Annotated in this window: 101 protein-coding genes and 2 tRNA genes (2 of these 103 only partly in view); 47 read left to right on the forward strand and 56 right to left on the reverse strand. The window is 68.4% G+C overall.

What is annotated here, in order from left to right; translation table 11 throughout:
* Positions 1 to 669: the 3' portion of an SDR family oxidoreductase gene (locus tag IG75_RS0127030; protein WP_030524157.1), read on the forward strand. The gene continues 81 nt to the left of window position 1, outside the view; the window shows 669 of its 750 coding nt (coding positions 82–750); its start codon lies off the left edge, out of view; its stop codon occupies positions 667 to 669.
* A 42-nt stretch (positions 670 to 711) separates the two neighbouring features.
* On the opposite strand, the gene IG75_RS0127035 is transcribed toward IG75_RS0127030, so the two are convergent.
* Positions 712 to 1,527 carry a DUF1266 domain-containing protein gene (locus IG75_RS0127035; protein WP_030524158.1) on the reverse strand — a complete coding sequence of 272 codons (816 nt, stop codon included), beginning with the start codon at positions 1,525 to 1,527 and terminating at the stop codon, positions 712 to 714.
* Positions 1,528 to 1,630: 103 nt separating this feature from the next.
* On the opposite strand from IG75_RS0127035, the gene IG75_RS0127040 reads away from it, so the two are divergent.
* From IG75_RS0127040 to IG75_RS0127055, 4 genes are all read left to right on the forward strand, one after another.
* Positions 1,631 to 1,885 carry a DUF2277 domain-containing protein gene (locus IG75_RS0127040; protein WP_030524159.1) on the forward strand — a complete coding sequence of 85 codons (255 nt, stop codon included), beginning with the start codon at positions 1,631 to 1,633 and terminating at the stop codon, positions 1,883 to 1,885.
* 123 nt (positions 1,886 to 2,008) lie between these two features.
* Positions 2,009 to 3,607 carry an aldehyde dehydrogenase family protein gene (locus IG75_RS0127045; protein ID WP_030524160.1) on the forward strand — a complete coding sequence of 533 codons (1,599 nt, stop codon included), beginning with the start codon at positions 2,009 to 2,011 and terminating at the stop codon, positions 3,605 to 3,607.
* Positions 3,597 to 4,433 (forward strand): SDR family oxidoreductase, encoded by an 837-nt coding sequence (locus tag IG75_RS0127050; protein WP_030524161.1) that lies wholly within the window; start codon positions 3,597 to 3,599, stop codon positions 4,431 to 4,433. The genes IG75_RS0127045 and IG75_RS0127050 overlap by 11 nt, the downstream gene beginning before the upstream one ends.
* Positions 4,434 to 4,843: 410 nt before the next feature.
* Positions 4,844 to 5,728: a LysR family transcriptional regulator gene (locus IG75_RS0127055; RefSeq protein WP_030524162.1), complete on the forward strand. Its 885-nt coding sequence runs from the start codon at positions 4,844 to 4,846 to the stop codon at positions 5,726 to 5,728.
* 54 nt (positions 5,729 to 5,782) lie between these two features.
* Here the strand turns inward: IG75_RS0127055 and hpt are convergent, their stop codons facing one another.
* Genes hpt through IG75_RS0127075 form a run of 4 tightly spaced genes read right to left on the reverse strand, consistent with a single transcriptional unit; the run spans position 5,783 to position 10,009 of the window.
* Complete coding sequence (gene hpt, locus IG75_RS0127060; protein WP_030524163.1) at positions 5,783 to 6,346, reverse strand: hypoxanthine phosphoribosyltransferase; 564 nt, start codon at positions 6,344 to 6,346, stop codon at positions 5,783 to 5,785.
* Position 6,347: 1 nt separating this feature from the next.
* A complete protein-coding gene (gene tilS, locus IG75_RS0127065; RefSeq protein WP_373863763.1) occupies positions 6,348 to 7,367 on the reverse strand; it encodes a tRNA lysidine(34) synthetase TilS in 1,020 nt (339 codons plus the stop codon).
* 3 nt (positions 7,368 to 7,370) lie between these two features.
* The gene (locus tag IG75_RS0127070) at positions 7,371 to 8,489 is read right to left on the reverse strand and encodes a zinc-dependent metalloprotease (protein WP_081877164.1); all 1,119 of its coding nucleotides are present in this window, start codon (positions 8,487 to 8,489) and stop codon (positions 7,371 to 7,373) included.
* Positions 8,490 to 8,503: 14 nt separating this feature from the next.
* Positions 8,504 to 10,009 (reverse strand): D-alanyl-D-alanine carboxypeptidase/D-alanyl-D-alanine-endopeptidase, encoded by a 1,506-nt coding sequence (locus IG75_RS0127075; RefSeq protein WP_036515410.1) that lies wholly within the window; start codon positions 10,007 to 10,009, stop codon positions 8,504 to 8,506.
* A gap of 171 nt (positions 10,010 to 10,180) precedes the next feature.
* On the opposite strand from IG75_RS0127075, the gene IG75_RS0127080 reads away from it, so the two are divergent.
* Positions 10,181 to 10,669: an inorganic diphosphatase gene (locus IG75_RS0127080; protein ID WP_030524167.1), complete on the forward strand. Its 489-nt coding sequence runs from the start codon at positions 10,181 to 10,183 to the stop codon at positions 10,667 to 10,669.
* Positions 10,670 to 11,305: 636 nt separating this feature from the next.
* On the opposite strand, the gene IG75_RS0127085 is transcribed toward IG75_RS0127080, so the two are convergent.
* The gene (locus tag IG75_RS0127085; RefSeq protein WP_030524168.1) at positions 11,306 to 12,127 is read right to left on the reverse strand and encodes a crotonase/enoyl-CoA hydratase family protein; all 822 of its coding nucleotides are present in this window, start codon (positions 12,125 to 12,127) and stop codon (positions 11,306 to 11,308) included.
* Between the two features lie 147 nt (positions 12,128 to 12,274).
* Between IG75_RS0127085 and IG75_RS0127090 the strand changes: the two genes are divergently transcribed.
* The 4 genes from IG75_RS0127090 (at position 12,275) to IG75_RS0127105 (ending at position 18,787) form a co-directional block, all read left to right on the forward strand.
* Positions 12,275 to 12,748, forward strand: a complete 474-nt coding sequence (locus IG75_RS0127090; RefSeq protein ID WP_030524169.1) for a YbaK/EbsC family protein — start codon at positions 12,275 to 12,277, stop codon at positions 12,746 to 12,748.
* A 72-nt stretch (positions 12,749 to 12,820) separates the two neighbouring features.
* Positions 12,821 to 13,381: a flavin reductase family protein gene (locus IG75_RS0127095; RefSeq protein WP_036515412.1), complete on the forward strand. Its 561-nt coding sequence runs from the start codon at positions 12,821 to 12,823 to the stop codon at positions 13,379 to 13,381.
* A gap of 142 nt (positions 13,382 to 13,523) precedes the next feature.
* Positions 13,524 to 17,432, forward strand: a complete 3,909-nt coding sequence (locus IG75_RS0127100) for a Pls/PosA family non-ribosomal peptide synthetase (RefSeq protein WP_030524171.1) — start codon at positions 13,524 to 13,526, stop codon at positions 17,430 to 17,432.
* The gene (locus IG75_RS0127105) at positions 17,432 to 18,787 is read left to right on the forward strand and encodes a M1 family metallopeptidase (protein ID WP_036515327.1); all 1,356 of its coding nucleotides are present in this window, start codon (positions 17,432 to 17,434) and stop codon (positions 18,785 to 18,787) included. The genes IG75_RS0127100 and IG75_RS0127105 overlap by 1 nt, the downstream gene beginning before the upstream one ends.
* On the opposite strand, the gene IG75_RS0127110 is transcribed toward IG75_RS0127105, so the two are convergent.
* Positions 18,772 to 18,960: a hypothetical protein gene (locus tag IG75_RS0127110; protein WP_030486143.1), complete on the reverse strand. Its 189-nt coding sequence runs from the start codon at positions 18,958 to 18,960 to the stop codon at positions 18,772 to 18,774. The genes IG75_RS0127105 and IG75_RS0127110 overlap by 16 nt on opposite strands.
* 14 nt (positions 18,961 to 18,974) lie before the next feature.
* The gene (locus IG75_RS0127115) at positions 18,975 to 19,442 is read right to left on the reverse strand and encodes a DUF2752 domain-containing protein (protein WP_051715030.1); all 468 of its coding nucleotides are present in this window, start codon (positions 19,440 to 19,442) and stop codon (positions 18,975 to 18,977) included.
* Between the two features lie 264 nt (positions 19,443 to 19,706).
* On the opposite strand from IG75_RS0127115, the gene IG75_RS0127120 reads away from it, so the two are divergent.
* Positions 19,707 to 20,759: an alpha/beta fold hydrolase gene (locus IG75_RS0127120; RefSeq protein WP_030524174.1), complete on the forward strand. Its 1,053-nt coding sequence runs from the start codon at positions 19,707 to 19,709 to the stop codon at positions 20,757 to 20,759.
* A 141-nt stretch (positions 20,760 to 20,900) separates the two neighbouring features.
* Positions 20,901 to 21,821 carry an NADP-dependent oxidoreductase gene (locus IG75_RS0127125; protein WP_030524175.1) on the forward strand — a complete coding sequence of 307 codons (921 nt, stop codon included), beginning with the start codon at positions 20,901 to 20,903 and terminating at the stop codon, positions 21,819 to 21,821.
* A 299-nt stretch (positions 21,822 to 22,120) separates the two neighbouring features.
* Here IG75_RS0127125 and IG75_RS0127135 read toward each other — a convergent pair whose 3' ends face one another.
* Both IG75_RS0127135 and IG75_RS0127140 read right to left on the reverse strand, forming a co-directional pair.
* The gene (locus tag IG75_RS0127135) at positions 22,121 to 22,594 is read right to left on the reverse strand and encodes a hypothetical protein (RefSeq protein ID WP_030524176.1); all 474 of its coding nucleotides are present in this window, start codon (positions 22,592 to 22,594) and stop codon (positions 22,121 to 22,123) included.
* 51 nt (positions 22,595 to 22,645) lie between these two features.
* Complete coding sequence (locus tag IG75_RS0127140; protein WP_245713255.1) at positions 22,646 to 23,053, reverse strand: DUF4267 domain-containing protein; 408 nt, start codon at positions 23,051 to 23,053, stop codon at positions 22,646 to 22,648.
* 87 nt (positions 23,054 to 23,140) lie between these two features.
* Between IG75_RS0127140 and IG75_RS0127145 the strand changes: the two genes are divergently transcribed.
* On the forward strand, positions 23,141 to 23,731 hold the full coding sequence (locus IG75_RS0127145) for a TetR/AcrR family transcriptional regulator (protein WP_030524178.1): 591 nt from the start codon (positions 23,141 to 23,143) through the stop codon (positions 23,729 to 23,731).
* An 18-nt stretch (positions 23,732 to 23,749) separates the two neighbouring features.
* On the opposite strand, the gene IG75_RS0127150 is transcribed toward IG75_RS0127145, so the two are convergent.
* The 3 genes from IG75_RS0127150 to IG75_RS0127160 form a co-directional block, all read right to left on the reverse strand.
* Positions 23,750 to 24,136, reverse strand: coding sequence for a DUF1304 domain-containing protein (locus tag IG75_RS0127150; protein WP_030526029.1), 387 nt, complete (start codon positions 24,134 to 24,136; stop codon positions 23,750 to 23,752).
* An 11-nt stretch (positions 24,137 to 24,147) separates the two neighbouring features.
* Positions 24,148 to 25,563 (reverse strand): MFS transporter, encoded by a 1,416-nt coding sequence (locus IG75_RS0127155; RefSeq protein WP_211145898.1) that lies wholly within the window; start codon positions 25,561 to 25,563, stop codon positions 24,148 to 24,150.
* A gap of 137 nt (positions 25,564 to 25,700) precedes the next feature.
* Positions 25,701 to 26,555 (reverse strand): hypothetical protein, encoded by an 855-nt coding sequence (locus tag IG75_RS0127160; RefSeq protein ID WP_030524180.1) that lies wholly within the window; start codon positions 26,553 to 26,555, stop codon positions 25,701 to 25,703.
* A gap of 191 nt (positions 26,556 to 26,746) precedes the next feature.
* Here IG75_RS0127160 and IG75_RS0127165 point away from each other — a divergent pair, with 191 nt between their 5' ends.
* The 3 genes from IG75_RS0127165 (at position 26,747) to IG75_RS0127175 (ending at position 29,114) form a co-directional block, all read left to right on the forward strand.
* A complete protein-coding gene (locus tag IG75_RS0127165) occupies positions 26,747 to 28,150 on the forward strand; it encodes an MFS transporter (RefSeq protein WP_030524181.1) in 1,404 nt (467 codons plus the stop codon).
* 50 nt (positions 28,151 to 28,200) lie between these two features.
* Positions 28,201 to 28,407: a heavy-metal-associated domain-containing protein gene (locus IG75_RS0127170; RefSeq protein WP_030524182.1), complete on the forward strand. Its 207-nt coding sequence runs from the start codon at positions 28,201 to 28,203 to the stop codon at positions 28,405 to 28,407.
* A 266-nt stretch (positions 28,408 to 28,673) separates the two neighbouring features.
* The gene (locus IG75_RS0127175) at positions 28,674 to 29,114 is read left to right on the forward strand and encodes a VOC family protein (protein ID WP_030524183.1); all 441 of its coding nucleotides are present in this window, start codon (positions 28,674 to 28,676) and stop codon (positions 29,112 to 29,114) included.
* 587 nt (positions 29,115 to 29,701) lie between these two features.
* Here the strand turns inward: IG75_RS0127175 and IG75_RS0127180 are convergent.
* Positions 29,702 to 30,904, reverse strand: coding sequence for a helix-turn-helix domain-containing protein (locus IG75_RS0127180; RefSeq protein ID WP_030524184.1), 1,203 nt, complete (start codon positions 30,902 to 30,904; stop codon positions 29,702 to 29,704).
* Positions 30,905 to 31,122: 218 nt separating this feature from the next.
* Here IG75_RS0127180 and IG75_RS38520 point away from each other — a divergent pair, with 218 nt between their 5' ends.
* Positions 31,123 to 31,443 carry a hypothetical protein gene (locus IG75_RS38520; RefSeq protein ID WP_063045329.1) on the forward strand — a complete coding sequence of 107 codons (321 nt, stop codon included), beginning with the start codon at positions 31,123 to 31,125 and terminating at the stop codon, positions 31,441 to 31,443.
* A 591-nt stretch (positions 31,444 to 32,034) separates the two neighbouring features.
* Here the strand turns inward: IG75_RS38520 and IG75_RS0127190 are convergent.
* From IG75_RS0127190 to topA, 4 genes are all read right to left on the reverse strand, one after another.
* Positions 32,035 to 32,110, reverse strand: a tRNA-Thr gene (locus IG75_RS0127190).
* Between the two features lie 57 nt (positions 32,111 to 32,167).
* Positions 32,168 to 33,358 carry a DNA polymerase III subunit delta' gene (locus tag IG75_RS0127195; RefSeq protein ID WP_030524186.1) on the reverse strand — a complete coding sequence of 397 codons (1,191 nt, stop codon included), beginning with the start codon at positions 33,356 to 33,358 and terminating at the stop codon, positions 32,168 to 32,170.
* Between the two features lie 104 nt (positions 33,359 to 33,462).
* Positions 33,463 to 33,969 carry a DinB family protein gene (locus IG75_RS0127200; protein WP_030524187.1) on the reverse strand — a complete coding sequence of 169 codons (507 nt, stop codon included), beginning with the start codon at positions 33,967 to 33,969 and terminating at the stop codon, positions 33,463 to 33,465.
* A 70-nt stretch (positions 33,970 to 34,039) separates the two neighbouring features.
* Positions 34,040 to 36,955, reverse strand: coding sequence for a type I DNA topoisomerase (gene topA, locus IG75_RS0127205; RefSeq protein WP_030524188.1), 2,916 nt, complete (start codon positions 36,953 to 36,955; stop codon positions 34,040 to 34,042).
* A gap of 911 nt (positions 36,956 to 37,866) precedes the next feature.
* Here topA and IG75_RS39335 point away from each other — a divergent pair.
* The gene (locus IG75_RS39335; RefSeq protein WP_156059188.1) at positions 37,867 to 38,211 is read left to right on the forward strand and encodes a hypothetical protein; all 345 of its coding nucleotides are present in this window, start codon (positions 37,867 to 37,869) and stop codon (positions 38,209 to 38,211) included.
* 55 nt (positions 38,212 to 38,266) lie between these two features.
* On the opposite strand, the gene IG75_RS0127215 is transcribed toward IG75_RS39335, so the two are convergent.
* A complete protein-coding gene (locus IG75_RS0127215) occupies positions 38,267 to 38,473 on the reverse strand; it encodes a cold-shock protein (RefSeq protein WP_011206895.1) in 207 nt (68 codons plus the stop codon).
* Between the two features lie 432 nt (positions 38,474 to 38,905).
* Between IG75_RS0127215 and IG75_RS0127220 the strand changes: the two genes are divergently transcribed.
* A complete protein-coding gene (locus IG75_RS0127220; RefSeq protein WP_081877167.1) occupies positions 38,906 to 41,302 on the forward strand; it encodes a DEAD/DEAH box helicase in 2,397 nt (798 codons plus the stop codon).
* A 210-nt stretch (positions 41,303 to 41,512) separates the two neighbouring features.
* On the opposite strand, the gene IG75_RS0127225 is transcribed toward IG75_RS0127220, so the two are convergent.
* From IG75_RS0127225 to ssd, 7 genes are all read right to left on the reverse strand, one after another.
* Positions 41,513 to 41,950 (reverse strand): Rv3654c family TadE-like protein, encoded by a 438-nt coding sequence (locus IG75_RS0127225; protein ID WP_081877168.1) that lies wholly within the window; start codon positions 41,948 to 41,950, stop codon positions 41,513 to 41,515.
* A 14-nt stretch (positions 41,951 to 41,964) separates the two neighbouring features.
* Positions 41,965 to 42,279 carry a TadE family type IV pilus minor pilin gene (locus tag IG75_RS0127230; protein ID WP_036515332.1) on the reverse strand — a complete coding sequence of 105 codons (315 nt, stop codon included), beginning with the start codon at positions 42,277 to 42,279 and terminating at the stop codon, positions 41,965 to 41,967.
* Positions 42,280 to 42,371: 92 nt separating this feature from the next.
* Entirely contained in the window at positions 42,372 to 42,608 is a 237-nt protein-coding gene (locus IG75_RS40650) for a DUF4244 domain-containing protein (RefSeq protein ID WP_051715035.1), read from the reverse strand.
* 81 nt (positions 42,609 to 42,689) lie between these two features.
* Positions 42,690 to 43,286: a type II secretion system F family protein gene (locus IG75_RS0127240; RefSeq protein WP_030524193.1), complete on the reverse strand. Its 597-nt coding sequence runs from the start codon at positions 43,284 to 43,286 to the stop codon at positions 42,690 to 42,692.
* Between the two features lie 105 nt (positions 43,287 to 43,391).
* The gene (locus IG75_RS0127250; protein ID WP_245713254.1) at positions 43,392 to 44,201 is read right to left on the reverse strand and encodes a type II secretion system F family protein; all 810 of its coding nucleotides are present in this window, start codon (positions 44,199 to 44,201) and stop codon (positions 43,392 to 43,394) included.
* Positions 44,202 to 44,212: 11 nt separating this feature from the next.
* A complete protein-coding gene (locus tag IG75_RS0127255; RefSeq protein WP_030524195.1) occupies positions 44,213 to 45,412 on the reverse strand; it encodes a TadA family conjugal transfer-associated ATPase in 1,200 nt (399 codons plus the stop codon).
* Positions 45,409 to 46,515, reverse strand: a complete 1,107-nt coding sequence (gene ssd, locus IG75_RS0127260) for a septum site-determining protein Ssd (RefSeq protein WP_030524196.1) — start codon at positions 46,513 to 46,515, stop codon at positions 45,409 to 45,411. The genes IG75_RS0127255 and ssd overlap by 4 nt, the downstream gene beginning before the upstream one ends.
* A 363-nt stretch (positions 46,516 to 46,878) precedes the next feature.
* On the opposite strand from ssd, the gene IG75_RS0127265 reads away from it, so the two are divergent.
* Entirely contained in the window at positions 46,879 to 47,712 is an 834-nt protein-coding gene (locus tag IG75_RS0127265; RefSeq protein ID WP_030524197.1) for an HAD family hydrolase, read from the forward strand.
* 456 nt (positions 47,713 to 48,168) lie between these two features.
* On the opposite strand, the gene IG75_RS0127270 is transcribed toward IG75_RS0127265, so the two are convergent.
* The 5 genes from IG75_RS0127270 to IG75_RS0127290 form a co-directional block, all read right to left on the reverse strand.
* Positions 48,169 to 48,915 (reverse strand): Fic family protein, encoded by a 747-nt coding sequence (locus tag IG75_RS0127270; RefSeq protein WP_030524198.1) that lies wholly within the window; start codon positions 48,913 to 48,915, stop codon positions 48,169 to 48,171.
* 91 nt (positions 48,916 to 49,006) lie between these two features.
* Complete coding sequence (locus tag IG75_RS0127275) at positions 49,007 to 50,650, reverse strand: dipeptide ABC transporter ATP-binding protein (protein WP_030524199.1); 1,644 nt, start codon at positions 50,648 to 50,650, stop codon at positions 49,007 to 49,009.
* 37 nt (positions 50,651 to 50,687) lie between these two features.
* Positions 50,688 to 51,650 carry an ABC transporter permease gene (locus IG75_RS0127280; RefSeq protein WP_030524200.1) on the reverse strand — a complete coding sequence of 321 codons (963 nt, stop codon included), beginning with the start codon at positions 51,648 to 51,650 and terminating at the stop codon, positions 50,688 to 50,690.
* A gap of 14 nt (positions 51,651 to 51,664) precedes the next feature.
* Entirely contained in the window at positions 51,665 to 52,591 is a 927-nt protein-coding gene (locus IG75_RS0127285; RefSeq protein ID WP_030524201.1) for an ABC transporter permease, read from the reverse strand.
* Between the two features lie 40 nt (positions 52,592 to 52,631).
* Complete coding sequence (locus IG75_RS0127290) at positions 52,632 to 54,245, reverse strand: peptide ABC transporter substrate-binding protein (RefSeq protein ID WP_030524202.1); 1,614 nt, start codon at positions 54,243 to 54,245, stop codon at positions 52,632 to 52,634.
* A 273-nt stretch (positions 54,246 to 54,518) separates the two neighbouring features.
* Between IG75_RS0127290 and acs the strand changes: the two genes are divergently transcribed.
* The 4 genes from acs (at position 54,519) to IG75_RS0127310 (ending at position 59,460) form a co-directional block, all read left to right on the forward strand.
* Complete coding sequence (gene acs / locus IG75_RS0127295) at positions 54,519 to 56,474, forward strand: acetate--CoA ligase (RefSeq protein ID WP_030524203.1); 1,956 nt, start codon at positions 54,519 to 54,521, stop codon at positions 56,472 to 56,474.
* Positions 56,475 to 56,689: 215 nt separating this feature from the next.
* The gene (gene nhaA / locus IG75_RS0127300) at positions 56,690 to 57,904 is read left to right on the forward strand and encodes a Na+/H+ antiporter NhaA (RefSeq protein WP_030524204.1); all 1,215 of its coding nucleotides are present in this window, start codon (positions 56,690 to 56,692) and stop codon (positions 57,902 to 57,904) included.
* A gap of 37 nt (positions 57,905 to 57,941) precedes the next feature.
* Positions 57,942 to 58,442 carry a phage holin family protein gene (locus tag IG75_RS0127305; protein WP_030524205.1) on the forward strand — a complete coding sequence of 167 codons (501 nt, stop codon included), beginning with the start codon at positions 57,942 to 57,944 and terminating at the stop codon, positions 58,440 to 58,442.
* A gap of 49 nt (positions 58,443 to 58,491) precedes the next feature.
* Positions 58,492 to 59,460 (forward strand): alpha/beta fold hydrolase, encoded by a 969-nt coding sequence (locus tag IG75_RS0127310; protein ID WP_051714957.1) that lies wholly within the window; start codon positions 58,492 to 58,494, stop codon positions 59,458 to 59,460.
* 251 nt (positions 59,461 to 59,711) lie between these two features.
* Here the strand turns inward: IG75_RS0127310 and IG75_RS0127315 are convergent, their stop codons facing one another.
* The 4 genes from IG75_RS0127315 to nth all read right to left on the reverse strand — a co-directional run bounded on the left by IG75_RS0127315 (position 59,712) and on the right by nth (position 63,159).
* On the reverse strand, positions 59,712 to 60,905 hold the full coding sequence (locus IG75_RS0127315; protein WP_030524207.1) for a MarP family serine protease: 1,194 nt from the start codon (positions 60,903 to 60,905) through the stop codon (positions 59,712 to 59,714).
* Entirely contained in the window at positions 60,902 to 61,606 is a 705-nt protein-coding gene (locus IG75_RS0127320; RefSeq protein WP_051714958.1) for an NUDIX hydrolase, read from the reverse strand. Before IG75_RS0127320 ends, IG75_RS0127315 begins: the two co-directional genes overlap by 4 nt.
* 132 nt (positions 61,607 to 61,738) lie before the next feature.
* Positions 61,739 to 62,392, reverse strand: coding sequence for a TlpA family protein disulfide reductase (locus IG75_RS0127325; protein ID WP_030524209.1), 654 nt, complete (start codon positions 62,390 to 62,392; stop codon positions 61,739 to 61,741).
* Positions 62,389 to 63,159, reverse strand: a complete 771-nt coding sequence (gene nth, locus IG75_RS0127330; protein WP_030524210.1) for an endonuclease III — start codon at positions 63,157 to 63,159, stop codon at positions 62,389 to 62,391. Before nth ends, IG75_RS0127325 begins: the two co-directional genes overlap by 4 nt.
* A 169-nt stretch (positions 63,160 to 63,328) precedes the next feature.
* On the opposite strand from nth, the gene IG75_RS0127335 reads away from it, so the two are divergent.
* The gene (locus tag IG75_RS0127335; RefSeq protein WP_081877169.1) at positions 63,329 to 63,568 is read left to right on the forward strand and encodes a hypothetical protein; all 240 of its coding nucleotides are present in this window, start codon (positions 63,329 to 63,331) and stop codon (positions 63,566 to 63,568) included.
* A 179-nt stretch (positions 63,569 to 63,747) separates the two neighbouring features.
* The gene (locus IG75_RS0127340) at positions 63,748 to 64,422 is read left to right on the forward strand and encodes a Crp/Fnr family transcriptional regulator (protein WP_030524212.1); all 675 of its coding nucleotides are present in this window, start codon (positions 63,748 to 63,750) and stop codon (positions 64,420 to 64,422) included.
* Between the two features lie 181 nt (positions 64,423 to 64,603).
* On the opposite strand, the gene IG75_RS0127345 is transcribed toward IG75_RS0127340, so the two are convergent.
* The 3 genes from IG75_RS0127345 to sp36 form a co-directional block, all read right to left on the reverse strand.
* Positions 64,604 to 65,419, reverse strand: a complete 816-nt coding sequence (locus IG75_RS0127345) for an MBL fold metallo-hydrolase (protein WP_396901239.1) — start codon at positions 65,417 to 65,419, stop codon at positions 64,604 to 64,606.
* A 68-nt stretch (positions 65,420 to 65,487) separates the two neighbouring features.
* Positions 65,488 to 65,973 (reverse strand): RidA family protein, encoded by a 486-nt coding sequence (locus tag IG75_RS0127350; protein ID WP_030524214.1) that lies wholly within the window; start codon positions 65,971 to 65,973, stop codon positions 65,488 to 65,490.
* A gap of 5 nt (positions 65,974 to 65,978) precedes the next feature.
* Positions 65,979 to 66,143 carry a Sp36 family protein gene (gene sp36, locus IG75_RS39340; RefSeq protein ID WP_085995322.1) on the reverse strand — a complete coding sequence of 55 codons (165 nt, stop codon included), beginning with the start codon at positions 66,141 to 66,143 and terminating at the stop codon, positions 65,979 to 65,981.
* A gap of 168 nt (positions 66,144 to 66,311) precedes the next feature.
* Between sp36 and bagA the strand changes: the two genes are divergently transcribed.
* The gene (gene bagA, locus IG75_RS0127360) at positions 66,312 to 67,331 is read left to right on the forward strand and encodes an ATPase BagA (RefSeq protein ID WP_030524215.1); all 1,020 of its coding nucleotides are present in this window, start codon (positions 66,312 to 66,314) and stop codon (positions 67,329 to 67,331) included.
* On the forward strand, positions 67,328 to 68,467 hold the full coding sequence (gene bagB / locus IG75_RS0127365) for an ATPase BagB (protein WP_030524216.1): 1,140 nt from the start codon (positions 67,328 to 67,330) through the stop codon (positions 68,465 to 68,467). The genes bagA and bagB overlap by 4 nt, the downstream gene beginning before the upstream one ends.
* 97 nt (positions 68,468 to 68,564) lie before the next feature.
* Here bagB and IG75_RS0127370 read toward each other — a convergent pair whose 3' ends face one another.
* Complete coding sequence (locus IG75_RS0127370) at positions 68,565 to 68,888, reverse strand: WhiB family transcriptional regulator (protein ID WP_030524217.1); 324 nt, start codon at positions 68,886 to 68,888, stop codon at positions 68,565 to 68,567.
* A 349-nt stretch (positions 68,889 to 69,237) separates the two neighbouring features.
* Here IG75_RS0127370 and IG75_RS0127375 point away from each other — a divergent pair, with 349 nt between their 5' ends.
* On the forward strand, positions 69,238 to 71,625 hold the full coding sequence (locus IG75_RS0127375) for a penicillin-binding protein (RefSeq protein WP_030524218.1): 2,388 nt from the start codon (positions 69,238 to 69,240) through the stop codon (positions 71,623 to 71,625).
* A 21-nt stretch (positions 71,626 to 71,646) separates the two neighbouring features.
* Here the strand turns inward: IG75_RS0127375 and IG75_RS0127380 are convergent, their stop codons facing one another.
* Positions 71,647 to 72,111: a GatB/YqeY domain-containing protein gene (locus IG75_RS0127380; RefSeq protein ID WP_030524219.1), complete on the reverse strand. Its 465-nt coding sequence runs from the start codon at positions 72,109 to 72,111 to the stop codon at positions 71,647 to 71,649.
* 203 nt (positions 72,112 to 72,314) lie between these two features.
* Here IG75_RS0127380 and IG75_RS0127385 point away from each other — a divergent pair, with 203 nt between their 5' ends.
* Together IG75_RS0127385 and IG75_RS0127390 are read left to right on the forward strand one after the other, a co-directional pair.
* Positions 72,315 to 73,277, forward strand: a complete 963-nt coding sequence (locus tag IG75_RS0127385; protein ID WP_030524220.1) for a metallophosphoesterase — start codon at positions 72,315 to 72,317, stop codon at positions 73,275 to 73,277.
* An 86-nt stretch (positions 73,278 to 73,363) separates the two neighbouring features.
* Positions 73,364 to 73,437 (forward strand) — tRNA-Pro (locus IG75_RS0127390).
* A 123-nt stretch (positions 73,438 to 73,560) separates the two neighbouring features.
* On the opposite strand, the gene IG75_RS0127395 is transcribed toward IG75_RS0127390, so the two are convergent.
* Positions 73,561 to 74,508 (reverse strand): NADP-dependent oxidoreductase, encoded by a 948-nt coding sequence (locus tag IG75_RS0127395; protein ID WP_030524221.1) that lies wholly within the window; start codon positions 74,506 to 74,508, stop codon positions 73,561 to 73,563.
* Between the two features lie 221 nt (positions 74,509 to 74,729).
* Positions 74,730 to 75,311, reverse strand: a complete 582-nt coding sequence (locus IG75_RS0127400; protein WP_030524222.1) for a TetR/AcrR family transcriptional regulator — start codon at positions 75,309 to 75,311, stop codon at positions 74,730 to 74,732.
* A gap of 105 nt (positions 75,312 to 75,416) precedes the next feature.
* Here IG75_RS0127400 and IG75_RS0127405 point away from each other — a divergent pair, with 105 nt between their 5' ends.
* Entirely contained in the window at positions 75,417 to 76,694 is a 1,278-nt protein-coding gene (locus tag IG75_RS0127405; protein ID WP_036515339.1) for an FAD-dependent monooxygenase, read from the forward strand.
* 1,224 nt (positions 76,695 to 77,918) lie between these two features.
* The gene (locus tag IG75_RS0127415) at positions 77,919 to 79,283 is read left to right on the forward strand and encodes a serine hydrolase domain-containing protein (RefSeq protein ID WP_030524225.1); all 1,365 of its coding nucleotides are present in this window, start codon (positions 77,919 to 77,921) and stop codon (positions 79,281 to 79,283) included.
* A gap of 21 nt (positions 79,284 to 79,304) precedes the next feature.
* On the opposite strand, the gene IG75_RS0127420 is transcribed toward IG75_RS0127415, so the two are convergent.
* The 3 genes from IG75_RS0127420 to IG75_RS0127430 form a co-directional block, all read right to left on the reverse strand.
* Positions 79,305 to 80,339 carry an aspartate-semialdehyde dehydrogenase gene (locus IG75_RS0127420; RefSeq protein ID WP_030524226.1) on the reverse strand — a complete coding sequence of 345 codons (1,035 nt, stop codon included), beginning with the start codon at positions 80,337 to 80,339 and terminating at the stop codon, positions 79,305 to 79,307.
* 77 nt (positions 80,340 to 80,416) lie between these two features.
* Positions 80,417 to 81,682, reverse strand: a complete 1,266-nt coding sequence (locus IG75_RS0127425; protein ID WP_030524227.1) for an aspartate kinase — start codon at positions 81,680 to 81,682, stop codon at positions 80,417 to 80,419.
* Between the two features lie 179 nt (positions 81,683 to 81,861).
* Entirely contained in the window at positions 81,862 to 82,437 is a 576-nt protein-coding gene (locus IG75_RS0127430) for a dihydrofolate reductase family protein (RefSeq protein WP_030524228.1), read from the reverse strand.
* A 247-nt stretch (positions 82,438 to 82,684) separates the two neighbouring features.
* Between IG75_RS0127430 and IG75_RS0127435 the strand changes: the two genes are divergently transcribed.
* The 3 genes from IG75_RS0127435 (at position 82,685) to IG75_RS0127445 (ending at position 84,789) form a co-directional block, all read left to right on the forward strand.
* Positions 82,685 to 82,870, forward strand: a complete 186-nt coding sequence (locus tag IG75_RS0127435) for a DUF1918 domain-containing protein (RefSeq protein ID WP_030524229.1) — start codon at positions 82,685 to 82,687, stop codon at positions 82,868 to 82,870.
* 174 nt (positions 82,871 to 83,044) lie between these two features.
* Positions 83,045 to 83,503: an SRPBCC family protein gene (locus IG75_RS0127440; RefSeq protein WP_030524230.1), complete on the forward strand. Its 459-nt coding sequence runs from the start codon at positions 83,045 to 83,047 to the stop codon at positions 83,501 to 83,503.
* Positions 83,504 to 83,577: 74 nt separating this feature from the next.
* The gene (locus tag IG75_RS0127445) at positions 83,578 to 84,789 is read left to right on the forward strand and encodes a low temperature requirement protein A (protein WP_030524231.1); all 1,212 of its coding nucleotides are present in this window, start codon (positions 83,578 to 83,580) and stop codon (positions 84,787 to 84,789) included.
* On the opposite strand, the gene IG75_RS0127450 is transcribed toward IG75_RS0127445, so the two are convergent.
* The 3 genes from IG75_RS0127450 to IG75_RS0127460 all read right to left on the reverse strand — a co-directional run bounded on the left by IG75_RS0127450 (position 84,770) and on the right by IG75_RS0127460 (position 88,288).
* A complete protein-coding gene (locus tag IG75_RS0127450) occupies positions 84,770 to 85,627 on the reverse strand; it encodes an ion transporter (protein ID WP_051714959.1) in 858 nt (285 codons plus the stop codon). The two genes, IG75_RS0127445 and IG75_RS0127450, sit on opposite strands and share 20 nt — an antisense overlap.
* Positions 85,628 to 85,788: 161 nt before the next feature.
* Entirely contained in the window at positions 85,789 to 87,423 is a 1,635-nt protein-coding gene (locus tag IG75_RS0127455) for a GMC oxidoreductase (protein ID WP_030524233.1), read from the reverse strand.
* Between the two features lie 100 nt (positions 87,424 to 87,523).
* A complete protein-coding gene (locus tag IG75_RS0127460) occupies positions 87,524 to 88,288 on the reverse strand; it encodes a sulfite exporter TauE/SafE family protein (protein WP_030524234.1) in 765 nt (254 codons plus the stop codon).
* A 494-nt stretch (positions 88,289 to 88,782) separates the two neighbouring features.
* Between IG75_RS0127460 and leuA the strand changes: the two genes are divergently transcribed.
* Both leuA and IG75_RS40430 read left to right on the forward strand, forming a co-directional pair.
* Positions 88,783 to 90,585 (forward strand): 2-isopropylmalate synthase, encoded by a 1,803-nt coding sequence (gene leuA, locus IG75_RS0127465; protein WP_030524235.1) that lies wholly within the window; start codon positions 88,783 to 88,785, stop codon positions 90,583 to 90,585.
* Between the two features lie 160 nt (positions 90,586 to 90,745).
* Entirely contained in the window at positions 90,746 to 93,049 is a 2,304-nt protein-coding gene (locus IG75_RS40430; RefSeq protein ID WP_246872182.1) for a MinD/ParA family ATP-binding protein, read from the forward strand.
* Here IG75_RS40430 and IG75_RS0127475 read toward each other — a convergent pair.
* The gene (locus IG75_RS0127475; protein WP_036515426.1) at positions 93,043 to 93,960 is read right to left on the reverse strand and encodes a LysR family transcriptional regulator; all 918 of its coding nucleotides are present in this window, start codon (positions 93,958 to 93,960) and stop codon (positions 93,043 to 93,045) included. The two genes, IG75_RS40430 and IG75_RS0127475, sit on opposite strands and share 7 nt — an antisense overlap.
* Positions 93,961 to 94,053: 93 nt before the next feature.
* Here IG75_RS0127475 and IG75_RS0127480 point away from each other — a divergent pair, with 93 nt between their 5' ends.
* From IG75_RS0127480 to IG75_RS0127505, 6 genes are all read left to right on the forward strand, one after another.
* Complete coding sequence (locus tag IG75_RS0127480; RefSeq protein WP_051714960.1) at positions 94,054 to 95,025, forward strand: EamA family transporter; 972 nt, start codon at positions 94,054 to 94,056, stop codon at positions 95,023 to 95,025.
* A gap of 165 nt (positions 95,026 to 95,190) precedes the next feature.
* The gene (locus IG75_RS0127485; RefSeq protein WP_030524239.1) at positions 95,191 to 96,942 is read left to right on the forward strand and encodes a hydroxysqualene dehydroxylase; all 1,752 of its coding nucleotides are present in this window, start codon (positions 95,191 to 95,193) and stop codon (positions 96,940 to 96,942) included.
* A 160-nt stretch (positions 96,943 to 97,102) separates the two neighbouring features.
* A complete protein-coding gene (locus tag IG75_RS0127490; RefSeq protein WP_030524240.1) occupies positions 97,103 to 98,488 on the forward strand; it encodes a hypothetical protein in 1,386 nt (461 codons plus the stop codon).
* Between the two features lie 95 nt (positions 98,489 to 98,583).
* Positions 98,584 to 99,822 carry a Mur ligase family protein gene (locus tag IG75_RS0127495; RefSeq protein WP_030524241.1) on the forward strand — a complete coding sequence of 413 codons (1,239 nt, stop codon included), beginning with the start codon at positions 98,584 to 98,586 and terminating at the stop codon, positions 99,820 to 99,822.
* On the forward strand, positions 99,819 to 100,529 hold the full coding sequence (locus tag IG75_RS0127500; RefSeq protein ID WP_030524242.1) for a type 1 glutamine amidotransferase: 711 nt from the start codon (positions 99,819 to 99,821) through the stop codon (positions 100,527 to 100,529). Before IG75_RS0127495 ends, IG75_RS0127500 begins: the two co-directional genes overlap by 4 nt.
* Before the next feature lie 55 nt (positions 100,530 to 100,584).
* Positions 100,585 to 101,229 (forward strand): hypothetical protein, encoded by a 645-nt coding sequence (locus IG75_RS0127505; protein WP_030524243.1) that lies wholly within the window; start codon positions 100,585 to 100,587, stop codon positions 101,227 to 101,229.
* Between the two features lie 27 nt (positions 101,230 to 101,256).
* On the opposite strand, the gene recR is transcribed toward IG75_RS0127505, so the two are convergent.
* Positions 101,257 to 101,865 carry a recombination mediator RecR gene (recR, locus tag IG75_RS0127510; protein WP_030524244.1) on the reverse strand — a complete coding sequence of 203 codons (609 nt, stop codon included), beginning with the start codon at positions 101,863 to 101,865 and terminating at the stop codon, positions 101,257 to 101,259.
* Positions 101,866 to 101,883: 18 nt separating this feature from the next.
* Complete coding sequence (locus IG75_RS0127515; protein ID WP_030524245.1) at positions 101,884 to 102,213, reverse strand: YbaB/EbfC family nucleoid-associated protein; 330 nt, start codon at positions 102,211 to 102,213, stop codon at positions 101,884 to 101,886.
* A gap of 142 nt (positions 102,214 to 102,355) precedes the next feature.
* Here IG75_RS0127515 and IG75_RS0127520 point away from each other — a divergent pair, with 142 nt between their 5' ends.
* On the forward strand, positions 102,356 to 102,904 hold the full coding sequence (locus tag IG75_RS0127520; protein WP_245713252.1) for a hypothetical protein: 549 nt from the start codon (positions 102,356 to 102,358) through the stop codon (positions 102,902 to 102,904).
* A 127-nt stretch (positions 102,905 to 103,031) separates the two neighbouring features.
* Here IG75_RS0127520 and IG75_RS0127525 read toward each other — a convergent pair whose 3' ends face one another.
* Complete coding sequence (locus IG75_RS0127525; RefSeq protein ID WP_030524247.1) at positions 103,032 to 103,466, reverse strand: SRPBCC family protein; 435 nt, start codon at positions 103,464 to 103,466, stop codon at positions 103,032 to 103,034.
* 469 nt (positions 103,467 to 103,935) lie between these two features.
* Between IG75_RS0127525 and IG75_RS0127530 the strand changes: the two genes are divergently transcribed.
* Together IG75_RS0127530 and IG75_RS0127535 are read left to right on the forward strand one after the other, a co-directional pair.
* Positions 103,936 to 105,372 (forward strand): FAD-binding oxidoreductase, encoded by a 1,437-nt coding sequence (locus IG75_RS0127530; RefSeq protein WP_030524248.1) that lies wholly within the window; start codon positions 103,936 to 103,938, stop codon positions 105,370 to 105,372.
* Positions 105,369 to 106,685, forward strand: coding sequence for a class I SAM-dependent methyltransferase (locus IG75_RS0127535; protein ID WP_030524249.1), 1,317 nt, complete (start codon positions 105,369 to 105,371; stop codon positions 106,683 to 106,685). The genes IG75_RS0127530 and IG75_RS0127535 overlap by 4 nt, the downstream gene beginning before the upstream one ends.
* An 8-nt stretch (positions 106,686 to 106,693) precedes the next feature.
* On the opposite strand, the gene IG75_RS0127540 is transcribed toward IG75_RS0127535, so the two are convergent.
* The 4 genes from IG75_RS0127540 to IG75_RS0127555 form a co-directional block, all read right to left on the reverse strand.
* Complete coding sequence (locus IG75_RS0127540) at positions 106,694 to 110,359, reverse strand: serine/threonine-protein kinase (RefSeq protein ID WP_030524250.1); 3,666 nt, start codon at positions 110,357 to 110,359, stop codon at positions 106,694 to 106,696.
* Positions 110,360 to 111,007: 648 nt separating this feature from the next.
* Positions 111,008 to 113,158, reverse strand: a complete 2,151-nt coding sequence (locus IG75_RS0127545) for a 3-hydroxyacyl-CoA dehydrogenase NAD-binding domain-containing protein (protein ID WP_030524251.1) — start codon at positions 113,156 to 113,158, stop codon at positions 111,008 to 111,010.
* Between the two features lie 41 nt (positions 113,159 to 113,199).
* Positions 113,200 to 114,411 carry an acetyl-CoA C-acetyltransferase gene (locus tag IG75_RS0127550; RefSeq protein WP_030524252.1) on the reverse strand — a complete coding sequence of 404 codons (1,212 nt, stop codon included), beginning with the start codon at positions 114,409 to 114,411 and terminating at the stop codon, positions 113,200 to 113,202.
* Positions 114,412 to 114,708: 297 nt separating this feature from the next.
* Positions 114,709 to 115,343, reverse strand: partial view of a DNA polymerase III subunit gamma and tau gene (locus IG75_RS0127555; protein WP_030524253.1) — the final stretch only. Its footprint extends 2,032 nt past the window's final position; the window shows 635 of its 2,667 coding nt (coding positions 2,033–2,667); its start codon lies beyond the right edge, outside the window — the gene reads right to left on this strand; the stop codon is at positions 114,709 to 114,711.

Raw genomic sequence — 115,343 nt, forward strand, 5'->3', positions numbered from 1 at the left:
GAGGTCGTCCGCATCAGCCGCTCACTCGGCGTCGACCTGCGCACCGGCGCGGGACTGGACACCGCCCTCACCGGCGTCGATGCCGTGGTGGACGCCACCAGCGTCGAAAGCACCGACCGCGACGAGGTCGTCGACTATCTCGGCGGCACCACCCGCAACCTGCTGGCGGCCGAACAGCGCGCCGGGGTGGGACACCATGTCCTGCTGTCGATCGTCGGTATCGACCGAGTGGAGGGCAACGCGCACTACGCAGGGAAGCGGGAGCAGGAACGTCTGGTGGAGCAGGGAAAGGTGCCGTGGACGATCGTCGCGGCAACCCAGTTCCACGATTTCGCCGCGACCGTCACCGGGTGGACCGAACAGGACGGCGTCGCCACCCTCGCGCCGCTGCTCGTCCAGCCGATCGCCCCGGCCGACGTCGCCGATATCCTCGCCGAGGTCGCGACCGGCGCGCCGCAGGGCCGCTATCGCGATATCGCGGGACCGGAACCACAGGACCTGGTCGATATGGCCCGCCGCACCAACGAGGCGCGGGGTCGCTCGGTCCGGCTGGTGCCGACCTGGTCGTCATTGTTCGGGCCGGAAATGGCCGGTAATACACTGCTGCCCGCCGAGCACGCGCGAATCGCCCCGACGACCTTCGACCAATGGCTGGCCACCCAGGGGTAGCTCCCGCGGGCGAGCCGCATCGGTGGCAGTAGCCGGAGTGCGCTACACCAAACCGATGCGGCGCCAGGGGCTGCTCGGGCGGAGCCACAGGCGCATCAGTTCCAGGCGGCGATCGACGCCACCGTCTTTCAGCTCCGCCAGGTCCTCACAGGCCTGCCAATACGTCCAGCCGGTGAGGTAGGCATCGCCGAACTGCCGCCAGTTGCGGTACTTACGCTGGGCCAGCGGAAGCGCCCGGCCCAGGTAATCCCACGCGACATCGGCTTCGATATAGCCGGCGGTGTAGGACATACGCGCCACGGCGACCACCCGCGCCAGATCCCAGGCGTGGATATCGGCCGGCAGGGGACGCGACAGATGGTCGGTGAAACCGATTTTGATCGCCTGGGACCAGATGTCGTAGTCGCGGACGAGGGCCTCGGAATTGTCGATACCGCGGAACGAGGCGACCTGCCGCAGGAAGGCGCGGTGCCGATCGGCGCGTTCGCCGAACCGGTCGCGTTCGCTGGCATTCAGCGAGGCGGTGACCAATGGATGCACCAGGGCGTACAGCGGGGCGTGCATCCCCTCGAGCAGCTGTTCCATGGACGCGCGCGCCTCGGTGCCGTCGGTGATACCCCAGGCCCCGGTGAGGGTGTCGATGGCCAGCTCACGCCGGTCGCCGAGGGGATGGTCGCGTTCGGGCCCCAGCAGGAGCGCGTCATGGAATGCGTCCCAGCGCGCCGAGTAGAAGGCGCCCAGGGACAACGCGCGCAGGCGGTCGTCGTCGATCTGCGCGCCGGACCAGTGGTCCTCCTCGCGCTTGTCGAGCTCCGGATAGGGAAAAGGGGTCGGCGTGGGCAATCCGGCAGCAGCCATACCGTGAGTCTAGGACGCGCGGGCCCCGCCCGGCCCGGGCAACGTATTTTCACATTTGTTCCTTGGCCTGTCACGGGCTGTGTTGCAGCGCTAATGTGCATTCATGTGTAGAAACATCACCGTCTTGCGAGGTCTGGAGCCCGCCGCTACCGAGCAGGAGATCTATGCCGCCGCACTGCAGTACGTGCGCAAGGTCGGTGGCCTGTCCGGGTTGAGCTCGGCCACCAAACCCGCCGTGGACAAAGCCGTCGCCGCCGTCGCCGCGGCCACCACCGAACTGCTCGCCGAATTACCCGACCGCCGGGTGCCCCCGGCAACCGAGCCGCCACTGCGCCGGTTGGCTCGCGAATCCCAATAGATCCCGGCATCGGACACCGCGACCGGGCGCGGTGTCTCGCACAGTGTGTCACGATCGATCCGGTGAGCTGATTCACAATGATCGGCCCCAGCGGTTCCGAGCACGACGCAGTGGGAGAACGCAGTGACCAAAACCGAATCGGGACAACCCGACGCCACGGTGAAAACGGTGGACCCGCCCCGGGACTCGGAGATCCGAGTCCTGAATCCCGCCACCGGAGAGGTGGTCGGCTCGGTACCGGATATGTCCGCCGAGCAGGTGGTCGCGGCCATCGCCGAGTTGCGTGAACACCAGCGCGCATGGCAGGCCATCGGCGCCGACGAGCGCAAGGAATGGCTGCTCAAACTCCAGGACTGGATCATCGACAACACCGAGGTGCTGGCCGACGTCCTACAGTCCGAGACAGGTAAACCGCGGGTCGATTCGCTCATCGACCCGATCTTCGGCAGTGACCTCATCGGCTATTACGCGCGCCGCGCCGCCAAATTCCTCGCCGACGAGCATCCCGCCCCGCACAGCCCGCTGTCCCGGGTGAAACGGCTGACCACGGTATTCGAGCCGTATCCGGTGGTCGGTGTGATCACGCCGTGGAACTTCCCGCTGGCCATGCCGCTGCTCGATGTGATCCCGGCGCTGGCCGCCGGCGCCGCGGTGATCCTGAAACCCTCCGAGGTGACCCCCCTTTCCGCGCTCGAACTCGCCCGCGGCTGGGCCGAGATCGGCGCTCCCCCGGTGCTCTCCGTCGTCACCGGCGCGGGCGCCACCGGCGCGGCGGTGGTCGAGCACGCCGACTACATCCAGTTCACCGGCTCCACCGCGACCGGCCGCCGGATCGCGGCGGCCTGCGCCGCCCGGATGATCCCCTACAGCCTGGAACTGGGCGGTAAGGACCCGGCCATCGTGCTGGCCGATGCCGATCTCGACCGCGCCGCCCACGGCATCGCCTTCGGCGGCATGTTCAATTCCGGACAGGTCTGTATCTCGGTCGAGCGGGTCTATGTGGAGGCGCCCGTCTACGACGAGTTCGTCGCCAAACTGACCGCCAACGTCAAATCCCTGCGACAGGGCCGCGACGATCGCACACCCCGCAACGATGTGGGCGCCATGGCCAACGAGAATCAGGTCGGCATCGTCCAGCGGCATATCGACGAAGCGGTAGCGGCCGGCGCGAAGGTCCTGACCGGTGGCAAGCGGACGGGTGTGGGCACATTCTTCGAGCCCACCGTGCTGGTGGATGTCGACCACACCATGTCGTGTATCACCGAGGAAACCTTCGGGCCGACACTGCCCGTCATGAAGGTGGCCGACGAGGCCGAGGCCATCCGGTTGGCGAACGACTCCGTGTACGGGCTGTCCGCGACGGTGTGGACGGGAGACAAGGCACGCGGCGAACGGGTCGCGCGGGCGTTGCAGGCGGGCGCGGTCAATATCAACGACGTTTTCGCCAACCTGTTCAATTTCGCGCTGCCGATGGGCGGCTGGGGCGATTCCGGTGTCGGCGCGCGATGGGGCGGCCCGAACGGGGTGCGCAAGTACTGCCGGGCCAAGGCGATCACCACGCCGATACTGCCCACCCAGGAACGCGAACTCACCTGGATGCCCTATGACCTGAACAAGATCCTGATCGGGCTCGGCGCCATGCGCGCGGCCGGAGCGCGCGGTATGCGCCGGATCGATATTCCCGCGCTGCTGCGACTCAAGGGAGACAACCGTGGCGAGTAAGACCGAATCCATTCGCGGCAAGGTCGTCGTCATCACCGGTGGCGCCCGCGGTATCGGCCTGGCCACCGCGGTCGCCCTGGAGAAACTGGGCGCCAAGATCGCGATCGGCGATATCGACGAGAAGACCGTCAAGGAATCGGGCACCGACCACGATTTCGACTACTACGGCCGGCTCGACGTGACCGATATCCAGTCCTTCACCACATTCCTCGACGATGTGGAACGGGAGATCGGTCCGATCGATGTCCTGATCAACAATGCGGGCATCATGCCGACCGGGCGGCTGGTCGAGGAAGCCGACCAGATCACCCGGCGGATCCTGGAAATCAATGTCTACGGCGTGATCCTGGGGTCCAAGATCGCGCTGGCGCGCATGCTCGCCCGCGGCAGCGGCCACATCATCAATATCGCGTCGCTGGCCGGCGAGACGCATATTCCGGGTCTGGCCACCTACAACGCCTCCAAACACGCGGTGCTCGGTTTCACCGATACCCTGCGTGAGGAGTACCGGGGCACCGGTGTGGCGTTCTCCTCGGTGCTACCGACGCTCACCCGGACCGAACTCGGTTCCGGGGTGGCGGCGCCGAAGGGCCTGCCCGCGGCGGAGCCGGAGGATATCGCGGCGGCGGTGGTCCGGCTGATCGCCAAGCCCCGGTCCAAGGCTCGCGTCACCCGGGCGGCGGGCGCCATGTCGGTGTTCGTGAATCTGCTGCCGCAGTCGGTGGGGGACGCCCTGGGGCGGTCGATGGGGTCGGCCCAGACCTTCCTCGACGATGTGAACGCCGATGAGCGCAAGGCCTACGAGGACCGGGTCCGGGGAAGCTGACCCGGAGCCGCTGCCGCCGCGCCGCGGTCCGTCACCGGACGGGTCGCGGCGCACCGCCACGAGTCCATCGGGACCCCACCGAAACCCTATTGTGATCAATGTCACTTGACGTACATAGTCGATCACACGGTGGCGCGAAATCGTTTCGCCCGACCGCCTTCGGACCGAACCGGAGCTCCATAGGCCGAGGTGACAGCACGGACTGGACAAACAGCCCTACCACGGCAAACGCGCCGTATTTTACGTCGTATCGCCCGGCCGTCGGCGATGCGAAGAACTGATGATGCACATCACCGCGCCACCCCATAAGCTGTCACTAACAAACCTGCTGACTGTTTCGGACCCGATATGCGGACCCACTGAACAAATTAGGGCTGGAAATTCAGCAACGATTCTGATAGCAAGGTGCTATGGACCCGCATTTGCGCGATCTGCGGTATTTCGTCGCCGTCGCCGAGGAACTGCACTTCACCAACGCCGCCCAGCGGCTGCACATCGCCCAACCGACCCTGTCGCGTCAGATCCGGCAGCTGGAACGTCAGCTCGATGTGGTCCTGTTCGATCGCAACCAGCGCAGTGTCGCGCTCACGGTTGCCGGTAAGGAACTGCTCAGCGGCGCCCGCAAGATCCTGGAGCTCTGGGAAACCACCAACAGCTCCCTGCAGGAGGCGGGCGAAGTCCTGCGCGTCGGCCTGCAGTCGACGCTGGGCCGTGGGCTGCTGCACGATCTCGAGAGCGCCAGTGGCCACCGATTGGCCCTGCACCCCGCCGCCTGGACCGACCCGTCCAGTGGCCTCGCCGGCCGCCAGGCCGATCTGGCGCTGGTCTGGCTGCCCCTGCCCGACCAGAACCGCTACCGCTGGCAGGTACTGCGTACCGAGCGCCGCTGGGTGCTCCTACCGGAGAACCACCCCCGCGCCAATCAGGAAATGATCGATTTCGCGGACCTGCTCGACGAACGGTTCATCGCGCTGCCCGCCGAAGCCGGCGCCATCCGAGATTTCTGGCTCGGTAACGACGCCCGCAACGGCCGCCCCGCCACCATCGGCGCCGAAGCGGCCACCCCCGAGGACCGGCTCGAGGCCGTCGGCCTCGGACTGGGCCTGTGCCTGCTCGCCGAGAACAATGTGCCGATGTACCGCTGGCCCGGACTCACCGCCCGTCCGGTCACCGGTCTCCCGCCGTGCGAGCTCGCGGTGGCCTGGCGCGCCGACGACACCCGGCCGACGATTCTGGAATTCGGCCAGCGGGCCGTGTCCGGCGGCTTCGCGGCACCCCCCGCCATCCCGGCCTGACCCGGCGAAACGAGTCGTGGCCAGGTGGGCGAGCCCACCTGGCCACGATTCGTTTCAGGCCTGTTCGCCGCCGTAGACCCGCGGGTGCAGCGTGCCGATATAGGGCAGATCCCGGTAACGCTCGGCGTAGTCGAGGCCATAACCGACGACGAATTCGTTCGGGATATCGAACCCCACATTGGCGACCTCGACCTGAGTGCGCAGCGCGTCGGGTTTACGCAGCAGCGTCACCACCTCGAGCGAGGCCGGGTTGCGGGTGGAGAGGTTACGCATCAGCCACGACAGGGTCAGGCCCGAGTCGATGATGTCCTCGACGATGAGCACATTGCGGCCGGCGATGTCCTTGTCCAGGTCCTTCATGATGCGCACCACGCCGGACGACGACGTGGAGGACCCGTAGGACGATACGGCCATGAACTCCATCTGAGTCGGCATCGGCAGAGCTTTGGCCAGATCCGTCATGAAGAAAATAGCGCCCTTGAGCACACCGATCAGCAGGAGATCGCCCTCCGGTGCGTCGGCCGGGTACCGCTTGGCGATCAGTTCGGCCAGTTCGCTGACCTTCGCCGCGATTTCTTCTTCGGTGATCAAGACCGAATCGATATCGTCCCCGTACACGTCAACTGGTTTCCCTTCGGTCTCGGCGTTCCCGATCGGTGCGGGCAAGTGTCAGCCTGCCATGCTCGCGAACGACGACCAACCGGGTCCCCCGCTCACCGCCTCCCACGGCCACCCCGCCCTGCCCCCGCCAGGCCACCACCAAGTCGTCGATACCGCGGATATGTGTTCCCGTCACCCCGGGAACGCCCTGGGAGAGCAGCCACGCCCGCACCGCCCGGCGGCGCACCGCGACGGCGGCCTCCGCCAGCACAGCGCAGACCGGCGTTCCGGTGCCGGCCCGCGACAGCAGTTCGCCGGCGAACGCGTCCAGAGCGGCATTGTCCTCGCGCAACTGTTCGGCGGTCCGGGCCAACGCCGGCGCCACCGCACCGCCGAGCACCTCCTCGAGCAGGGGCAGCACCTCGGCACGCAGTCGTACCCGGGTGAACTCGGGGGCGCTGTTGTGCGGATCCTCGTAGGGCGTCAGCGCGAGGTCGGCGCAGAACCGCCGGGTCGTCTGCCGGCGGACCCCCAGCAGCGGCCGGCCCCACGGGCCGTCGCTCAGGGCCATCCCCTGGATCGACCGCGCGCCCGACCCCCGCCCGAGTCCCAGCAGTACGGTCTCGGCCTGATCGTCGAGGGTGTGGCCCAAGAGCACCGGCAGACCCGATCTCGCGTCCGCCAGCGCCGCGTAGCGCGCGTGCCGTGCCGCCGCCTCCATCCCGCCGGGCCCGCCCACCTCGACCGGCAGCACCCGCGCCGACCGGCAGCCCAGTGAACGGGCCGTCGCCGCGGCCGTCGCCGCGACCACATCCGATCCGTCCTGCAACCGGTGATCCACGATCAAGGCATGCACTTCCGCGGATTCGGCGAGAGCGGCAGCGGTGAGCGCCAGGGAATCCGCGCCGCCCGACAGGGCGACGGCCACACACCGACTCTCCGGGCCGAACGCGCTCAGCCACGCCCGCACCGCTTGCCGCACACCGAGCACCGCGGGCGTCTCCGGTAACCGGATCGGCCGCTGTTCGGCGGAGGGCACCGTTCAGTCCAGGACGCGGGCGATCCAGCGCCGCGGTTCGTCGATCTCGTCGGTGCGCGGCAGCGTCTCGGCATCGGTCCACACCACGTTGAACCGTTCCATGCCCACCGTGCCCACCACCTCGTCGACGAAGGCCTTCCCGCGCACGTACTGCGCCACCTTCGCGTCGATACCGAGCAGCGCGCGCAGCAGGCGCTGTACCGGGTTCGCGGGCCGGGTCCGGCGTTTGTCGAACGCCATCCGGATCTGCTCGACCGAGGGCACCACACTCGGGCCGACCGCGTCCATCACATGGTCGGCGTGCCCCTCCAGCAGAGTGCCGAGCAGCAGCAGCCGGTCCAGTGCCGCCCGCTGTTCCGGCGGCTGAGTGGCCCGCAGCAGTCCCACCACGCCGCGCGAGGCCGGGTCGTCGGAAACCTGGCCGCTGCGCCGCAGTTTCACCTCGGTGAGCAACCGGGACAGCATCTCCGAGGTCGCCTCGTCACCGATCTCGCCGAGTACCTCGACGTTCTCGCGCATATACCCGGCCAGCCACGGCGACGCCGAGAACTGGACCCGGTGGCACACCTCGTGCAGGCAGACCCACAATCGGAAATCGGCCGACGGCACCGCGAGCGCGCGCTCGACCCCCACGATATTCGGGGCCACCAGCAGCAGCGTGCCATCCGGACCGGTGAACGGGTCGTACTGGCCCAGGATCGCGGTGGACAGGAACGCCAGCATGGCGCCCACCTGCACCCCGGCCGGTTTACCGGTGAACAGGCCGGACCGGTCCGTGGTTCCGGTGCCGGTCAGCTGCGACATGGAATCGGCCGCCGCCCCGATCCAGCCGGGCCGGTCCACGATCCGGGCCGCGGGAACGGGCTGGTCGTCGAGCAGGCCGGTCACCGCCCGCACGGGCGCCTCGGCGCGCACCGAGGCCTCGCTGAGCTCGGCTACCGCCTGCTCCGCGGCCGGCCGGGAGGTACGGGGCCCGGCCGGTACCAGCGCGGCACCGGTACGGGCCGCCCAGCGCCAATCCACCGAACCCGAAAACGTACGTCGCTCGTGCTCGCCACCGGAGCCGCCGTTCTCGGCCACTGTCCGGGCGCCGGGCCCGTCGGGACCTTGTCGAATCGTCATGCGCCCTCCAGCCGTCAGGAACATCCACAGTTGCGCAACGTGGTCGCGACGGCGTCCAAAGCGGGCCGACTGACCTCCGGGGGCCGATCGCTCGACATCAGTGTGAAGGTCAGGACCCGGCCGTCACGATCCAGCACGTAACCAGCCAACGTACTGGCCACCGACAATGTTCCGGTCTTGGCGCGCACCCAGCCGGCGCCGCCCTGGTTCTGGGTGACATATCTGCTGCTCAGCGAGCCGGTACCGCCCGCGACCGGCAGATAGTCCAGCATCGGCACCAAACGGCTTGTAAGCGTGGCGGCGGCCGGTTCCGGCTGCGCCTGCCGGCCCGCGCCCGCACCCAGCGGCGGCGCGAGCGGGGCGGGAGCGGAGGTGGTGGGCTCGGTATCCGGTTCGGGGCCGGCCGCGGTGTTGAGGACCTGGTTCAGCAGCCGGGCGGGTATCCGGTCGTCCACCGAGAGTCCGCTGCAATCGAACATCGTCACCCCGGTCATATCGAAACCGTGCTCGGCCAGCACCGCCGCCACCGCGGCCGCCGCCCCCTCGAACGACATCGGCCGCCCGGTGGCCTGGGCGACCTCCCGGCCGATGGTCTCGGCCAGCACATTGTCCGAATACACCATCATGTCGCGCAGCCGGTCGCGCAGCGGCGCCGAAGCGACCTCACCCAGCCGTTTGGTGCCCTGCGGTGCCGAACCGATACGCACCTTGGCCGGGTCGAGACCGAGTTCGGTGGCCAGCCGCCGGCCCACATCCAGCGCCGGAGTCCCCGATCGCGGCGAATACTCGCCCGCGGGATCGAGCCGGCCGCCGTCGAGCATCACCGATTCCAGCGGAGCGATGGAGCCGCCGGGGATATCGATCGGATCCCAGCCGCGGGCCATGGTCTGGCCCGAATAGACGGAAGTGTCCACCACGACCGTGTCGGCCCGGATATCCGCGTTGCGCACCTGAGCGGCCAGATCCAGCAGACTCCCCGCACCCGGGTAGTAACCCTGCCCGCCCGGCTGGGCGGTGAGCGTGGGATCACCGGCGGCCACCAGCACGATCTCGTTGGGCGCCGAACCCGCGACGACCTTGGTCTGCACTCGCTGATCGGCGGGCAGAGTGAGCAACGCCGCCGCGGTGGTCATGATCTTTGCCGTCGACGAGGGCACCCGCGGCTCGTCGGCGCGCTCACTCCACAACACGGTGCCGCTGGCCGCATCGGTGACCGATCCGGCGAAACCACCCAGATCGGGACTGGCGACCACCGGCCCGAGCGCCGCCGCGACACCCGCCGCACTCGGCGCGGGCGCGGTATCCGGGGCCGGCGCGACCTCCGGGGAAACGATGGCCGGTGCGGGCGGCGCGGCGATGGTGAGCCCACCGTGCCGGAACTCCGGCGTCCACGGTTTCAGGATCACCGCGGCCACCGCCGCCGCCCCGGCCAGCACCACCAGCACGATGATCGACCAAGTCCGTACACCGCGGCGCCGGCGCGTGGCCGAACCATACCTACCGCTGCCGCCCTGCACCACCACGTTGCCCGTCTTCTCCCTTGTCCCCGACTATCACACCCGAGCCCCCACTGAACCCATGTGCCCGCCGACAACAATATCGGTGTTCGGCTACCGTTCTCGGCGAACAACCGGGTGCGTCGGCGAGGCCGGCCACCACGGCGCATCGTGAGAGCAGCGGAAGGAGCTGGCGTGGAGTTCGACGTCACCATCGAGATCCCCAAGGGTTCACGCAACAAATACGAGGTCGATCACGAAACCGGGCGCGTGCGCCTCGACCGGTTCCTGTTCACCTCCATGGCCTACCCGGCCGACTACGGCTACATCGAGAACACGCTCGGAGAGGACGGCGACCCGCTGGACGCGCTCGTCCTGCTGCCCGATTCGGTGTTCCCGGGCGTCATCGTCGAAGCGCGTCCCGTCGCCATGTACAAGATGACCGACGAGGCCGGCGGCGACGACAAGATCCTCTGTGTCCCGGCCGGCGACCCCCGCTGGGACCACATCCAGGACCTCGGCGACGTCCCGGAATTCGAACTGGCCGCCATCAAGCACTTCTTCGAGCGGTACAAGGACCTCGAGCCGGGCAAGTTCGTCAAGGGTTCGGAATGGGTGGGCCGGGCGGAAGCCGAAGCCGAGATCCAGGCGTCGTTCAAGCGTCTGGAGGAACAGGGCCACTGAGCCCGGTGGGCGGAACTCCTGCGAGCCGGCCGGACCGCGAGGTCGGTGACGTCCTCCAGGGCACAGGGGTTCTGCTCACGGGGTGAGCGTGCGCTCCAGGTAGAGGCCAGGTGGCACGCTCATTCGGGAAGGTGAGGCAGCTACGTCCGTCGCGAGGGTCGGTGTGCGGCTTACCTGTGAAGGCGGGAAGCAGGCTTGCCCACGAAGCCCGGGGAGCGCCTCCGCCCGCGAGCGCGGGGGGCCTCTCACTGACCTGGTAGGCGGAGAGGTGGGCTCCACCGACAAAGGCGGGGTGTGAGCCGCTGGTGAAGGTGGGGTGCGAGCTCGCTCGTGAAGGCGAGAGCGTGAACCTGCTCGTGAAGGTGCTGTGTTTATTGGCGGCGCCTTCGGCGCCGCGGGGTTGAGGCCCCCTTGGTCTCGCCGTTTCGGCCTCGAGACTCGCGCTTCGCGCATGCGCTTCGAGGCCGAAACGGCGAGACGGGCCTCAACCTTTGAGGTGTCTCGTAAAACTCGACGCATGCGGGTTGCGTCGGCAGTCGACGTCCGGGGCCGCATGGTGACTCGATCGCCCGGGCTGAGCTCGCATCCGGGCCCGCGGGCAGCCGTACTCGGCAAGACCTGCCGAGGGCGCGGCGTTCAGCGGCCCTTGTACTCCGGGGTTCGCTTCTCGAAGACCGCTTGGATGGCTTCCGTCAGGTCCTCGGACGGTAGGAAGGCGGCGTTCCAAGCCGAGACGTAGCGCAGGCCTTCGGCTACCGCGGCGGAGTTCCGTTGTCCCAGTACATCCTTCACGCCCTGCACCACCAGCGGCGGGTTCGCGGCGATTTCGCGGGCGGTGGCGTGGGCTGCCTCCAGGGCGGCCTCCTGGTCGGCGAAGACATCGTTGACCAGGCCGATCTTCTCCGCCCGGGCCGCGTCGATGTCCTTGGCCGTGAAGGCGAGTTCACGCAGGTGGCCCTCCGAGATGATCCCCGGCAGCCGCTGTAGCGATCCCACGTCGGCCACGATGGCGACCTTCGCCTCGCGCAGGCTGAACTTCGCCTCCGCGCTGGCGTAGCGGATATCGGCGGCGGCGATCAGGTCCAGGCCGCCGCCGATGCACCAGCCGGACACCGCGGCGATCACCGGTTTGCGGCATTCGGCGACGGCGGTGATCGAGGCCTGCAGACGCCGGATATCGGCGAGGAAATCGGTCCGCGGGGCGGCCAGCGCGCGGTCGGCCATCAGCGGGCCGAAGGTGCCGCTCATCGCGGGCAGATCCAGGCCGTAGGAGAAGTGCTTCCCGGAGCCGGTGAGCACGATCGCCCGGACCTCCGGGTCGGCGTCGAGGCCGTGGAAGATCTCCGGCAGCTCCCGCCAGAAATCCGGGCCCATCGCATTACCTTTACCCGGCCCGGTGAGGGTCACCCGGGCGACGTGATCGTCGGTTTCGACGGTGAAAGCCTGCCAATCTGTCATCTGCCCAGCCTAAGGGGGTACGGCGGGCGGTGGGCGGCGCGCACCGGACCGGCCGCGGTCCGGGGACCGGGCCGGGGCCGAAAAAGACCTCGTCCGGTGAGTGGGGAAAGTCGCGCGGGACACTGTATATCGCTCTACCCTGTGCCCATGCGCAGGTCGCTTCCACAGATAACCTGCCGGGTCTCGGATACGTTGATCGCTCGCGGTCACCACGGGCTGATCGTCACCGCGCCGGAATCGGCGACCGGTCCCGCGGAGACCGCCGAGGCGATGGAGGTGGAACTCGGGGCGCTCGTGCATTCGGAGGTCTTCCTACTCGGCGACGAACCGATCCTGCTGCTGGTCTCGGCGGCGCACCGGGTGGATCCGGAACGTACCGGCGCACGCCTCGAGGGCACGCTGATTCCCGCACCACCCCATCTGGTGATGCGCTACACCGGCCAGCTGCCGGGCAGTGTGGCGCCCATCGGTCACCCGGCGAATCTGCCCACCTGGGTGGATGCGCGACTGTCCGGTCACCGCGAACTGTGGGCCGCCGGCGGCAGCCCGGGAACCGTCTTCCGCACCTCCTACACCGAGCTGCTGCGGATCACCGCGGGGCTGTCCATCGACCTGGATTGACCTCGCTCGCCGGCCTCCCGGACAGTGGACCAGCTCGCTGCGGCACGCCGTTCCGGGCGTAGCGTCGGCGAGGTGACCGAAGTACCACGGCCCGATACCGGAATCCGGATCCCCGACGACCTCAGCGGTATCACCGCCGAGCAGTACCGCGCCTCGATGCGCCACTACCCGTCCGGCGTCACCATCGTGACGCTCGGCTCGGCCGCCGGTCCGGTCGGTTTCACGGCGACCTCGTTCGCCTCGCTGTCCCTCGACCCGCCGCTCGTCTCGTTCAACATCAGCCACACGTCCTCCAGCCTGGAGGCATTGACCGCCGCCGAGTCCGTGGTGATCCATTTCCTCGGTGAGCACCAGCGTCACCTGGCCCAGCGTTTCGCCCGGACCGCCGCGCACCGGTTCAACGATCCCGCCCTGTGGAGCGCCCTGGACACCGGCGAACCGGTGCTGCACGGCACCCCGCTGTGGCTGCGCACCACCGTGGAGCAGCTCATCCCGATCGGTGATCACACCTTCGTGGTCGGCCGGGTGGTCCGGGTGCACGACGACACCGGCGAGGAAGCATCCGCGGCCCCCCTGCTGTATTACAACGGCCGGTACTACCGGCCGACCCTGCTCGCCGACGACGTGGAATAGCGGCCCCGCCCCTCCCTGCCGACATCGGGTGTTACCCATGGCCGAGTAATCTGTTCACCCGGTCGACCGCTGTTTGCCGTGCGGTAACCCTCGTATGAGAGAACCAGTCCGTCGGCTGGGCGATGGAAGGTGGACCGGACAGATGCGGACGCAGCTGGATGCGGAGAGCGCGCTACGGCGGGCCGAGGCCGCGCCACCGGCGCGCACCCTGGTCGATATCGTCGCCGAGACGGCCGCCGAATATCCCGACGCCCCCGCGATCGCCACCGCGGACCGCACCCTGACCTACGCGGAATTGCGCGCCGAGATCGAGAACTCGGTCCGGGACCTGGCCGCCGCCGGGGTGGGCCGCGGCGACCGGGTGGGCGTGCGTATGCCCTCGGGTACCTGGGAGCTCTACCTCACCATCCTGGCGGTGTTGCACGCCGGTGCCGCCTATGTCCCGGTGGACGCCGACGATCCCGAGGAGCGGGCCGACCTGGTCTTCACCGAGGCCCGGGTGACGGCCGAGGTGACGGCCGACGGCATCCGGCCGGTCGCCGGACGCCCGGATCCGGCGGAAGCCGGCGACGGCGCCGACCGGACGCCCACGGTGGACGACGATGCCTGGATCATCTTCACCTCGGGTTCCACGGGCACTCCCAAGGGCGTCGCGGTGACCCATCGCAACGCGGCCGCTTTCGTCGACGCCGAGGCCCGCATGTTCCTCCGGGACGCGCCGCTCGGGCCCGGCGACCGTGTCCTGGCCGGCCTCTCGGTCGCTTTCGATGCCTCCTGTGAGGAGATGTGGCTGGCCTGGCGGCACGGCGCCTGTCTGGTGCCCGCACCGCGCGCGCTGGTCCGCACCGGCGCCGATCTCGGCCCGTGGCTGGTCCGGCAGGGCATCACCGTGGTGTCCACCGTCCCGACCCTGGCCGCGACCTGGCCCGCAGAGGCCCTGGAATCGGTCCGGCTGTTCATCTTCGGCGGTGAGGCCGTGCCTCCGGAACTGGCCGAACGTCTCGCCGACCCCGACCGCGAGGTATGGAACACCTACGGCCCCACCGAGGCCACCGTGGTCGCCTGCGCCGCACTGCTGGACGGCACCGGACCGGTGCGGATCGGTCTCCCGCTGGACGGCTGGGATCTGGTGGTGGTCGACGCCGACGGCGCGCCGGTCGGCGAGGGCGAGACCGGTGAACTGGTGATCGGTGGCGTCGGGCTGGCCCGCTATCTCGATCCGGCGAAGGACGCCGAGAAGTACGCGCCCCTGCCCACGCTGGGCTGGGACCGCGCCTACCGCAGCGGCGACCTGGTCCGTAACGAGGAGGCCGGGCTGATCTTCCTCGGCCGGGCCGACGATCAGGTGAAGATCGGCGGCCGCCGGATCGAACTCGGCGAGATCGACAACGCGCTGCAGCATCTACCGGGGGTCGGCGGCGCGGCCGCCGCGGTGCGCGCCACGGCGACCGGTGCACCGGTCCTGATCGGTTATCTCACCGGTGTCGCCGCGGACTACGACCTGGCCGCCGCCCGCGCCCGGCTCGCCGGGCAGCTCCCGGCCCCGCTGATCCCCCGGCTGGTGGTCGTCCCGGAATTGCCGACCCGCACCTCGGGCAAGGTCGACCGGAACGCGCTGCCCTGGCCACTCGCCGAGGCCGGCAGCGGAATCGACCACGGGCTCACCGGCACCGCCGCCTGGGTCGCGCAGCTGTGGACCGATGTCCTCGGTGCCGAGATCACCGGCGCAGATGCCGATTTCTTCGCACTCGGCGGCGGTTCGCTGTCGGCGGCGCAACTGGTCACCGGACTACGGGCGCGATATCCGCAGGTCACGGTGGCCGATGTGTACGACCATCCCCGCCTCGGCGCACTCACAGAACTGCTCGACCAGAGCGCCCCGGCCGCTGTCGCACAGACCCGCCCGATCCGCCCTACCCCGCCGTCGGCGCAGTGGATCCAGGTGCTGGGCACCGTCGCCCTGACGACGCTCACCGGCCTGCAATGGGTCACCTGGCTGGCCGTCGCCTCCGGGGTGGCCGCGTGGTTCGAGCTGCTGCCCTGGCTGCCGCGCCTGTCCTGGTGGTGGACCGCGCTGCTGTTCCTGATCTTCATCACCCCGCTCGGCCGGATGGCGATCTGCGTGGTCGGCGCCCGGGCCCTGCTGGCGGGCGTGCGGCCGGGCAGTTACCCACGCGGCGGTTCGGTACACCTGCGGCTGTGGGCGGCGGTCCGGCTATCGGAGGCCAGCGGGGCGGAGAACCTCTCCGGAGCGCCATGGATGGTGCCGTTCGCGCGCGCCCTCGGCGCGAAGGTGGGGAAGGGTGTCGATCTGCACACGCTGCCCCCGGTGACCGGCATGCTTGAACTACGCGACGGCTGCAGTGTCGAACCCGAGGTCGACCTGTCCGGCTATTGGATCGACGGCGATACCGTGCACATCGGTTCGATCGTGGTCGGCCGGGGCGCGGTGGTGGGCGCCCGATCGGTGCTGCTGCCCGGGACCCGGATCGGCCGCGACGCCGAGATCGCGGCGGGTTCGGCGGTGTCCGGCAAGGTGAAGGCCGGTCAGGAATGGGCGGGTTCACCGGCGGTGAAGGTCGGGAAGGCCCGGCATCGCTGGCCCGCGGAGACGCCGGAGCGGGCCGTGCACTGGGTTCTGGCCTTCGGGATCGGTTCGCTGGCACTGGGTGCGTTGCCGCTGTTCGGGCTCGCGGCGGGTCTGGCCGTGATCACCTGGGGTATCCGCAACACCGCGGGTTTCACGGACGCCCTGCTGCCCGCCTTCCTCTGGCTACCGGTCGCCACCGTGTTCAGCCTGATGGTCTACGCCGTGGCGACCGTCGTCGCGGTCCGGCTGCTCGGTATCGGACTCACCGAGGGCTACCACCCGGTGCGCAGCCGGGTCGGCTGGCAGGTCTGGGCCACCGAACGCCTGCTGGACTCCGCCCGTACCTTCCTGTTCCCCCTCTACGCCTCGCTGCTCACCCCGGTCTGGCTGCGCCTGCTGGGCGCGAAGGTCGGCAAACGGGTGGAGGCCTCCACGGTGCTGCTGCTGCCCAAGTTCACCACCGTCGCCGACGGCGCCTTCCTGGCCGACGACACCATGGTCGCCAGTTACGAGCTCGGCGGTGGCTGGTTGTACATCGGTGAGGCCAAGGTCGGTAAACGCGCGTTCCTCGGCAATTCCGGAATGGCCGCGCCGGGCCGGCGGGTGCCGAAGAACGGACTGGTCGCGGTGCTGTCGGCGGCGCCGAGCAAGGCGAAGGCCGGCTCGTCCTGGCTGGGCAGCCCGCCGGTCCGGTTGCGCCGGGCAGCGGGCACCGCCGATACCGACCGCACCTTCGATCCGCCGCTGCGGCTGCGCGTCTTCCGCGGCGCATTCGAAACCTGCCGCCTCGCCGCGGTCGTGGTGACCTTCGCCATCGGCCTCGGCGTCCTGCTGGCGCTGGCCCGGCTGGCCGACCGTTTCGGCTATCCGGCAGCGGCACTGCTGTCCGGGGTGGTGCTGATGGTCGCGGGCGCGGTGGCCTGCGCGAGCGCGGTCACCGCGAAATGGGTGCTGGTCGGGCGGATCCGGGCCGGTGAGCATCCGCTGTGGAGTTCGTTCGTCTGGCGTAACGAGGTGTCGGACGCGTTCGTGGAAACCGTCGCGGCGCCCTGGTTCGCCCGCGCGGCGACCGGTACGCCCGTACTGAACCTCTGGTTGCGCGCGCTCGGCGCGAAGATCGGCCGCGGGGTATGGTGCGAATCCTATTGGCTTCCGGAGGCAGACCTGGTGACACTCGGTGACGGCGCGACCGTGGAACGCGGCTGTGTGGTGCAGACCCACCTGTTCCACGACCGCATCATGGCCATGGACACCGTGACCCTGGAGCCCGGCGCCACTCTCGGGCCGCACTGCGTCGCCCTGCCCGCCGCCACGCTCGGCGCGGCCGCCACTGTGGGCCCGGCCTCGCTGGTGATGCGCGGCGATACCGTACCGGCCTCCACCAGATGGTGGGGCAACCCCATCGCCCCCTGGACCGGCCCGGCGGCCGACCCCGAATCCGACGAGGACACGGACAGCTGATGGGGAGCAGGTTCTACGACGCCCCCATCGACGACTATCTACCGCAGAACGGAAACAGGGGCTATCGGGTATCGCGGTACGAACTGGACCTCAACTACAAGGTGTCCAGTAACCGGCTCGCCGGGCGGGCGGTGATCACGGCCGTCACCACCGCCGAGCGCCCACGCTTCTCCCTCGACCTGTCCCAGGCGCTGGCGGTGTCGAAGGTGCTGGTCAACGGCGGCAAGGCCGGTAAGTACGTTCATCAGCGCGGCAAACTCACCGTCACCCCGCGCGAGCGGATACCCGCAGGCGGGATCCTGCAACTGGTGGTGCAGTACGCCGGCGCTCCGAAACCGGTCCGCGGACCCTGGGGCGAGGTCGGCTGGGAAGAACTCACCGAGGGGTCGCTGGTGGCCAGCCAGCCCAACGGCGCCGCGTCCTGGTTTCCCTGCGACGACCATCCCAGCTCCAAGGCGAGCTACCGGATCTCCATCACCACCGATACCCCGTACTTCACCCTCGCCAACGGCGAACTGGTCGGCAAACAGACCAAAGCCGGCCAGACCACCTGGGTCTACGAACAGACCGAGCCGATGGCGACCTACCTGGCCACCGTGCAGATCGGGCGCTACCGCAGACACCAGCTCACCGACCGGCGTACGCCCGTCCCGATCCACGCGGTGATACCGACGCCGCTGCGCGCGGCGTTCGACCACGATTTCGCCCGGCAACCCGAGATGATGTCGGTGTTCAGCGACCTGTTCGGCCCGTATCCGTTCCAGAGCTATTCGGTCGTGGTCACCGAGGACGAACTCGAGATCCCGATCGAGGCGCAGGGCATCTCCGTATTCGGCGCCAACCACTGCGACGGACGCCGCGGTGCCGAACGCCTGGTCGCGCACGAACTCGCCCACCAGTGGTTCGGCAACAGCCTCACCATCCAGCACTGGTGCGATATCTGGTTGCACGAGGGTTTCGCCTGCTACGCGGAGTGGATCTGGTCCGAGGCCGCGCACGGGCCCAGCGCCGATCAGCTGGCCCGCGCGGCCTGGCACACCCTGCGCCGGGAACCGCAGAGCATCGTGGTCGGCGATCCGGGACCCGAGCTGATGTTCGACGATCGGGTCTACAAACGCGGCGCTCTCACGCTCCACGCCCTGCGGCTGGAGCTGGGTGATACCGCGTTCTTCCGGCTCATCCGCGATTGGACCGCCCGCCACCGGCACGCCTCGGTCTCCACCGAGGAGTTCACCGACCTGGTCGGCCACTACAGCGTGGTCCCCATGCAGCCGCTGTGGCAGGAATGGCTCTATGCCGAACCGCTGCCGCAGCTGCCGCCGGTCGGCGGCAGTGCGGGTCAGAACACCAGGTAGCGACCCGCGAGTTGCTCGACGAGTGGATCGTCGTCGGCGACGCTGTTCAGCGCCTCGAGGTCGGCGACCACCGAGATGAGCCGTGGATCCTCTGGTTCGGCACCCATCGGGCCGTCCTCGGTCAGTTGCCGCAGCAATTTGTCGCGTATCCGGTCCTTGAGTGAATCGCGCATCTGAACCTTTTCTGTCAGACCGGCGTCAGCCAGGTGCCCCAAGGGGTATTGCGCACCACCGTGTAGACGGCGATCGAGCCGAGCAGCGTCCACATCGTGAAGCTGCTGATTCCGGGCACGCGCGGGCCTTCGCCCCGCCACGCCCGGATCGCCCAATCGCCCACCCACAACACGTAGAGCGTCAGCACCGGCAGCGCCAGCAGGTTGCTGTGCAGGGAATCGACGAGATGTCCCTCGGTCAGGTTGTGTACTGCGCGCATACCCCCGCAACCCGGGCAGTACACACCGAACAGGGCATAGACCGGGCACAGCCCGTACGCGCCCTCGATATGCGGGTCGCGGACGTGCAGCAAGAGCACCGCCGCGGCCCCCGCGGCGGCCGCCGCCCCGGGCAGCAACAGTCCACGCCATCCGGGCCCGGCCGCTTCCGGAACCCCTGGGCCCCCGAGCTCGCGCGGGTCGGCTGCGTCCGAGTCGTTCACGACCTTCACGGTAGTCGCGGCCCGCGGGTTGACGCCACAACCACCGGAGGTGCTTGCTCCGGTTGCATCGAAGCAAGCCCCGGTTGCATCGAACAGGCATAGAACTTCCGGCGAATGGGCAATCCTCAGCTAACAGTGCCCCGTGCCGCACCGATATTCGGGACAACAACGACATCCCGGATGAAGCGAACCGGAACGGCGCTTGCTCTTGTAAGCACCCAGCTTGCAGGGTTACCGTGTCAGCAGGCACAAAGGAGTGTTCTGATGCTGGTGAAATCGATAACCGCGCTGTCGCAGGCGCATCAAGGGGCTCTGACCGCCCCGTACCGAGCTACGTTGCGCGCGCGCCGATTCCGTACGGCCCACTACAACGCGCCGGCCGCCCATCCCGAGGTCGTTCCCGTCACCACCGTCGACGGCGCCCGCCTGCGCGTGCACTCCTACGGTCCCGCCGATGCCGAGCCGATAGTGCTCGTCCACGGCTGGAGCTGTTGTATCGAGTACTGGTACCCCCAGATCAACGCCTTCGGCGACCGCTACCGTGTGATCGCCTACGATCAGCGCGGCCACGGCGACAGCACCCTCGGCCGCGCACCGCTGGGCGACCGCACCCTCGCCGACGATCTCGCCGCTGTCCTCGACGCGACCCTGCGACCGGGCCAGCAGGCCCTGCTGGTCGGGCACAGCATGGGTGGCATCACCCTGCAGGCCTGGGCCGCCCGCCATCCCGACCAGGTGGACCGGCGAGCCCGCGCGGTCGTACTGGCCAACACCACCTCGGGCAATATCCGCTACGACACCGATCTGCTGCCGCTGCTGAACAAGCCGCTCAGCCTCGGAAGCCAGCCGCTGAGTCTGCTCGGGTCGCCGATCCGGTTGCCGATGATCGTCGCGGAGTCCATCCTCACCACACCCCTGCCCCTGCCCGGCGGCTGGGCGGCCCGCGAGATCTTGAAAGAGCGCATCATGGCCCGCGGGGCCACCAACGAACAGGCCGAATTCGCCCTGAACATCGTGCGTTCGTGCCGTCCGCTGGCCCGCGGCCGGCACGCCGCGATCCTGGCGGATCTGCAGCTGGGGGCGGCCGCGGCGAATCTGACCGTGCCCACCACGATCATCGCCGGCCGTTACGACCGCCTGCTGCCCGAACGGATGTCGCGCCTCATCGCCGACACCATGATCGAGGCCGGTCACCGGCCCGACTACCAGGTCTGGCCCACCGGCCACCTGGGCAATATCGAGCGGATCGACCATTTCAACAACGAGCTGACCGCCATCCTGAACCGCACCAGCCCCCGGTCCGCGGCCGCGGGCTGAGCGGGAAGTCCCCGAGTCCGGTCAGTGTCGCCCGGCTCGGCGGACCCTCCGCACCGGTCGGCCGCCGCCGTACGGATTCCGGAATATCGCTTGCGGCGCGTCGTTGCACGCAATGACGACCGCAACCGTTAGGACTGGACTATGCGCGCAGCGACCTACGACCGCTACACCACCGACAACAGCGATATCCAGGTGCGTGACCTGCCGAAACCCAAAGTTTTCCCGGGTTCGGTACTGATCGAGGTGCGCGCGGCCGGGGTGAATCCGGTCGACTGGAAACTGATGTCGGGTGCGCTGGACGGCCTGATCGATGCGACCTTCCCGGTGATCCCGGGTTGGGACGTCGCCGGGATCGTGGTCGACAAGGGTACGGACACCCCGGAATTCGAGGTCGGTGACGAAGTACTGGCCTACGCCCGCAAAGATGTCCTCAAGGACGGCACCTTCGCCGAACTGGTCGCCGTCCCGGCGGCGCGCGTGGCCCGCAAACCGGCGGATCTGCCCTGGGAGCAGGCCGGCGCGCTGCCCTTGGCCGGCGGTACCGCCCTGCGCACTCTCGATCTTCTCCAGGTGACCGCCGAGGACACCGTGCTCATCCACGCCGCGGCCGGCGGGGTGGGCAGCCTGGGCGTCCAGATCGCCCGGGCGCGCGGCGCCCGCGTCCTCGGTACCGCCTCGGAACGCAACCACGATTTCCTGCGCGAACTCGGCGCCGAACCGGTGGCCTACGGGGAAGGCGTGGTCGAACGCATCCGCGAACTCGCCCCGGACGGTGTGCAGGCGGTGGCCGATTTCGTCGGCGGCCAGCTCGACACCACCCTGCCCGTTCTGGCGAAGAACGGGCGCCATGCCTCGATCGCCGACGGCTCGGTGACCGAACACGGCGGCCATGCGGTCTGGGTTCGCCCGGACGGCACCCAGACCCAGCGCCTCGCCGACCTTGCCGCCAAGGGCGACCTCGTGGTCCCGGTCGCGGCGACCTTCTCCCTGGAGGAAGTCGCCGATGCCTTCGCCGCGGGCCAGTCGGGCCATACCCGCGGCAAGAACGTCATCGTGCTCTGACGTGGGGCCGAGCTCCGGGCCGCCCGGGCGCGACGCGACTTCACGCCGACAGCAACTCGCGGCCCTGACCGGGCTCGCCGTCAGCACGATCCAGCGATTCGAAAACGCCGAGCGCTCGCCGGGATATGCAGCAGCTCCACGCACTGTGCACCGCACTGGAGATTCCGATGCGGGAATTCGTCGAGCCGGCACTCGAGGGAATCGAGCCGGCCGGCGAGTAACCGCTCCGGCCGGCTCCGCCGACAAACGCGGTCGGCCGGGCGGATATTCGTCCCGCCCGGCCAACCGGAAACTCGCAATCAAGCGATGACCAAGGTGACGAGCAACGCGACCAGCGCGAGAGCCTGCAGGATCACCCGGGGATAGAGAATGCTGTCCCACCGCTCCTGCAGCGCACGGGCATTCGGCGGAATCACGCCGGATCGAGCGGCGGCCTTCTGTGCCGTATTGATCGGCTTGGCGATCCGCGCATAGAGGACGAGCCACACCACGAGGGCGAGCACCGCGAGCCCCGCCGAAACAGCGGCACCGACAGCCCCGGTCAGGGCGGCGACGACCGCGGCCGCCAACGCCGCCACCACTCCGGTGACGCCGACCGGCGGCATCCGCGAATCCGCGTAGTAATGCCCCCAGCCCGCACTGAGCGTCATGGTGGCGTCGTCGAGCCGGCGATAGACCGACCGCATGACCAGCGCACCCAAGACATCGGTGCCGTAGACGACGGCATTGGCGAGAACCGCGACGGCGGCGAGGATCTGAATGGACATGGACATGACAGGCTCCTGAGTCTTACGGATTTCAGCTGGTGATGGTCGGTTCGGCAGTTACGCCGGGACGGGGACGGAAGCAGTGGACTCGCGGATGAGCAGCAACCCGGTGAGGCCCACGAGCAGTGCGGTGAGGCCGTGGACTCCGAAGGCGGTTGCCGTCGAGCCGTCGTAGGCCAGCACGGTGGCCATATCGCCGATCGGGATCAGCGCCACGACGAGCATGACGACCCCCAGCGCGAAACGCTGCCCGAGCGCCAGCAGCGCGAGGAGGAGGATCCCGCTGGCCGTATCGCGTACGCCCTTCAAATTCATGAATGCGGCGGCGTCACCGGTCGGCCACTCGGGCAGGCCGAATCCGGTGGCGATCGACTCGGGGGCGATCAGGTAGTTGATCCCGATGTAGAGGATGAACGCCGCCCCGATCAGCGACAGTGCGGTGGCGATACGCCGAGTGGTGATCATGATTGCTCCGATTTCTAGCATCGCTAAGTTCTAGAGCGACACTAACCTACCCTGGCTTCGTTGTCTAGCGATGCTAGAGTTTCGAGCATGAGTGTTCAGAAGAGACGGGAACGGGAGCGGGCGGAACGCCACCGGCTGATCATCGATACCGCACGCGAACTGGCGGAGACCGAGGGCTGGGACGCGGTGACCGTCCGCAAGCTGGCCGACCGGATCGAATACAGCCAACCCGTCCTCTACAGCCATTTCGCCGGCAAACGCGCCATCGTCACGGCCGTCGCCGAGGACGGCATCGCTGAACTGGCCGCGGCCCTGCACCACGCCCGGACCAGCGCCGAGTCGGAGGCCGACGCGCTGGCGGCCCTCGCCCGCGCCTACATCGAATTCGCCACCGAGCATCCCGCCGTCTACGACGCCATGTTCGCCATGTCCACCGATCTGAAGTTCGGCCCCGAGGCCACCCAGGTCCTACGCGACGCGTTCGCCGAACTGGTCGCCGCACTGGCCCCCTTCGCCGGCGACCACGACGTGGAAACCTTCACCGAAACCGGCTGGAGCGCACTGCACGGCCTGGCCACCCTCGAACGCGGCCAACGGTTGCGCCCGGGCCTGCGCGAAAACCGGCTGGAAATCCTCAGCCGGCTATTGGAGCAGGCCGGCTCCGCACAGCACGCGTAACCCGCCGGAACCGTCGGCTCAACCGAAGAGCGCCCAGATGACCCCGAGCGCAACGGTCACCAGCGGCGCCGCCCCCTGCTTGACCGCCGACGCACGCTTGTCCGGAGACGAGAGCAGCAGCACCAGCGCGGCACCCAGCATCGCCCCGGTACCGGCGAAGATCAACGCCACCCCGATACCTCGATCCCCGGCCGTCGCGACCACGATCCCCACCGCCGCGATGATTGCCAGGAACAGGTTGTAAAAGCCCTGATTGAAGGCCAGCTCCCGGGTCGCCGCCGCTTCCTCGGCACTGGTGCCGAACACACCCCGGGCGGCACCGGTCCACGCGAACGACTCCAAATACCAGATGTAGACATGAAGTAGCGCCGAAACCGCCGCGAACACTGCGATAGCGATGAGCACGAGCACCGACACTAGTCCACAAGCCGACCCGACCAGCGGTTATCGCCGCGGCGAGTGGGCCGGCAAATCGGCGGGGGGCCCCATTTCCGGGGGCCCCCCGCTTTTCCGGTTCGGGGGGGGTTTGGGGGCCCCTGCCGGTAGTAGCGGTCGTCCACGCGTACGGCGCCGGCGAGGCGCGCCGGGTCGATGGTGCCGATCGCATGCAGGTGGGTCAGTACCTCCGGGTCGCGACGTGGCCACATGCGCAGTGCCCCAACCAACCCCACCGTCCCGAGGACGGCGAGAACCCCCCAGGTCGTGGTGAAACCGGCAGCGGTGGTCAGCCACCCGGCGATGGGATAGGTGAGCAGCCACGCCATATGCGAGAGCGAGAACTGGGCCGCGAACAGCGCGGGACGGTCGGCCGGCCGGGAGGAGCGGCGCAGCACCTGTCCGGTGGGTGTCAGTATCGCCGCGGTGCCCGCACCGATGCCGGCCCATACCGCGATGGCGGCGGCCCCGCGCCAGTCACCGGAGCCGGCGAACGACAGGGCGATGGCCGCTCCGAGTGCGGCGAGCAGGCCGACCGCGCCGGTGAGCATGACCGGTCGGGCGCCGAGGCGATCGAGGACTCGGGGAAGCGACAGGGCGACGAGCATGGTCCCGAACCCGTTGGCGGCCAGTAACAGCGCGACGCCGGACTGGGTGCCACCGAGGACGTCGCGGACGTAGTTGACCGTGTTGACCATCACCACGGACCCGGCGGCCGCGACAACGAGATTCAGAGCGAGCAGGCCGCGTAGTCGCGGTGTGCCCGCGAAGATGCGCAGTCCGACCGTGATCCGTTCACGGAAGGAGCCCTCGGTCGCCGCGGTCATGTTCGGGATACGGGTGGTGAGCACCAACGCGGCCGAGACCGCGAAGCCCATCGCGGTCCCGATGAACAACCAGTGGAAGCTCATCACGGTCAGCGCGAGGGCGGCCAGCATCGGACTCAACAGGGTCTCCATGGTCGCGGCCAGCTGGGCCGCCGACAGGGCTCGGGTGTATTCGCGCTCATCGGGCAGGAGGTCGGGAATGACCGCCTGATAGGTCGGAGTGTAGGCGGCGGAAGCGGTTTGCAGTACGGCGATCAGCACATAGATCTGCCAGATCTGATCGATGAACGGCAATGCGAGCACGACGGCGGCGCGGATCAGATGTAGTGCCACCAGGAACAGTCGGCGAGGGAGACGGTCGGCATAGGCGCCCACGATCGGAGCGACCGTCACGTAGACCACCATCTTGATGGTCAGGGCGGCGCCGAGGACGGCGGCAGCGGCCGCCCCGGCGAGTTCGTAGGCGAGCAATCCCAGTGCGACGGTGGTCAATCCGGTGCCGAACAGGCCGGTCACCTGGGCGGTGAAAAGGCGCAGATAGTCGTGATTGCGGAACGGTGAGCGGGTCATGGGCGCGGAGCGCATCGCGAATACTTCCTCGGGCGAGTAGGGGGTGGGCCGCGGGTGGTTCGACAACAGCACTCACACATGTCGGACTCCTTCGTCGTCGGTGGGCGGGCGCACCGGGTGCCCGCCCACCGACGTGATCAGTGCGTCTCGGCGGGCAGGGTGAAGGCGGCGGTACGCACCACATCGCCGTGCCGGAAATCGAGGAACAGGCGGTAGGTGCCGGGTCCGGGTACGGCGGTATGGAAGGTGACGTCCGGGCCGGGCGCGGTCACCCCGTCGCCGGGTTCGCCGTTCGGATGCACGTGGATATAGGCGAGATCACCGGCGCGCAGGACAACCAGATGGCCGTAGGCGGCCAGGTAGGGCTGCAGATCGGTGACCGGCTCGCCGTCCTTGCGCACGGTGAGCGTGAGCAGGCGACCGTCGCCGGGCACGAGATCACCGTCGAGGCTCACCTCGTATCCGTCCACGACCGCGGTGCGCGCGGCCGCCGGTACCGGCCGCGGCGCGTACTGCCCCGCCACCGCCAGATCGGCACCGAGGGTGAGGGTCTTGCCGAGCGCGCGCGGGGCGATATCGGCGAACACGCGGTAGGCCCCCGCCTCCGGAAGGTTCAGCCGCACCGACCAGGTGCCGTCGGCGCCCAGCTCGGGATGAACGTGCCAGAACCCGGTCAGTTCGCGCCGCACCACGATGAGGTGCAGGTCGCGGTCGTGCAGAGCGGAGTAATCGGTGACCGGTTTCCCGTCCGGACCCAGCACGCGGAACAGGAAGTCGATCTCCCCCGCGCCGGTGATCGGCTCCGCCAACTCCAAGGTGTACCCGTCCTGGGTGATCTGCAGGCCGCCCGGTGCCGCGCCGCCGTGTGCGGCATGGTCCCCGTGCCCGGCGTGGGCGGCCGGCGCCGTGCGCCCGGCGTGGTGGCCGTGGTCGGCGTGACCGGTATGAGCGGCGTGCTCGCCATGGTGATGGGTGTGGGTCCGAGTGGTCATTGTCGCGGCCTTCCGATCGATGTGGTGACATCGGAAAGGTAATACCCACCGGGGGTATATGCAACCCCGCTCCGAGAACTTCATCGGGAACAGGACGAATGCAACCACAGGCCATGTTCCCTATTGACCAACCGATACCCTAGGGGGGTATGGTAGCTACCTCGCAAGGTTCCGGAAGGACGGAAAATGTCATGAGTACGCAGACGCGGACCGCCACGCGAAAGTGGTGGGCGCTGGCGGTCATCGCCGCCGCCCAGTTCATGGTCATCATGGACACATCGATCATCGGTATCGCCCTGCCGAAGATGCAGACCGATCTCGGGTTCTCCCAGGAAAACCTCACCTGGGTGTTCAACGCCTACGTCATCGCCTTCGGCGGGTTGCTGCTACTCGGCGGGCGATTGTCGGATCTGCTCGGTGCGCGGCGGGTATTCGCCGCCGGATGGACGGTCCTGCTCGCAGGATCGGTCATCGCGGGTGCGGCGGGCAATGTCGCGATCGAACTGGCAGGGCGCGCGATCCAGGGTGGCGGTGCCGCCCTGATCGCCCCCTCGGCGCTGACCTTGCTGATGATGCTGTTCGGCTCGGCACCCGGAGAATTGACCAAGGCGCTGGCCGTCTACGGCGCGGCAGCCCCGGCCGGTGGCACCGCCGGAGTCTTCCTCGGCGGCGTCATCACCGAATACATCAGCTGGCCCTGGGTCTTTTACATCAACATCCCGATCGCACTGCTGGCCCTGCTCGCGGTCCCCGCCCTCATGCCCGACGCGCCGGCCCGTTCCGGTTCCGTCGATCTGCTCGGCTCGGTGATGGTCACGGCCGGTCTCGCCGCGGCCGTCTACGGCATCGTCCGGGCGCCGGAGGTCGGCTGGATGTCGGGACAGACGTGGAGTGTCCTGGGTACCGCCGCCGCACTGCTCGCCGCCTTCGTCCTGATCCAGGCGCGACGCCGGGAACCGCTGATGCGCCTCGGCATCTTCGCCGCACCGAATATCGCCGCCGCGAATATCGCCCAGCTGTTGCTCGGCGCGGCCTGGGTGCCGATGTGGTTCTTCCTGAACCTGTACCTGCAGCAGGTACTCGGCTACAGCGCCTTCCCCGCCGGGTCGGCCCTGCTGCCGATGACCACCCTGATCATGCTCGGCATGATCGTGCTGGCGCCCCGCGCCATGCAGCGGTTCGGTGCCAAGCCGATGATCGTGGCCGGACTGACCGTGCTCGGGCTCGGTCTGGCGATCATGTCGCTGGTGCGTCCGACCGGGAACTTCTGGGTGGACGTCCTGCCGGCCTCACTGGTCGCGGCCGCCGGGATGTCGCTGGCCTTCGTACCGTCACTGGGCACCGCGATCTCCGCCGCGCGCCCAGAGGAGGGTGGCCTGGCCTCGGGCATCGTCAATGTGAGCTACCAGGTCGGCTCCGCATTGGGCCTGGCGGCCATGACCGCGGTCGCCGCCTCCTTCGGCGCCGACCGCAGCGACAGTCTGCCGGACCTCACCAACGGGTTCTCGGCGGCATTCATCGGCGCGGCCCTCATCGCCCTCATCGGCGCCGCCGTCACGGCGGCGACCATGCGCCGCACCGAACCCACGTCGTAGCCGGTCGGCACGACCGTCGAATTCCATCGAACAAGAAGGGAAACAGCGAGATGAACACGACAACGCTCGAGGTCACCGGAATGACCTGCGGCTGCTGCGCCGGCAAGGTACGCGATAAGGTCGGCCGGATCGCGGGCGTCCGGACAGTCGACGTCGATGTGGCGGGAGGTCTGATCACCGTCACCGCCACGGAGCCGATCGGCCGAGAGGCAGTCGCCACCGCGGTTCATGAGGCAGGTTTCCGCCTCGCCGAGTGAACACGAACAACAGCCCGGTGCCCTCCGCCCGACACGGACGGGTGGCACCGGGCTGTTCGATGCCACCGGCACACAGACGGAGCATCCACATCCGCCGGCCACCACGAGATGGGCACGTATCGTTGCGCGTCACCACTGCCACCGCGCCCACGACGAGCGCTCCCATATTGCCGAAGCGACGAGGCCGAGGATGTCGATAATGACTTGTCGGCTCCGTCCCAGGGGCAGATGCGGGCGCCGCCGCACTACACCAATGGAGGCCTGACATGGCGATTCAACGTATGGACAACGTCCTGATCGTGGTCGAGGACCTGGACGCGGTCATCGCGTTCTTCGTCGAACTCGGTATGGAACTGGAGGGCAAGGGCCCACTCGAGTGGCGTGGGGCGGAACGCGTCATCGGACTCGACGACGTCCGGCAGGACGTCGCCATGCTGCGGATCCCGGACGGCCCCGGCCGAATCGAGCTGGCGAAGTTCCACAAGCCGAAGGCCATCACCCCCGAACCGAAAGACGCGCCGGCGAACACGCTGGGTATCCGTCGCGTCATGTTCGCCGTCGACGATATCGACGACGTTATCGCCCGTCTGCGCAACCGCGGCGCCGAACTCGTCGGCGAGGTCGTGCAATACGAGAACATCTACCGGCTCTGCTACGTCCGTGGCCCCGAAAACATCATCGTAGGATTGGCCGAACAGCTCGGCTGACAATTGCCGCGGGGACAGCGTTCACCGGGTCAGACCCGTCGAGCGCCTGCGAAACCTTCACAAAGGGGCCGGGTCGTTGGCGGGATCGGGGAGGTCGTTGTGACGAACCGTGACAAGACGGCCGCTGTGACACCTCGCTGGAAGCGTCGCGATAGGCGGAAATCAGCTGGTTAGAGCCGGTTTCCGAGTGGAGCCGCCTAGGAGAATCGAACTCCTGACCTTTCATTACGAGTGAGCGCCGAAATGTGCTCATCTGTCCGGCGGTTCAGGTCAGAGGCGTTTCTATGTCCAACACGAACCATTCCGTCCACTGTGTTTCTGCCCGTCTCGGCACACTGTCGGCACGCTGAAAACCGGACGGGGCCAGTGGAAACAGCACGACCGCCGCAGCCCCACCGCAAAGCGGTGACGAGTTCACGTTTGAGTCCGCCGCGGGTGTTGCGACGACCTCTTGAATCCAAGTATCCGCCGGTCCTTCACCCATGCCAGGCCGTGACACACCATGCCTTGCGTTGCCGTATCGCGTCATGCCTCGACCATCGATTTTACGCACTACCAACGGGTTCCGGGCGATTACCGGCCCAGGCTCACGGCACCACGCCGACCCGCTGCGCCAGCCGTCCCAGTTCCCCGGTGGTGAGGTCACGCTGCGCCTGCCGCAGCATCGAGCCCACCAGCTCACGAACCGGAGCCATCCCGCGCACATGCTGGGGCGCGGCGTGCTCTCCGCGCAGCAGTGCGTGCAGCGCCGCCCGGTGGTCACGCTTCATCGCGTGCGCGCGGCCCAGCTCGACGAAGAACTGAGCGTGCCGTATCCCGCTGGGCAGGTCGGCCGGGTTCAGCGTCTCGGCGTAGCGCAGCGCTTCCCCGGGCTCCCGTCGTTCCAAAGCCGAACTCATCCGCCACAGCGCGACATTGGCCGCGCCGAAGGTCCGGTTGCGCGCGGTGCTGCGCCCGCCCGGCGCATCGGGGAGCCGCGCCGCCATCTCGGCCGCCTCCCCCAGGTGGGGTGCCGGATCGCCTCCGGCCAGCGTCTCGGTGAATCCGGCCTGTAGGCGCACCATGCCGACCGTTTCCAGTTCACCGAGTGTGCGAACCTGCGGTGCCAACCTGTCGGCTGTGCCGATCGCGGTGGTCAACGAGGCGGTGAGCGCGCCGGGGCGCGCGGCGAGGATCTGGGACCGCAGGAACGCCGCTGCCGCGACCGGGGCGAGTGAGTCGGCACGCTCGGCCGCCCGCTCGGACTCCTGCGCGGCTGTCCAGGCGAGCGCGTCGTGCCCGCGCTGGCGCAGAGCGGAGGCCACACCGTAGGCGGCGGTGGCCAGCAGGTCCCATGCGGCCGGGTCTCCGTCATCGGTCAGACGGTAGGCGTCGGTCAGCAGGTCCGGCAGCAGTGGGCCGAGGGCTGCGTAATCCCCGGCATGGCGCAGCCGGGAAGCGTGCTCCACGGCGGCGGCCAGCTCGTCCAGAGCGCGCGGCGGGCGGGTGTCGGTGACATTGCCCTGGGTCCACAGCGCGGTTTCGATGGCGGGCACTGCGCGGTGGAATGCACTGGTAGAAGGGTCTATCCGGTCATCGCTGCCGGTGAGGTCCCCGAGTGTGCAGCCGAGCGCACCGGCCAGCGCGAGCAGGGTGCGGCGGGAATCTACCGGCCGTAGCCCGGTCTCGTACTTGGCGATCACCGACCGGCTCAGCCCGGATCGATCGGCCAGCACTTGCTGAGAGATACCGCGCCGCGCCCGGACCTGACGCACCCGCTGCCCGATGAAGGTATCCGGTTCGTCGGTCATGCCGCGCACCTGCGCTTTCCCTGTCGAGTACCCACGCCTTACGTGCATTGTCCCTCAAGTCTCGGGCGACGGCGTGGCGACCGAGCGCGGCCCCAGATGTTCCCTCCAGGAACAATTTCCGCTCTCCCCGGTGTGACGCTCTGCACAGCCCCGCCGCCGAATGGTCGAGCCCTCGGCGGCGGGTGCACACCAGCCGGGGATACGACAGGGGAACCACGATGCAGAGCGAGACACCGAAAGCGATCGGCCTGATACGCAGGAACGCGCACGGCAACGGCGTGGATATCCACCAGATAGCGCAGCGCTACGGCTACCGCCTGGTGCACACCGTCTATCTCGACTGCGGACCGCTGGCGACCGCGCTCATCCTGACCGGCGCCCTGCTCGAGCACAGCGCCACGGCCGTGATCGTGCCGTCGTTCGAGCACGCTGATCCGGTGCGGAACATGATCACCGAACGGGCAGCGCTGGCGACCCCGATGCAGGTGTACCCGCGCGGGTACCGGTGGCCGGTCGTCGATATGGACCGGCGCTGGTGACCGCGCTCGGGTTCGTCGTCGTGATCGGCCTGCCGCTGGGCGTACTGCTGTGGGCAGTGTTCTGGCCGCAGCCCGGCCGGTCCAGAAACGAGACAGAGACGGAGGAGAACTTGCCAAGTCCCGCCGCTCGCGCCGTGACCTCCCCGCCGCCCGCCGAGTTGGCCGAAGCGCTCCGGGCGCTCAAGACAGTGCAGCGGGAGGAGTGCCTGGCGCTCGGCGTCCCGTGGTCCGACGATCGGCTCATCACAGTGGACGAGGCGGGTACGCCGCTCCGGCCGGAGCGGTACTCGGATGAGTTCCAGAAGATCGCGAAGGGCGCCGGGCTGCGGCGTATCCAGCTGAAGGGGCTGCGGGACACCTCGGTCTCGCTCATGCTCACGCTGGGCATTCCGGTCCACATCGTCGCCGCCTGGCACGGACACGACCCATCGATGTCCCTGTCGGTCTACTCCGAGACGCACGCCGAGGACTCGAAGGCGGCGGGGCAGCGCGCTTCAGCTGAATCCGGGGGCTTCCCCTGTGCCTTGACACACTCTTGGCACACTGAGACTTTGAAGGCCCTCCCCGGCGAATCGGAAAGGGCCTCTGACCTGGAGCCGCCTAGGAGAATCGAACTCCTGACCTTTTCATTACGAGTGAAGCGCTCTACCGACTGAGCTAAGGCGGCGTGCCTTTCGGCGTGGCGAGTCTATCGTCTCCTACCTGGGAACGCGAAAACGGCTGGTCAGGAGGTTTGGGCGATGAGGGTGGCGGCCATGGCGGCCACCGCGAAACGGGGCTTGACGTTCCGGTCGAGAGCCTCGCGGCAGGCGAGCACGGCGTCGATGGAGCGCAGCAGGCCTTCGGGGCGGACGCGCTGGGCCAGCTCGTGGGCGCGGTCGGCCATATCGGGGTGGGTCATGGTGATACCGGTGGGGTCGCCGAAGGCGATGGCGAGGGCATCGCGGTAGAGGCCGGCGATATCGAGGAGGGCACGGTCGAGGGCGTCACGGCCGGTGCGGGTGGCGCGGGATTTCTGGCGGCGCTCGAGGTCCTTGAGGACACCGGCCGATCCGCGAGTGGCGCTCGCGGCGCCTTTACCGGTGCCACCGGCGCCGAGGGCGGTGGCGAGTTCGTCGCGTTCGCGTTCGTCACGTTCGGCGCTGAGCTGCTTCGCCTCGTCTTCGGCGGCCTTCACCAGTTCGTCGGCGGCGAGGTAGGCGGTGCCGCGGGCCACCGCGGTTACGACGTCCAGGGCGCGACGGCGGCGGGCGCGGGCCTCGTCGTCGGTGGCGAGGCGGCGGGCGCGGCCGATATGACCGCCGCTCACGGCAGCCGCCCAGTCGGCGGTTTCCGGATCGAGGCCGTCGTGTTCGCGCAGGACCTGGGCTATCGCCGGAGCAGAGGGGGTGATCAGGTGGACGTGCCGGCAGCGGGAGCGCAGGGTGACGGAGATGTCCTCCGGATCCACCGAGGGTGCGCACAACAGGAATACAGTGCGCTCGGGTGGTTCTTCCACCACCTTGAGCAGTACGTTGCCCGCGGCTTCGGTGAGCCGGTCGGCGTCCTCGATCACCACCACCTGCCAGCGGCCGGTACTGGGGCGCCGGGCCGCGATCTGCACGATCCCGCGCATCTCCTTGGTGGAGATACTCAGGCCCTCGGGGACCACCCTCCGGACATCGCCGTGCGTGCCGGCCATGGTGGTGGTGCAGGCGTGGCATCGGCCGCACCCGGGCTGTTCGGGATCGGTGCACTGCAGCGCGGCCGCGAAGCACAGCGCGGCGACCTCGCGACCGGACCCGGGCGGACCCGTGAACAGCCACGAGTGCGTCATGGCGCCCTCGGCCACACCGGATCGGCCCGCGACCGCGGCGGCGGTCAGATCGGCGATCACCGAATCCTGACCCACGAGACGCTCGAAGACACCCACCACGCTCACACCCTAATACGCTCGACCGGCCACGACCGGCCCCCGGGGCACACCAGTACAGGTGCTCCCACCGTCCTGCTCTCGGCTGCCGGAATTCCCCCGCCGGACTACCCGGCGCGCTGCGCGGTGGTGTTCGCCCCATCCAATTGTTCGCGGATGATATCGGCGTGCCCGCTGTGGTGGGCGATCTCACGGAGGATGTGCAGGATCAGGAACCGCGCGGACCACCACACCCGGCCGGGTACCCACGGGTTGGTGGGCGTGGGAATCGACGCGTCCAGATCGTCCACGGCGCGGACGATCTCGGCGGTGTTCGCGGCGACGCGCTCCCATTCGGCGAGCAGACCGGCGACCGTCTCGCCGTCGCCGATGACGTATTCGCCCTCGTAGTCCTCGAGCTTCGTTTCGGCGTTCTCGTCCCGCTCGACCAGCACCTTCGTCCAATCCCGCTCACAGCGGACGATGTGGTGCAGCAGGCCGCCGAGGGTCAGTTCGCTGGCGGTGGTCCGCTGCCGCGCCTGCTCGTCGTCGATACCCCGCAGCGTTATCCGGAACATCTCACGCTGTTCGTCGAGCAGTTGGACGAGATCCTCGCGTTCCCGGCTACCGGGCATCGGCGCTCCTTGTCTTCGGACGGTATTTCGCGCGCGACGTTACTGCGACGGTCCGACAGACAACCGCCGTCTAGTCTTCGCTCTGGGAAGACGACCGGCCCGCGGACTGCTTCGCCGGGGCCTTCTTCGCGGGAGCCTTCTTGGCCGCCGTCTTCTTCGCGGCCGCTTTCGCGGTGGTCGTTTTCTTCGCCGCGGTGGTGGTCTTCTTGGCGACGGCCTTCTTGGCCGGGGCCTTCTTGGCGGTCTTCTTGGCCGCCTTCTTCACCGGACCGCGTGCCCGCCGGTCGGCCAGCAGTTCGGAAGCGCGTTCGTCGGTGATCGACTCGACTTCGTCGCCCTTGCGCAGGCTGGCGTTGGTCTCACCGTCGGTCACATAGGGCCCGAAACGCCCGTCCTTGATGACCATCGGCTTCCCGGTGGCGGAATCGTTGCCGAGTTCCCGGAGCGGCGCGGCTGCCGCGGCCTGTCTACCTCTGCGTTTGGGTTCGGCATAGAGTTTGAGGGCCTCGTCGAGGGTCACATTGAAGATCTGGTCCTCGGTGGCCAGGGACCGTGAATCGGTGCCCTTCTTCAGATACGGCCCGTACCGGCCGTTCTGCGCGGTGATCTCCTCGCCGGAGGCCGGGTCGTTGCCGACCACGCGCGGCAGCGACAGCAGTTTCAACGCGTCCTCGAGCGTGACCGTGGCCGGGTCCATCGATTTGAACAGCGACCCGGTGCGCGGTTTCGGCGCGTTCTTCTTCGCGGTCTTCTTGGCCGTCTGGTCGTCGTCGGTCTCCGGCAGGATCTCGGTGACGTACGGACCGAAACGTCCTTCCTTGACCACGATTTCGTGCCCGTTGCCCGGGTCGTTGCCCAGGGTGCGGCCCTCCTGCGGAGTGGAGAAGAGTTTCTCCGCCACCTCCGGGGTGAGCTCGTCGGGCGGCAGGTCATCGGGGAGATTGGCGCGCTGGGAGGTCGGCTCGGCATCCGGTTTGTCGGGATCGGCGACCATCCGTTCCAGGTACGGCCCGTACCGGCCGACCCGCACCACCACATCGCGACCCGCGTCGTCGCTGAAGAGTTTGATGGAGTTGATCAGGCGGGCATCGATATCGTCGAGCCGCTCCCCGACCATCCGCTTCAGACCGCCGGACCGCGCGACCGAGCCCTCGGCGCCGTCGTCACCCCCGAAGTAGAAGCTGGACAACCAGTTTCCGCGCTGCGCCCGGCCGCCGGCGATGGCGTCCAGATCGTCTTCCATGGCGGCGGTGAAATCGAAATCGACCAGGCGGCCGAAGTACTGTTCCAGCAGCCCGGTCACCGAGAAGGCCACCCAGGACGGCACCAGCGCGCTACCGCGTTTGTAGACGTAGCCGCGATCCAGGATGGTTTTGATGATCGACGAATAAGTGGACGGCCGCCCGATGCCGAGTTCCTCCAGCGATTTGATCAGCGAGGCCTCGGTGTAGCGGGCAGGCGGGTTGGTGCTGTGCCCGTCGGGGTTCAACTCGACGGCGGTGACGCCCTCGCCCTCCGCGAGCTGCGGCAACCGGGTCTCGGCGTCGTCGGACTGACCGCCGGCCTCCTCGTCGACACTTTCCACATAGGCCTTCAGGAAGCCCGGGAAGGTGATGGTGCGACCCGAGGCGGAGAACACGCATTCCTCGCCGGTGCCGGCGGTGCCGGTGATCCGCAGGGTGAGGGTGGTGCCCCGGGCGTCGGCCATCTGCGAGGCGACGGTCCGCTGCCAGATCAGCTCGTAGAGCCGGAACTCGTCGTTGTCCAGCCGCGCGTGCAGCTGGCCCGGGGTGGCGAAGGTGTCGCCCGCGGGACGGATGGCCTCGTGCGCTTCCTGCGCGTTCTTCACCTTCCGGGTGTACTGCCGGGCGGTGGGATGCACGAATTCGGCACCGTAGAGCTGGGTGGCCTGGGTGCGCGCGGCATTGATCGCCGACTCCGACAGCGTGGTCGAGTCGGTACGCATATAAGTGATGTAGCCGTTCTCGTACAACCGCTGCGCGGTGCGCATGGTGCGTTCCGAGGTGAACCGCAGCTTGCGACCGGCCTCCTGCTGCAGCGTGGAGGTCATGAACGGCGCATACGGTTTGCGGGTGTAGGGCTTGGACTCGGCGGAGGTCACCACCAGGTCGGCGCCGTGCAGGGCCTCGGCCAGGCGGCGGGCCCGGGCCTCGTCCAGCACCAGCGCCCGCGAATCGGCCTTGAGCCGGCCGTCGGACCCGAAATCGCGGCCGGTGGCGACCCGCGAGCCGTCCACGTCGACGAGGCGGGCGGAGAAGACCCGCGGATTGGCGGAGTCGGCTTCGCCGCCGGCATCCAGTCTCGCGGCGATATCCCAGTACTCCGCCGACCGGAACGCCATCCGTTCCCGCTCGCGCTGCACGATCACCCGGGTCGCCACGGACTGCACCCGGCCCGCCGACAACCGCGGCATGACCTTCTTCCACAGCACCGGACTGACCTCGTAGCCGTACAGCCGGTCCAGGATGCGCCGGGTTTCCTGTGCGTCGACCAGGTCGTTGTCCAGATCGCGGGTGTCGGCGGCGGCCGCGCGGATCGCCGGCTCGGTGATCTCGTGGAAGACCATCCGCCGGACCGGCACCTTCGGCTTCAGCGTCTCCAGCAGATGCCAGGCGATGGCCTCGCCCTCGCGGTCGGGGTCGGTGGCCAGATACAACTCGTCGGCGTCGGCCAGCAGACCCTTGAGTTCGGTGACCTTGCCCTTCTTCTCCGGGCTGACGACATAGATGGGTTCGAAGTCGTTGTTGACGTCCACCCCGAGCCGCGCCCAGTCCTGGCCCTTGTACTTGGCCGGGACATCGGCCGCACCGCGCGGCAGATCCCGGATATGGCCGACCGATGCCTCGACCGTATAGTCCCGCCCCAGGTAGGGCGCGATTTTGCGGGCCTTCGTCGGGGATTCGACGATGACGAGACGACGCACGGGACGACCCGCCTCGGCTGCGTTTCGGTCTCGTGTTGCCACCGGCGAATCCCTTTCCTTCTCGACCCGCTGAACACTGCTCGGTACGCAGGACGCGGTTGATTGAGCAGATGGTGACGCCTTACATCACCACCAGTCACGTTTATACCTCGACGCCGCGCGTGGTCGAACGGTTGCGACCATCGGGCGATGGCGCGTCGATGCCGTTCAGTATGCAGGGCCGCGCCGACAGTCGGCACGCACGGTGCGTCACGAATCCACGCAGCATCGACTTGACCGGTGTGCGCGAAGGCCGATCCGTCTCCGGCCCGCGCGTGGCGCGGAGCACGTTCGACGGATGCGAGTGGCGAGCGACGGGAGTGCCCCGCCTCAGCGCGGCACGCCACCCTCCGGCCCCGGTCGGCGCCACACTACCCGCCGAGCACACGGCAGGTGCCGGCTCCGGAAAAAGCGCATCCGCAATAGATACAGAGCTTCCTGGAAAGGAAGCCGTATGGGCATCGCCGCGCGCGAAGAGCACGGGTTCAGCGAACGCACCGTCACAAGGACGTCTCCCCGGCTCGGCTGCGCTGATATGCCGAACGCGCATGGCGGACGGGCCGCCGGGCAATTGACGTACCGGCGCGGCGTCCACGCGGAAGCCGCCTGGACGCACGAACGAAGCGTTTCCCCGGGGGCGGTTCGAGTGCACGACGGGAGCCGATGCCCACGAGCGCACGGCCGGGGCGGGCACTCCGGTGCGCCGCGACCACAGGCTCCGAGCCGATGCGCGGCTATGCCGGGAGGGCACGACCGGATCGGGTGCCCGACCGCGCCCAGCGGGCGTAGTCGGCCCGGATACCCGGGCGGGTCGAGAGGGCTCGGCCGGCACGGATGCCCGGTCGAGCCCGGAGCACGTGGCCCGAGCCGATGCCCGAGTATGCCCAGTACGCTCGGCCGGAGCGGAGGCCCGAGTGCGCAAGAAGCGCGTGGCCGGGCCGGGCGCCGGGGTACGCAAAGAGCACACGACCGGAGCAGGCGCCCCGGTACGCAAAAAGCGCACGACCGGAGCAGGCATCGCGGTATGCAGAAAGCGCATGGCCGGGCCGTATGCCTGGGTACGCAAGGCATGCACAGCCCGAGCGAACGTGGCGGTTCGCAAAGAGCGCATGACCGGAGCGAATGCGGCGGTTCGCAAAGAGCGCATGACCGGAGCGAATGCGGCGGTACGCAAAGAGCGCATGACCGGAGCGGACGCGGCGGTACGCAAAGAGCGCATGGCCGGAGCGGACGCGGAGGTACGCATACTCCACATATAGTTCGTCCCTCGCTCCCGTTACGGGAGGCGAGGGACGGACTGGGAGGTGGACTCGCTCAGCTGAGCGCGCGAACTCCGGTGGCCTGGGGGCCCTTGGTGCCCTGGCCAACCTCGAACTCGACCTTCTGATTTTCTTCGAGGGTACGGAAACCCGAACCCTGGATCTCGGAATAGTGGACGAAGACGTCCGCAGAGCCGTCTTCGGGCGCGATGAAGCCGAAGCCCTTCTCCGCGTTGAACCACTTCACAGTTCCCTGTGCCATTCTGTTCCTTCTCTTTTCTTACTCGGAACGGCGGACAACTGGGTTTCGTCCACCGGGCCTGTTGCGGTCGGCGCTACTCTGGACTCCTATGGGGGCCAACGTATGCCGTTCGCAACATCGATCCTGCCAGGGTTAGGACTTTGCATCCGTCCCTCGAACACAGAAGCTTGCGACCGAGAACCAGTGAACCATGTCTTTGGGAAATTCAACAGCGGAGTTACCGACAATTTGCAAAAAAAATGATCTCGCGAATGCGGAGGTAAGGGTTAGTCCGTCCGAATCTGAACTTCCGGTATGTTTGCCTTCCGATAACCAGCGCCCGGACCGCGTACCCGGTTGTGACCCAGATCGCTATTGGGTATCGAACCCGCAGGTGACACGAGGCGGACGGCGGTGTTTCACATTGTTCGAAGACCCGGAAGGCGCCCAGGCATGACCCGAGAGATCCGGCCCGATCAGTCCTATGGGCGATCGTTGCTGAATCGTGTCCTCGATGGCGTTCCGGCCACTGATTCGCGTCTGACCCATATCGCCGAGGTACCCGGCCGGGCCGCCGTACCGGCCGATTGGCCCGCCTGGTCGGCGCCGGAAGTCGTGAACGCACTGCGTGCGGAAGGTATCGAAGCGCCGTGGCGCCACCAGGCGGCCACTGCCGACCATGCCGCCCGTGGACAGCACGTGGTTTTGGCGACCGGGACGGCGTCCGGAAAATCGCTCGGCTACCAGCTCCCCGTCCTCACCACATTGCACGAGGACCAGCGGGCGACCGCGCTCTACCTCGCCCCGACCAAGGCATTGGGCGCCGATCAGCTTCGAATGGTCGGTGAACTCACCCGGCACGGATCCCTGCGCCGGATTCCCGTCGCCGCCTACGACGGCGACACCCCCACCGAGATCCGGCAGTGGGTGCGCGCCGAGGCCCGCTGGCTGTTCACCAACCCGGACATGCTGCACCTGAGCCTGCTGCGCTCGCATCGCAGCTGGTCACGCTTCTTCCGGCGACTCCGCTACGTAGTCGTCGACGAATGCCACGCCTACCGGGGACTGTTCGGCTCCCATGTGGCGCTGGTCCTGCGCCGCCTGCGCCGGGTGGCGGCCCACTACGGCGCCGATCCGGTCTTCGTCCTCTGTTCCGCCACGGCCGCCGATCCGGCCGCGGCAGCGTCCAGGCTGGTCGGCGCCGACTGCGTGGCGGTGACCGAGGACGGGTCGCCACGCGGGCCACGCACCGTCGCGTTCTGGGAACCGCCGCTGCTCACCGCGGTGACCGGGGAGAACGGTGCGCCCGTCCGGCTCGGTGCCACCACGGAGGCGGCACGTATCACCGCCGACCTGGTCGTGGAGGGAGCGCGGACGCTGACCTTCGCGCAGTCGCGCCGGGCGGCCGAGCTGATCGCCGTCCACACCCGGCAGCGCCTCACCGAAATCGACCCCGACCTGGCCGAACGCGTCGCCGCCTACCGCGGTGGATACCTGCCCGAGGATCGGCGAGCCCTGGAAGCCGGGCTTTCGAACGGGTCCCTGCTGGCCGTGGCGACAACGAATGCCCTGGAACTCGGGGTGGACATCGCCGGCCTGGACGCCGTGGTGCTGGCCGGCTTCCCCGGCACGGTCGCCTCGTTCCGCCAGCAGATCGGCCGGGCCGGCCGCCGGACACAGGGTGCGCTGGCCCTGCTCGTGGCCCGTGACGACCCCCTGGACACCTATCTCGTGCACCATCCCGAAGCCCTGCTGGACCGCCCGGTGGAAGCGAGCATCATCGATCCCTCGAACCCGTATGTTCTCGGTCCGCAACTGCTGTGCGCGGCCATGGAACTGCCCATCGCCGACGCGGAGGCCCGAGCGTTCGGCGCCCCCGGAGTACTTACGGAATTAGCAGGTCAGGGGCTCGTCCGGCGCCGAGAAGCCGAGGGCGGCAGCCGCTGGTTCTATACGGGCGCCGAACCACCGCACGACGCGGTCGACGTCCGCGGCGGCATCGGTACCCCGGTCGCGATCGTGGTGGCCGAGACGGGACGCCTCCTCGGCACGGCGGACGCCGGAAGGGCCCCGGCCACCCTGCACGAAGGCGCCGTCCACTTGCACCAAGGCGAGAGTTATGTGGTCGAGGAGCTGGACCTCGACGGCGGTGTCGCCCTGGTCCGCGCCGATACCCCGGGCTGGACCACCAGCGCCCGCCGGATCACCTCCCTCACTCTGGACACGGTGCGCGAGAGCACGATCTTCGGCGAGGTCACCGCGGCTTTCGCGGACGTGACCGTACGCAGCCAGGTGGTGGGCTACCTGCGCACACTGGTCACCGGAGAGGTCCTCGACCTGGTCGAACTCGACCTGCCCGAGCAGACCCTGCCCACCACCGCCGTGCTCTACACCGTGACGCCGGAACTGCTGGACCGAGCCGGGATCGACGCCGCCGCGGTACCGGGCGCGCTGCATGCCGCCGAACACGCGGCGATCGGCCTGTTGCCGCTGGTGGCGACCTGCGACCGATGGGATATCGGCGGGGTTTCCACAGCTCGGCACGCCGATACGGGCCTGCCCACCGTTTTCGTGTACGACGGTCAGCCCGGCGGGGCGGGGTTCGCCGAGCGCGGCTACACGATGCTGCGGCGCTGGCTCGCCGCCACCCTCGCGGCTGTCGAGGCGTGCTCGTGCCGTAGCGGGTGCCCATCCTGCGTGCAGTCGCCCAAGTGCGGAAACGGCAACGATCCCCTCGACAAAGCCGGGGCGATCCGGTTGTTGACCGCGATTCTCGCCGAGCCGACGGGTCGGGAGCGTCGATGCACCACAGCTATGGGGCAACTCGATGGTCACGGCGTTGCCGGGTAACCCAGGGCGGCCACAGTACGCCGACCGGGCCGTCGAATTAAGAGGATAAGCATCATATTAACTGTATTGTTGCTAAAGGACCGGTCGGTAGCTACAGAGGCCTCTTTCGTATCAATTCCGGAACAAATGATGAATGCGAGTAACGGACCATTAATTGCTGTCGCTAAGTGATTACCGTATTCGTCGTTAACAAAATTCGGTATAGGCCGATCACGTCGCTTCTCCGACCGGCCCGGCTCGCGCAATCGCTCGTATACTCCGTGTCCCGAACGGACCCAACGGTACTTTTTCTTCGACCGTGATCACGACATCCCAGCCGTCTATCTCGCACCGTGCGAGATGAGCCGCCACGCGCCGGCCGAGTGATTCTGCCGCCGCGCATCCGGCTTCCGCACCGTTCCACAGTTCCCCCGCGGCGGCCAGGGCGGCGAGGTCCGCCGCGGCCTGCGCCCGGTGCCGCGCCACGACCACCCCGCCGAACTGGACGACGAGCACGGTCACCACGATCAAGCCCGCCAGCGCCAGACATGCCGTGACCGTCGCCGAGCCCTCCTCTCCTACCGGGTGCCGTGTCCGATACCCGATCGAACCGGGAGGCCGAATCACCCGGACGGCACGCACGCACCGCGCACCCCGAGCCGGCGGCATTCGGCCTCGCCGGCTCACGGGCCCGGATCCGGCTCGGTCGCGGCCACCGACTCCGCGCGCAGCCGGAGAACGGGTAACAGTGGAGTATCGGAGGCTACGACGGCGATCACCCGACCGCCTTCGTAGCGCACCGAGATCTCCGCCCCCTCGGGTGCCACCCGGCGGGCGGCGACCTCCGCGGCACCGCGATCGCCACGGGCCGCCAGCCGGGCCGCCTCACGCGCGGCATCCACACACCGCACCTGGGTCACCGCCGCGAGTACCGCTCCCACACACAAGGCAGCGGTAGCGGCGATCGCGGCGAGCGCGATCGCCGCTTCGACGGTCACCGACCCGGTCTCGCCGGTGACCGGGCGCCGGAACGCACCGACGGCCCCCTTGCCGTCGACGGCGACGGCGCTCGGTGCGCCGATCGGATACCTCAGACGCTCGTGTTCAGCGCCTTCTCGATGATCCCGGTCAGCGCGTCGGGGATGCTCTCGCCGGTCACCACGGTGTACAACACCGCGCCGAAAGCGGCCGCGGCTATGGTCCCGATCGCGTACTCGACTGTGCTCATCCCTTCCTCCTCCGACACCACGCGCACCAGCCGGGCCTTCGCCCTTCGCCATGCTCCCCCCACGAGATCCCGCGCGTTCCATATCGTCGTTCGGCTCATAAGCACCCCGACCCCCTCTCTCCTCGGCTCGCACAGCCGTTCCGTACGAGCACATCTCGATACCCGCCGCCGACCGCGGAGTCACAGCAGGCCCCCGCCGAGCACCCCACCCGCCAAGCCGATGATCACCGGCACAATGCCGAGGCAGATGAACGCCGGTAGGAAGCACAGGCCCAAGGGTCCGCCGATCAGGACGCCGGCCCGTTCGGCCCGCGCGGTAGCCGCTTCCTCCACCTGGGTGCGGCGCTCCTCGGCGAGTTCGCCGATGGCCGCGGCCAGTGACGAACCCGAGCGGGCCGAACGCCGCGCCAGCCGGGCGAGCGCGTCGAATTCGGGAGCGCTCGGGCCGCCGGACTCGGTGGGAGCCCACGCCACGGCCGGGTCGGCACCGAGGGCGAGCAGATCGGCCACCCGTTGCAGCCGATCCGACAGCGAATCGGCCGCGGCCGGCGCGACCGCACGCAGCGCGGCGGCGGCCGGCAAACCGGCCCGTAGACAGGCGGCGAGCAGATCGAACAGCGTCGCGATCGCGACCGGGTCGGCGGCCGCGACGGGTTTCCGGGACCGCACCCGCCGGAGAGCCGTGCCGGGGCTCAACCGGGCGACCGCCGGAGCCGGGGCCGGTACCAGCAGTATTGCTGCCGACAGCAGGATGAACGGCCAGCCGTGGATCGCCATCGCTTTTCCTTTCGGTGTCGTTCGATGAGGCCGACCGGGCGGACATCGATCCGGCGCAGACCGCGTCCGGCTTCGGTCGGATGGAGTCGGCGGGCAGGTCCGGGTTCACCGCGGGGCCACCCTCCGGGTGATCTCGTCCGCCCAGAGCAACCCGGCACAGGCCAGGCCGGCGCCGAGCGGCAGGAGAAAGCGGCCCGCCGGGGAGACGAACAGCACTTGGAGCGGATGGGCACCCATCAACTGCCCCAGACCGATACCCACCACCGGTAGCACCGCCAGAATCGCCGCGGTGGCGCGAGCACCGGCGAGCGATGCGTCGGTCCGGGTCCGGAATCTCATCCGGGCGGCAAGGTCGGCGCGGGCCGCCGCCAGGAGCTCGGCGAGAGCCAGACCGTGCCGCTCGGCGACCTGCCAGGCATCGGCCACCCGGCCCAGTTCGGCGGCGATCACCGAGTCGGGACGGAGCAATCCCGCCGCGCCGGATCCGCCCAGCCTGCTGCGCGCCGAACCGACCGCGAAGGCCGCCGCCGCGATACCGCTGCTCTCCCGGGCGGCGACCGCGGCCGCGGCACTCGGATGTGCCCCCACCCGCAGTTCGGAGACCACGGCCTCGAGCCCGTCGAGAAGGTGTCCACATTCGGTGCGGTGCAGAAGTGCCCGGCGGGAGCGGCGCAGCCGCACCGCGACAGTCCCCGTGACGAGCAGCGCGGCCAGCAGGCTGCCGCTCCCCAGCGCGAACGCCAGCGCACATCCGGTACCGCCCGCCCCGAACATCACCCACCGCAGCGGAAACACGCGCACCCTGCGGACTTCGAACACGCTGCCGAATCGCCGCCTGCCGGCAGGCCCCGGAGTGAGCAACAGCGCCAGAGCGGTGCAACCCAGGGCCGCCGCGACCGGGCCGACCGCTGTCACGACCGGGAACATCACCCGGTCCGTTCCGCGAGCACCGCCTGCAGTACCCCGGCGGCGGGTGCCGGACCGGCCGCGCGCCATGCCGGGCGGATCTCCACCCAGCCGGCGTTGTCCCGCTGCACCACACCGATTTCCGCGAGGTACCGGAACCCGTCGGCACGCCGCCGGACGTGCAGCACCACCTGCACGGCAGCGGCCAATTGACTGTGTAGCGCCGACCGGTCCATTCCGCCCAGCCCGGCCAGCGCCTCGAGCCGCGCGGTCACCTCTCGGATCGAGTTGGCGTGGATCGTTCCCGCGCCGCCGTCGTGTCCGGTGTTCAATGCGGTGAGCAGGTCGACGACCTCCGCACCGCGCACTTCACCGACCACTATGCGATCGGGACGCATGCGCAATGCCTGCCGGACCAGATCACGCAACGTGATCTCTCCCGCCCCTTCGATATTGGGCGGCCGGGCCACCAGCCGGATCACATGCGGATGCGGCGGTGCGAGTTCGGCCGCGTCCTCCACACAGATGATGCGCTCCCCCTGGCCCACTTCGGCGAGCAGCGCCGAGAGCAAGGTGGTCTTCCCCGCGCCGGTGCCCCCCACCACGAGGAAGGCCAGACGAGCGCGAACGATCTGTTGCAGTGGGACTTTCGCGCCGGGCGGTACCGCGCCGGATCGGGAGAGCGCGTCCAGTCCCTGGGTCGCCGGACGCAGGATCCGGAGCGACAGGCAGGTGCCACCGCGGGCGGTGGGGGCGAGCACGGCGTGCAGCCGGACACCGAAGCTCTGCCCCAGCACCAGTTCCCGGCCGGACAATTGCCCGTCGACCCAGGGCTGGGCATCGTCGAGGCGACGGCCCGCCGAGAGGGCCAGGCGCTGCGCCAGCCGTCGGACGGCGGCTTCGTCGGGGAAGGTCGTCGATGTCCGTTCGACCCCGCGGCCCCGATCGATCCACACCGCGTCCGGAGCGGTGACCAGCACATCGGCGACCGCGGGATCGTGCAGGAGGGGTTCGAGGACGCCTGCTCCGGTGAGTTCGGTCTGCAGCAACCGCAGGGCGCGCAGCAGATCGGTATCCCCCAGCATGCCCCCGGCTTCGGCACGGATGGCCGCCGCGACCCGTGCGGGTTCGGGTTCCGCGCGGTCTCCGGCCAGCCGTTCCCGAACCCGTTCCAGCAGTTCGGTCGTCACCACCCCCGGGTGTTCGGCGCCGGTGCTCATCCGGCCCGCCGCGGGTCGGGTGGGCTCAGCACCGCCAGTACCGCATCACAGGCGTCCCGCAGGGGCCCGCGCCGTAGCCGCAGACCCCGGCGTTCGAGCCGCGCGGCCAGGCCCGGTTGCGCCCGGACCGCCGCCAGCAGCGGCAATTCCAGCACGGCGGCGATATCGTGGCCGCGCAGGTTGCCCGGCGCCGGACCGCGCACCACCAGGCCGCGGTTGGGGTTGCGCTGCGCGATCCATTCCGCCGCCGCACCGGCTGCCGCCACCGCGCGCAGCTGCGCGGGCACGACGAGCACCACGAGATCGGCGGCATCGAGTATCCGGTCGGTATGCGGCCCGCGCTCGCTGGAGATATCGCACACCACGAGATCGCCCGCGCCCCGCGCGGCGTCGACGACCGCGTGCACGGCGGCCGCGCCGATGGGGCCGGTCCGGCCCCGGCCCCGGCCGCTGGACAGCACCGACAGGCCGCCGCCCGCGGCCGGGAGCGCATTGTGCAGTTCCGCGGCGGCGACCCGGCCGTCGTCCACGACCAGATCCGGCCAGCGCAGGCCCGGCGCGCCCTCGATACCGAGCAGCAGATCGAGGCCGCCGCCGCGGGGCACGCCGTCGACCAGCACCGTATGCGGCCGGAACCCGGCGGCAGCCGAGCGCAGCGCGGTCGCGGCGGCGAGGACGGACGCTCCGGCGCCGCCGCCCGCACCGGCCAGCGCGATCACCACTCCGCCGTCGGTGCGCTGTTCGCCGTACTCGGCGAATTTTTCGATGAGCTCGACCGCGGCGGCCGGGAGCGCGATCACCCGTTCGGCGCCGATCACCGCGGCCGCCTGCCACTCGGCCAGTCCGGGTTCGCCGTCGGTGACGGTGACCACGCCGCTGCGCCGCGGGGGTGCCGTACTCGCGGACACCACGGCGGCCTCGGTGTCGAGCACCACGAGTGGTGCCGCCGACCAGGGATGCCTGCCGGCCGGCGCCTCGGCTTCATCGATTCGCCGGCCGGCCGCGGCCGCGACCCGGCGAACTTCCTCGCGTAACCGGTCGTCCCGGATGAGCACCAGCACCGCGGGTGGCTCCCCGGCGGTGCGCGTCGCGTCGTGATCCATGGACCCAGCCTCGCCCGAGCGGACCTGCTGGAACCGGTGGCTGCGGCGATTGTGGACAACTCGCGGGCTGTGGAGAACTTTTCGAGGCCGGCGACCGTCCCCTGGATAGAGGACGGCCCCAGCCGGGGGGGGAGGAGGCTGGGGCCGTCGGGGTTCAGCCCCGGGGGGTCGGGCTGAACACGCCTGGAACATGTCCAGGTGCCAGCAATACTACACCCAAGAACGGGCCGGAACGCAAGCCCGACGACAAAGAAGTTCCACAGGTCACCTTCACTCCCCTCCTAATGGGAAAAGCACTGGTCAGCACGCTTACGGGCGCATAGCGGGCACGACACGCGACGCGCTGATGCCTATCCTGGAGCGGTGACGGGCTCCGGTAAAACGACACCATCTCCCGGCGATCGGCACCACGAGAACGGCCGCATCGCCGCCTTCTTCGATCTGGACAAGACGGTGATAGCCAGATCGAGCACTTATGTGTTCAGCAAACCGTTCTTCGATCAGGGCCTGATCAATCGACGGGCCGTCTTGGAGAGCAGTTACGCCCACTTCATGTTCCTGCTCTCCGGCGCCGACCACGATCAGATGGAGCGGATGCGGGCGCACCTCACCGATATGGTCGCCGGCTGGGATGTCGCCCAGATCCGGTCGATCGTGGCGGAAACCCTGCACGAGCTGGTGGACCCGCTGATCTATGCGGAGGCCGTCGACCTCATCGCCGACCACCGCATTCGCGGACACGATGTGGTGATCGTCTCCGCCTCGGGCGAGGAAGTGGTGGCTCCGATCGCCGAAGCGCTGGGCGCCACCCATACCGCCGCGACCCGGATGGAGGTCGTGGACGGCAAGTACACCGGTGCGGTCGATTTCTACTGTTACGGCGAAGGAAAGGTCACCGCGATCGAAAAGCTCGCCGCGACAGAGGGTTACGACCTCGCGCGCTGCTACGCCTATTCCGATTCGATCACCGATTTGCCGATGCTGACGGCGGTCGGCCATCCCACCGCGGTCAATCCCGACCGCGGTCTGCGCCGCGAGGCAACGAATCGGGGCTGGCCCGTACTCGGCTTCTCCAACCCGGTCTCACTGTGGTCACGCTTTCAGGCGCCGTCGAAAACCGTGGCCACGGGACTTGCCGTCGCGGTCAGCGCACTTGTCGCGGGAGCAGTGACCTACCGACTGCTGCGACGACGATGAACACCCTTACGACCTGGGCTTATAGCATAAGACTCCGACCGATGTGCCCGATTTCCATTTGTTCCACGAAGTTGCGTCAGCCCTTGATGTGAGTGCAGTCACAGTGTAAAAATGGAGGCACGGAAGGAAGGAAGGCCAAGGCGGAGCCGGAAGAGAAGGCTCAGTCTCCCGACCCACCCTTCCCAGCACGGACACCCGGTACCCACGCGGAGCTCGCCGCGACAAGGGCAGAAGCGTTGTGGGCCTGCGAAATCCGGTCCGTTGCCGGCGATGGCCTCGCATAGCTGCGGGGATGAGCTGCTGCGGAGCCCGGAGGAACGCCGAGGCCGGAGAACACAACCCAAACCAGCACGCATGGTAACCAGGTAGTCCGTGCTCGCGGGCGGTGAGGTCTCACGACCACGCCGCCCGCTTTGACGTTCGAGGGAGATCTACCCGCGGGCGGATGCGCCCTGATCAGCCGGCAGCGGCGTCCGCAATCGATGTCGCTTCGCGTGCGCCGTCCTCGAGCGCGCCGCAGCAGAACAGCACCCAGCCGCCGACAGCCTCTGCGGTCCCCGACCCGAACCCGGCCGCCGCATCCAGATAGGCCTGCCGCCGGCGCAGCCAGAAGACCTCGGGCACGCCGAGCGAGCGAGGGTCTAGCCCACTTGCCACCGTCACCAGCCGGGAGGCGGCCCGTGCGACCAGTCCGTCGGCCGAACCGAACGGTTTCAGGGTCAGCAGCTCACCGTGCACCACGGCCGCGGTGACCGGTGCGGGCGCGGAGGTGGTGAGCAGCGTCTGCGCCAGCACATCCAGGCGTTCCGCGACGCCGCCGTCGGCGCGCGGACGACCCAATTCGTCCTCCTCGGCGACCAGGTCGGCGGCCGCCAGCAGGTGTAGCCGGGCCAGTGCCTGCAGCGGCGCACGTTCCCAGATACCGACCAGGTTGCGCAGCGCGTCGCCGTCGAGTGCCTGTCCCACCCGCAGCGCACCGGCCAGGATCGGGTCGCTGATCGCGCCGTCGGCCGGCAATTCCGTTCTGCCACCCGCCAGCGCCGCCGACGAGCGGGCGGCACGCACGGAGGCCTCCGCGGCAGTGGTGGCCCAGCCGCGGCGGTTCGCCCGGTGCCGGTGGACCTCGGCCAGCGCGTCGCGGGCCTTGTCGGCGGCGACCCGGACCCCGGGCAGTTCGATGAGCGGCGCGAGCGGATCGGTCACGGATCAGCACGCTACCGCCGCCGGATCCCGGCTCGGGCGTCGGCCCCGCAGGCGAGAACCGCCCCGCCGCCGGCGGCGGTAGCGGCCGGGTTCAGCCGGTGAGCAGTTCGCGGCCGGGGATGGCCGCGAGCAGGCGGCGGGTGTACTCCTCGCGCGGGGATTCGAAGATCTCCCCGACCGGGGCCGCTTCGACGATCCGGCCCCGGTGCATCACCAGGACCTCGTCGGCGAGCTGACGGACCACCGCCAGATCGTGGGTGATGAACAGATAGGTCAGGTCCAGTTCGTCCTGGAGCCGGGTGAGCAGATCGAGGATGTTCTGCTGGACCAGGACGTCGAGCGCCGAGACCGCTTCGTCGCAGACCAGCAGTTCGGGTTCCAGGGCCAGGGCGCGCGCGATGGCGACGCGCTGCCGCTGGCCGCCGGACAGCTCGTCGGGATAGCGGTCCAGCACGCTGCCGGGCAGCGCGACGTGTTCCAGCAGTTCGCGGACCCGGCTCTCCCGTTCGGTGCGAGTGCCGATCCCGTGGGTTCGCAGCGGCTCGTCGATACACCGATGGATCGAGTACAGGGGGTCCAGCGAGGCGTACGGGTTCTGGAAGATCGGTTGCACCCGGCGGCGAAACCGGGTCTGCTCGCGCCCTTTCAGGCGACCGATATCCCCGCCGTCGAAGACGACCGATCCGGAACTGGGTTCCAGCAGACCGAGCACCAGTTGCGCAACCGTGGACTTTCCGGACCCCGACTCCCCGACCAGTGCGGTGGTGCGCCCACGGTGCAGCGTGAACGAGACGTCTTCGACGGCAACGGATTCTCCCGGTCGCCACGGCACCGAACCGCGGGTCCGATATCTCTTGGTGAGCCGGTCGGCCACCAGGACGGCATCCCGGGTGGCGAGTTCGCGGACTCGCTCCGGCCGCCGGGCGGCCGCCAGGGACGGTGCCGATTCGACCAGTTTGCGGGTGTACTCGTGCCGCGGATCGCGCAACAGTTCCAGCGCGGGCCCCGATTCCACCACCCGGCCGCGATACATCACCACCAGGTGTTCGGCGCGTTCGGCGGCCAGGCCGAGGTCATGGGTGATGAGCAACATCGCCGTCCCGAACTCACCGGTGAGGCTGTCGATATGGTCGAGGATCCGGCGCTGCACGGTGACATCGAGAGCGGAGGTCGGTTCGTCGGCGATCAGCAGCCCGGGGCGTCCCGACAACGCCATCGCGATCAACGCGCGCTGCCGCAGGCCGCCGGACAATTCGTGCGGGTACTGGTCGACCCGCTGCTCGGGATCCGGTATCCCCGCGGAGCGCAGCAGTTCCACCGCCCGATCCCGGGCGGCGCGGCCGCGGGCGATACCGTTGGCCGCGAGAGTCTCCCGGATCTGGAATCCGATCTTGTGCACCGGATCGAGGTTCGACATCGGGTCCTGCGGAACGAAACCGATTCTCGTACCCCGCAGCTCCACCAGACGCGATTCGGCCGCGCCGGTCAGTTCCGTGCCGTCGAATTCGATACTGCCCGAGACGATCCGGCCGGCGCGCGGGAGCAGGCCGATGATCGCGTGGGCGGTGGTCGATTTCCCGGAACCGCTCTCGCCGACGATGGCCACCGTCTCCCCGGGATACACCGTCAGGTCGACGCCGCGTACCGCGTCCACCCGGTTGTCCCCGTCTCCGAACGCGATCCGCAGATCCCGGATCCGCAGCAGCGGACGCTCTGCCCGGGCGTCGTCGGTCATATCTGCTCCCCGCCTCGAATCCGCTCGCCCACAGTGATCACCTCGACGCCCGGCCTTTCGGATCCAGGGCGTCGCCGAGTGCGTCACCGAGCATGATGAAACCGAGAACCGTCAGCGCCAGCGCGGTGGCCGGATAGAACAGGATCAGCGAACCGCCGCGCAACTGCTGCTGACCGGTGGCGATATCGGCGCCCCACGACACCTCGGTGGGCGGCAGGCCGACACCCAGGAACGACAGTGTGGCCTCGGTGACGATGAAGACCCCGAGCCAGATCGCGGTCACCACGATCACCGGACCCAGCGAGTTCGGCAGCACGTGCCGGATCAGGATGCCGAAACGGGAGACGCCGAGCGCCCGGGCTGCCAGGACGTATTCGCTGTTCTTCGCGGCGATCACCGCGCCGCGGGCGATCCGGGCCGCCTGCGGCCAGGTGAAACCGGCGAGGGTGACGATCACCAGCCCGACCGTGCGCGTGGTCGACAGCTGCATCAGCACGATGGCGGCGAGCATCAGCGGGACGGCGTACACGATCTCGGAAATCCTGGAGATCACCGAATCGAGCAGGCCGCCGTAGTAACCGGCCAGCGCGCCGAGCGTCGCGCCGATCAGGACGAACAGCAGGGCCGCGCCGACCCCGACGAGGACCGAGGCCCGAGCCCCGTAGACGGTACGGGCATAGATATCGCAGCCCTGCAGGTCGAATCCGAACCAGTGCGCCGAACTGGGCGGCAACAGACTGTTGTCGACCACGCAGTAGCGCGGGTCCTGATCGGTGAACAGCCCCGGAAAGGCCGCGACCACCAGGACAAGGGCAATGAGCGCCACCGAGATCAGGAACAGTGGATTGCGGCGCAGACCGCGCCAGGCCTGCCCCCAGAACCCCCGCGGTGCGCCCGCCACCCGCACCCGATCGGTGGTTTCCACGGTCACTGCGTCCGCCGCGGCGACCCAGCGTTGCCGGTCGGGTCTGGTCGGCCGGGCCGGCTTGTCATCGGACATGACCGCGCTCCTGTTCAGGCATAGCGAATCCGCGGATCGAGCACGGCGTACAGCAGGTCCACCAGCAGGTTGGCGAGCAGGAACACCACGATCAGGACCGTGACGAACGAGACGACAGTCGGAGCTTCCCCCCGGACGACCGCCTGATAGAGGGTGCCGCCGACGCCCGGGATGTTGAAGATGCCCTCGGTCACGATCGCACCACCCATCAGCGCGCCCAGATCGGCGCCCAGGAAGGTGACCACCGGGATGAGCGAATTGCGCAGGATGTGCACCCGGACCACCCGGCGTCGCGGCAGGCCCTTGGCGGTGGCGGTACGGACATAGTCGGCGTCCCGGTTCTCGGCCACGGCATTGCGGGTCAGCCGCAGTACATAGGCGAAGGACAACGAGCCGAGCACCAGCGCCGGCACGATCAAGCGACCCCAGCTCGCATCGGCACCGACGGTGACCGGCGCGATCCCCCATTCGACGCCCAGCAGGTACTGCGCGAGGAAACCGAGGACGAATACCGGCACCGCGATCACCACCAGGCTCAGCACCAGCATGGTGGAGTCGAACAGCTTGCCCTTGCGCAGCCCGGCCAGCGTCCCGAACAGCACGCCGAACACCGCCTCGAACAGCAGCGCCAGCAGCGTGAGCCGGATGGTGATCGGAAAGGCACGGGCCAGTTCGTCTTTCACCGAACGGCCGGAGAACGTGGTGCCGAGATCGAAGGTGAAGATGCCCTTCAGGTAGTAGAAGTACTGCACCAGGAAGGAGCGGTCGAGGTGGTAGCGCGCCTTCAGCTGCGCCTCCAGCGCGGGTGTGAGGGTGCGGTCACCGGCCAGCGCGGCGACCGAGCCGCCGGAGACCTTGTAGATCAGGAAGTAGATGAGCAGGGTCGCGCCGAAGAACACCGGGATCATCTGCAGCAGCCGCCGCACTACATACCACGCCATGGGCACTCCTGCGGTCGGGGCGAGGATTCGCCGGCGGCGGTCATATCAGCTCGATGTTCTCGAAATCGGCCAGTCCGTTCCAGCCGAAGACGACACCGCGCACCCGCTCGGAATACCCGGCCGAGTTGACGTAGTCGAAGATCGGGATGGTCGGCATATCGCGCAACAGCAGCGTCTGCGCCCGGCCCACCAGCGCCCACGATTCGGCCTCGGTGGACGCCGCCTCGGCGGCCGCGACGAGCGCGTCGAATTCCTGGTTGTGGTAGTCGAAATCGTTGGTCTCGGAGTTGCTCAGGAAACCCGGCTCCAGGAACTGCAGCATGGTCGGATAGTCGCCCTGCCAGCCCGACCGGAACGCTTTGCCGACGGTCCGGGACGTGATCTGATCGCGCAGTTGCTTGAACGTCGGCAGGGCCGCGCCCACGGCCTCGATACCGAGGGTGTTCTTGATGCTGTTGGCGACCGCGTCCACCCACGCCTGATGGTCGCCGTCGGCGTTGTAGGCGATCTCGAAACGCCCGGACCACGGTGCGATCTCATCGGCCTTCGCCCACAGCCGGCGGGCCTCGTCGGGGTTGTAGTCCAGCAGCTCCGCACCCGGCAGATCACCGTCGTAGCCCGGAAGTACCCGGGAGGTGTAGTCGCGGGCGGGGGCGCGGGTGCCCCGGAAGATCTTGTCCCCGATGGCCTGCCGCTGGATCGCCATGGAGATCGCGTGCCGGCGCAGCCGACCTTCCTCTCCGCCGAAATGCGGCAGGCCCGGCTGGGTCCCGATCCACTGGTTCTGCGCGGTCGGGGCCGAGACCGCCCGCTCCCCCAGATCGTCGTCCACGACGGTCAGCGCGCTGGCGGGAACCGTATCCAGCACATCGAGGTTGCCGGCCAGCAGATCGGCGTAGGCGGCATCGAAGTCCGAATAGAACACGAAGGTCAGGCCTTTGTTACGGGCCGGGCGCCCGCCCCGGTAGCTCTCGTTGGGCACCAGGTCCAGTTTCACATCGTGCTGCCAGGCATCGGCGGCCGCGAAACGGTACGGCCCGTTACCTATCGGTCGCTGCCCGAACGCCTCCATATCCCGGTACGCCGCCGCGGGCAGCGGATAGAACGGGGCATAGGCCAGCCGGGTCCGGAAGTCGATGGTGGGTTCTTTCAGCGCGACGGTGAAGGTGAGATCGTCGAGAACCCGCAGCCCCGACATGGTCGGCGCCCGGGGCGGGTCGGCCTGTACATCCTCGAACCCGGCGATCGGCGCATAGGTGTAGCTCTGCAGCTGCGCGTTGGTGACCAGGGCGCCGTAGTTCCAGGCGTCGACGAACGAGTGCGCGGTCACCGGGGAACCGTCGGAGAAGGTCCAGCCTGGTTTCAGCCGGATCCGGTAGAACTGCTGATCGGTGGTCTCGATCGATTCGGCGACCTCGTCGTGCAGACTGCCGTCCGCCGCGATGCGGCGCAGTCCGGCGAACAACCGGTCCACGATGCGCCCGCCGCCGTTCTCGTTGGTATTCGACGGGACCAGCGGGTTCTGTGGTTCGGACCCGTTGACCGCGATCGATTCACCGAGGGCCGGTGTCACCGTGCAGGCCGGCAGTACCGTCGCGCCGACCAGAACGAGTACCAGGGCAGCCGCCCGCAGCACCCACGACGATCCCCTCACACACCCTCCCGGCTCGTCACGACCACGGCCTCGGCACCCCGCAGAGTTGTCAGCAGACTATAGGGCCCGTTGCGCGTTCCTGCCGGGTTCGTGAACTCTCGTATCGACGGCGCGACCGCCGCCGCGCCGCGGGCGGCCGTTCGTCGGACGCCGACTGCCGCTCACCGGGCACCGGCGACCATTCGTCCCGGGATCACCTCGGCGGGCCGGAGCGAGAGTCTAGGGTCACATATGGCCCCTTATGGTGCAGGTAACGCGAAGGAAGTGACTCAGATGACCGAAACCGCCGATCACCCGGACGCCTACCCGCCGAGTGCGGAGTTCGCTGCCGCGGCGAATGTCGATGCCGGTATCTACGAGCGTGCCGCGCAGGACCGCGAAGCGTTCTGGGCCGAGCAGGCCGACCACCTGCACTGGCACGAGCGGTGGAGCCAGGTACTCGACTGGACCGACGCACCGGTGGCGAAATGGTTCGTCGGCGGCCGGCTCAATGTCGCCTACAACTGTGTGGACCGGCATGTGCTGGCGGGGCGCGGCGACAAGGTCGCGCTGCACTGGGAGGGCGAGCCGGGCGATTCCCGCACCATCACCTATTCCGATCTGCTCGCCGAGGTGAGCCGGGCCGCCAACTACCTGACCGAACTCGGGCTGACCGCGGGCGACCGGGTCGCGATCTATATGCCGATGATTCCCGAGACCATCGTGGCGATGCTGGCCTGTGCCCGTCTCGGGCTGCCGCATTCGCTGGTCTTCGCCGGTTTCTCGCCGACCGCGCTGCGCCAGCGGATCGACGACGCCGAAGCGCGGCTGGTCATCACCGTCGACGGTCAGTGGCGACGCGGTAATCCCGCACCGCTGAAAGAAGCCGTCGACGAAGCGCTGCTCGCCAAGGGCGATGTGCCCTCCAGCGTCGAGCACGTCCTGGTGGTCCGCCGGGTCGGCACCGAGGTCGAGTGGACCGAGGGCCGCGACCTCTGGTGGCACGAGACGGTCGCGCAGGCCGATCCGGTGCACGAGGCGCAGGCCTTCGACGCCGAACATCCCCTGTTCATCCTGTACACGTCGGGGACCACGGGTAAGCCCAAGGGCATCCTGCACACCAGCGGCGGCTACCTCACCCAGACCGGCTACACCCACCGGGTGGTCTTCGACCACAAACCCGAAACCGATGTGTACTGGTGCACCGCCGATGTGGGCTGGGTGACCGGGCACAGCTATATCGTCTACGGCCCGCTGGCCAACGGCGCCACCCAGGTGCTCTACGAGGGGACGCCGAATTTCCCCGACGAGCACCGGCACTGGCAGATCATCGAGAAGTACGGCGTCACCATCTACTACACGGCGCCGACACTGGTGCGCACCTTCATGAAATGGGGCCGCCAGATCCCCGATGCGCACGATCTGTCCAGCATCCGCGTGCTCGGGTCGGTCGGCGAACCGATCAACCCGGAGGCCTGGCGCTGGTACCGGGACGTGATCGGCTCCGGCACCGCCCCGATCGTGGACACCTGGTGGCAGACCGAGACCGGCGCCATCATGATCTCCCCGCTGCCCGGTATCACCGCGACCAAACCGGGCGCCGCCATGACCCCCGTGCCCGGTGTCTCGGCCGCGGTGGTCGACGAAGAGGGCAAGACCGTGCGGCGCGGCGAGACCGAGGCCAACGGCTATCTGGTCCTGGACCAGCCGTGGCCGTCGATGCTGCGTGGTATCTGGGGCGATATGGAGCGGTACCGGGCCACCTACTGGGATCGTTTCGCCGACCAGGGCTGGTACTTCGCCGGCGACGGCGCCAAACTCGATGTCAACGGCGACCTCTGGGTATTGGGCCGGGTCGACGATGTGATGAATGTTTCCGGTCACCGCATCTCCACCGCCGAAGTGGAATCGGCGCTGGTCGGGCATTCCGGTGTGGCGGAGGCGGCGGTGGTCGGCGCCACCGACGAGACGACCGGTCAGGGCATCGTGGCCTTCGTCATCCTCACCGCCGAGGCCACCGACACCGGGGCCGCGATGGTCGACGAACTCAAGGCCGAGGTGGCCCGCGAGATCAGTCCGATCGCCCGCCCGCGCGAGATCCATGTGGTGCCCGAACTGCCGAAGACCCGCAGCGGCAAGATCATGCGCCGGTTGCTGCGCGATGTGGCCGAGGGCCGGGAGCTCGGTGATACCTCGACCCTGGTCGATCCGCAGGTCTTCGAATCCATCCGGGCCGGCCGGGCCGACTGACCGAAACCGGTCCGGGCGCCCGCCCACGCGAACCCACGGCCTTCTCCGGCCGGTCGGCTTGCGTGGGCGGGACCCGTTTCGCGGCGTCGGGGGCGGCGCCAATACAATTGCTCCAGGTGTGCCGGGAAGTCTGGTCGGCGAGATGCGCGCGTGTCTACGGAAGGAAACTTCCACGGCGGGCGCGGTAGACGTCCGTGCGACCGAAAGGTTTCCCCGTGGTCACCAACCCCCGGCCGGAACTCGCCCGATACCTGCGGACCGAAACCGTCGGTGGCGCACTGCTGCTCATCGCGGCCGCGGTGGCGTTGCTCTGGGTGAACTCGCCGTGGGGGCAGAGCTACCTCACACTCACCGAAACCCACCTGGCGATCCCGCCGCTGCACCTGGACCTCACCCTGGCCGACTGGGTGAAGGACGGTCTGCTCGCGGTCTTCTTCTTCGTCGCCGGTCTCGAACTCAAACGCGAACTCGTCGTGGGCGAACTCGCCGACCCCAAACGCGCCGCGCTCCCGATCATCGCGGCCGCCGGCGGGGTGGTGACGCCGGCGATCATCGCCTACACGGTGGGTTTCGGGGTCGACGGAATGGACCGCGGCTGGGCGATTCCGGTCGCCACGGATATCGCCTTCGCCCTCGCGGTGCTGGCCATGACCGGTTCCCGGATCCCGGCCAGCGCACGGGTCTTCCTGTTGAGCCTGGCCGTGGTCGACGATCTGATGGCGATCGCGCTCATCGCGGTACTGTTCACCACCGGCTTGGCTTTCGCCTGGCTGGCGGCCGCACTGGCCTGTTGCGCGGGCTGGTGGTTCGCACAGCACAAGCGGTGGACCTCCCCGCTGATCTACATTCCCTTGGCCCTGGTCTGCTGGTACGCGCTGCACGAAGCGCATATCCATCCGACGCTGGCGGGCGTGGCCTGCGGTCTGCTCACCCGGGTCCGCCCGGACGAGGGCGAAGCCGAAGCGCCGGCCGCCCGCTGGGAGCACCGGTTCCAACCCATTTCGGCCGGGCTGTGCGTACCACTGTTCGCGCTGTTCGCGGCCGGGGTACCGATCAACGCGGAAGTTTTCGGCGATCTGTTCACCGACCGGCTGTCGCTGGCGATCATTCTCGGTCTGCTCATCGGCAAGACCACCGGCATCTTCGGGATCAGCTGGTTGGCCGTCCGCACCGGAATCGCCGAACGGCCTGCGCATCTGGGTTATCGGGACATGTTCGCCCTGTCGGTGCTGGGCGCGATCGGGTTCACCGTTAGCCTGCTGGTGGCGGAACTGGCATTGGAGGACTATCCCGATTCCGCCGAACTCGCCAAGGCCGCGGTCCTGGTGACGTCCATGGCCGCATCGCTGGTCGGTTCGGCGCTACTGTTGCGGCGTGGGCGTGTCCACCGAGCACGGCGCGACGCGGATGCGCTAGAACCAGAACAGTAAGACCGAGCAGGATCGGGACAGGGAGAGGGTCGACCACGTGAGTGTCACACAGGGCGGTAACGGAGACGGTGTACGAGGCGGCACGGTCACCTCGATTCCGCTGTCCGAGATCGACCCGCACGCATCGGCCAGTTTCGGCAGTCTGGTCCGCGACGCCTCCGAGCAGGTCTCGACCCTGGTCCGCGCCGAGGTCGCCCTCGCCAAGGCCGAGGTCACCGGTGAGATCAAGAAGGGCCTGCAGGGCAGCGTCTTCTTCATCGGCGCACTGACCGTACTGCTGTTCAGCAGTTTCTTCTTCTTCTTCGCCGTAGCCGAGACCCTGGACATCTGGCTCACCCGGTGGGCCGCATTCTGGATCGTCTTCGCGCTCATGATCCTGGTGACCGCGCTGCTGGCGTTCCTCGGCTACCGCAAGGTGAAGAAACTGCGCGCGCCGGAGAAGACCATCGATTCGCTCAAGCAGACCCGTACGGTCCTGCCCTCCGGGTTCGGCAGCCACGACGAGCCCAGCGCGCTGGAGAAGACCACGCAGCGGTAGGCGGGACCGGCACACCGCGACGCCCCGGCATTCACTACGCTCGGACGACGTGGCGTCGAACTTTCCACCGGACCCGTCCAGCGTGCGCTTCGGCGGCCCCTGGACGCACCGCGATGTGCACGCCAACGGGATACGCCTGCACATCGCGAGTGCCGGACCGGAGCATCCGGACGCGCCGCTGGTCGTCCTGCTGCACGGGTTCGCGGACTTCTGGTGGTCGTGGCGCCATCAACTCACCGCACTCGCCGACCTCGGCAACCATGTGGTCGCGGTCGATCTGCGCGGCTACGGCGACAGCGACAAACCGCCGCGCGGCTACGACGGCTGGACACTGGCCGGTGACATCGCCGGGCTGATCCGCGCGCTCGGGCACACCGGCGCGACTCTGGTCGGGCATGCCGACGGTGGTCTGGTCTGCTGGGCGACCGCGGTCCTGCACCCACGGCTGGTCCGGTCGATCGCGGTGGTGTCCTCGCCGCATCCGGCGGCCCTGAAGAGTTCGGTACTGCGGGACAACGCCCAGCGTCGAGCGTGGTTACCGGAGTTCCTGCGCGACCAGCTTCCCCGCTACCCCGAGCACCGGCTCACCCGCGACGACGGTGCCGGAGCCGTGCGGATCCTGGCCGGCCGCGGCGCGCGGTCCTGGGCGCGTACCGCGGAATTCGCCGACAGCGCGAACCGGATGCGTTCGGCCATCCAGATTCCCGGGACCGCCCACTGCGGGCTGGAATACCGGCGCTGGGCCTTCCGCAGCCAGTGGCGGGCCGACGGGCGCCGGTTCATGGCCGTGATGCGTCGGCCGATCGATATCCCGGTGGTCTCCATGCGCGGCGAATTCGACCGCTACATCCTGCCCGCCACGGTGCACCGCGGCCCGCAGCTGTCACCGCACCGCCGGGTGGTCACCATCCGGGATGCCGCGCATTTCGCGCATCTGGAGAACCCGGACGCGGTCACCGCGGAGATCGAGAAACTGCTCGCCGGGACGGACCGGCGAAGACCGGGTCGTTACGCCTGACGAGCACTGTGGGGGCAGCGTTCGCAGCTCGCGTACGCCCGGGGGCACCGGCCACATTCGGCATCGACCCGGTGTGTCCATGGGCGAGATCCGACAGCAGCGGTCCCGGCGCAGCCGCTGTGCGGGTTCGGGTACCGCGCCGACGGGCTGCCCGATTACCGGCGCATCGTCGCGGGGTCGCCGAGGCCCCGGCGTCGAGCCCGCCGGCAACACCACCCGAGGTACCGCCCGACCCGGCCGGCTGCCCGCCGTCAGCTCAGTACGCAGGGCCCGGTGTCCACCGGCGAACTGGCCGAGGGTGCGATATCGATCCGCTCCCGGACCTCGTCGAGGGTGAGCACATAACCGGTGTCGTCGTCGGTGACGGCGGCGCCGAACACCACGCCCAGCACCTTGCCCTCGGTATCGACCAGTGGGCCACCAGAATTACCGGCCCGCACCGAGCCGCGCACGGTGTACACCTCACGCTCCACCGTGCCGTCCCGGTAGATGGTCGGACCGGTCAGGTCCAGCGTCTCGCGCACCCGGGCCGCGCTCGCCGTGTACCGGCCACCGCCGGGATAGCCGAGCACGATCGCGCTCTCACCCGATCCGGCCGGCTCCGGCGCCTGCGGAATGACCGGCGCGACCAACCCGGGCACCGACAGCACCGCGATATCCATGGACGGGTCGAATTCGACCACCGTGGCATCCAGCGGTCCGGCCGCGGAATCCACCGTCACGCTGGTGGTTCCGGCCACCACGTGCGCATTGGTCATCACCCGCTCCGGCGCCACCACGAACCCGGAACCTTCCAGCGCCCGCTGGCAGCTCGGTGCCACACCGCGGATACGCAGCACGCTCTGCTGCAGGGAACCGGCGACCGGGCTGGCCAGCACGCTCGGATCCGGCGGTTCCACCGCGGCGATGGGCGCGCGCCCGAACGGGCCGATCACATCCGGCAGACCCGAGGTGTTGAGCAGTTTGGAGAACTCGTTGGGCAAGTGGCGCAACCAGTCCGGGGCGACCCGGTTGACGTCGGCGAGTACGCGGGAACTGTTGATGGCCGAGGCGATGGCGGGCTGCGACGAGGTCGCCAGCGGGAGGGCCAGCAGCCAGGCCGTCACCAGTACGGCGCCGGTCTGCAGCACCGCGCCTACCGCGCTGTCGGCACCGCGCGCGAACGGATGGGTCATCCCGCTGCGCGCCGCCCGGCCCAGCACCATGCCGGCGACCTCACCGACGATCACCAGCAGCACGATGAGCAGAACCCCGGCCAGTACCCGGCTGCGGCCCTCGTCGATGTGCACGAGAATGTGTGGGGCGATCAGGATGCCGGCGACCGCGCCGAGCACCACCCCGAGAAAAGCCAGTGCGGACGCCACCGCCCCCTGCCGCCACCCGGAGGAGGCGGCCAGAAGAGCCAATATGACAACCGCTATATCGAGCCACGCCGAGGAGCTCACAACACCATCCCCACCGCGGCCAACGCCTCTTCCAGATCACGCACGTCGGTTCGGTCCCATTCCGATTCCCAGCCCAGTGAAGTCATGAGTCCGGCCAGTATGCCGCCGGTGAGCCCCCAGACCAACATTCCGTCCACCTGGAAGGCCGGACTCCGGTACCCGAGCGCGCTGCGCACCAGGAAGCGGTTGGCCGGGTCGAGGAGATCCGCCATCGGAACCCGTACCACGCGATCGGTTTCCGCCCGGTCCACCACGCGCACCTCGCTCGGGGTGCGCCAGTAGGAGACGACCGGGGTCACATCGAAGCGCGACGGCGGGACGAACAGTTTCGGCAGCGTGGTGACCGGCTGCACGCCGGTCCGGTCCAGGCCGGTTTCCTCCCAGGCCTCCCGTAACGCGGTGTCGACCGGACCTTTGTCACCGGGGTCCACGGCGCCGCCGGGAAACGCCACCTGCCCACGGTGCTGCCGCATAGTGGACGCGCGCTGGGTGAGCAGGATCTCGGCGTCGGCGGGCAGGCCGCCGGGCGCGGCCGGGTCGCCGGCCGGATCACCCGCGAAGAGCACCAGCACCGCGGCCTCGCGGACCTTGCCCGCCACCGCGCGCCGCAGGCTCCGCGTCCGGCCCAGGGTGTCGGAAAAATCGGGCCGGCCCGGCCCCGCCGCCCCACTCAGCCAGGGCGGCACTCGATCTTCGCTCACGGGGCCTCCCTCGGAGGGACTACTTGCGGTCCGCGGAGGCCGGAGCGAAGGCGAAGGTATCGCCTCACCGGGCCTCCCGCGGCAGGGTTACATCCGGTCGGCGGAGGCCGAAGCGAAGGCGGAGGTATCGCCTCACGCGGTGACTCCCAGTGCGCCGGCCACACTGGCGGCGATATCGTCCGCGTCGCGGAACGGGCGGGCGACATAGTCCGCGATCGAACCGTCCGGGCGGACCAGAACGGTGATCGGCAGGGCCGTCGGGGCCTGCGCGGCGGCGCGGACCTGGGCTTCGGGGTCTTGGAGGCCCGGCAGGTGCAGTTCGGCGCGTCCCTGCGCCCGCAGATCGTCGTTGAGGGCGGCGAGCAACGCGAGCGCCTTCGCCTCGTCCGGGTCACTGTGCACCGTGACCACCTGCACCGCGGAGCCGGCCCGATCGGCGTACTCCTGGAAGAGCGGCAGTTCGGTACGGCACGGCTGGCACCAGTACGCCCACAGGTTGAGCACGACGGGCCGGCCGGTGAGGCGGCCGGGGTACGCCGGCGAGGCATCGGCGAGACAGCTGAGCACCACATCCGTCAGCGGACCCGGCCGCTGTGCCGGTGCCGAGGCGGTGGGGCATTGCGCGGCCCCGGACGCCGCCCGCAGCGCGGGATCGATCGTCCGGGTGGGCTGTGCGACGTGCCCGGCGTTTTCCGAACCACCGCGCGGCCAGAAAGCGATCGCGGCCGCAAATGCCACGATTACCGCCGTCAATGCCCATTTCCAGAAAACCGGTACGCGACTCACCGGCCCACCAGTTCGAGCAGATGCGGCGCCTCGGGTCCCTTCACGAGTTTGGCCGCCGCTTCCGGATCGGTGGGCCCGGCCCCGAAGGAGGGGCAGTCCTTGGCCAGCAGGCAGACCCCGCACGCCGGCTTCCGGGCGTGACAGACACGGCGGCCGTGGAAGATCACCCGGTGCGACAGCATCGTCCACTCCTTGCGCTCGATCAGCGCACCGATCGCGTGTTCGACTTTTACCGGATCCTCCTCGGCGGTCCACCCCCAGCGACGAACCAACCGGCCGAAATGGGTATCGACGGTGATACCCGGAATTCCGAATGCGTTACCGAGAATCACATTGGCGGTTTTTCGGCCGATGCCCGGTAAACGGACCAGCTCCGCCATCGTGTGAGGTAATTCACCGTCATAGTGTTCGAGGAGTGCCTGTCCGAGGCCGATGAGTGAATTCGCCTTGTTGCGATAGAAACCGGTGGGACGGATGAGTTCTTCCAGCTCCGCACGGTTGGCCTCGGCATACGCCCGCGCGTCGGGATAGGCGGCGAACAGAGCGGGAGTGGTCATATTCACTCGCACATCCGTGCATTGCGCCGACAGGATCGTGGCCACCGCGAGTTCCAGCGGAGTACCGAAATCCAACTCGCAATGGGCGTCGGGAAATGCGCGCGCCAGAAGCCGGTTCATCCGGCGCGCGCGACGCACCAGACCCAAACGTGTTTCCGCCGGTCGAGTACTGGATTTACGGGTGCGCGCCGCGCCGGCGGCCGGGCGCACGACAGCCGCCTCGGCAGTGCCGGAAATGTCGCTTCCGACGGTTTCTGAGGGGGAGGTACGCACCCGTCCACCATACGGAACCGTCCGACAACGTTGTCTTCTCAGTTCTACTCCCGTATTCCATCTGAGACCTCGACCGTGTTAACTACCCGGCATGCAAGGACTCGCTGTGGTGCTCTTCCCAGTGGTGTTGATGCTGTTCGCACTCGGCATGGAACGGGTGGAGAACCGTCTGCGCAAACTTCTCGAGCCCGACGAGGAAGTCCAGGCCTACCTGGACAAGGCCAGCAACGCCGAGGTCAACGAGCTGACGAAGCTCGGACTACCGGCGGCGGTCGCGCGTATGCGCCGCCGCCGTAATCGCAGCGAGGAGGCGCGCGAGACCGTCGACATCGCCCGTGCGAGCTGATCGACCCTGCCCGTGCGGTCCGATCGCGCGGGCGGCCGGACCGCCCCGACTCGCCCACGGTTAACCTTCCTTACGTGGTGTCTGTCACTGCGCGTCGATAAGGCCGCGTAGACTGCACTGTCGGCCGAACCGCATCGGTCCGCCCGACGACTACAGCCATTTCCCTAAGGAGCACATTCGTGGACGAGGCCCTCGCCAGAGCAGGCATCTTCCAAGGCGTTGAGCCCACCGCGGTGGCTGCGCTCGCCAAACAGCTGCAGCCCGTGGATTTCCCTCGCGGCCACGTCATCTTCAACGAGGGCGAACCGGGTGATCGGCTGTACATCATCACGTCCGGCAAGGTGAAGCTGGGCCGCCGGTCCCCGGACGGCCGGGAGAACCTGCTGACCATCATGGGTCCGTCGGATATGTTCGGCGAGCTGTCGATCTTCGATCCGGGGCCACGTACCTCGACGGCCACCACGGTGACCGAGGTGCGCGCGGTGACCATGGATCGGGACGCGCTCAAGTCGTGGATCGATCAGCGACCCGAGATCGCCGAACAGCTGCTGCGGGTACTCGCCCGCCGGCTGCGCCGGACCAACAACAACCTGGCGGACCTGATCTTCACCGACGTCCCCGGCCGGGTCGCCAAGGCGCTGCTGCAGCTCGCACAGCGGTTCGGCACCCAGGAGGCCGGCGCGCTGCGGGTGACCCACGACCTGACCCAGGAGGAGATCGCCCAGCTCGTCGGCGCCTCCCGCGAGACGGTCAACAAGGCGCTCGCCGATTTCGCGCATCGCGGCTGGCTGCGCCTCGAGGGCAAGAGTGTGCTGATCTCCGATTCCGAGCGGCTGGCCCGCCGGGCCCGCTGACACCGCGGCACCAACTTCCCGGCACGCCCGGGTATCCGCCCGATTGCGGAGGGCGGACCGGCTCCGCCGTCACCGGTTGATACCGGCGCGCTCGGTACTTCCGGCGCTACTGCGTAGAGCGGGCGGCGCTCCGAGGGTTATCGTCCCCTCGGAGCGCCGCCCGCTGCCGAATACGCTCGACTCAGTTCTGCGTGTCCCGCTCCGACCGCAGATACGTGAGCTGTGATTCCACCGAGCTGCGGGCGGCCGGCCACAGGCTCTCGTCGACGTCGGAGTACACCCTGCGCACCACATCCATGGCGTCCGCGTCCGCACCGAGCGCTTGCAGCGCCGTACGGACCTGTGCGAGCCGCTCGTGCCGATGCGTGATGTAGTACCGCGCCACCGGTTCCACATCCGGATGATCCGGACCGTGGGCGGGCAGCAGGGCCCGCCCGGCACCGGCTTCGAGTAACCGGTCCATCGACCCCAGATAGTCCCGTAGCGTGCCGTCACGATCGAGCACCGTGGTGCCGCGGCCGAGAATGGTGTCCCCGCTCAGGAGCGCGTCCGCCAGCAGGAAACTCACCGAATCGGCCGTATGCCCGGGAGTGTGCAGCACCGTGATCCGCAGACCCGCGGCCTCGACCACTTCACCGTCGGTCAGCACCGCCACTTCGCCGCGCAGGAACTCCGGGTCCATGGCCCGTACCGGTGTCCCGGTCAGCCGCACCAACTCGTCGATACCGCCCGTATGGTCGGGATGCCGATGGGTGATCAGGGTGAGCGCCACCGCGCCGCCGGTCGCCTCGGCGATCGCCGCGATGTGCTCCGGGTCGTCCGGGCCCGGGTCCACCACCACACAGTCCGCGCGATCGGGTGATCGCAGGATCCAGGTGTTCGTACCGTCCAGAGTCATCGGTCCCGGATTGTTCGCGAGCAGTACCGACGCCGACGGCGTCACCACGCGCAGTTGCCCGTAGGCCGGATGGGTGAGTGTCACCACAACACCTCCAATTCGAAAGTCGCCCGTTCGAATCTATGGGCAACGCGGCGGGTCTGCCGAACCAGGAGCGCCCGTCCTGCTCAGCGCACCTCGGCGACGAGTTCGACCTCCACCGGGGTGTTCTTCGGCAGTTCGAAGACCCCGACCGCCGAGCGCGCGTGCGCGCCCGCGGGCCCGAACACCTCACCGAGGAACTCCGAGGCGCCGTTGATCACCAGCGGCTGATCGGTGAATCCCGGTGCCGAGGCGACGAACCCGACCACCTTCACGATCCGCACGACCTCGTCGAGGCCGACCAGGTCGTGCACGGCAGCCAGCGCGTTCACCGCGCACCAGCGGGCCGCGGTCACCGCCTCGTCGAGCGAGACCTCGGCCCCGACCTTCCCGATCGCCGACAGCTCTCCCGCCACGAACGGCAGCTGCCCGGAGGTGTAGACGTGGTTGCCGGTGCGTATCGCGGGCACGTACGCGGCCACCGGAGCCACCACGGGAGGCACCGTCAGACCGAGCCGGTCGAGGTTGGCCCGCCATTCGGTCACGGGCCGATTCGCTTCGGATTCCGCCATGGCACTTACTGCTTCGGCCGTTTGAGGTAGGCCACGTGCTGCTCACCGGTCGGCCCGGGCAGCACGGTCACCAGCTCCCAGCCGTCGGCGCCCCACTGATCCAGGATCTGTTTGGTCGCATGCGTCAGCAGCGGTACGGTCGCGTATTCCCACTGGGTCACATCGCTCATGCGCACGGAGCCTACTGGGTGCCGTCCGCGAGGCCCACGGCGCAACCGCGGGTCCGGTGATAGAGGGGCGGTCCCGGTGTCTGGTACACCACATCCGCACAAACCCCAGTATGCGGGCGTCCGTCCGGTGCGAGTTATAGGCTCGCGACCGTGGCAGAACCAACGACGATGTCGGAATCGGCCGAACCGGGCCTGAAGACGGGGTGGCCCGACAGCGCGACGAACGCCCGCCTGCACTACGTATCCGGTAAGGGCGGCACCGGTAAGTCGACGGTGTCCGCGTCCCTGGCACTGGCGTTGGCCGCCGGGGGGCGGCGGGTGCTGCTGGTCGAGGTGGAGAACCGCCAGTCGATTGCCCAGCTGTTCGATCTGCCGCCGTTGCCGCCCACCGAAACGAAGATCGCGACCGCCGACGGCGGCGGCGAAGTGGTGGCCCTGGCACTCGATATCGAGCACGCGTTCCTGGAATACCTCGATATGTTCTACAACCTCGGCTTCGCCGGCCGCGCGATGCGCCGGATGGGCGCCATAGATTTCGTCACCACCATCGCGCCGGGCCTGCGCGATGTCATCCTGACCGGCAAGATCAAGGAATGCGTGGTCCGGTCCGATAAAACCGGGCGTCCCGTCTACGACGAGGTGGTCGTCGACGCACCGCCGACCGGCCGGATCGCCAGTTTCCTCGACGTCACCCAGGCCATGGCCGAACTCGCCAAGGGCGGCCCGATCGCCGCCCAGGCCGACGGGGTATCCAAACTGCTGCATTCGGACCAGACGGTGATCCATCTGGTGACGCTGCTCGAGGCACTGCCGGTCCAGGAGACCCTGGATGCCATCGCCGAGCTGCGCGGAAACGACCTGCGTATCGGCAGCGTGATCGTCAACCGCGCCGCGCACAGCCCGCTCAACGCACAGACGCGGGCCGCCGCAGCAGCCGGTGAACTCGATACCGACGCCGTGCGCGCCGGATTGGAATCCGCCGGGATCACCCTATCCGCGGCCGACTTCGCGGGCCTGCTCACCGAGACAGTGGAGCATTCCGCCACCCTCGGCGCCCAGGACACCAGCGCCGCCGAACTGCTGGATCTGGAGGTCGCCCGGCTGCTGCTGCCCGCCCTCCCCAACGGTATGGACCTGGGCGGTCTCTACGAACTGGCCGCCCATCTGAGCGAGCAGGGAGTCCGATGAGCACCCGACCGGCAGGCCCGGCCCCCCTCGACATCTCGACCATCCTCGGCGACCCGACGGCTCGCGTCGTGGTGTGCTGCGGTTCGGGCGGCGTCGGGAAGACCACCACGGCGGCGGCGATCGCGTTGCGCGCGGCCGAGCAGGGACGCAAGGTCGTCGTCCTCACCATCGACCCGGCTCGCCGACTGGCCCAGTCGCTGGGCGTCGCGGACCTGGACAACCGTCCGCAGCGGGTCGAACTGGGGCCGGAGGCGAAGGGCGAGTTGCACGCCATGATGCTGAACATGCGACGCACATTCGACGAGATGGTGCTCGAGCACACCTCCGCCGACAAGGCCGAGCAGATCTTCGCCAACCCCTTCTACCAAGCGGTGGCCTCCTCGTTCGGCGGCACCCAGGAATACATGGCAATGGAGAAGCTGGGCCAGCTCGCCGGGCACCGCGAATGGGATCTGATCGTCGTGGATACCCCGCCCTCACGTAACGCCCTGGACTTTCTCGATGCCCCCAAACGGCTCGGCACCTTCTTGGAGGGCCGAATGATCCGGGTCATCATGGCTCCCGGCCGGGGCGTCGGGCGGTTCGTCACGGGCGCCATGGCCCTGGCCGTACGCGGGGTGTCGACCATCGTGGGCGGCCAGATGCTCAAGGACGCCTCGAACTTCCTGCAATCACTGGAATCGCTGTTCGGCGGCTTCCAGGAGCGGGCCAACCGCACATTCGCCATGCTGGCCAGGCCCGGTACTCATTTCCTGGTGGTCGCCGCACCGGAACCCGATGCGCTGCGCGAGGCGTCGTTCTTCGTGGACCGGCTGTCCACCGAACAGATGCCGCTGGCCGGGCTGGTACTCAACCGGACCCATCCGGTGCTGTGCTCGCTGCCCTCGGATCACGCTCTCACGGCCGCCGACGGGCTCGATGATTCGGATCCGCTATCGGCGGGAGTGCTGCGCGTCCACGCTCAGCGGGTCGCGACCGCACGGCGCGAACAGCACCTGCTGCACCGGTTCACGGGCGCGCATCCGCGGGTGCCGATCGTCTCGGTGACGGCGCTGCCGTTCGATGTGACCGACCTCGACGCCCTACGAGCGGTCGGGGCGCAATTGGCCGGTACGCGGACTCCCGAGGACCACTGAGCCGTCCGGGCCGGCTCAGCGCGTCCCGACCGGGCAAACCGCCGGGCACTCGAAATCTCAAGTGCCCGGCGGTCGGTCGTCCAATAGGGATTTGGGTTTACATAGCCACCTGGTGCTGACGCTGCGCGTGGAAGAAATCCGACCACGAGGTCACCTCGGGATGCTGTTTGAGCAGCGCCCGCCGCTGCCGCTCGGTCATACCACCCCACACCCCGAACTCGACCCTGTTGTCCAGAGCGTCCGCCCCGCACTCCATCAGGACCGGGCAGTGCCGGCAGATCGTCGCCGCCTTGCGCTGGGCCGCGCCGCGTACGAACAGTTGGTCGGGATCCACTTCCTTGCATCGGGCCTGGGCCACCCAGGCGATCCTTGCTTCGGCCTGCTCTACGTCCAATCGAGCGACGGGGGTTGTCATGTGCATTTGGTGTGCCCCTTTGCCAGTCCGAACACCGGGTCACGGCGCTCCGGAATCGCGTCCACTACGCAGCAACCCGAACCCCGCTGCGAAGTGCACCACATTCCACATTGAGTGTTAGCTCTATCACACTGAGCTCTCAATCTAGGTAAAGGTATGCCCATTGCGCAAGACCGAGTGATGACTTTTTGGTACGTCCGTGCCTGCGGCCCGGCGGGCGACACCTGCCTTCCGCCCCGTAAACGCACGTCAAGCGCCCTGCGCGATACTCCCCGCTCAATACACTGATCAGCGAACACAACACCCGGCGTCCACACTTCACGAACCCCGAACGGTGACCCTCTACGCTGGTGCTGTGCCGATCACACGTGCGCTCCTCAAGCTGGCGGGCAGCTGTGTACTCGCCTCCGTGCTCGTAGCGGGATTGTTGTTCCCGGTCGCCGGAGGTTTCGGATTCGTCTCGAATCGCGCCGCCGACGCCGTCGACAACGTGTCCGCGGAACTGGTCGAGGGAACCGTCCCCGCCGTGTCCACCATGGTGGACGCGGCCGGCAATCCCATCGCCTGGCTCTACGAGCAGCGCCGGTTCGAAGTGCCCAGCGACCAGATCTCCAACGATATGAAGCTGGCCATCGTCTCCATCGAGGACAAGCGCTTCGCCGACCACCACGGCGTCGACTGGCAGGGCACCATCCGCGCCTTCCTGACCAACACCAGCAGCGGAGAGGTCCAGCAGGGCGCCTCGACCATCGACCAGCAGTACGTCAAGAACTTCAACCTGCTCGTGGTCGCCAAGACCGATGCCGAACGCCGGGCCGCCATCGAGACCACACCCGCCCGCAAGATCCGCGAGATCCGCATGGCGCTGACCCTGGACAAGGAGCTCACCAAGGACGAAGTCCTCACCCGCTACCTGAACCTCGTCCCGTTCGGTAATTCCTCCTACGGCATCCAGGACGCCGCCCAGACCTACTTCGGCATCGATGCCAAGGACCTGAACATCGCCCAGTCGGCGATGCTGGCCGGAATGGTGCAGTCCAGCTCCAAGCTGAACCCCTACACCAATCCCGAGGGGGTCACCGCGCGCCGTAATACCGTGCTGGACACCCTGATGCAGAACATCCCCAGCCGCGCCGCGGAGTTCCACGCGGCGAAATCGCAGCCGCTGGGTGTGCTGCCCGAACCGAAGGGCCTGCCCCGGGGTTGTATCGCCGCGGGCGACCGCGGATTCTTCTGCGACTACGCCCTGCAGTACCTGGCCGAGGCCGGGCTCAGCAAGGAACAGATCGAAAAGGGCGGCTACCTGATCCGCACCACCCTGGACCCCGCCGTCCAGGATTCGGTGAAGCGTTCGGTCAACGCGAACGCCGACCCCCATCTGGAGAACATCGCCTCGCTCATGTCGCTGATCGGGCCCGGCAAGGACAAACACCCGCTGCTCGCGATGGCGAGCAGTCGCACGTACGGCCTGAACCGGGACGCGCACGAAACCCTGCTCGGCCAGCCCTACACGATGGTCGGCGACGGCGCGGGTTCGGTGTTCAAGCTCTTCACCACCGCCGCGGCGATGGAGAAAGGCATGGGCACCAACGCCCAGCTCGATGTGCCGTCCCGGTTCGATGCCCGCGGCATGGGTAACGGCGGTGCCCCCGGGTGCCCACCCGAGACCTACTGCGTCGAGAACGCGGGCAACTACCGGTCACCGATGTCGGTGACCGAGGCGCTGGCCACCTCGCCGAACACGGCCTTCGTGAAACTCATCCAGGCCGTCGGCGTGACCCCGACCGTGGATATGGCCGTCCGGCTGGGCCTGCGCTCCTACACCGATCCCGGAACCTCCGGCCACGACGACAACCAGAGCCTCGCCGACATGATCAAGGGCCAGAATCTCGGCTCGTTCACCCTCGGCCCACTCGCGGTCAATCCTCTGGAACTGTCCAATGTCGCCGCGACCATCGCTTCCGGCGGAACCTGGTGCCCGCCCTCGCCCATCGCGGAAGTGATCGACCGCTATGGCAAGCCGGTTCCGCTCACCGAACAGGCCTGTGAACAGGTGGTCGAACCGGGTCTGGCGAATACCCTCGCCAATGCCATGGGCAAGGACTCCGCCGGCGGCGGTACCGCCTCGGCGGCCGCCGGGAACACCGGCTGGAACCTGCCTGTCTCGGCCAAGACCGGTACCACCGAAAGCCACCGGTCCTCGGCCTTCCTGGGCTTCACCAACTCGCTCGCGGGCTCGGTCTACGTCTACGGCGACAGCCCGACCCCCGGCGAGATCTGTTCCTTCCCGCTGCGCAACTGTCCGGCCAGCGACGCCAACGGCCTGTTCGGCGGTAACGAGCCCGCCCGGACCTGGTTCGGCGCCGTCAAGCCGGTGGTGGGCAACTTCCCGCCGCCGGCCCTGCCGCCGGTCGACGAGAAATACGTCCGCGGCGCGGAGAACGCACAGGTGCCCGATGTGGTCGGGATGACCGCGGGCGAAGCGACCGGGGCCCTGACCGGGGCCGGTTTCAAGGTCACCTCGGTGACCTCACCGGGTTCGGCGCCCAAGGGCACGGTCACCGGATCGACGCCGAACGGGTCGGCGATCCCCGGCTCGCAGGTGACGATCTACCTCAGTGACGGCACCGTCCGCGAACCACCGCCGCCGGGCCGGCCGGCCGCGACCACCCCGAACGCCCCCGGGTTGCCGCTGCCGCCGTTCCTGCCGCCGATCCCCATTCCGGTGCCCATCCCCCGCTGACCCCGGCGGTGCGGGCGCGGCCTACAGCCGCGCCTTCACCGCCGCCGAGATCCGGGAGCCGTCGGCCTTGCCGGCGGCCAGCCCGGAGGCCACCTTCATGACCTGGCCCATCTGCCGCATCCCGGGCCGTTCGCCGAGTTCCTCGGCCACCTGGGCGATCGCGGTATCGGCCAGGTCGGCGACCTCGGCGTCGGTCAACTGGGTGGGCAGATACTCGTCGATGATCCGGGCCTCGGCGTGTTCGTTGGCCGCCAGCTCACCACGGCCCGCCTGGGTGTAGATCTCGGCCGATTCGTTGCGTTTCTTCGACTCCTTGGTGAGCACCGCCACCACCTCGGCGTCGGATAGTTCGCGGGCTTCCTTCCCCGCGACCTCGCTCGTCTGGATGGCGGCCAGCAGCATCCGCAGGGTGTTCAGCCGCAGCGAATCCTTCGCCTTCATGGCAGCGGTCATATCGGCGCGCAGCCTCGATTTCAGTTCCGACATGGGCAGAACGGTAGCCGCTGCACCCCGCCACGCCCACCGGATAACCCGCTGGGCCGGGCGTGTTCGCTCCCGCGCAGATCGGTCGTTTCCCGAGGCCACAGGCGTGTCCTCGGCCGCGGCGGTGTGTCACCTGCCCGCCATATGGCCGAAACTGTGGCTCAACACGCTGCGCGCCCAGCCACCTGGTCACCTATGCTGGGCAAATGCCCGTGATCTCGACGTCGGTCCTTCGCCGAACCGTATTCGGCGCCGCCGGAGCCGCGGCGGCCGGAGTCGGCTATGCCTCATTGATCGAACGCAATGCCTTTGTTCTGCGCGAAGCCACGATGCCGGTGCTGCGGCCGGGCTCGGCGCCGCTGCGGGTATTGCACATCAGCGATCTGCACATGACGCCCGGGCAGAAGCTCAAACAGCAGTGGTTGCGCGAGCTCGACCGGCTCGAGCCCGACCTGGTGATCAACACCGGCGACAACCTGTCGCATCAGAAGGCCGTGCCCGCGGTGGTCCAGTCGCTGGGTGGACTCCTGTCCCGACCGGGCCTGTTCGTGTTCGGCAGCAACGACTACTTCGCGCCGGTCCCCAAGAACCCGCTGAAGTATTTCGACAAGAACCACAAACGTGTGCACGGCGCCCCGCTGCCCTGGAAGGATCTGCGCGCGGCGTTCACCGAGCGCGGCTGGCTGGACCTGACACACACCCGCCGCGATATCGAGGTCGGCGGGATCCGCATCGCCAGCGCGGGTGTCGACGATCCGCATCTGCAGCGCGATCGCTACGACACCATCGCCGGCGCCCCGAACCCGCTCGCCGATCTCCGCATCGGCCTGACGCACTCCCCGGAGCCCCGGGTCCTGGACCGCTTCGCCGATGACGGCTACGACCTGATCCTGGCCGGGCACACCCATGGCGGCCAGCTCTGCCTGCCCGGGTACGGCGCCCTGGTCACCAATTGCGAGATCGACCGGTCGCGGGTCAAGGGTCCGTCCAAATGGGGTGCGCACACCCGGCTGCACGTCTCCGCGGGAATCGGTACCTCCCCTTGGGCGCCGTACCGCTTCTGCTGCCGGCCCGAGGCCACATTGCTCACCCTCGTCGCCGTCCCGCCCAAACAGCCCGCCGCCGATTCCGGCCACGGGGTGTCGGCATCGCAGGCAGTCGCCCGGTAGTCCGCGCGACTACCGGAAAAGAGGCCCTGAACAGTCGGTTTCATTTCCGGACCGGACCTGATGTAAGCTATCGCAGGTCCGCTTCACGGGGTGTGGCGCAGCTTGGTAGCGCGCTTCGTTCGGGACGAAGAGGTCGTGGGTTCAAATCCCGCCACCCCGACTCGTGTTGGTCGAGACACGACTAGGCCCCTGACCATTGGTCAGGGGCCTTTTTCGTATTCCGGGCCGAGCTACACGCCAACGGGTTCGTAGCAATCGATCCGGCCGGGCCGGGTATCCGAGTTCAGAACTCCAGGACGATCCGTCCGCGCACCCCGCCTCCTTCGAGTCTGCGATGGGCTTCGCTCGCCTGCTCGGCCGGCAACAGATCCGCCACCCGTAGGGTCAACACGCCCGAGGCGACCAGCTCGGAAAGGCGATCGAGCCGGTCCTTCTGCCGGATATCGGTGCCGACCATGATCTCGTGCACGGTCAGGCCGGGGCGGGGCGCGACTCCGCCGTTCAGCCGCTCGGGCCGCAAGGCGGCGTAGGCCCCGCCGGAGCGGACCACCGGGGTGATGTGGTCACGCAGGAGGGCGCCGTCGACCACGCCGTCCACCCCATCGGGGAAATGGGCCCGGATCTGCGCGACCGTCTCCGCACCGCGGTCGACGACGATATCCGCGCCGAGGGCCCGGACGAGATCGCGGTCGGCGGGGGCAGCATCGGCGATCACCTGGAGCCCCGCGTGCTTCGCCAACTCGACCGCGTAGCCGCCGACGGCACCGGCCGCGCCGGTCACCACCAGAGATGCCCCCGGCTCCAGGGCCAGGCGGTCGAGGGCCTGCCAGGCCGTCAGCCCGTTCATCGGCAGGGTGGCGGCGGACGCAAAATCCCGGCCCGCCGGGAGCGCGGCCACCGATTCCGCCGGTACGACGATCTTCTCGGCGTACGCACCGCCGCCGTCGAGCACCGGCAGCGTGATCGCGACGACCTCGTCGCCGGTACGCCATCCCGTGTCAGGGTCGGCCTCGTCCACGGTTCCCGCCGCATCCCAGCCGGGGATGTAGGGCGGGGTCACGCCGGCGTACCGGTCGTGCACCAGCCCGCTCCGGGTCACTGTGTCCGAGGGGTTCACGGCCGCGGCCCGCACCCGGATCCGCACCTGCCCGGGACCGACGGCAGGTTCGGGAAGTTCGAATGCGCGTAACACCTCGGGCCCTCCGGGCTCGTCGAAACCGATGACCCGCATAGTTCGTCCCACCTTCCGGTTCGATAGCTATCGAACCGGGCCAACGTGGGAATCAGCGGTGGTATTCCGCATCGGGTGCTCGCGGCCGGTGAACGCCGAAGGATTCCGCGTTCGCTGCCCCTCGCCTCGCCCGGGCAGTATCGGAACGAAGGCCGAAGTCATCGACGCCCGTGCGTGGCGGCGCCTGCCGGAACCGACCGGGAAGTCAGTGTTCCCACGCTCTATCCCGGACGTTCGTCCGAGGTCAGGGCGCTTATCGCCGCTCCGAGCCGGGCTCCGCTGGGCACTTCCGCCCCCGGACTGCTCATCCACTGCATCACCAGGCCGTTGAGTATGACGAAGTACAACTCCGCGACGGCACGTGCCCGGGAACCGTCGAGGCCGGGATAGGACTCGGCGACCAGATCCGCGATCCCGGATACCGCGATCTCGTACATCTCCCCCATCCGCGGCTGTTCGCTGGGGGTCCGGTAGATGCGGACCACGTTTTCCATACTCGCCACCAGCACATCCCGATTGCGGTCGAACAACTCGGCGATACCGTCCCAGACCTCCGGGAACGCCGCGCCCGCCGACCGGCCGGCGGTCGCTCTGATCCGCCTTTCGAGATCGTCACCGATCACCCGGCCGGTCTCGTCGGTGAACGCCTCGGTGAGCAGACGGTCCTTCGAACCGAAGTGGTAACCGATGGCGGCCAGGCTGACTCCCGCAGTGGTGGCGATATCGCGGGCCGTGGTGGCGGCGAACCCGCGTTCGTAGATGCAGGTACGCGCGGCCGCAAGTAGGTCCTCCTTGTTTCCCATGCCCCCACTCTAACCGCGTATTAGACATTTGTTCTAGACATTCGTTCTACATCTGTGTTAGACATATGTCTAAGACATTCGAGCAACTTCCGAGCGAGGACACCGATGACCACACAGACCACCCCGGCCACACCCCGCGTACTCGTCTCCGGCGGCGGTATCGCCGGTAACGCGGTCGCCCTGCAACTGCTGCGTGCCGGAATCCGGCCCACGGTGATCGAACGCGCGGCCGCGCCACGGCCGGGTGGCCAGGCCGTCGACCTGCGTGGGCCCAGCCGGGTCGTGGCGGAGCGGATGGGTCTCATGCCGGGTATCCGCCGGCACCAGCTCGATGAGCGGGGCATGGTGTACGTGGACTCCACCGGTCGCGAAGCAGCCCGGATGCCGGCCGAACTGTTCGAAGGCAAGGGAGCGGTGGCCGAAATAGAGATCACCCGCGGCGATCTGAACCAGGTCCTGCTGGACGCCCTCGCCGAGGAGACCGCGCGCCCCGGCACGCCCGGTATCGACTACCGGTACGGCGAATGGATCCACGCACTGCGCGAGCACGCCCACGGCGTCTCGGTGGAATTCGCTTCCGGAGCCACTGAGGAATTCGACCTGGTGGTCGGCGCCGATGGCCTGCACTCCACCACCCGGCGGCTGGCCTTCGGCCCCGAAGAGCAGTTCAGCACCTATCTCGGCGGATACACCTCGTACTTCACCATGCCGACCCCGGCCGGGATCCGCCCACACTGGATGACCGTGCAACTGTTGCCCGGCGGCACCTTCCTCGGGTTCCGGCCGGACGCCGACCCCACCACCACCAAGGCGATGATCACCATCCGGCGCCCCGCCGACCCCGCACTGCGGCGCGATACGGCGGCCCAGAAGCGGTTGCTGCGCGAAGGTCTCGCGGTCGGTGGTCTGCTGGTCTCCGAAGTCGACGCCGCCATGGACCGGGCCGAGGACTTCTACTTCGACGAACTCGCGCGGATCACCATGCCCCGCTGGACGACCGAGCGGATCGCGCTGGTCGGGGATGCCGGGTACTGCGGGTCACCATTGAGCGGGCAGGGCACGGCCATGGCTCTGGTCGGCGCCTACATACTGGTCGGCGAGATCGCACGCACACCGGACCGGCCGGCCGCCGCACTGGCCCGGTACAGCGAGATCCTGCGCCCGTTCGTGGAATCCGCGCAGCAGCTCCCGCCCGGCGGGGTGAAGGCCATGACCCCGCGCACCCGGGCGGGTATCCGGGCTTCACTGGCCCTGGTCCGACTCACCACCTCCACGATCATGCAGCCACTGATGACCCGCATGCTGTCCGCTACCGACGACTACACGCTGCCCGATTACTCCACCGACCTCCCCGCGGCGGAACAGGGAACTCTGCCGCGGTAACCAAACGCAACCACCATCGCCGATTCCTCGAACGGTTACCTTCCGCTGGCAGCGGACCGGATCGACCACACTCGTCGCCGTTTCCGATTCCGCTGCCGAGCATCCGGAAGAGCCGAACTATCGCTCGATGGCCGTCCGGGCCGGTCACCCCGCGAGACCGGCCCGGACGAACGCTGCCGCCGGCCGATGGGCCGGTCTGCCACCCCGCGGGACAGACCGACCCACCCACCCGCGTTCCCCGGCTCCCCACCGGTTCCCGCGGCCCCACCCTCCGAGGGGTTCCGGTTCCTCCCCAGGCCCGGAACCACCTCGCCCCTCCCGGCGGACCCCCCGAATCCGCCCCATCCCCACCGGGCACTTTCCGGTTCCTCCCCAGGCACCGGTCCGTACCCCACCCCCACCGGAGGCGCATCCGGCCACCGCGGCAGCCGGCTACGCCGAGTTCGGTGCGACCACCTGGATCAGGCAGCCGGTCGCTTGCAGGTCGGCGCCCATCTCGCCCGGTTCGGTGCCGCCCGCGCGACCGATCGCCGGCCCGTCGGCGCCGAACAGACCGGCTCGCGCGGCACAGACGGTCGCGGTGCGGTACCGGATCCGCCCGCCTCGTCCACGGCGACCGCGCGCCGCGGCGCGGTCGTCGAATGGGCCGGCGCCGACGACCTCGTCGCCACTGTGGCCCGGCCGGCCGGAGCGGTGCCCGGCTCACTTTCGGTCGCCGCGGCGGGCTCGGCAGCCGGTGCCACCGCGGCGGTGGCACCGCCCGGAGCGGGCGTGGCGGTCAGCTTGCTGATCATTGCGGGTTCCTCTTCGCGGTGTCCTCGTTACCGGTTGTCCCGGCCTCGACACCAACAATGCGGCCCCGCGCTTGGCAGGCACTTAACGTGAACTTATAACGCTGCAACCACGATTCGTCACAGTGCAGACAAGGTCGGGGCACAGCCGGGGGACCTGCTCCGGGATCGGTGCATCTCGGGCATCATGGAGTTATCCGCTACGACAACAAGTGGGAGTGTGGATGGATACGTTGGTGTTATGGGCCCTGGCCTGTGCGGTCTACTGGTTCGGTCTGCTCTGATCGGGCCCCGCGCCGACAACCCGCCGGCACCGCGCGAATCGTGCCGGTAGCTCGCCCCTGAGCCGGTCTTCCGATCGGGCAGGGGCGTCGTGCTGTCCGGGCCCCGAGATAACCGGCCCTGCGACCGCCTGCCCATTAGGGTGATCCGCATGGTGCGTTTCGGTGGGCTCCTGGCGGGGGTCACAGCGGTAACACTGATGGCGGGACAGCTCTTCGCGGCGCAGGCACAGGCACAGGCGATACCGGAAACCGATGGCACGCCCGCCCGGTGCGAAGTGTCCTCCGGCCGGGAACCGGCCCGCGCCACGCCGGAACAGGTCGGGCTGGACGCGGCCCGGCTGACCGACGCACTGACTTTCGCGGCGGCCCGCAATCGCCTCAACATCCAGGTCTTCCGGCATAACTGCCTGGTCGGCGAGGGCCCGGGCAACGCACGCACCGGTAATACCCCGTGGAACGTATGGAGCGTGACCAAGAGCGTGGTCTCGCTGCTCACCGGGATCGCGGCCGGAGCGGGACGTATCGATATCGAGGCGCCCATCGGCCGGTATCTGCCACCGGAACTCGGCGACGCGCAGCACCGGGCGATCACGGTCGAGAATCTGCTCACCGAGACCTCGGGGATGCGCACCGGCGTGGTCACCGAGGGTCTCACCGGAGCGGTACCGCTCGACCCCAACAGCGCGGTACAGGCCCTGGGCGTCCCACTGGACCACGAACCGGGCACCGTCTTCACCTACAGCCAGCGCACCGTCGACCTGCTGTCATATGTGCTGGAGCTCGCGGTCGGTGAACCGCTGCAGGACTTCGCGCAGCGGGAACTGTTCGGGCCGCTCGGCATCGAACGCGGCGACCGGTACTGGGCGCGGGACCGATCCGGTCACACCTACGGGTACGCGCATCTGCTGATTCCACCGAACGATCTGGCCAAGCTCGGACTGCTGATCGCGGGCAACGGCAACTGGAACGGCCGCCAGCTCGTGCCCGCCGCGTATCTGTCCCGCGCGACCGCCCCTTCGACCACCAACCCCTGCTACGGATATCTGTTCTGGACCGGTCCCGGCTGTGCGGAGAACGCGTCGTTCCTGCCGCCCGACACCTATGCGATGTCCGGAGTCGGCCTGCAGAATGTCTTCGTCATGCCGAGCCTGGACCTGGTGGTGGTGTGGACCGGGGTGTTCGGGAACATGAGCGCCTACGGCCCGGCCGGCGTCATCGCGCACACCGACGAACTGCCGCACGAATTCTTCCGGCGGCTCATGGCCGCCTTCTACGAACCCCCGGTCCCCGACCCCGGCCCGTACGTCGAACCGCCGCTGCGCACCGACCCGAACTCCTATATCGATACCGATATCCTGCTCGCGGTCTTCGGCATCGGCGGGTCCGCGTACCCGGGTTGCGATGTATTCGCCTGCCTCGGGGAACCGCTGGCGGCGCCGTTCAGCGACGCGCCGCCCGGCTGTGTCCTCCTGGTGTGCCTCGGAAATGATCCGCGCACCCCGGGAATCCACTGAGCCGGGCGGCGTACCACGCCGTCAGCGATCTGCGAGCAGCACCTCGGCGATCTGGATGGTGTTGAGCGCCGCGCCCTTGCGCAGGTTGTCGCCGGAGATGAACAGCGCCAGCCCACGCCCGTCCGGGACACCCGGATCCTGGCGAATACGGCCGACCAGCGATTCGTCCTTACCGGCGGCGGCCAGCGGCGTCGGGACGTCGACCAACTCCACCCCGGGCGCCTTGGCCAAGATCTCCTTGGCGCGCTGTACCGACAGTGGATCGGCGAATTCGGCGTTCACCGACAGCGAGTGCCCGGTGAACACCGGCACCCTGACACAGGTCCCGCTCACCAGCAGCTCCGGCAGGCCCAGGATCCGGCGGCTCTCGTTGCGCAGTTTCTGGTCCTCGTCGGTCTCCCCGGAACCGTCGTCCACCAGCGAACCCGCCAGGGCCAGCACATTGAACGCGATCGGGGCGACGTACTTGTTCGGGGCCGGGAAATCCACCGCGCTGCCGTCGTGGGTCAGCTTCTCCGCGTCGTCGATGACCGCGCGGGTCTGCGAGGCGAGCTCCTCCACACCGGCCAGACCGCTACCCGATACCGCCTGATAACTGGACACGATGAGGCGCTGCAACCCGGCCGCGTCGTGCAGCGGTTTGAGCACCGGCATCGCGGCCATGGTGGTGCAGTTGGGGTTGGCGATGATGCCCTTGACCAGATTGCGGGTCTGCTCCGGATTGACCTCGCTGACCACCAGCGGGACCTCGGGGTCCTTGCGCCAGGCCGAGGAGTTGTCGATCACGGTCACCCCCGCGGCGGCGAACCGCGGCGCCTGCACCCGCGACATGGTGGCGCCGGCGGAGAACAGCGCGATATCCAGGCCCGACGGGTCGGCGGTCTCGGTGTCCTCCACCACGATCTCCCCGCCGCGCCACGGCAACTTCTTACCGGCCGATCGCGCCGAGGCGAAGAACCGCACCTCGTCGGCAGGGAAATCGCGTTCCTCGAGCAGTTTGCGCATCACGGCGCCGACCTGACCGGTCGCGCCGACCACACCTACACGCACACCCATCGCTCTATCCTCTCGACTCGATCGGGAGCGCTACGTGGTTACGCTGCGCTACCGCCTCCGCGCCTGACCCGATCAAGTCAGCGCCCCGTTCCGGCGTGAACGACGGCGACCTCGTCGCCGCCGAGATCGAACGCGCGATGCAGCACCTGCACGGCGTCGTCGAGTTCGGTGTCCTTGACCAGTACCGAGATCCGGATCTCGGAGGTGGAGATGAGGTCGATATTGATACCGGCCTCGGCCAGCGCCTCACAGAAGGTGGCGGTGACCCCGGGATGGCTTTTCATACCGGCTCCGACCAGCGACACCTTGCCGATGTGGTCGTCGTAGAGCACCTGGGAGAAGCCGATATCGCTCTGGTATTTGCTCAGCATCTCCACCGCCCGGACGCCGTCGGCCTTGGGGAGGGTGAAGGTGATGTCGGTCTTGCCGGTCTCCACCTTGGAGATGTTCTGCAGGACCATATCGATGTTGATCTCGGCTTCGGCCACGTAACGGAACACCTTGGCGGCGTATCCGGGTTCGTCCGGCAGTCCGACCACGGTCACCTTGGCCTCGCTGCGGTCGTGCGCGACGCCCGTCAGGATTGCTTGTTCCAAGGGAATGTCCTCCATCGATCCGTATACATAGGTGCCCCGCTTGTCGGTGTAGGACGAACGCACATGCACGGGCACGTTGTAGCGGCGCGCGTATTCGACGCAGCGCAGCATGAGTACCTTCGACCCGCAGGCCGCCATCTCGAGCATTTCCTCGTAGGAGACCTGCTCGAGCTTCTGCGCATCACTCACGATGCGCGGATCGGCGGTGAAGACCCCGTCCACATCGGTGTAGATCTCACAGACGTCGGCCTCCAGCGCGGCGGCCAGCGCGACCGCGGTGGTGTCGGAACCACCACGACCCAGCGTAGTGACGTCCTTGCTGTCCTGGCTGACGCCCTGGAAACCCGCGACCAGGACGATGGTGCCCTCGTCCAGGGCTTCGCGCAGACGGCCCGGCGTCACGTCGATGATCTTGGCCTTACCGTGCACCGACGTGGTGATGACACCGGCCTGGGAGCCGGTGAACGACCGCGCCTCGGCGCCGAGACTGTGAATGGCCATGGCCACCAGGGCGTTGGAAATGCGTTCACCGGAGGTGAGCAGCATGTCCATCTCCCGGGCCGGGGGCGCGGGCGAAACCTGCTCGGCCAGGTCGAGCAGTTCATCGGTGGTATCGCCCATAGCTGAGCACACCACGACCACGTCGTGGCCCTGCTTCTTCGTCTCGACGATCCGTTCGGCGACGCGACGGATCCGGTCGGCAGAGGCTACCGAGGATCCTCCGTACTTCTGGACAACGAGTGCCACGAGGGGTCCTCCAATGTCAGCGAACAGGCGATCAGTGCAATAGCGTACCGATGCCGGCCACGCTGTTCCGGGAGTATCCGGCCCGGCTGTGGAATAACACACAGCCGTGTGACGTCACGTTTACCTGCTCGCGGGCCCGCCGCACGCGCGGGCGGGCCCGGCGGGCGCCCGAATGGCTCTCATATCCGATCGAACCAGCTCACCTGCGCTCCGTTGCCGAACTCCTGCCGCCGCACGGGAGCGAACCGCGTGGGCCGGAAAACTCCGCCCAGGACGGGGACGCCGGCTCCGGCCAGCACCGGGTAGCTCTTGAAGATGAGCTGGTCGATCTCCTCGAGCAGCGCACCGGCGAGGGTGCCGCCGCCGCAGAGCCAGATGTCCTTGCCCTCCTCCTTCTTGAGTCGCCGCACCAGTTCGACCGGATCGGTGCGCACCAATTCGATCTCCGGCTCGGCGATGCCGCCCAAGGTGGTGGAGACGACGTACTGCTTCATGTGGGGATAGGGGCTGGCGATGCCCGCCGACAGTGCGGGTTCGTAGGTGCCGCGGCCCATGATCAGCGTGTCCCAGTGCCGGTTCGGCACGTCGGGTGCGATACCCGCCTGTTCACGGATATGCCCGGGGACGGATTCGGGATAGCGCTCGTTGATCCACTCGGCCATATCGGCGCCGAGGGGATAGAAGTCGGCCTCTCCATCGGGACCGGCGATATAGCCGTCGAGGGAGACGGCCACGTAGTAGACGAGCTTTCGCATGAGATACCGCCCTGTTCGTAGTACTCCAAATGAAGTGGTTAGAACGTAGTACTACATATGGAGTGGCGTCAAGGGTGGGCGTGCGCACGCCGCTTCCGGCGTATATCGAACCGGCCATCGATCGAACGAACGAACACGAACACACTCGATAACCGGCGCCCGAATTGATTACGAGCCGCCACCAATAGACCGATAGCAATCCCATCGGGGTTGTGATGCGCACCATAGGGCTCGAATAATGGGCTGCATGATGGCAAACGTCGGAGACCGGTTGCACGTGCACGGGCACACCGTCGGCGAGGTCGACCACGAGGGAGAGATCGTAGAGGTTCACGGCCGCGACGGAACACCGCCGTATCTGGTGCGTTTCGACGACGGACACGAGTCCCTGGTCTTTCCCGGCCCGGACGCGACGGTCGAACGAACACCCTGACCTGCCCACGCGACAGGACAGCGGACCCCGGTTCAGGACCGGCCCCGCAAACTTCTGCGGCCGGTATACCCGCCGGCGGAATCACCGCCGCGGCTGACGAGCGTGTTGACGATCACGCGAACCCCGAGGAAGAATCGTGGCCGATTCGTAATAACCGGGGGTGCGAGGGACAGCATGCGTACGAAGACCGATATCAGATTTGCCGTCGAGGCCGACCCGGGCCAGGTGATGGACGCGTTGATGGCGGTCGAGATGCTGTCCGAATGGTCGCCCGATTTCGAGGACGCGCGCGTGGCGGGGCGCGACGAAGCGGGCCGGCCGCGCCGGGTCTTCATCCAGGTCTCGGTCTCCAACACCCCGGATATGCAGGTGTGGGAGTTCGACTGGTCGGAGAACCGGATGTCGTGGGAGGTCTCCGACAGCACCCGCGGTATCAGAGGCGGCGGATCCTTCGAGGTCACCGCCGGTGAAACCGGTAGCGATGTACTGCTGCACGTCGAGCAGTACACGCCGCTGCCCGTGCCCGGATTCCTGGGCAAGAGGGCGGTCCGCAAATCCTACGAGGCCCTCGTGGAGAATTTCGTCGCCTACACCGAGCAGTTCCCCGAATCCGAGACCTACGACCTCGTCTGAGCCCGCCCGACGCGCCCGCGCGGCGTACGCGCGATCTCCGTTCGAACGGCCCCGGAGCTGCCACGATAGGGCCCATGCCAGGTCTCACGCGACGCGGCCGGATCCAGCCGATGGGCGAGAACGCCTCGGTCACCCAGCTGGAACTGTTCTTCGACCTGGTCCTGGTCTTTGCCTTCACGATGGTCACCGATCTGGCGGCCGCGGAGCCCACGGCAGTCAATATGCTGCGCTCGTTGCTGGTCCTGGCGGTGCTGTGGTGGGTGTGGATCGACTACGCCTGGCTCGGCAATGTGGTGCGGGCCGACGAAGGGGTGACCCGGGTCGCCATGTTCGTCGCCATGGGCGGCGGTTTTCTGGCCGCCATCGCGATTCCGGAAGCATTCGACGACCTGCCCGGCGGCTGGTACGGCCCGCTGGTCTTCGCCATGGCATACCTGCTTGTCCGGCTGGTCCATCTCGCGATGTTCTGGCTGGCCAGCGCCGCGGACGCCCAGTTGCGGGGACAGGTGCTGCGCTGGGCGCTCGGATCCATCACCGTGGGCACCACCCTCCTGGTGATCGCCGCCGAGACCCGCGGCACCATCCAGATCTGCCTCTGGATCGCGGCAATCGGCGGCGACTATCTGTGGACACATTTCGCGGGGAACAACTGGCGGCTGAATTCCCCCGCGCATTTCGCCGAACGGCACGGCTTGATCATCATCGTGGCGCTGGGCGAATCCATCGTCGCCATCGGTATCGGTGTCGCCGGGCTGCCCGTCTCCTGGCCGATCGTGGTCGCGGCCATGCTCGGGCTCATGGTGTCGGGTCTGCTGTGGTGGGCCTATTTCGACACCGATGCCCTCCGGGTCGAACGCGCATTGCGGGCGGCCACCGGCGCCCGGCAGATCGAGATCGCCCGGACCTGCTACACCTTCTGGCATTTCCCGATGATCGTCGGGATCATCGCCCTCTCGCTCGGCCTCAAGAAGGTGCTGTCCTACGTCGGCGACGAGAGCGAGCACACGCTCACCGACGCGCTGACCGGCATACCGCTGGTCGCGCTGTACGGCGGAGTGGTCCTCTACCTGGTGGGGCTGATCGGATTCGGCTGGTTCGGTACGGGCCGGACCGGATGGCTCCGGCCGGTCACCGCGGTGGCACTGTGCGCACTCACCCCGCTCGCCGCGAAACTACCGGCCCTCGCGGCACTGGCCGTGCTGAGCGCGGTCCTGACCGCGCTCATCGGCTGGGAGACTCTGCGATTCGCGGAGACCCGCGACCACATCAGACATCCCGCCGAGTGAGGTGACGGGCAGTGAGGTGATGTGCGGTCGGACCGTAAGCCGACGGCGACACCTTGACCCCGGTGCGCACAGATTCGCGGATCTGGTCCACGTTCTCCCGGATCATGTCCGATACGAGTTCATCGGTGCGCGGATCGGCCAGCACCTGGAACAGGATCCGGAAGACGGTGTCGGCGACCAGGCGGATGATCTCGTCGTGGAACGGGATGTAGCGGACGCGGCCGGTCTGCGGATCGTTCTTGATCATCTCGACGATCATCTCGTCGAGTTCGCTGCGGTTCTCTTCCAGCGCTGCCGCGATATTACGGGTGTAATGCCCGGTCCGCAGGACCGCGGTGACCTCCTCCATGATCGCGATGGTCATCGGGCGCTTGATGACCTCCACGATCGTGCCCACCGAATGGTTGATCACCGCGGCGGTGACGCGATCACCGAACACCCGGTCGGCGACGCGGGCCAGCCGGACCAGGATCACCACGATCCGCAGCAACCGGAATGCCCGGAAGAACGGACTGGCCACCGGGATCATGCCGACGACTTCGTACCAGTAGACGAACGGGAAGGTCCACGGCCAACCGCCCCGGCGCCAGCGCCACAGGAACTCGATCGCGAAAACGGCGCAGACGGCGTAGTCGACCCCGACGATCACCCGGTAGGTCTCGGGTGCGACCTCGAAGAAAGTGATCCAGCACACCAGCACGACCGAGATCGCGGCCAGCGCCAGCATGACGAAATCGGTCCACAGGGCGGGCGGTTTCCGGGGGAAACTCTCGGGCTCGGGGGTTTCGGGTACGTACCCGGGACCGGACTCCGTGGACGACGGTGTTGACACCTGCATTCCCTTCGACGCCGAAAGATCGCCGCCCAGTATTACCCGCCGCCCCGGCACATGGCCCGCGTACGGCGCCGGTCAGCGGCGGGTGCACCACTCAGCAGGACTCGCCCGGCGGGCGACCGGGGTATTCCGGTAGCGCGGTCACCGCCGCCGTTCACGCCGGGTCAGCGACCCGCGCGGATGATCGCCTCCATATTGCGTTCGGCCAGCGCGGTGATGGTCAGCGACGGGTTCACGGTGCCCGTGCTCCCCGGGATCGCCGCGCCGTCCATGACGTACAGGCCCGGATGCCCGTGCACCCGGCCATAGGAGTCGGTCGCCCTGCCCAGCACCGCGCCGCCGAGCGGATGCGCCGTGAACTGGGCGTTGGCGTCGTATCCGAGGGCGCTGTACTCGGCCAGCGCACCGGCCCGCTCGGCGATACGCCGGTCCACCGCACGCGCCGCCGCCGTCACCTCGTCCTGTGCCCGCCGCGGCCAGCTCAATCCGACACCGCCGGAAATGGGGTCGTAACCGAACCGCGCGCGGGTCGGATCGAGGACCATCGCCAGGGAGGCCAGCGCACCCGTTTCGAACGGGATCCCGGGGATGTACCAGTTCTCCAGGGACAGTGCCGTACCGGTGTCGTCGAAGATCCGGCTGGCGCTGGGCACACCCTGCCCGTTGCCCGCGACCGAACTCGCCCCGCGCGCGAGCACGACATCGCCGTTGGTGCCCCAGCCGTCGCCGATATGTTCGTTGAGCCGCGGCAGCGTGCCGGTCGCCCGGGCCCGGACCAGCAATTCGGAGGTGCCCACCGAACCCGCGCCCAGGAACAGTTTGTCGCAGGTGAGGGTCCGTTTTCCGCGGATCGCGCCGGTCGGGGCGAGGTGGGTCACCGTGACCACGAACCGGCCGTCGGCTTCCTGGGCGATCGTATCGACACGGTGGCCCGGGTAGATCTTCGCTTTCCCGGTGGCCTCGGCGTCCTTCAGATAATTCTGGTTGAGGTCGAATTTAGCGCCGTTGGAGTTGCCGAGATTGCTACGCCCGGCGGTCGCCGAGGCCCGCACGGTCCCCGCCAGTTCGCCACGCAGCACATCCCAGGTGAAGATCGAATCGTTGGGCACCGGCCGGTACCCGGCCTTACGCACCTGGTCGTCCCAGGCCCGGGAATGGGTGAACGGCGCCGACCGGTAGATGTCCTCGGGCATCTGGTCGAGCCGCAGTTTCGCGCGCACTCGCGGGTAGTACACGGCGTCCAGTTCGCCGTAGTCGACCACACCGCCGAAGACATGGTCGAAGAAACGGCGTTCGGGCGCGATCATCGCGCCGGTGAAAATCACCGAGCCGCCCCCCACCGCGGCGCCGCGCCAGACATCGATCCCCTGGAAACGGGTGCAGTCCAGCACACCGCCGAAATCGGCGAACTGCATCGGCACCTTGGTCACGCCGGTGAAGCTGGTGGTATGCCAGAAACCGCGGCCGTCGGGTAGGTCGTCGCCGGTGAAGATTTCCCGCCACGGATCGTTGGGCCAGCGGGAGCCGCGTTCCAGCACTGTGGTCGGGACGCCGGCCTCGGCCAGCCGCAAGGCGCTGACCGCCGCGCCGAAGCCGGAACCGATCACTATGGCCTCGGTGTGCTCGGGCGGCGCCGGCACCGGACCGAAGATCTCCGGAACCCACTGTGCGAACAGTTCGTGCCAGATCGGCTCCGCCGCGGCCCGCGGCAGACCCACCTCCGCTCTCGGGACCGCCGATCCCACCGCACCGATAAGAGCAGCCGCCCCCGCGGCCTTGAAAAGGGCACGCCTATCCACCCCAGCACACCTCTCTGATAACGCAACAGCGCACGGATGGTACCGAGAATCGACCGGCGTGAACAGTCGTGGCGGGGAGGCCGATTCGGCTCCGGGGGCGCTAGCCGAAGATCAACCGGACAACCGCGATGGTGCCCACGACCACGATCACCGCGCGCAGCACATCAGGCGGCAGCCGCCGCCCGACCTTGGCCCCGAGCTGTCCCCCGATGATCGCGCCGGCCGCGATCAGGGCCACGACCGGCCAATCCACCTCGGCGACAGCGATGAAAATGACAGCCGAGAGGCCATTGGTGAGCAGGGCCAGCACATTCTTCACCGCATTGAGGCGCTGTATGTCCTCGTGCACGAACACCCCGAGCAGCGCGAGCAGCAGCACACCCTGGGCCGCGCCGAAGTAACCCCCGTAGATACCGGTGCCGAAGATGGCGGCGAGCAGAATCGGGCCGCCGTGCGGGGGCACGTTCTCGGCCTCGCCCTGCCGCTCCCGGACCCACGCCGACAGCCGCGGCTGCACCACCACCAGTACCAGCGCCACAATGATCAGTACCGGCACGATGGCGGCGAACGCGCCGGCGGGCAGCGTCAGCAGCAGGACCGCGCCGACCGCGGCACCCAGCAGCGACGCCGAGCTGTAGCGCAGCACCCGGCCCCACTGCCCGGACAGTTCCCGCCGGTAGCCGATCGCCCCGCTCAGCGAGCCGGGCACCAGTCCGACCGTATTGGACACATTCGCGGTCACCGGCGGCAGGCCGATTGCCAGCAGTACCGGGAAAGTGATCAGAGTCCCGGACCCGACGACAGTGTTGATGCCACCCGCGGCGATACCCGCGCCGAAAACGGCCAGCATCTCCAGCCAAGTCATGCTCGAACCCTCGACCTTTCCGGACCGGCGTCCGGTCACTCGCAATACTGAGGGGACGCTAGCGGTTGCCCGTCCCGCAGATCGCGACGGGTCCGGGCGACCCCGCCGTGCGGAGGTCGCGTCCGTCGCGCTCCGCGCGACGCGGCCGGACGGGTCGGTGGGAGGTGGCGCGGTCCACTCGCGCCCGGTGGGGCGAAACAGCCGCGACGCGCCCGGCGAATAACTTCACGACGATCGCGACACCGCGCCACCGGCACCCGCCCACGGCACGGCGACCGTCTCCGGCGGCAGCACCGCGCCGCACTGTGAAGTACCGGCCCTCCGGACCGCCTCCGCAGGCCCGACACCAGAGGAGGTAGACTCGCACGGGTCATGCAGCGGGCACTTCTTCTCAGCCGCCGCGACGGGGTCTGATCGGACCGGCTTCCCGTCGCGGGGTTCCGCCGCGCCGGTCGACCCATTTCGGGAAACAATCTCACCCACGGAGAAATCGCATGTCACCCGCTGACGCCTTCGTATCCGGCACGCGCACCATCACCGCGCCCGCCAAACCCGCGCCCGCCGACCAGCCCGCGTGGAACAAGCAGAAGAACTCGTCCCTGCCCGTCTTCCGCTATCGCCCGTTCGCCGAGGAAGTCGAGCCGGTCACGCTGCCGGACCGCACCTGGCCGGACAAAGTGATCGACCGAGCGCCCGCCTGGTGCGCCGTCGATCTGCGCGACGGCAATCAGGCGCTGATCGACCCGATGAGCCCCGCCCGTAAGCGCCGGATGTTCGATTTGCTGGTGCGGATGGGTTACAAGGAGATCGAGGTCGGCTTCCCGTCCGCCAGCCAGACCGATTTCGATTTCGTCCGCGAGATCATCGAGGACGGCGCCATCCCCGACGACGTCAGCATCCAGGTGCTCACCCAGTGCCGTGCCGAACTGATCGAGCGCACCTTCGAGGCGTGCGCCGGCGCGGCGAACGTGATCGTGCACTTCTACAACTCCACCTCCATCCTGCAGCGACGGGTGGTGTTCCGCGCCGACCGCGACGCCGTGCAGAAGATCGCCACCGACGCCGCGCGGCTGTGTCTGGAGACCGAGCAGCGCTACCCGGACACCAACTGGCGTTACGAGTACAGCCCCGAGTCCTACACCGGTACCGAGCTGGAATACGCCAAGCAGGTCTGCGACGCGGTCTCCGAGATCATCGCCCCGACCCCGGACAAGCCGCTGATCATCAACCTGCCGGCCACCGTCGAGATGGCGACGCCCAATGTGTACGCCGATTCCATCGAATGGATGCACCGCAACCTGGCCCGCCGCGATTCGATCGTGCTGTCGCTGCACCCGCACAACGACCGGGGCACCGCGGTCGCGGCCGCGGAGCTGGGCTACCAGGCCGGCGCGGACCGTATCGAGGGCTGCCTGTTCGGCAACGGTGAGCGCACCGGCAATGTCTGCCTGGTGACCCTGGGCATGAACATGTTCTCCCAGGGCGTGGACCCGCAGATCAACTTCTCCGATATCGACGAGATCCGTCGCACGGTGGAGTACTGCAACCAACTGCCGGTCCACGAGCGCCACCCCTACGGCGGCGACCTGGTCTACACCGCCTTCTCCGGCAGCCACCAGGACGCGATCAACAAGGGCCTGGACGCCATGAAGGCGTCCGCCGACGCGGCCGGCGCCGATGTGGACGATATCTCCTGGGAGGTGCCCTACCTGCCGATCGACCCGAAGGATGTGGGCCGCACCTACGAGGCGGTCATCCGGGTCAATTCGCAGTCCGGCAAGGGCGGCGTGGCCTACATCATGAAGACCGATCACGGGCTGGCCCTGCCGCGCCGGCTGCAGATCGAGTTCTCACAGGCCATCCAGCAGATCACCGACGGCGAAGGCGGTGAGATCACACCCAAGGAGATGTGGGACGCCTTCGCCGACGAGTACCTGACCCCGATCCGGCCGCTGGAGCGGATGCGCCAGAAGGTCACCGCGGCCGAGACCGACGGCGGCACCGACCGCATCACCGCGGTGGTCAAGGTGGACGGGGTCGAGCAGGAGGTCACCGGCAGCGGCAACGGACCGCTCGCGGCCTTCGTCGACGCCATCGCCGCGGTCGGCTATCAGGTGGAGGTGCTCGACTACTCCGAGCACGCACTGTCCGCCGGCGACGACGCCCAGGCCGCGGCCTACGTGGAATGCGCGATCGGCGACCGGATCGTCTGGGGCGTGGGTATCGCCACCTCCATCACGACCGCTTCGCTGCGCGCCGTGGTCTCGGCCGTGAACCGGGCCGCCCAGAAGCAGTAACCCGCGACCGCTGTTCAGGCCGCCGTCACCGGTACCGGTGACGGCGGCCTCATCGGTGGTAAACCGTCCGGCATGCGAACCTTCGCGTACCTGCTAGCGTTGGTCCGGACTCCACGCCGCCGAGCTCTCTGCTCGAAAATCCCGAGCAGATGGGGGAACTGTGACTACTGACGAACACGATCCGACTTCCCAGCCCTGGCCCTCGAGTCAACCGGTGGATACCGCCGGCCGCGGCGGCGACTCGGAGGCTGTACCGCCCGAGGCTCCGGCGCGAAACGAACCGGAGCCGCTCGCCGAGCCGGGCGAGCCCACCGAGCAGGTGTCTGCCGAAGCGCCGCCCACGGAAACCGGCCCCGGCGAGACCGATTCGGCCACGGAAACCGAAACCCCGGACAAGTCCCCGGAACAAGAGGCTCCCGGCGACCCGGAAGCTGCCCGCACCACCGATTCCGCGACCCCGGCGCCGGCCGACGGCGGCGCCGAAGGCGGCTACCCGGCCGCGGGCCCGGCCGAACCGGGCACCCCGCCCTGGCCGGACGGCAACGGGTTCGCGCCCCCACCGCAGGCACCGGCCGACGGTGGCGCCCTCTACGGAAACGCCCCGTTCGACCAATTCGCCCCGCCGGTACCCGGCGGGGCGTTCAGTGCGCCTGCCCCGGAGCAGTTTCCGGCTCCGGGTAGCGCACAGTTACCGCAACCGGATCCGAACGAGTTCCAGCCGGCGAACATCGGGCCCGGCGCGGACGCCGCACCGGCCGGCCCCGGGCAGTTCCAGGCCCCGAACACCGAATACGGCAGCGGACAGTTCCCGCAGTTCCAGGCCGGGCCGGGCCAGTTCGCGGGGCCGGACACCGGGCAGTTCGCACAGCCGGACACCGGGCAGTTCCACGCTCCGAACACCGAATACGGCAGCGGGCAATTCCCGCAACCGGAACCGGGTCAGTTCCAGGTTCCGCATACCGGCCCGGGGAGCGGGCAATTTACGCAACCCGATGCCGGGCAGTTCCAGGCCCCGAACACCGAGCACGGCAGCGGACAGTTCGCACAGCCGGCCCCGGGCCAGTTCCAGCCCGGTGGACCGGGACAGAACCCGCCCGACCCCTTCGCGGTTTCGGGTCCGCCGACCGGGCAGTATTCGCAACAGGATCCGAACCTCTTTCCGGGACAGGGGGTTGCGGAACAACCACCGTACGCACCACCGGCCCCCCAACCCCCCGGTGGCTACGCACCGCCGCCCGCGCCGGAGAGCGAAGCGGGCGGGCCGATCTACAGCTGGGCTCCGCCTCCGATGCCGGCCGCGCCGCCACCGGTACCGCAGCCGCAGTACCAGCCGGCACCGCCCCCGGCCGCGCACAATCCGCCGACCGGGCAGTTCCAGCCTCCCGCCTGGGGCGATCCCGGTCGGCCGCCGGTCTCACAGCAGCCGCCCCAGCAGCAGTACCAGCAGCCCGGCCAACCGGGTCCGCAGGGCCAGCCCGGGCAGCAGCAGTTCGCACCGCGCCAGATGCCCGAGCCGGGTCAGCTCGGTAATTCGGTCAACGACCTGAATCTGCTGAAACGAGCTCGTAAGGCGCCGCGCAGCGGTTGGCGGCGGGCGGTGCACAAGGTCTCGCGCGGGGCGATCAACCCGGGTGAATCGGCCTCCGATGTCGTCCACCGGGATCTGGTGGGCCGGGTGAACGCACCGGTCTACGGGGATTTCCGGATCGCGATCCTCTCCCTCAAGGGCGGGGTCGGCAAGACCACCACGACCGTCGGACTGGGCGCCACTTTCGCATCGTTGCGGGGTGACCGGGTGATCGCGATCGACGCCAACCCCGACCTGGGCACTCTCGCCCACCGGGTCCCCCGCCAGACCCGCTCCACCGTGCGCAACCTGCTGGAAGACCAGAACATCACCCGTTACTCGGATGTGCGCGCGCATACCTCGCAGTCGCCGAGCCGGCTGGAGGTGCTGGCCAGCGAGCAGGACCCGGCGGTATCGGAGGCGTTCAGCGAGGCCGACTACCGGCGTGCCATCGGCATCCTGCAGTCGTTCTACAACATCATCCTCACCGACTGCGGTACCGGACTGATGCATTCGGCGATGTCGGGGGTGCTGGATATGGCGAGTTCGCTGGTCCTGGTGACCTCCCCCGCCATCGACGGTGCCCGCAGCGCCTCGGCCACCCTGGACTGGCTGGACTACCACGGCTATTCGCATCTGGTGCAGCAGACCGTGGTGGTGGTCAACGCGTCCCGGCGCGGGTCCACCTCGGTGAATCTGGACCATCTGCGCCGGCTTTTTCTGGACCGCACACGGGCCGTCCAGGTGGTGCCGTTCGACGACCATCTCGCCGAGGGCGCCGAAATCGATCTGGAGCTGGTGAGCAAACCGACCCGGCAGGCCCTGCTGGAGCTCGCCGCGATGGTCGCCGACGATTTCGCCAATGTGGACGGTTATCCGTACGGCAACCGCTACTGATCGGTCCCGGGCGGCGGTTCGGCGGTGACCCGCCGGGCCGCCGCCGTGAACGAGTCCAGTACCGCGGCGATCGCGGGACGGTTCTCGGCGCGCGGCCTGGTGACCAGGTCGTAGAGGCGGGCCGCACGCACCCCGGACAGTCGCAGCTGGGACAACCCCGGGTGGGTGACGACGTAGCGGGGCATGAGCGCGACGCCGTATCCGGCGCCGACCAGCGTTTCGATCATCCGGAAATCGTTCAGTCGCTGCACGATTCGCGGCTCCACACCGGTTATCGTGGCGATCGAGCGCAGCACATCGTCGACCGGGAAGCCGCCGCGCACGCTCAGCCAGGCCTCCTCGGCCAGTTCCTCGGCCGTGACCGCGTCCTTTCCGGCCAGCGGATGGTCGGGCGCCACCAGGACGTCGATGGGTTCGCGCATGAGTACCCGGGAGCTCACCCGTGGCCCCGCGACCGGTGCGGCGCGTTCGTCGCGATGGGTCAGCACGATGTCGTAGTCGGCGAGCAGACCGGGTGTCTCGTGCGGCGGCACGTCCTCGTCACCGGCCACGATGTCCACCCCGCTGCCGGCCATCGCGGGCAGTACATGGGGCAGGAGCAGCGCGCCGCCGGAGGGGAACACTCCCACCCGGACCTGTCCGTGCGGGGACCCGCGATAGTGCGCCATCTCCGCGACTGCGCGCTCTAGTGCGGCCAGGACCTCGTCGGCCCGCACCACGAGGGCGTGCCCGGCGTCGGTGAGGCGGACCCGGCGGCCGCTCGGTTCGAGCAGGGTGACGCCTGCCTCCCTGGTCAGCACTTTGAGTTGTTGTGACACCGCCGACGGAGTCATGGACAGGGCGGCGGCGACCGCGCCGATCGTGCCGCGGTCGGCGAATTCGCGCAGGATACGGAGCCGTTCCACCGACAGCGACGCATGCGCACCAACCATTAAGCGATACTAAATCATCAATCCATAACAATTCGTTTGTGCTGACAGGTCGAATCATCCCATGATTATCGGGTGACCCCCCGTGACCGCATGATCGCCCTGACCGTCATTCTCCTGTGGGGTCTCAACTTCCTCGGCATCCGCGTAGGACTCGACCATCTGCCACCGTTCTTCTTCGCCGCACTGCGGTTCGCGGTGATCGCGATACCGGCGCTGCTGTTCATCCCGCGCCCCGCCGTTCGGACGCGCTGGCTCCTGCTGTACGGCACGGGCTTCGGAATGCTGCAGTTCGCGTTCCTGTTCACCGCCATGCGGGTGGGCATGCCCACCGGCCTGGCCTCACTGGTCCTGCAATCCTCGGCGCCGTTCACGGTATTGCTCGGGGCGCTGCTACTGGGTGAGCGGTTGCGGCCGGTGCAGATCGCCGGACTCGCCGTCGCGGTCGCGGGGATGGCCGTCATCGGCTGGAACCAGTTCGCGCACGCCGCTCTGCTGCCGGTGCTGCTCACGCTGGCGGCCGGGTTCGGCTGGGCACTGGGCAATCTCGGTGCACGTCAGGCCGGGGTGGAATCGCCGGGCACCAATCCGCTGCATCTGACGCTGTGGATCACCGCCGTGCCGGTGCTGCCCCTCTTCGCGCTCTCGCTGCTCTGGGAAGGCCCGACCACCGGCGTCCGGGCGCTGGCCGGCACCTTCTCGGCCGACGGCTGGCCCGCACTCGCCGGCCTGGTCTACATCGTGGTGCTGGGCACGATCGTCGGTTCCGGTCTGTGGACATATCTGATGAGCCGGTACCCGGCGGGCAGTGTCGCGCCGCTGTCACTGCTCGTCCCGGTGGTCGGATTCACCGCCGCCTGGATCTTCCTGGACGAGACACCGGCGCCCGCGAGTCTGATCGGCGGGGTGATCGTGATCGCCGGAGCGTTCGCGGCGACGGCCGGAGCCCGGAAGACCACTCCCCCGGAGCCGTCCGGCGAGACGGACGGTCTGCCCGCGACAGCGGATATCGGTGCGCCGCGGACGCTGGAACCCGCTGTCAGGTGAGGCGTCGCCGCATCGATCGCGCGGTCGGTGCACCGGCGCGGCCGGAACCCGTTTAAAGTTGGCGCGATCGAGACAGCTACCCCGGGTTAGGCAGCGGCAGACAACATGGCAGAGCATCGGTGGCCCGCGTCGGGTGCCACGAAGGTTCCAGGTCGATCTGCCGGGGTGGGCGCGTACACCCGGCGAACCGTGCTCCGCGCCACCGCGGCCACGGGCATCGGGGCAGCGGCCGTAGCCGCACTACCCGGCACCACCGCCCGAGCCCGGACCACCGCACGGGTCGCTGTACTCGGTGGCGGCGTCGCCGGGCTCACCGCTGCCCACGAACTCGCCGAACGCGGCTTCGAGGTGACCGTGTACGAACGCCGGGCGCTCGGCGGCAAGGCACGCAGTATGCCGGTGCCGGGCACCGGGACCGAGGGCCGGCCGGATCTGCCCGGCGAACACGGCTTCCGCTTTTTTCCCGGCTTCTACCAGCATATTCCCGATACCATGCGGCGGATCCCGTTCGAGGGGAACGCGAACGGAGTATGGGACAACCTGGTCGGCGTCCCCGACGCCCGGTTCGCGCGGGCCGATGCCGACGATATCCGTGCGCCGCTCGGCTTCGGCCGCGTGGACGCCGCGTCAGCCGAGGGGATGCGGGAAAGCGTGGCCTCGGTCATCTCCACCACGCTGAAGATGCCGCCCGCCGAGGGCCTCTTCTTCGCCAACCGGCTGCTGGTCTTCAACACCAGTTGCGACGCGCGCCGCTTCGGCCAGTGGGAGCACACATCCTGGTCGGATTTCGTGGGCGCCCACGCCCGGTCGCACGAGTTCCGCGCGCTGGTCTCGCGCACTCTCACCAGCCTGCTGGTCGCGGCCAAGGACGAACTGGCCAGTGTGCGCACGATCGGGTCGATGGGCGAACAGTTCCTGGGCAACCCGATGCAGATCGGCCACGACGGTGACCTGGACCGAGTACTCGACGGTCCCACCAATATCGCGTGGATCGACCCCTGGGTGGCGCGGCTGCGCGAACTGGGCGTCCGTTTCGAAGTCGGCGCCGAGGTGCGGGGGCTGGAGGTCCGGGACCGGCGCATCACCGGCGCCCGGATCGTCACCGGATCCGGGGCGGCCGAAACGGTGACGGCGGATCACTTCGTCGTGGCGCTGCCCGCCGAACGCGCCCGGGATCTGTGGAACGCCGACATCCTCTCCGCCTGGCCGCAACTGGCGTCGATGAGCCGGCTGTTCACCGACTGGATGAGCGGTATCCAGTTCTACCTGCGGCACCGGCCCGGGCTGGGCAGCGGTCACGCCGCCTATATCGACTCACCCTGGTCGCTCACCTCCATCGCGCAGAACAGCCTGTGGTCGCGCAAACTGGACCAATACGGCGACGGGACGGTACTCGACTGCCTGTCGGTGGACATCTCCGACTGGAACACCCCCGGCATCCTGTTCGGCAAGACCGCGAAGGAATGCACCCACGAGGAGATCGCCAAGGAGACGTGGGCCCAGATCCTCGCGCACCTCAACGACCGCGATCAGGTACTGGGTGATGCCGACCTGCACTCCTGGTTCCTCGACCCGGGGATCACCTGGAACGCCGCACGCGGTGAGAACGCGAACGCCGACCCGTTGCTGATCAACACCGCGGGCTCGTGGGAGCTGCGGCCCGAACCGCACGGCGGTGTCGAGAACCTCTATCTGGCAGGCGATTACGTGCGCACGAATATCGACCTGGCCACCATGGAGGGCGCCAACGAATCGGCCCGGGCAGCGGTGAACGCGCTCCTGGAGGTCACCGGTTCGGACGCACCCCGCTGCCCCACCTACACCCTCTGGCGAGCACCCGAACTCGAACCGTTGCGACTGGCCGATGCCGACGCCTACGCGGCGGGACGGCCGAACGTTTTCGACGTGCAGATCTGATGAACGGCCGACCGTGCCCACAACCAGAGCCGATGCGGCACGGGAAGCGGGGGATCCCTCTACGATCCATGCGGTGACGAACGTGCACCGACTCGGGTTGCTCCCGTAGCGACCGGGCTGTCGAAAGCCACATCAGGCCCCGAGTGCGAGACCGGTCCCCATGATTTCCAGAGCGCTGCCGAGCATCTATCAGCGAGTCTCCGGTGAACTCGCCACGATATTCAAGAACGGCGCAACGAATTACCGGCATCGCACGGAAACGACGATCAACCACCTGCGGTACTGGCCCGGAACAGTCGACGACCCGACACAGGTCATGATCTGGGCCCGCGACCTACCAGCCGCCGACCGAATCGTGCCGTTCCCGGTGCCCACCGATCGAGCATTCCAGCTCCTGGAGCGCATGAGGACCGCGCGCCGCGAGAGTGAGTCGGCCGTGTACTGGAACACACTGGACCGCACCTCAGAGCTGTCCCCGCGTGAGTTGGAGACCCTGAGACATCTGACAGCCATCAATCGCAGACTCGACGATATCGCGACTGCCCGGGGCGTGGACCCCACGCGGTTACGCGCAGACGTCACCGCTCATCTGCGACGTCTCCTGGCCGGCCGACCGGTCGCGACTCGGGTCGGGCCCGAAGTATTGGAGGCCGTCCTACGCGACGGACGGTTCAAGACGAAATTCGAAACCGGGAAATCCGCCGGTGGTGCGAAGGTAGAGGGGCGGGCCTGGCAGGAACACACCTGGTTCGGCTACGAACGAAAGATATTGCCCGACGACCGGCGCCCGGTTTACGGCTATGTGATGGTGAATGGAGAGTATGCCGCGGCTACAGGACCGCACGGGCTCGGTTGGTTCGAAAGGCTGGCGGATTCCGAGTGGAAGCAGGGCATCGGTGACAGTGATCTCCTCAGCGCCTACGGCGAAGTGCAGGTGGTCTTCAAACCGGAGGTACTGCAACGGACCACTTTCACCGTGGGCGACAGCTGGAACTACCGGGAATCGACGTTCCCCTCCCATATCCTCAATCCCCAGCCCGAATCCTTCGGAGCACTTCAGAAGCCATTGGGGCTTCCTCCCGAGGCCGACGGTCTGCCGGTCCCCACCACGGTCTGGGACCGCCCGCTGCTGACGATGGATCGGGAGTACCACACACCTTCGTTCACCGCTTCCGATTACGTGGAGGCACAGATACACGGCGGAGTGAGCGTGAGCGATATCGACCATGTGCTGCTGCCCCGGGAGCCGACACCGGAACTGCGCCGGACACTCGACGACACCGGTACCCGGTGGAGAGTGTTCAACAACGAAACGATCGCACGCGAGGGCACCCCGGCCGAACGCACGGCCGCGCGAGAACGCATAACCGAGCAACGCCGCTGGCTCGACAACCGCCTCGCGAACCATATCCGCCGGACCGGCGCCGGACCCGGCGATCCAGTCGTCGACGCAGCCTATGAGAGACGCGCGGTCTTCGACCGGGACATCGAAATGCTCAAACGACCGCGAAGTAGTCCGGCCGATCCTGTCGAACCGAAGTGGTAGCCATATCCGGCTCCGGGCCCCTGTGCCTTTTCGTTTCCCGGCCGACTGCCCGCGCCGCGCGAGGACGCGCGCGACGGGTCACTAGACTGCCCGGCGTGGCAGAGATATCGGTGCGGGGGCGGCTGGCCCTCGGGGTGGCCGGCGCGGCGGCATGGGCCTCCCGCAAGGCGGGCCGTGGCAACGGGTCGATGATCGGCGGGCTGCTCGCGCTGAAGATCGACCCGCAGATCATGAAGCAGCTGGGCCGCGGGCGGCGTACCGTGCTGATCACCGGCACCAACGGCAAATCGACCACCACCCGGATGACCACCGCGGCGCTCAGCACGCTGGGCGAGGTCGCCACGCAGGCCGACGGCGCCAATATGGACGCCGGGATCGTCTCGGCGCTCAATGTCCACCGGGACGCGCGACTGGCCGCGATCGAAGTGGACGAACTGCATCTTCCGCATGTCACCGACGCCCTCAAACCGGAGGCGGTCGTACTGCTGAACCTCAGCCGCGATCAGCTGGACCGGGTCGGTGAGATCAATATGATCGAACGCCGGCTGCGCTCAGGTCTGGCGCGGCATCCGGATACCGTCGTCATCGCCAACTGCGACGATGTCCTGGTCACCTCCATCGCCTACGACCATCCGAATGTGGTGTGGGTCGCCGCCGGTAGCGGCTGGGCCATGGACGCCACCAGCTGTCCGCGCAGTGGGGAGCCGATCCTCTGGGAGGGCACCCACTGGTACAGCACCGGTACCGATTTCGCCCGGCCCCAGCCGGATTGGTGGCTCGACGGCGACAAACTCTGCGGCCCCGACGGCGTCCGGCTGCCGCTGCGGCTGGCGCTGCCCGGCCGGGCGAACCGGGGCAACGCGGCTCAGGCGGTCGCCGCGGCGGTCGCGCTGGGCGCCGATACGGAACAGTCCTGCGCCGCCACCGGAACCGTGCGTGAGATCGCGGGCCGCTACCGCACCGTCCAGGTCGGCGAACACGCCGCCCGGCTGTTGCTGGCCAAGAACCCGGCCGGCTGGCAGGAAGCGCTGTCCATGATCGACCACAGCGCCTCCGGGCTGGTGATCGCGGTGAACGGCCAGGTACCCGACGGCGAGGACCTGTCCTGGCTGTGGGATGTGCGGTTCGAGCATTTCGAGGACGTGCACGTCGTCGCCGCCGGGGAACGCGCCACCGACCTCGCGGTGCGCCTCACCTACGCCGGGGTCACGCACACCACCGTCGCGGACCCCGTACGCGCCATCGCGTCCTGCCCGGCGGGCCCGGTCGAAGTTCTCGCCAACTACACCGCGTTCCGCGACCTCAACCGTGACCTCCAGGAGCGGAACCGATGAGTGATTCGACCGTACGCATCGGCCTGGTGCTGCCCGATGTGATGGGCACCTACGGTGACGGCGGCAACGCGCTGGTCCTGCGGCAGCGGCTGCGGCTGCGCGATATCGACGCCGAGATCGTGGAAATCACCCTCCCCGACCCCGTGCCGGACTCACTGGACATCTACACCCTCGGCGGCGCCGAGGACTCCGCCCAGCGCCTGGCCACCCGCCATCTGCTGCGCTACCCCGGACTGCAGAACGCGGCCGGGCGCGGCGCCCCGGTGCTGGCGATCTGTGCGGCGATCCAGGTCCTCGGCCGGTGGTACGAGACCTCGAGCGGCGAACGGGTGGAAGGCGTCGGCCTGCTGGACGCCACCACCTCCCCGCAACAGACCCGCGCGATCGGCGAGGTGACGACGAACCCGCTGCTCACCGGCCTGTCCGCACCGCTCACCGGGTTCGAGAACCATCGCGGCGGCACCACCCTGGGCCCGGACGCCACCGGCCTCGCCCGGGTGACCCGAGGTATCGGCAACGGGGTCGGCGACGGACTCGAAGGCGTGGTGCAGGGCTCGGTCCTGGGCACCTACATGCACGGCCCCGCCCTGGCCCGCAACCCCGAACTCGCCGACCACCTGCTGTGCCAGGCCCTCGGCGTGGACTCCCTGCCCCCGCTGGACCTCCCCGAAGTCGACCAGCTGCGGCGCGAACGCCTGCGCGCCTGAGGCCGCCCGGAGCCCGAGGTCTCGGCGTCCTCGGGCAGGGCAATAAACTCCCCTGGTGAGTTACGACCATGTGCTGTTGCCGTCCGGTGTCGCCGTCACTCCCGCGGAGGTCGACGCGTATCTCACCACTCAGCAGGGACTCCCCGCGACAGCGGAGATCGCGGCCATCGCGGCCGAACTCGGCGCGCGCAACGCGGAGTTACCCGAGGAGGACAGTTTCCTGAGCGTGACGCCGTTGGAGGGAACACCGACCGGGGCCATGCTGCCCGTGCCCAGTCCCTACGACGCAATCGGTTTCGTCCGGGATCTGCTGTTCCAGCTGGCGACACCGCGGAACTACGCGATCTACGATCCGCAGCTGACCTGGCTGATCGACCCTGCCGGGCATATCCCGGTGACGGTGACCCACGGCGGGGCGGGAGAGTTCCCGTACCTGACCGAAACACTGGCCACCCTGTGGGCACACGAACTCATCGATCCCAACCCGTACCTGATCGTGGAACGCGCTCCCGAGATCTACATCCAGACCTACCGGGAATCCGCCGACGAGTACACCCTCGAATACCGCGACGGTGGAGCCGATCGGCATTTCACCACCAGCGTCACCGGCCCGGATACGGTCGCCGGCCTCATCTGGGACTGGGCGCGTGAGGACCGCACCCGGCTCGACCGGCTCACCTGGGAACCGCTGACGCTGTGACCGCCGCGACCCTGGTCGCGGCGGTCCTCACAGCGCGCGGCGGCCGGAGAACGCCCGGCCCAGGGTCAGTTCGTCGGCGAACTCCAGATCGCCGCCCATGGGCAGTCCGGACGCGAGCCGGGTGACGGTGAGCCCGGGGAAATCACGCAGCATCCGGACGAGATAGGTCGCCGTCGCCTCGCCCTCGGTGTTCGGATCGGTGGCGATGATCACCTCGGTGACATCCACCCCGTCGTCCTGGCTGCCGATGCGGGTCAGCAGTTCCCGGATCCGCAACTGTTCGGGGCCCACCCCGCTCAAAGGATCGAGCGCGCCACCCAGCACGTGATAGCGGCCCCGGAACTCCCGGGTCCGCTCGATCGCCGGTACATCCTTGGGTTCCTCGACCACGCAGATCATGCTGCGATCGCGGCGCGGGTCGGCGCAGATGCGGCACAGCTCGCCGTCGGCGACCGTGCCGCACTGCGCGCAGAAGCGCACACCGTCGCGGATCTTCTGCAATACCGCCTGCAACCGGTCGAGTTCGGGCGGTTCCACCTGCAGCAGATGGAACGCGATCCGCTGCGCGCTCTTGGGGCCGATACCGGGGAGTTTCCCCAGCTCGTCGATGAGATCCTGGACCGGACCCTCGTACACCGCGATTCCCCGGCGCGATCAGAAGCCGGGCAGACCCGGTGCGCCGCCGCCGGCCAGCGGTCCGAGTCGTTCGGCCGCCAGCTGCTGGGCATTGGCCATGGCATCGTTGACGGCGCCGATCACCAGGTCCTGCAAGGTTTCCACATCCTCGGGGTCGACCGCCTCGGGGGCGATCGTCAGCGACTGCACCTCGCCGGTCGCCTTGATCGTCACCCGGACCAGACCGTTGCCGGCCTGGCCGTCCACTTCGGCCGCGGCGATCTCGGCCTGCGCGGCCATCACCTGCTCCTGCATCTGCTGGGCCTGCTGGAGCAACTGCTGCATATCGAACTGACCATCGGGCTGCACGGGATTCCTCTCTACGGACGGGTCACAATTCAGCCTAGACCGCCTCGGCCGCCGATTCCGCCGCCACCCGACGCCGCCCTAAGATCGACTTCGCCGGTGTGATTGCGCCGTGCCGAAATCTTGATTGTTACTGGAGCAAACTGTGTCCAAGGGATATTTGCTGGGTGCGCTCATCATGGTATCCGGCGTGTTCCGCGCGGCGACCGCCGAAGCCGATCCCCACGAGGTAACCGACCACGGCAACGGCTGCGTCATCGATCCGGCCGCACCGGCGGTCACCGTCGAATCCTTACGTTCGCACTGCACCGCCCGGCAGCACGCCGAGATCTACCTGGCCGCCCAGGCCGGCGCGGTGCCGTCCGGGGTGAAGAACGGCTGGGTGACCTCGAGTTCTGTCGCCGAACCCATCGCGCCCACGTTCTGGCTCGGCAAAACCTTCGACACCGGGCCCGAGGGCGGCCGGTTGACCAACCGGGTCACCGGTGCCGATATCGCGGGCTGGCCGGCCGAGGTCTATCTGGCTCCGTCCCGGGAGGACGGTGAACCGACCTGGGTGCTCGACTACACACCCGCGATCACGCCGCAGGTCTACGACGAGATCCGGGAGGTCGTGCCCGGTGTATGGCTCGGCTACTCCTGGTGGCGTGGCGAACACCGGACCCCGGTGATGCTGTCGTTCGTCCTCGCCTGAGGAAGGCCTGCCGGTAGACCGGCCGGCCGATGCCGCCGTACCGGCCCACCACACGGGCACCGGCCGGACGGTCACCGGCACGGATCGGATATCCGCTGCCGGCGATCGCCCGGCCGGACGCGGCCCGTCAGGCGAGTTCGCGCTTCAGGTTCGCCAGTACCTCGGCCTGGATCTTGCGCAGACCGAGGGGGGCGAAGATGCCCTCGAAGATGCCCTTGACACCGCCGGCGCCCTGCCAGGTGGTCTCCAGGGTGACGGTCGAACCCGATCCGGCCGGGGCCACCGTCCAGGTGTTGACGAGCGAGGAATTGGCGTCCTTCTCGGTGACGACATTGTCGGCGACCGAGACCTGGGCGCGGATATTGCGCACTCGCTTCTCGGTGGCCTGCAATGTCCATTCGGCGACGGTGCCGTCGCCCTGCCCACCCTCGACCACCTTGTAGTCGCGGTAGTGCGCCGACAGGATCTTCGGGCGCACCTCCGTGTAATCGGTGACCGCCGCCAGCGCGCGCTGCGGGTCTGCGGCGACCTCGATCGAACTGCCGGCCTTGACCTGTCCCACGGTGAACTCCTTATCGGGATGTGTTGTCGGCTCTATTATCGGCGCCGCCTACGACCGCGCGGGGTCGAGGGCCCCTTGGTCCCGTCGTCCAGCGCCCGAGACCCGCGCCTGCGGCGCATGCACTTCGGGCGCTGAACGACGGGACGGCCCTCACCTTCACGAGCAGGCCGACCACCCACCTTCACAAGCAACAACCCCACCGTCCCTCGCCGCGATCGAACGTGCTTCCTCACCACCGTCATCGCGTTCAACCCTCACATTTCACAAGCAAGTCCCCTGAACGTCTCCGTATCCGGTACCTATCCCCTTCGCGCACGAGTTCGTATGAATACCGACAATTCAGGAATAGCGGTCAACCCGGGTGAACAGTTCTTCGAACACGATGCAACGGATATGTGACATTTCGCCACCGACAATCCCCCCGCTGTGGCCGCTCGAGACCGAGTGGGGCTAGCGTCTAGACGTGGCAATGAGTCTGTTGGGGAAGGCCGGCCACGGTCCGGCCGCATATGAATCCGGGTTCGCTGCATATCGGGCAGGCGTCGATCGCCTGCTCGCGAGCTATCGTGCCATCCCGGACGACGCCGATGTGCGACTGGCCAAGAAGACTTCCAATCTCTTCCGCGCGCGGGCGAAGAACACGGCACCGGGGCTGGACGTCTCGGGCCTCACCCGGGTGATCGAGGTCGATCCTGATTCGAAAACGGCCGAGGTCGCGGGGATGACGACCTACGAAGAACTGGTGGCCGCCACGCTGCCCTACGGCCTGGCGCCGCTGGTGGTGCCGCAGCTCAAGACCATCACCCTGGGTGGCGCGGTGACCGGGCTCGGGATCGAATCGACCTCCTTCCGCAACGGTCTGCCCCACGAATCGGTGCTGGAGATGGAGGTGCTGACCGGGGCCGGTGAGATCGTCACCATCGACCCGGACGGGGCCGACGCCGAACTCTTCCGCGGTTTCCCGAACTCCTACGGCACGCTCGGCTACACCACCCGCCTGAAGATCGAGCTGGAACCGGTGCTGCCGTATGTGGAGTTGCGCCACCTGCGGTTCCACGATCTGCGGGAACTCGAGTCGGTCCTCGAGCAGGTCGTACTGGACCGCAGCCATGACGGTGAGCGGGTCGACTACCTGGACGGGGTGGTATTCAGCGCCGGGGAAAGCTACCTGACGCTGGGCCGGCAGACCGAGGAACCGGGCCCGGTCAGCGACTACACCGGAATGGATATCTACTACCGCTCCATCCAGCACGACGGCCCGGCGCCCAAGCGTGACCGGCTGACCGTCCACGACTATCTCTGGCGATGGGACACCGACTGGTTCTGGTGCTCGCGCGCCTTCGGGACGCAGAACCCGAAGGTCCGCCGCTTCTGGCCGAAACGCTACCGGCGCAGCAGCTTCTACTGGAAGCTGATCGCGCTGGATCACCGCTACAACATCGGTGACAAGCTGGCCGCGCGGAAAGGTGAGCCGCCGCAGGAGCGCGTGGTGCAGGACATCGAGGTCCCGGTGGAGCGCACCGCCGATTTCGTGGAGTGGTTCCTGCGCGAAATCCCCATCGAACCCATCTGGTTGTGCCCGCTGCGGCTGCGCGATTCCGGCACCCCGGACAGCGATCGCCCCTGGCCGCTGTACCCGCTGCGACCCGGTCGCACCTATGTGAATATCGGCTTCTGGTCGGCGGTTCCGAAATCGCCCGGGCAGTTGGATGGCGCGGCGAACCGTGCCATCGAAAAAACCGTCACCGAATTCGACGGACACAAATCCCTGTACTCGGACTCCTTTTACGAGCCCGAGGAATTTGCCGCCCTCTACGGCGGTGAAAGTTACAAAGCATTGAAGAAACGCTACGATCCCGGCCAGCGCCTGCTGGATCTGTACTCGAAGGCGGTGCAACGCAGATGACGACATTCAAGGATAGATCCGATGCTTTCGCGGACCTGGGCACCCGGCTCAGCATCGCCGAGGTTGTCGAAACCTTGGTCGACGGCGATGTTCCCATCAAGCTGACCGCTTACGACGGCAGCACCACCGGCCCGGTGGATTCCGAATTCGCACTCGATATCCGCAATCCGCGCGGAATCAACTATCTCGCCAATGCGCCCGGTGACCTCGGGCTGGCCCGCGCCTACATATCCGGCGATATGGATGCGGCCGGGGTGCACCCCGGCGACCCGTATGCCATCCTCGCCGCCATGACGGACCTGAAGTTCAAACGTCCGTCGGCATTGTCGCTGGTGGCGATCGCCCGCTCGCTGGGCTGGGAGCGGCTGCGCCCGGTCCCGCCACCCCCGCAGGAGACACTGCCGCGCTGGCGGCGGATCGCCCTGGAGGGACTGCGGCATTCCAAGGCCCGCGACGCCGAGGTCATCCACCATCACTACGACGTCTCGAACACGTTCTACGAGTATGTCCTCGGCCCGTCGATGACATACACCTGTGCGTGCTACGGCGAGCGGGACTGGACGCTGGAGCAGGCACAGGAGAACAAGTACCGGCTGGTCTTCGAAAAACTGCGGTTGAAGGAGGGCGATCGCCTACTCGATATCGGCTGTGGATGGGGCGGCATGGTCCGGTACGCCGCCGCGCGCGGAGTCCGGGTCATCGGTGCCACGCTCTCGGCCGAGCAGGCCTCCTGGGCGCAGCGCAAGATCGACGAGGACGGTCTCGGCGAGCTGGCCGAGGTCCGCCACTCCGATTACCGCGACATCACCGAAACCGAGTTCGACGCGGTGTCCTCGATCGGACTGACCGAGCACATCGGTGTCCAGAACTACCCGTACTATTTCGGATTCATCCAGAGCAAGCTGCGTGCGGGTGGTCTTTTCCTCAACCACTGCATCACGCGGCCGGACAACACCCGCACCACCAAGGCCGGCGATTTCATCGACCGGTACGTGTTCCCCGACGGGGAACTCATCGGCTCCGGTCGCATCATCAGCGATATCCAGAACGTCGGCCTGGAAGTATTGCACGAGGAGAACCTGCGTGAGCACTACGCGCTGACTCTCACCGAATGGTGCAAGAACCTGGTCGCCAACTGGGATGCCTGTGTGGCCGAGGCCGGCGAGGGCACCGCCAAGGTGTGGGGCCTGTATATGGCGGGCAGCCGGCTCGGTTTCGAACGCAATGTGGTGCAGCTGCACCAGGTACTGGGCGTGAAACTCGGATCCGCCGGGCGGCCCGAGGTGCCACTGCGGCCTTGGTGGCAGCCGTAACCGGCTGCTCAGCTGAGCAGTTCGTCGAGGAAACGGATCGGGACACGGATCTCACCGAGGGTGCGGACCGTGTCCGTTCCGTCCGGCGTGGTGACCGGCAGGTCGTCGCGCACCACGCGCAGGATCTCGCGGACCGCGGGCCCGGCATCCAGTAGCGGCCGGGTCCAGCCGAGTTCTGCGCAGGTGGAGACCGCCGGCGCCAACAGGGCGGCCGATTCGCCCACCCAGCCCGCGGTGGCCAGGCATTCGGCGAGCAGCAGCGACATATCGAGCTGGGCTCGGGGTCGCTGTTGTTCGCCGGTGCGCCCGTAGAGGGCACGGGCATGGCGGGCCGCGCGCTCGTGATCCTGCCGGTCACCGGATTCGAGTAGCGCGCGGATCACGGTGACCTCGCCGGCTTCGATATTCAGCACGGTCGGCGCACCGTCGGGGCCGGGGCCGCGGTCGCGCCCGGACAATCTCGCCAGGCCGCGCGCGGTGCTGTCCGCGGCTTCCGGCCGGTCGCCCGGACCCGGCTGCACTATGCCCAGCCGGATCTGCTCGGCCCGGATATGGGCGGCCAGCCGGGACAGCTGGTGATCGGCGGCGATCCGCGCTCCCTCGGCCAGGCGCACCGCCGCCGCTGTGAGATCGCCGCGCAGCGCCTTCACCCGGGCGCCGGTCACAATGGTGGCGATCAGTGATTCGATCGGGCCGATCCGTGCGACCAGCTGATAACTCTCGTCGAACAGTTCCTCGGCGGCACTGAGGTCACCGCGCCGGTACTCCAATTCACCGAGGAGCCCGGCGACCGCCCGCACGCCGTGTGAGCGGGGCCCGGACCGGGTTTGCGCGATGTCATAGGCCTGCCGGTAGGCGCTCAGCGCGGACGGGATATCGAGTTGTTCGTAGGCGAGGAGTCCGCGGCCGCACCAGGCGAAGATCTCGCCGAGCGGTTCGCGGGACCGCTCCTGATACGGCCGCGCCCACTCCAGCGTGGCTGCCGCTGCCGGATAGTCGAATTCGCAGAGCCGGACGTAGGCGCTGATATTCGCCGCGGTCGCCACCGTCCACGCCGGGAGCTCGTCGGGATGCTTCAGTGGTTCGGCGACCTGCTCGAGCACACCGGCGGTGCGGTCGTGGGAGATCTCGTCGGAGGCGGCGAGCACCGCGGCCTGGCAACGCTGGGTGCGTACATCGCTGTCGTCCTCCGGACTCCGGGACAGTACATTGGACAGCCGGTTGAGGGCCGAGCGCGCCGCGGTGGACTGCTGTAGGTTCACATTCGCGCGCGCCACTGCCATCAGCAGTTTCGACCGCGAAGCCACCTGCTGCACGGGCAGTTTGGAGACGGACCCGAGCAGCGTCGCCACCCGCGAACCGTCGATCAGATCCATACCGCCGTTCTCCAGCAGGTCGAGCGCGGTTTTGAAGTCGGTGCCGGCCAGCGAATGATCCACCGCCCGGCGCAGCAGCTGATGTTCGGCGAACCAGCGCGCGGCCCGCCGGTGCAGCGTCTTCATCCGGCCCGGCCGGGTCCGTTCCAGTCGCGCCCGCAGATATTCGGCGAACAGCGGCTGCATCCGGTACCACTCGGGATCCTCGTCGGTGCGGCGCACGAACAATTCCCGCCGCTCGGCCTGCTCCAGCAGGCGCGGGGCCTCGTCGCTATCGGTGACAGCGATGGCCAGGGACCCGTTCGCATGCTCGATCACCGCGAAATCGGACAGGAAGTCCAGCATCTCCGGTTCCAAGGTGTCCAGCACGTTCTCGGCGAGGTACTCGCGGATACCGTGCCCGCCTTCGGACATACGATTCAACAGGTCCCCGGGGTCCGGGTCGTCGCGCAGCGCGAGGCTGATCAGCTGGATCGCGGCGGGCCAGCCGTCGGTGGCGGCGTACACCCGGTCGAGCTGGCCGGTATCGAGCGAGAACCCGTTGCGCTGCACCAGGATCTCGCCGATCTCGGCGCGGGTCAGGCGCAGTTGCTCGGAATCTATCTGCACCAGTTCGTCGTTCATCCGCATCCGGCCCATCGGCAGGTCAGAGGGGTCCCGGCTGGTCACCACGAACCGCAGATGATGGCAGCCGCTGTCGAGTAGTGCCGACAACACCCGTAGGGCGCCCGGATCGGTGAGCCGGTGCCAGTCGTCGATGATCACGACCACCGGCTTTCCGCTGGTGTGCAGTTCGTCGATCAGGCTCGAAATCGCGAACGCGACGGTATCGGCGGGTCGCTCCTCGAGCATCTGGCACAGCCCGGTACCGATCTCGGGACGGATCCGGTTGACGGCCTCGATCAGATGGGCCAGGAACCAGACCTCGTTGTCGTCGCGGCTGTCGATGCCTATCCAGGCGACCGGGATATCGAGTCCGGCGAGTTCATCGCGCCACTGCGCGGCCAGCACGCTCTTACCGAAACCGGCCGGCGCGTGGATCACGGTGAGCCGGCGGCCGACACCTTCACGCAGAATGTCCAGCAAGCGCGGCCGGCGCACCGGTTCCCGGGGCGGGGTGGGCGGGCGGAACTTGGTGGCCGGACTCGGCGGCAGCGTGGCCGGTGAATGTTCCAGCGCATGGCCGGAGCTGCCGAGACGGCCCGATGCGCTGCTGTGCGGGCCCGACCCCGGCCTGGGCTTGCGCGTTCCGGGGACACCGAACGCGCCGGATCCGGCGTCGTCGGCGCCCTTACGCCCCGCGAGTGTCGGCGGCAGCAGCGGCCAGCTGCGCCGCGCGGTCACGGCCGGCGCCCGGTCGTGGCCGGGCGGCACGGCATCGACCGCCGTGACCTCGGGATCCAGCAGCGCCATCTCGTCGGGGACCTGATCGTGTGCGATCTGTACCGCGCGCAGCATCTCGCCGAACTCGTAGGCCGATGCCGGCCGTTCCTCCGGTTCCTGGGCCATGGCCTGTTCGATCACCGCCGCCACATCGGCGGGAATGTCCTGCTCCCGCAGATCCGGCACCGGTTGAGTGGTGATGCGGAGGAACTGCGCGACCACCCGCTCCCCCGCCTGCCTCTCGAACGCGGCATGGCCGGTGAGCAGGGCGAAAAGGGTCGCGCCGAGCCCGTACACATCGGAGCGGACGGTGGGGTCGGCGCCCTTGAGGACTTCGGGGGCGGTGAACGCGGGCGAACCGGTGATCTGGCTGCTCGACGTGCGGAAACCCCCGGGCATCCGGGCGATCCCGAAATCGGTGAGCTGCGGCTCACCATAGGAGCTGAGCAGCACATTGGCCGGCTTCACATCCCGGTGCAGGATCCGCGTCCGATGCGCGCTCTCGATGGCACCGGCCAGTTTCACCCCGACCCTGAGGGTATCGGCCCAGCTCAGCGGGCCCGTCTCGTGAATGAGCCGTTCCAGCGACCCGTGCGTGGCGAACGGCATCACGATGAACGGCAGTCCGCTGGCGGTCACATCGACCTGCAGGATGTCGACGATATTCGGGTGCCCGGACAGCCGGCCCATGGCGTGTTCCTCACGCAGGAACCGCTCCCGGCTCTCGGGATCGAGATCGGAGGAGAGCACCTTTACCGCGACCACGCGGTCCAGGGCCCGCTGCACACACCGGTACACGACCCCGAACCCGCCGCGACCGATCTCGTGGGCTTCGGTGAACCCCAGGGCCGCGAGTTCCTCGGCTATCCGTTCCGCTTCCTGCGGATCGGCTTCGGTGGGGGCGGCGACCCCCATGGTGGGTTCGGGCGTCACACTCCGCACGGCGCCGCGGTCGGCCGATTCCGCATGGGCTTCGGCATCCTGCGGCACAGCGTGGTTCTCGGAGGCAGCGGAATCCGCCGGACCGGCGGCGTCGGGAGCGACGTAGGCGTTATCCGATTCGCGGCCCCCGGGGCCCGAACGCGTTCGTGGAGTCATCTCACCACCTCGCACTCGTAACGAATCGGCTGCGGTGGCGAATCACGCCGCGACAACCGTTCCGGTCCTCACTTCCAACGTAGCGCGCCCGATACCCCGATGGGTGGTTTCACCCGGCTCGCGTGTCCTGTCCCGGGGTTGCGGTGCGCCTCCGCCGGGCCGCCGACCGGGCTCGGCACCCGGCCGCGAACAGCGCCCTCGCGGGCCGACCCGCCGCGGCCACCTGCGCGGGAGGGGCGCAATTATCCCCAGGCATCCACAGTATTCCGATATTGCGCGCCGGCGCGGATGGCCGGTCCGACCCGATATTCCGGATCTGTTCCGATGCGGTAACGCGGGCGGAGCCCGACACTGCGGCGGCCCAGGCTTCCGATGGAAACAACACAACCCGCCGCACCTCACGGTGCGGCGGGTTGTGCCGAGCGGATCAGCGCGACCGGCCACCCGGGCCGGCCGCCCCGGAACCTACTTGCGCAGCGAAGCCGGGACCTCGAAGCGCTTGCCGTACTTCTTCGCCAGCTCGTCGGCGCGGGCCACGAAGGCCTCCTGGCCGCCGGGGTAGCCGACGATGTACTGGTGCACACCACCGGTCCAGGCCGGGAATCCGATACCGAAGATGGAGCCGATATTGGCGTCCGCGGTGGACTCCAGAACACCTTCGTCGAAACACTTCTGGGTTTCGAGGGCCTCGGCGAACAGCATGCGGTCGATCAGATCCTGCAGCGGCACGTCGAAACCGGCGGTGGTCTTGAAGTGCTCACGCAGCTGCGGCCAGATGTTGAGCCGCTTGCCGTTCTCGTCGTACTCGTAGAAGCCGGCCTTCTCCAGCCGGCCCGGGCGCCCCTGCTCGATCATGTAGTCGATCACGTCGAGGGCGGGGTGCCGTTCGGTGCCCATGGCCGCGTCACCGGCGGCGAGCGCGTCGGCGGTCTCCTTGGCGATCTTCTGCATGAGCTTCATGTTCAGCTCGTCGGTCAGCTGCAGCGGCGGCGCCGGGTAGCCCGCCTGCGAACCGGCCTGCTCGATGGTCGCGGGCTCGATACCCTCGCCCAGCATGGCGATCGCCTCGTTGACGAAAGTGCCGATCACCCGGGAGGTGAAGAAGCCGCGGCTGTCGTTGACCACGATCGGGGTCTTCTTGATGGCGAGGGTGTAGTCGAATACCCGGGCCAGGGCCTCGTCGGAGGTCCGCTCACCCTTGATGATCTCCACCAGCGGCATCTTGTCGACCGGCGAGAAGAAGTGGATGCCGATGAAGTCTTCCTGGCGCTTCACGCCCTCGGCCAGGCCGGTGATCGGCAGGGTCGAGGTGTTGGAGCCGAGGAGCGCGTCGGGGGTGACGATGTCCTCGATCTCCTGGAAGACCTTGTGCTTGAGCTCGGTGCTCTCGAAGACGGCTTCGATCACGAAATCGACACCGGCGAAATCGGCCGCGTCGGCGGTCGGCTTGATGCGGTCGAGCAGCGCCTTGGACTTCTCCTCGGTGGTCTTGCCCCGGGACAGCGCCTTGGCCTCGATCTTCTCCGAGTAGCCCTTGCCGCGCTCGGCCGCCTCGATGCTCACGTCCTTGAGTACGACCTCGTAGCCGGCCTTCGCCGACACGTAGGCGATACCGGCGCCCATCATGCCCGCGCCGAGCACGCCGACCTTCTTGATCTCCTTCTTCGGCACATCCTTGGGACGCGAACCACCGTTGTTGATGGTCTGCAGGTCGAAGAAGAACGCCTGGATCATGTTCTTGGCGACCGGCCCGGTGAGCAGGTGCACGAAGTAACGCGATTCGATCAGGGACGCATTGTCGATATCGACCTGCGAGCCCTCGACCGCCGCGGCCATGATGGCGCGCGGGGCGGGCATATTGGCACCCTTGAGCTGCTTGCGCAGGTTGGCCGGGAACGCGGGCAGGGTCGCGGCGAACGACGGGCTGGCGGGAGTGCCGCCGGGAATCTTGAAGCCCTTCTTGTCCCACGGCTGGACGCCGCCCTCGGGGTTGGCCTTGATCCACGCCTTGGCGGCGGGTACCAGTTCCTCGATCGAGCCGACCAGCTCGTCGACCAGGCCGATCTCCTTGGCCTTGGCCGGCTTGTTGCGCTGGCCCTGCAGCAGCACGCCCATGAGCGCGTTCTGCAGACCCAGCATGCGCACGGTGCGGATGATGCCGCCACCGGCGGGCAGCAGGCCCAGAGTGGCCTCGGGCAGGCCGATCTGGGAGCCGCGGACATCGGCCGCGATCCGGTGGTGGGTCGCGAGCGCGATCTCGAGGCCACCGCCGAGCGCGGCACCGTTGATGGCGGACACGACCGGCTTGCCGAGGGTCTCCAGGCGGCGCAGCGCCGACTTGATCTCGGTCAGCTCGGCCATCAGTTCGGGCCCGTTGTCCGGTCCGACCTGCATCATGTTCTTCAGGTCGCCGCCGGCGAAGAAGGTCTTCTTCGCGGAGGTCAGCACGACACCGGTGATGTCGTCCTTCTCGGCCTCGAGCCGCTCGACCGTCGCGGTCATCGACTTCTTGTAGAGGTCGTTCATGGTGTTGGCGCCCTGGTTCGGGTCGTCCATCGTCAACACGACGATGCCGTCCGAATCCTTCTCCCAACCGATCATGTTGGCTTCGCTCACGGTTTTTCTGTCTCCTCGTGAAGATAAGGGGTCGGGGGGCGTCAGACGCGCTCGATGATGGTGGCCACACCCATGCCGCCGCCGATGCACAGCGTGATCAAGGCGTAGCGGGCGTTGCGACGCTCCAGCTCGTCGACCATGGTGCCGGTGATCATGGCGCCGGTGGCGCCGAGCGGGTGGCCCATGGCGATGGCGCCGCCGTTGACGTTGAGCTTCTCGTCGGGGATCTGCAGGTCCTTCTGGAACTTCAGCACCACCGAGGCGAAGGCTTCGTTGATCTCGAACAGGTCGATGTCGTCGACGGTCAGACCGGCCTTGGCCAGTACCTTCTGCGACGCCGGGGTGGGGCCGGTGAGCATGATGGTGCTGTCCGCACCGCTGGTCGCGGTGGCGACGATACGGGCCCGCGGGGTCAGGCCCGAGGCCTTGCCGGCCTCCTCGGTGCCGACCAGGACCAGCGCCGCACCATCGACGATGCCGGAGCTGTTGCCGCCGTGGTGGACGTGGTCGATCTTCTCCACGAAGTGGTACTTCTGCAGCGCCACCGCGTCGAAGCCGCCCATTTCACCGATCCCGGCGAAGGACGGGTTCAGCTTGGCCAGGTCCTCCAGGGTGGTGCCGGGCCGCATGTGCTCGTCGGTGTCCAGGACGGTCAGGCCGTTGATGTCCTTGACCGGGACGATCGACTTGGCGAAGTAGCCGCCGGTGGTCGCCTTGGCGGCCAGGTCCTGCGAGCGCACGGCGTAGGCATCGACGTCCTCGCGGGAGAAGCCCTCGATGCTGGCGATGAGGTCGGCGCTGATGCCCTGCGGTACGACGTAGGTGTCGTAGTTGGTGGCCGGATCGAGCATCCAGGCGCCGCCGTCGGAGCCCATGGGCACGCGGGACATGGACTCGACACCGCCGGCCAGGACCAGGTCCTCGAAGCCGGAGCGCACCTTCTGGGCGGCCATGTTCACGGCTTCCAGGCCGGAGGCACAGAAGCGGTTGATCTGCACGCCTCCGACGGTCTGCGGCAGGCCGGCGGTCAGCACGGTGGTGCGGGCGATATCGGAGCCCTGGTCACCGACCGGGGAGACGACACCGAGGATGAGGTCGGAGATCCGGTCCTCGTCGAGGTTCGGGAAGCGGTTGCGCAGCTCCTGCACCAGCCCGGTGGTGAGATCGATCGGCTTGACCGAGTGCAGCGACCCCTTCTTGTTGCGGCCGCGCGGGGTGCGGATGGCCTCGTAAATGTAGGCCTCTGTGGTCATATCGGAATGTCCCTTCCTAGGAATACGCCCACCCGCACCAGGCGGAGCGGACGCGAGTTACCTCGCCGACCGGCCGTTCGACCGACCGTCCGTATTCAGTTGAGCAGCGCTGACGGGCCGGTCACCCGCGCGGGCATACGCTGTACAAACCACGGCACGGGTCGCCGAGGGGGTACCGAGCAGCCCGTACCTCACGGCCCACCATAGAACCTCGTCTCGCCGAAGTCCGCAGCTACCCGCCCATCGTACCGCCGGATGCGAACTCCGGTTAACTTAACGTGGTCGAGACGGTGCTTGTCAACCGTTCAACGGGGTGGCGCCCAGCTCACTGGCCAGTAGCCGCAGAGCAACCTCGTCCGGGTCGCGCCGATCACCCGGCGCGACCGGCTGCGCCGACTCCGCCAGCATCTCCTGCTCCTCCTCCGGAGTGGACGCGGGCACGCTCTGCGGTGCGTAACCGTGATCACCCGGATCATCGGGCAGGTCGGGATAGTCCGGGGGCGGGATGTCGTCGTAGGGGCTCGCCGCCGCGGCCCCGGCCTTGGCCTGGCTCGGCCGCGAGAACCGCGGCCGGCGAGCCGGTTCGGCGCCGGTCCGCGCACCGTTCACCGATCCACTACCGGCAGGACCGGCCTGCGGCCCGCCGTCGCTGTCGGCCCGGCGGGGCTCGGCCGGGGCCTCCGCGGCGGCCCGGCTCGGCGCCGGGCGCTGTGGACCCCCTCGGCGACCACCGTCGGAATCACCCGACTCCGAGTCACCGGCCCGGCGTCCGCCCCGCTCACGTCCACCGGGACCCCGCGCGACCTGCTGACCCGCGACGACCCACCGCACCGGATGTTCCCGGCCGAGTACCGCGCGCACCGCGGACCGGACCGCCGACAACGGCTGCGGCTGCGAAAGCCGCTGGACCAGCGCGGCATGGTGGGCCAGCA

The organism is Nocardia rhamnosiphila NBRC 108938 (genome assembly GCF_000720425.1).
In the GTDB taxonomy this organism is placed as follows: Bacteria; Actinomycetota; Actinomycetes; order Mycobacteriales; family Mycobacteriaceae; genus Nocardia; species Nocardia rhamnosiphila.

Excerpts from the sequence above, each read along its gene's own strand:
- IG75_RS0127035 (WP_030524158.1), bottom strand. The coding sequence starts at position 1,527 with ATGGCTGCTGCCGGATTGCCCACGCCGACCCCTTTTCCCTATCCGGAG.
- IG75_RS0127040 (WP_030524159.1), top strand. The coding sequence starts at position 1,631 with ATGTGTAGAAACATCACCGTCTTGCGAGGTCTGGAGCCCGCCGCTACC.
- IG75_RS0127055 (WP_030524162.1), top strand. The coding sequence starts at position 4,844 with ATGGACCCGCATTTGCGCGATCTGCGGTATTTCGTCGCCGTCGCCGAG.
- IG75_RS0127070 (WP_081877164.1), bottom strand. The coding sequence starts at position 8,489 with ATGACGATTCGACAAGGTCCCGACGGGCCCGGCGCCCGGACAGTGGCC.
- IG75_RS0127085 (WP_030524168.1), bottom strand. The coding sequence starts at position 12,127 with ATGACAGATTGGCAGGCTTTCACCGTCGAAACCGACGATCACGTCGCC.
- IG75_RS0127090 (WP_030524169.1), top strand. The coding sequence starts at position 12,275 with ATGCGCAGGTCGCTTCCACAGATAACCTGCCGGGTCTCGGATACGTTG.
- IG75_RS0127100 (WP_030524171.1), top strand. The coding sequence starts at position 13,524 with ATGCGGACGCAGCTGGATGCGGAGAGCGCGCTACGGCGGGCCGAGGCC.
- IG75_RS0127105 (WP_036515327.1), top strand. The coding sequence starts at position 17,432 with ATGGGGAGCAGGTTCTACGACGCCCCCATCGACGACTATCTACCGCAG.
- IG75_RS0127110 (WP_030486143.1), bottom strand. The coding sequence starts at position 18,960 with ATGCGCGATTCACTCAAGGACCGGATACGCGACAAATTGCTGCGGCAA.
- IG75_RS0127120 (WP_030524174.1), top strand. The coding sequence starts at position 19,707 with ATGCTGGTGAAATCGATAACCGCGCTGTCGCAGGCGCATCAAGGGGCT.
- IG75_RS0127125 (WP_030524175.1), top strand. The coding sequence starts at position 20,901 with ATGCGCGCAGCGACCTACGACCGCTACACCACCGACAACAGCGATATC.
- IG75_RS0127135 (WP_030524176.1), bottom strand. The coding sequence starts at position 22,594 with ATGTCCATGTCCATTCAGATCCTCGCCGCCGTCGCGGTTCTCGCCAAT.
- IG75_RS0127140 (WP_245713255.1), bottom strand. The coding sequence starts at position 23,053 with ATGATCACCACTCGGCGTATCGCCACCGCACTGTCGCTGATCGGGGCG.
- IG75_RS0127145 (WP_030524178.1), top strand. The coding sequence starts at position 23,141 with ATGAGTGTTCAGAAGAGACGGGAACGGGAGCGGGCGGAACGCCACCGG.
- IG75_RS0127155 (WP_211145898.1), bottom strand. The coding sequence starts at position 25,563 with ATGACCCGCTCACCGTTCCGCAATCACGACTATCTGCGCCTTTTCACC.
- IG75_RS0127160 (WP_030524180.1), bottom strand. The coding sequence starts at position 26,555 with ATGACCACTCGGACCCACACCCATCACCATGGCGAGCACGCCGCTCAT.
- IG75_RS0127165 (WP_030524181.1), top strand. The coding sequence starts at position 26,747 with ATGAGTACGCAGACGCGGACCGCCACGCGAAAGTGGTGGGCGCTGGCG.
- IG75_RS0127170 (WP_030524182.1), top strand. The coding sequence starts at position 28,201 with ATGAACACGACAACGCTCGAGGTCACCGGAATGACCTGCGGCTGCTGC.
- IG75_RS0127175 (WP_030524183.1), top strand. The coding sequence starts at position 28,674 with ATGGCGATTCAACGTATGGACAACGTCCTGATCGTGGTCGAGGACCTG.
- IG75_RS0127180 (WP_030524184.1), bottom strand. The coding sequence starts at position 30,904 with ATGACCGACGAACCGGATACCTTCATCGGGCAGCGGGTGCGTCAGGTC.
- IG75_RS38520 (WP_063045329.1), top strand. The coding sequence starts at position 31,123 with ATGCAGAGCGAGACACCGAAAGCGATCGGCCTGATACGCAGGAACGCG.
- IG75_RS0127200 (WP_030524187.1), bottom strand. The coding sequence starts at position 33,969 with ATGCCCGGTAGCCGGGAACGCGAGGATCTCGTCCAACTGCTCGACGAA.
- IG75_RS0127215 (WP_011206895.1), bottom strand. The coding sequence starts at position 38,473 with ATGGCACAGGGAACTGTGAAGTGGTTCAACGCGGAGAAGGGCTTCGGC.
- IG75_RS0127220 (WP_081877167.1), top strand. The coding sequence starts at position 38,906 with ATGACCCGAGAGATCCGGCCCGATCAGTCCTATGGGCGATCGTTGCTG.
- IG75_RS0127225 (WP_081877168.1), bottom strand. The coding sequence starts at position 41,950 with ATGCCGCCGGCTCGGGGTGCGCGGTGCGTGCGTGCCGTCCGGGTGATT.
- IG75_RS40650 (WP_051715035.1), bottom strand. The coding sequence starts at position 42,608 with ATGAGCCGAACGACGATATGGAACGCGCGGGATCTCGTGGGGGGAGCA.
- IG75_RS0127240 (WP_030524193.1), bottom strand. The coding sequence starts at position 43,286 with ATGGCGATCCACGGCTGGCCGTTCATCCTGCTGTCGGCAGCAATACTG.
- IG75_RS0127255 (WP_030524195.1), bottom strand. The coding sequence starts at position 45,412 with ATGAGCACCGGCGCCGAACACCCGGGGGTGGTGACGACCGAACTGCTG.
- ssd (WP_030524196.1), bottom strand. The coding sequence starts at position 46,515 with ATGGATCACGACGCGACGCGCACCGCCGGGGAGCCACCCGCGGTGCTG.
- IG75_RS0127275 (WP_030524199.1), bottom strand. The coding sequence starts at position 50,650 with ATGACCGACGACGCCCGGGCAGAGCGTCCGCTGCTGCGGATCCGGGAT.
- IG75_RS0127280 (WP_030524200.1), bottom strand. The coding sequence starts at position 51,650 with ATGTCCGATGACAAGCCGGCCCGGCCGACCAGACCCGACCGGCAACGC.
- IG75_RS0127285 (WP_030524201.1), bottom strand. The coding sequence starts at position 52,591 with ATGGCGTGGTATGTAGTGCGGCGGCTGCTGCAGATGATCCCGGTGTTC.
- acs (WP_030524203.1), top strand. The coding sequence starts at position 54,519 with ATGACCGAAACCGCCGATCACCCGGACGCCTACCCGCCGAGTGCGGAG.
- IG75_RS0127350 (WP_030524214.1), bottom strand. The coding sequence starts at position 65,973 with ATGGCGGAATCCGAAGCGAATCGGCCCGTGACCGAATGGCGGGCCAAC.
- sp36 (WP_085995322.1), bottom strand. The coding sequence starts at position 66,143 with ATGAGCGATGTGACCCAGTGGGAATACGCGACCGTACCGCTGCTGACG.
- bagA (WP_030524215.1), top strand. The coding sequence starts at position 66,312 with ATGTCGGAATCGGCCGAACCGGGCCTGAAGACGGGGTGGCCCGACAGC.
- bagB (WP_030524216.1), top strand. The coding sequence starts at position 67,328 with ATGAGCACCCGACCGGCAGGCCCGGCCCCCCTCGACATCTCGACCATC.
- IG75_RS0127370 (WP_030524217.1), bottom strand. The coding sequence starts at position 68,888 with ATGCACATGACAACCCCCGTCGCTCGATTGGACGTAGAGCAGGCCGAA.
- IG75_RS0127380 (WP_030524219.1), bottom strand. The coding sequence starts at position 72,111 with ATGTCGGAACTGAAATCGAGGCTGCGCGCCGATATGACCGCTGCCATG.
- IG75_RS0127385 (WP_030524220.1), top strand. The coding sequence starts at position 72,315 with ATGCCCGTGATCTCGACGTCGGTCCTTCGCCGAACCGTATTCGGCGCC.
- IG75_RS0127395 (WP_030524221.1), bottom strand. The coding sequence starts at position 74,508 with ATGCGGGTCATCGGTTTCGACGAGCCCGGAGGGCCCGAGGTGTTACGC.
- IG75_RS0127400 (WP_030524222.1), bottom strand. The coding sequence starts at position 75,311 with ATGGGAAACAAGGAGGACCTACTTGCGGCCGCGCGTACCTGCATCTAC.
- IG75_RS0127405 (WP_036515339.1), top strand. The coding sequence starts at position 75,417 with ATGACCACACAGACCACCCCGGCCACACCCCGCGTACTCGTCTCCGGC.
- IG75_RS0127415 (WP_030524225.1), top strand. The coding sequence starts at position 77,919 with ATGGTGCGTTTCGGTGGGCTCCTGGCGGGGGTCACAGCGGTAACACTG.
- IG75_RS0127420 (WP_030524226.1), bottom strand. The coding sequence starts at position 80,339 with ATGGGTGTGCGTGTAGGTGTGGTCGGCGCGACCGGTCAGGTCGGCGCC.
- IG75_RS0127430 (WP_030524228.1), bottom strand. The coding sequence starts at position 82,437 with ATGCGAAAGCTCGTCTACTACGTGGCCGTCTCCCTCGACGGCTATATC.
- IG75_RS0127435 (WP_030524229.1), top strand. The coding sequence starts at position 82,685 with ATGATGGCAAACGTCGGAGACCGGTTGCACGTGCACGGGCACACCGTC.
- IG75_RS0127440 (WP_030524230.1), top strand. The coding sequence starts at position 83,045 with ATGCGTACGAAGACCGATATCAGATTTGCCGTCGAGGCCGACCCGGGC.
- IG75_RS0127445 (WP_030524231.1), top strand. The coding sequence starts at position 83,578 with ATGCCAGGTCTCACGCGACGCGGCCGGATCCAGCCGATGGGCGAGAAC.
- IG75_RS0127450 (WP_051714959.1), bottom strand. The coding sequence starts at position 85,627 with ATGCAGGTGTCAACACCGTCGTCCACGGAGTCCGGTCCCGGGTACGTA.
- IG75_RS0127460 (WP_030524234.1), bottom strand. The coding sequence starts at position 88,288 with ATGACTTGGCTGGAGATGCTGGCCGTTTTCGGCGCGGGTATCGCCGCG.
- leuA (WP_030524235.1), top strand. The coding sequence starts at position 88,783 with ATGTCACCCGCTGACGCCTTCGTATCCGGCACGCGCACCATCACCGCG.
- IG75_RS0127490 (WP_030524240.1), top strand. The coding sequence starts at position 97,103 with ATGATTTCCAGAGCGCTGCCGAGCATCTATCAGCGAGTCTCCGGTGAA.
- IG75_RS0127500 (WP_030524242.1), top strand. The coding sequence starts at position 99,819 with ATGAGTGATTCGACCGTACGCATCGGCCTGGTGCTGCCCGATGTGATG.
- IG75_RS0127530 (WP_030524248.1), top strand. The coding sequence starts at position 103,936 with ATGAGTCTGTTGGGGAAGGCCGGCCACGGTCCGGCCGCATATGAATCC.
- IG75_RS0127535 (WP_030524249.1), top strand. The coding sequence starts at position 105,369 with ATGACGACATTCAAGGATAGATCCGATGCTTTCGCGGACCTGGGCACC.
- IG75_RS0127540 (WP_030524250.1), bottom strand. The coding sequence starts at position 110,359 with ATGGGGGTCGCCGCCCCCACCGAAGCCGATCCGCAGGAAGCGGAACGG.
- IG75_RS0127550 (WP_030524252.1), bottom strand. The coding sequence starts at position 114,411 with ATGACCACAGAGGCCTACATTTACGAGGCCATCCGCACCCCGCGCGGC.